General features: G+C 55.4%; 83 protein-coding genes, 6 pseudogenes, 3 riboswitches and 1 other annotated feature. Of the genes and pseudogenes, 18 read left to right on the forward strand and 71 right to left on the reverse strand.

The window, feature by feature from the left end:
- The 6 genes and pseudogenes from aceA to thyA (YWK_RS21550) form a co-directional block, all read right to left on the reverse strand.
- A partial coding sequence (gene aceA, locus YWK_RS0113415) for an isocitrate lyase (protein ID WP_026965207.1) occupies positions 1 to 740 on the reverse strand: 740 nt, incomplete at its 3' end.
- A 33-nt stretch (positions 741 to 773) separates the two neighbouring features.
- Positions 774 to 926: a hypothetical protein gene (locus YWK_RS21930; RefSeq protein ID WP_156909151.1), complete on the reverse strand. Its 153-nt coding sequence runs from the start codon at positions 924 to 926 to the stop codon at positions 774 to 776.
- 21 nt (positions 927 to 947) lie between these two features.
- Positions 948 to 1,106, reverse strand: coding sequence for a hypothetical protein (locus YWK_RS22255; RefSeq protein WP_211231411.1), 159 nt, complete (start codon positions 1,104 to 1,106; stop codon positions 948 to 950).
- A gap of 326 nt (positions 1,107 to 1,432) precedes the next feature.
- Positions 1,433 to 1,903 carry a dihydrofolate reductase gene (locus tag YWK_RS0113430; protein WP_026965208.1) on the reverse strand — a complete coding sequence of 157 codons (471 nt, stop codon included), beginning with the start codon at positions 1,901 to 1,903 and terminating at the stop codon, positions 1,433 to 1,435.
- A complete protein-coding gene (thyA, locus tag YWK_RS19925; RefSeq protein ID WP_415782824.1) occupies positions 1,900 to 2,136 on the reverse strand; it encodes a thymidylate synthase in 237 nt (78 codons plus the stop codon). The genes YWK_RS0113430 and thyA (YWK_RS19925) overlap by 4 nt, the downstream gene beginning before the upstream one ends.
- Positions 2,137 to 2,429: 293 nt before the next feature.
- Positions 2,430 to 3,050: pseudogene (thyA, locus tag YWK_RS21550) on the reverse strand (thymidylate synthase); the annotation flags it as partial.
- A gap of 323 nt (positions 3,051 to 3,373) precedes the next feature.
- Here thyA (YWK_RS21550) and moaD point away from each other — a divergent pair.
- A complete protein-coding gene (gene moaD / locus YWK_RS0113440; RefSeq protein WP_026965209.1) occupies positions 3,374 to 4,048 on the forward strand; it encodes a molybdopterin converting factor subunit 1 in 675 nt (224 codons plus the stop codon).
- Positions 4,049 to 4,288: 240 nt separating this feature from the next.
- Here the strand turns inward: moaD and cobS are convergent, their stop codons facing one another.
- The 11 genes and pseudogenes from cobS to YWK_RS0113500 all read right to left on the reverse strand — a co-directional run bounded on the left by cobS (position 4,289) and on the right by YWK_RS0113500 (position 16,095).
- A complete protein-coding gene (gene cobS / locus YWK_RS0113450) occupies positions 4,289 to 5,038 on the reverse strand; it encodes an adenosylcobinamide-GDP ribazoletransferase (RefSeq protein WP_026965210.1) in 750 nt (249 codons plus the stop codon).
- Between the two features lie 59 nt (positions 5,039 to 5,097).
- Positions 5,098 to 5,646: a bifunctional adenosylcobinamide kinase/adenosylcobinamide-phosphate guanylyltransferase gene (gene cobU, locus YWK_RS0113455; protein WP_035467063.1), complete on the reverse strand. Its 549-nt coding sequence runs from the start codon at positions 5,644 to 5,646 to the stop codon at positions 5,098 to 5,100.
- Positions 5,647 to 5,671: 25 nt separating this feature from the next.
- Positions 5,672 to 6,445 (reverse strand): ABC transporter ATP-binding protein, encoded by a 774-nt coding sequence (locus YWK_RS0113460; RefSeq protein WP_051375593.1) that lies wholly within the window; start codon positions 6,443 to 6,445, stop codon positions 5,672 to 5,674.
- A gap of 5 nt (positions 6,446 to 6,450) precedes the next feature.
- Positions 6,451 to 7,467 carry a FecCD family ABC transporter permease gene (locus YWK_RS0113465; protein ID WP_026965213.1) on the reverse strand — a complete coding sequence of 339 codons (1,017 nt, stop codon included), beginning with the start codon at positions 7,465 to 7,467 and terminating at the stop codon, positions 6,451 to 6,453.
- Positions 7,464 to 8,429 carry an ABC transporter substrate-binding protein gene (locus YWK_RS0113470; RefSeq protein ID WP_156909152.1) on the reverse strand — a complete coding sequence of 322 codons (966 nt, stop codon included), beginning with the start codon at positions 8,427 to 8,429 and terminating at the stop codon, positions 7,464 to 7,466. Before YWK_RS0113470 ends, YWK_RS0113465 begins: the two co-directional genes overlap by 4 nt.
- Positions 8,430 to 8,553: 124 nt before the next feature.
- A riboswitch (cobalamin riboswitch) is annotated at positions 8,554 to 8,737 on the reverse strand.
- 99 nt (positions 8,738 to 8,836) lie between these two features.
- Positions 8,837 to 9,418: a cob(I)yrinic acid a,c-diamide adenosyltransferase gene (locus tag YWK_RS0113475; RefSeq protein WP_026965215.1), complete on the reverse strand. Its 582-nt coding sequence runs from the start codon at positions 9,416 to 9,418 to the stop codon at positions 8,837 to 8,839.
- The gene (gene cobT / locus YWK_RS22525; RefSeq protein WP_245578617.1) at positions 9,415 to 11,196 is read right to left on the reverse strand and encodes a nicotinate-nucleotide--dimethylbenzimidazole phosphoribosyltransferase; all 1,782 of its coding nucleotides are present in this window, start codon (positions 11,194 to 11,196) and stop codon (positions 9,415 to 9,417) included. Before cobT ends, YWK_RS0113475 begins: the two co-directional genes overlap by 4 nt.
- A gap of 157 nt (positions 11,197 to 11,353) precedes the next feature.
- Positions 11,354 to 11,544: riboswitch (cobalamin riboswitch) on the reverse strand.
- 651 nt (positions 11,545 to 12,195) lie between these two features.
- A complete protein-coding gene (locus tag YWK_RS0113485; RefSeq protein ID WP_026965217.1) occupies positions 12,196 to 13,620 on the reverse strand; it encodes a SpoVR family protein in 1,425 nt (474 codons plus the stop codon).
- Positions 13,617 to 14,786, reverse strand: a complete 1,170-nt coding sequence (gene yhbH, locus YWK_RS0113490) for a sporulation protein YhbH (protein WP_026965218.1) — start codon at positions 14,784 to 14,786, stop codon at positions 13,617 to 13,619. The genes YWK_RS0113485 and yhbH overlap by 4 nt, the downstream gene beginning before the upstream one ends.
- Positions 14,787 to 14,828: 42 nt before the next feature.
- A pseudogene (locus tag YWK_RS19935) lies at positions 14,829 to 15,863 on the reverse strand (protein prkA); the annotation flags it as partial.
- A 22-nt stretch (positions 15,864 to 15,885) separates the two neighbouring features.
- A complete protein-coding gene (locus tag YWK_RS0113500; protein ID WP_026965219.1) occupies positions 15,886 to 16,095 on the reverse strand; it encodes a hypothetical protein in 210 nt (69 codons plus the stop codon).
- Between the two features lie 128 nt (positions 16,096 to 16,223).
- On the opposite strand from YWK_RS0113500, the gene YWK_RS19940 reads away from it, so the two are divergent.
- A complete protein-coding gene (locus YWK_RS19940; RefSeq protein WP_051375594.1) occupies positions 16,224 to 17,816 on the forward strand; it encodes a recombinase family protein in 1,593 nt (530 codons plus the stop codon).
- A 165-nt stretch (positions 17,817 to 17,981) separates the two neighbouring features.
- On the opposite strand, the gene trxB is transcribed toward YWK_RS19940, so the two are convergent.
- The 3 genes and pseudogenes from trxB to YWK_RS0113520 form a co-directional block, all read right to left on the reverse strand.
- The gene (trxB, locus tag YWK_RS0113510) at positions 17,982 to 18,947 is read right to left on the reverse strand and encodes a thioredoxin-disulfide reductase (RefSeq protein WP_026965220.1); all 966 of its coding nucleotides are present in this window, start codon (positions 18,945 to 18,947) and stop codon (positions 17,982 to 17,984) included.
- 68 nt (positions 18,948 to 19,015) lie between these two features.
- Positions 19,016 to 19,915, reverse strand: a pseudogene (locus tag YWK_RS19945) (protein prkA); the annotation flags it as partial.
- Between the two features lie 336 nt (positions 19,916 to 20,251).
- Complete coding sequence (locus YWK_RS0113520) at positions 20,252 to 21,004, reverse strand: alpha/beta hydrolase (RefSeq protein ID WP_026965221.1); 753 nt, start codon at positions 21,002 to 21,004, stop codon at positions 20,252 to 20,254.
- A gap of 260 nt (positions 21,005 to 21,264) precedes the next feature.
- On the opposite strand from YWK_RS0113520, the gene pdhA reads away from it, so the two are divergent.
- The 4 genes from pdhA to lpdA are packed head-to-tail and all read left to right on the forward strand — an operon-like array spanning position 21,265 to position 26,065.
- The gene (pdhA, locus tag YWK_RS0113525) at positions 21,265 to 22,344 is read left to right on the forward strand and encodes a pyruvate dehydrogenase (acetyl-transferring) E1 component subunit alpha (protein ID WP_026965222.1); all 1,080 of its coding nucleotides are present in this window, start codon (positions 21,265 to 21,267) and stop codon (positions 22,342 to 22,344) included.
- Between the two features lie 2 nt (positions 22,345 to 22,346).
- Positions 22,347 to 23,327, forward strand: coding sequence for an alpha-ketoacid dehydrogenase subunit beta (locus YWK_RS0113530; RefSeq protein ID WP_026965223.1), 981 nt, complete (start codon positions 22,347 to 22,349; stop codon positions 23,325 to 23,327).
- Between the two features lie 19 nt (positions 23,328 to 23,346).
- Entirely contained in the window at positions 23,347 to 24,651 is a 1,305-nt protein-coding gene (locus YWK_RS0113535; protein WP_026965224.1) for a dihydrolipoamide acetyltransferase family protein, read from the forward strand.
- 4 nt (positions 24,652 to 24,655) lie between these two features.
- A complete protein-coding gene (gene lpdA, locus YWK_RS0113540) occupies positions 24,656 to 26,065 on the forward strand; it encodes a dihydrolipoyl dehydrogenase (protein ID WP_026965225.1) in 1,410 nt (469 codons plus the stop codon).
- A gap of 91 nt (positions 26,066 to 26,156) precedes the next feature.
- Here the strand turns inward: lpdA and YWK_RS0113545 are convergent, their stop codons facing one another.
- The 3 genes from YWK_RS0113545 to YWK_RS0113555 all read right to left on the reverse strand — a co-directional run bounded on the left by YWK_RS0113545 (position 26,157) and on the right by YWK_RS0113555 (position 28,476).
- Entirely contained in the window at positions 26,157 to 26,876 is a 720-nt protein-coding gene (locus tag YWK_RS0113545) for an HAD family hydrolase (protein WP_026965226.1), read from the reverse strand.
- 48 nt (positions 26,877 to 26,924) lie between these two features.
- The gene (gene trmL / locus YWK_RS0113550; RefSeq protein WP_211231412.1) at positions 26,925 to 27,401 is read right to left on the reverse strand and encodes a tRNA (uridine(34)/cytosine(34)/5-carboxymethylaminomethyluridine(34)-2'-O)-methyltransferase TrmL; all 477 of its coding nucleotides are present in this window, start codon (positions 27,399 to 27,401) and stop codon (positions 26,925 to 26,927) included.
- 94 nt (positions 27,402 to 27,495) lie between these two features.
- Positions 27,496 to 28,476 (reverse strand): amidase domain-containing protein, encoded by a 981-nt coding sequence (locus YWK_RS0113555; RefSeq protein WP_026965228.1) that lies wholly within the window; start codon positions 28,474 to 28,476, stop codon positions 27,496 to 27,498.
- 166 nt (positions 28,477 to 28,642) lie between these two features.
- Here YWK_RS0113555 and YWK_RS0113560 point away from each other — a divergent pair, with 166 nt between their 5' ends.
- The 3 genes from YWK_RS0113560 (at position 28,643) to YWK_RS19955 (ending at position 32,074) form a co-directional block, all read left to right on the forward strand.
- Positions 28,643 to 29,398 carry an IclR family transcriptional regulator gene (locus YWK_RS0113560; RefSeq protein ID WP_026965229.1) on the forward strand — a complete coding sequence of 252 codons (756 nt, stop codon included), beginning with the start codon at positions 28,643 to 28,645 and terminating at the stop codon, positions 29,396 to 29,398.
- Between the two features lie 104 nt (positions 29,399 to 29,502).
- Positions 29,503 to 30,564 carry an isocitrate/isopropylmalate family dehydrogenase gene (locus YWK_RS0113565; RefSeq protein ID WP_415782825.1) on the forward strand — a complete coding sequence of 354 codons (1,062 nt, stop codon included), beginning with the start codon at positions 29,503 to 29,505 and terminating at the stop codon, positions 30,562 to 30,564.
- A gap of 91 nt (positions 30,565 to 30,655) precedes the next feature.
- Positions 30,656 to 32,074, forward strand: a complete 1,419-nt coding sequence (locus YWK_RS19955) for a CotS family spore coat protein (protein ID WP_156909153.1) — start codon at positions 30,656 to 30,658, stop codon at positions 32,072 to 32,074.
- On the opposite strand, the gene YWK_RS21555 is transcribed toward YWK_RS19955, so the two are convergent.
- From YWK_RS21555 to YWK_RS0113610, 7 genes are all read right to left on the reverse strand, one after another.
- Complete coding sequence (locus YWK_RS21555; RefSeq protein WP_281172254.1) at positions 32,055 to 32,612, reverse strand: methylated-DNA--[protein]-cysteine S-methyltransferase; 558 nt, start codon at positions 32,610 to 32,612, stop codon at positions 32,055 to 32,057. The two genes, YWK_RS19955 and YWK_RS21555, sit on opposite strands and share 20 nt — an antisense overlap.
- Positions 32,613 to 32,637: 25 nt before the next feature.
- A complete protein-coding gene (gene queG, locus YWK_RS0113585) occupies positions 32,638 to 33,801 on the reverse strand; it encodes a tRNA epoxyqueuosine(34) reductase QueG (protein WP_026965232.1) in 1,164 nt (387 codons plus the stop codon).
- Positions 33,798 to 34,262, reverse strand: coding sequence for a ribonuclease HI (gene rnhA / locus YWK_RS0113590; protein WP_051375596.1), 465 nt, complete (start codon positions 34,260 to 34,262; stop codon positions 33,798 to 33,800). The genes queG and rnhA overlap by 4 nt, the downstream gene beginning before the upstream one ends.
- 107 nt (positions 34,263 to 34,369) lie before the next feature.
- Positions 34,370 to 34,543 carry a hypothetical protein gene (locus tag YWK_RS21935; protein ID WP_156909154.1) on the reverse strand — a complete coding sequence of 58 codons (174 nt, stop codon included), beginning with the start codon at positions 34,541 to 34,543 and terminating at the stop codon, positions 34,370 to 34,372.
- A 1-nt stretch (position 34,544) separates the two neighbouring features.
- Complete coding sequence (locus tag YWK_RS0113600; RefSeq protein WP_035467069.1) at positions 34,545 to 35,651, reverse strand: GerAB/ArcD/ProY family transporter; 1,107 nt, start codon at positions 35,649 to 35,651, stop codon at positions 34,545 to 34,547.
- Complete coding sequence (locus YWK_RS0113605; RefSeq protein ID WP_026965235.1) at positions 35,651 to 37,459, reverse strand: spore germination protein; 1,809 nt, start codon at positions 37,457 to 37,459, stop codon at positions 35,651 to 35,653. The genes YWK_RS0113600 and YWK_RS0113605 overlap by 1 nt, the downstream gene beginning before the upstream one ends.
- A gap of 137 nt (positions 37,460 to 37,596) precedes the next feature.
- Complete coding sequence (locus YWK_RS0113610) at positions 37,597 to 38,187, reverse strand: DUF2140 family protein (RefSeq protein WP_026965236.1); 591 nt, start codon at positions 38,185 to 38,187, stop codon at positions 37,597 to 37,599.
- Between the two features lie 127 nt (positions 38,188 to 38,314).
- Between YWK_RS0113610 and YWK_RS0113615 the strand changes: the two genes are divergently transcribed.
- A complete protein-coding gene (locus YWK_RS0113615; protein WP_026965237.1) occupies positions 38,315 to 38,620 on the forward strand; it encodes a DUF2614 family zinc ribbon-containing protein in 306 nt (101 codons plus the stop codon).
- A 9-nt stretch (positions 38,621 to 38,629) separates the two neighbouring features.
- On the opposite strand, the gene nth is transcribed toward YWK_RS0113615, so the two are convergent.
- From nth to YWK_RS0113650, 7 genes are all read right to left on the reverse strand, one after another.
- Positions 38,630 to 39,349, reverse strand: coding sequence for an endonuclease III (gene nth, locus YWK_RS0113620; protein ID WP_035467112.1), 720 nt, complete (start codon positions 39,347 to 39,349; stop codon positions 38,630 to 38,632).
- A gap of 71 nt (positions 39,350 to 39,420) precedes the next feature.
- Entirely contained in the window at positions 39,421 to 40,857 is a 1,437-nt protein-coding gene (locus YWK_RS19965) for a bifunctional metallophosphatase/5'-nucleotidase (protein ID WP_051375597.1), read from the reverse strand.
- 4 nt (positions 40,858 to 40,861) lie between these two features.
- Positions 40,862 to 42,439, reverse strand: coding sequence for a long-chain-fatty-acid--CoA ligase (locus YWK_RS0113630; protein ID WP_026965239.1), 1,578 nt, complete (start codon positions 42,437 to 42,439; stop codon positions 40,862 to 40,864).
- Between the two features lie 26 nt (positions 42,440 to 42,465).
- A complete protein-coding gene (locus YWK_RS0113635) occupies positions 42,466 to 43,035 on the reverse strand; it encodes an HDIG domain-containing metalloprotein (protein ID WP_026965240.1) in 570 nt (189 codons plus the stop codon).
- Complete coding sequence (locus YWK_RS0113640; RefSeq protein ID WP_026965241.1) at positions 43,032 to 43,673, reverse strand: YktB family protein; 642 nt, start codon at positions 43,671 to 43,673, stop codon at positions 43,032 to 43,034. The genes YWK_RS0113635 and YWK_RS0113640 overlap by 4 nt, the downstream gene beginning before the upstream one ends.
- Positions 43,674 to 43,789: 116 nt before the next feature.
- The gene (locus YWK_RS21120; RefSeq protein ID WP_026965242.1) at positions 43,790 to 45,109 is read right to left on the reverse strand and encodes a ribonuclease H-like domain-containing protein; all 1,320 of its coding nucleotides are present in this window, start codon (positions 45,107 to 45,109) and stop codon (positions 43,790 to 43,792) included.
- A complete protein-coding gene (locus tag YWK_RS0113650) occupies positions 45,110 to 47,383 on the reverse strand; it encodes a DEAD/DEAH box helicase (RefSeq protein WP_026965243.1) in 2,274 nt (757 codons plus the stop codon).
- Positions 47,384 to 47,626: 243 nt separating this feature from the next.
- Here YWK_RS0113650 and YWK_RS0113655 point away from each other — a divergent pair, with 243 nt between their 5' ends.
- Entirely contained in the window at positions 47,627 to 48,202 is a 576-nt protein-coding gene (locus YWK_RS0113655; protein WP_026965244.1) for a transcriptional regulator, read from the forward strand.
- A gap of 6 nt (positions 48,203 to 48,208) precedes the next feature.
- Here YWK_RS0113655 and YWK_RS19975 read toward each other — a convergent pair whose 3' ends face one another.
- From YWK_RS19975 to YWK_RS21945, 9 genes and pseudogenes are all read right to left on the reverse strand, one after another.
- Positions 48,209 to 48,673, reverse strand: coding sequence for a DUF402 domain-containing protein (locus tag YWK_RS19975; RefSeq protein ID WP_169727184.1), 465 nt, complete (start codon positions 48,671 to 48,673; stop codon positions 48,209 to 48,211).
- A 29-nt stretch (positions 48,674 to 48,702) separates the two neighbouring features.
- Positions 48,703 to 49,917, reverse strand: coding sequence for a sporulation integral membrane protein YtvI (gene ytvI / locus YWK_RS19980; RefSeq protein ID WP_245578618.1), 1,215 nt, complete (start codon positions 49,915 to 49,917; stop codon positions 48,703 to 48,705).
- A 159-nt stretch (positions 49,918 to 50,076) separates the two neighbouring features.
- Complete coding sequence (locus YWK_RS0113670) at positions 50,077 to 50,256, reverse strand: hypothetical protein (protein WP_026965245.1); 180 nt, start codon at positions 50,254 to 50,256, stop codon at positions 50,077 to 50,079.
- 170 nt (positions 50,257 to 50,426) lie between these two features.
- Positions 50,427 to 50,849 carry a hypothetical protein gene (locus YWK_RS0113675; protein ID WP_026965246.1) on the reverse strand — a complete coding sequence of 141 codons (423 nt, stop codon included), beginning with the start codon at positions 50,847 to 50,849 and terminating at the stop codon, positions 50,427 to 50,429.
- A 6-nt stretch (positions 50,850 to 50,855) separates the two neighbouring features.
- A riboswitch (cyclic di-AMP (ydaO/yuaA leader) is annotated at positions 50,856 to 51,077 on the reverse strand.
- A gap of 74 nt (positions 51,078 to 51,151) precedes the next feature.
- Positions 51,152 to 51,874 carry a FadR/GntR family transcriptional regulator gene (locus YWK_RS0113680; RefSeq protein ID WP_035467075.1) on the reverse strand — a complete coding sequence of 241 codons (723 nt, stop codon included), beginning with the start codon at positions 51,872 to 51,874 and terminating at the stop codon, positions 51,152 to 51,154.
- Between the two features lie 107 nt (positions 51,875 to 51,981).
- Positions 51,982 to 54,396, reverse strand: coding sequence for a leucine--tRNA ligase (gene leuS / locus YWK_RS0113685; protein WP_026965248.1), 2,415 nt, complete (start codon positions 54,394 to 54,396; stop codon positions 51,982 to 51,984).
- A gap of 122 nt (positions 54,397 to 54,518) precedes the next feature.
- Positions 54,519 to 54,763 (reverse strand) — a binding site (T-box leader).
- 84 nt (positions 54,764 to 54,847) lie between these two features.
- On the reverse strand, positions 54,848 to 55,492 hold the full coding sequence (locus tag YWK_RS0113690) for a Bax inhibitor-1/YccA family protein (protein ID WP_051375598.1): 645 nt from the start codon (positions 55,490 to 55,492) through the stop codon (positions 54,848 to 54,850).
- A 28-nt stretch (positions 55,493 to 55,520) separates the two neighbouring features.
- A complete protein-coding gene (gene mutY, locus YWK_RS0113695; protein ID WP_156909156.1) occupies positions 55,521 to 56,690 on the reverse strand; it encodes an A/G-specific adenine glycosylase in 1,170 nt (389 codons plus the stop codon).
- Positions 56,691 to 56,818: 128 nt separating this feature from the next.
- Positions 56,819 to 57,765: pseudogene (locus YWK_RS21945) on the reverse strand (MBL fold metallo-hydrolase).
- On the opposite strand from YWK_RS21945, the gene YWK_RS0113705 reads away from it, so the two are divergent.
- Positions 57,695 to 57,913: a hypothetical protein gene (locus tag YWK_RS0113705; protein ID WP_035467077.1), complete on the forward strand. Its 219-nt coding sequence runs from the start codon at positions 57,695 to 57,697 to the stop codon at positions 57,911 to 57,913. The pseudogene YWK_RS21945 and the gene YWK_RS0113705 overlap by 71 nt on opposite strands.
- 135 nt (positions 57,914 to 58,048) lie before the next feature.
- Here the strand turns inward: YWK_RS0113705 and YWK_RS0113710 are convergent, their stop codons facing one another.
- The gene (locus tag YWK_RS0113710) at positions 58,049 to 58,687 is read right to left on the reverse strand and encodes a ribonuclease FAU-1 family protein (protein WP_245578619.1); all 639 of its coding nucleotides are present in this window, start codon (positions 58,685 to 58,687) and stop codon (positions 58,049 to 58,051) included.
- Between the two features lie 131 nt (positions 58,688 to 58,818).
- Here YWK_RS0113710 and YWK_RS0113715 point away from each other — a divergent pair, with 131 nt between their 5' ends.
- The 4 genes from YWK_RS0113715 (at position 58,819) to YWK_RS0113730 (ending at position 62,396) form a co-directional block, all read left to right on the forward strand.
- Complete coding sequence (locus tag YWK_RS0113715; protein WP_026965254.1) at positions 58,819 to 59,727, forward strand: ABC transporter ATP-binding protein; 909 nt, start codon at positions 58,819 to 58,821, stop codon at positions 59,725 to 59,727.
- Positions 59,728 to 60,474: an ABC transporter permease gene (locus YWK_RS0113720; protein WP_026965255.1), complete on the forward strand. Its 747-nt coding sequence runs from the start codon at positions 59,728 to 59,730 to the stop codon at positions 60,472 to 60,474. It begins immediately after the preceding gene.
- An 86-nt stretch (positions 60,475 to 60,560) separates the two neighbouring features.
- Positions 60,561 to 61,757 carry a sensor histidine kinase gene (locus tag YWK_RS0113725; RefSeq protein WP_026965256.1) on the forward strand — a complete coding sequence of 399 codons (1,197 nt, stop codon included), beginning with the start codon at positions 60,561 to 60,563 and terminating at the stop codon, positions 61,755 to 61,757.
- 36 nt (positions 61,758 to 61,793) lie between these two features.
- Positions 61,794 to 62,396 (forward strand): response regulator transcription factor, encoded by a 603-nt coding sequence (locus YWK_RS0113730; protein ID WP_026965257.1) that lies wholly within the window; start codon positions 61,794 to 61,796, stop codon positions 62,394 to 62,396.
- Positions 62,397 to 62,420: 24 nt separating this feature from the next.
- On the opposite strand, the gene YWK_RS19990 is transcribed toward YWK_RS0113730, so the two are convergent.
- The 8 genes from YWK_RS19990 to YWK_RS0113770 all read right to left on the reverse strand — a co-directional run bounded on the left by YWK_RS19990 (position 62,421) and on the right by YWK_RS0113770 (position 70,110).
- Positions 62,421 to 62,963, reverse strand: a complete 543-nt coding sequence (locus YWK_RS19990) for a hypothetical protein (RefSeq protein ID WP_051375600.1) — start codon at positions 62,961 to 62,963, stop codon at positions 62,421 to 62,423.
- Positions 62,964 to 63,236: 273 nt separating this feature from the next.
- Complete coding sequence (locus YWK_RS0113740) at positions 63,237 to 63,494, reverse strand: HPr family phosphocarrier protein (RefSeq protein WP_026965259.1); 258 nt, start codon at positions 63,492 to 63,494, stop codon at positions 63,237 to 63,239.
- Between the two features lie 134 nt (positions 63,495 to 63,628).
- On the reverse strand, positions 63,629 to 64,558 hold the full coding sequence (gene whiA / locus YWK_RS0113745; RefSeq protein ID WP_026965260.1) for a DNA-binding protein WhiA: 930 nt from the start codon (positions 64,556 to 64,558) through the stop codon (positions 63,629 to 63,631).
- Between the two features lie 41 nt (positions 64,559 to 64,599).
- Entirely contained in the window at positions 64,600 to 65,754 is a 1,155-nt protein-coding gene (locus tag YWK_RS0113750) for a gluconeogenesis factor YvcK family protein (protein WP_035467080.1), read from the reverse strand.
- A 3-nt stretch (positions 65,755 to 65,757) separates the two neighbouring features.
- On the reverse strand, positions 65,758 to 66,624 hold the full coding sequence (gene rapZ / locus YWK_RS0113755) for an RNase adapter RapZ (protein ID WP_026965262.1): 867 nt from the start codon (positions 66,622 to 66,624) through the stop codon (positions 65,758 to 65,760).
- A gap of 38 nt (positions 66,625 to 66,662) precedes the next feature.
- Entirely contained in the window at positions 66,663 to 67,604 is a 942-nt protein-coding gene (locus tag YWK_RS0113760; RefSeq protein WP_035467083.1) for an ROK family glucokinase, read from the reverse strand.
- A 62-nt stretch (positions 67,605 to 67,666) separates the two neighbouring features.
- Complete coding sequence (locus YWK_RS19995; RefSeq protein ID WP_051375601.1) at positions 67,667 to 68,140, reverse strand: NUDIX domain-containing protein; 474 nt, start codon at positions 68,138 to 68,140, stop codon at positions 67,667 to 67,669.
- 236 nt (positions 68,141 to 68,376) lie between these two features.
- On the reverse strand, positions 68,377 to 70,110 hold the full coding sequence (locus tag YWK_RS0113770; protein ID WP_026965264.1) for a cyclin family protein: 1,734 nt from the start codon (positions 70,108 to 70,110) through the stop codon (positions 68,377 to 68,379).
- Positions 70,111 to 70,359: 249 nt separating this feature from the next.
- On the opposite strand from YWK_RS0113770, the gene argS reads away from it, so the two are divergent.
- Positions 70,360 to 72,060, forward strand: coding sequence for an arginine--tRNA ligase (gene argS, locus YWK_RS0113775; RefSeq protein ID WP_026965265.1), 1,701 nt, complete (start codon positions 70,360 to 70,362; stop codon positions 72,058 to 72,060).
- A 112-nt stretch (positions 72,061 to 72,172) separates the two neighbouring features.
- Here the strand turns inward: argS and YWK_RS21125 are convergent, their stop codons facing one another.
- From YWK_RS21125 to YWK_RS0113860, 16 genes and pseudogenes are all read right to left on the reverse strand, one after another.
- Positions 72,173 to 73,519, reverse strand: coding sequence for a peptidoglycan DD-metalloendopeptidase family protein (locus YWK_RS21125; protein WP_051375602.1), 1,347 nt, complete (start codon positions 73,517 to 73,519; stop codon positions 72,173 to 72,175).
- A 119-nt stretch (positions 73,520 to 73,638) separates the two neighbouring features.
- Positions 73,639 to 74,577, reverse strand: a complete 939-nt coding sequence (hprK, locus tag YWK_RS0113785; RefSeq protein WP_026965266.1) for an HPr(Ser) kinase/phosphatase — start codon at positions 74,575 to 74,577, stop codon at positions 73,639 to 73,641.
- Positions 74,578 to 74,585: 8 nt separating this feature from the next.
- A complete protein-coding gene (locus YWK_RS0113790; protein WP_026965267.1) occupies positions 74,586 to 75,710 on the reverse strand; it encodes an ABC transporter ATP-binding protein in 1,125 nt (374 codons plus the stop codon).
- A gap of 154 nt (positions 75,711 to 75,864) precedes the next feature.
- Positions 75,865 to 76,980: a PucR family transcriptional regulator gene (locus YWK_RS0113795; protein ID WP_026965268.1), complete on the reverse strand. Its 1,116-nt coding sequence runs from the start codon at positions 76,978 to 76,980 to the stop codon at positions 75,865 to 75,867.
- Positions 76,977 to 79,853 (reverse strand): excinuclease ABC subunit UvrA, encoded by a 2,877-nt coding sequence (gene uvrA, locus YWK_RS0113800; protein ID WP_026965269.1) that lies wholly within the window; start codon positions 79,851 to 79,853, stop codon positions 76,977 to 76,979. Before uvrA ends, YWK_RS0113795 begins: the two co-directional genes overlap by 4 nt.
- A gap of 76 nt (positions 79,854 to 79,929) precedes the next feature.
- The gene (gene uvrB, locus YWK_RS0113805) at positions 79,930 to 81,912 is read right to left on the reverse strand and encodes an excinuclease ABC subunit UvrB (protein ID WP_035467086.1); all 1,983 of its coding nucleotides are present in this window, start codon (positions 81,910 to 81,912) and stop codon (positions 79,930 to 79,932) included.
- Between the two features lie 151 nt (positions 81,913 to 82,063).
- Positions 82,064 to 82,825 carry a flagellar motor protein MotB gene (locus YWK_RS20005; protein ID WP_035467089.1) on the reverse strand — a complete coding sequence of 254 codons (762 nt, stop codon included), beginning with the start codon at positions 82,823 to 82,825 and terminating at the stop codon, positions 82,064 to 82,066.
- A pseudogene (locus YWK_RS20010) lies at positions 82,803 to 83,207 on the reverse strand (motility protein A); the annotation flags it as partial. The gene YWK_RS20005 and the pseudogene YWK_RS20010, both read right to left, overlap by 23 nt.
- Positions 83,208 to 83,269: 62 nt before the next feature.
- Complete coding sequence (locus YWK_RS0113820; protein ID WP_169727186.1) at positions 83,270 to 84,595, reverse strand: PDZ domain-containing protein; 1,326 nt, start codon at positions 84,593 to 84,595, stop codon at positions 83,270 to 83,272.
- A gap of 103 nt (positions 84,596 to 84,698) precedes the next feature.
- Positions 84,699 to 86,120: a S41 family peptidase gene (locus YWK_RS20015; protein ID WP_051375605.1), complete on the reverse strand. Its 1,422-nt coding sequence runs from the start codon at positions 86,118 to 86,120 to the stop codon at positions 84,699 to 84,701.
- Between the two features lie 79 nt (positions 86,121 to 86,199).
- Entirely contained in the window at positions 86,200 to 87,096 is an 897-nt protein-coding gene (ftsX, locus tag YWK_RS0113830; protein ID WP_026965272.1) for a permease-like cell division protein FtsX, read from the reverse strand.
- Positions 87,086 to 87,772 carry a cell division ATP-binding protein FtsE gene (gene ftsE / locus YWK_RS0113835; protein ID WP_026965273.1) on the reverse strand — a complete coding sequence of 229 codons (687 nt, stop codon included), beginning with the start codon at positions 87,770 to 87,772 and terminating at the stop codon, positions 87,086 to 87,088. The genes ftsX and ftsE overlap by 11 nt, the downstream gene beginning before the upstream one ends.
- Before the next feature lie 251 nt (positions 87,773 to 88,023).
- Positions 88,024 to 89,463, reverse strand: a complete 1,440-nt coding sequence (locus YWK_RS0113845) for a tetratricopeptide repeat protein (protein ID WP_026965274.1) — start codon at positions 89,461 to 89,463, stop codon at positions 88,024 to 88,026.
- The gene (locus YWK_RS20020; RefSeq protein WP_051375606.1) at positions 89,456 to 90,103 is read right to left on the reverse strand and encodes a sensor histidine kinase; all 648 of its coding nucleotides are present in this window, start codon (positions 90,101 to 90,103) and stop codon (positions 89,456 to 89,458) included. Before YWK_RS20020 ends, YWK_RS0113845 begins: the two co-directional genes overlap by 8 nt.
- Before the next feature lie 281 nt (positions 90,104 to 90,384).
- The gene (locus YWK_RS0113855) at positions 90,385 to 90,993 is read right to left on the reverse strand and encodes an alpha/beta hydrolase (protein ID WP_415782826.1); all 609 of its coding nucleotides are present in this window, start codon (positions 90,991 to 90,993) and stop codon (positions 90,385 to 90,387) included.
- A gap of 14 nt (positions 90,994 to 91,007) precedes the next feature.
- Entirely contained in the window at positions 91,008 to 92,057 is a 1,050-nt protein-coding gene (locus tag YWK_RS0113860) for a ring-cleaving dioxygenase (RefSeq protein WP_245578620.1), read from the reverse strand.
- 168 nt (positions 92,058 to 92,225) lie between these two features.
- Here YWK_RS0113860 and YWK_RS0113865 point away from each other — a divergent pair.
- Positions 92,226 to 92,467: pseudogene (locus YWK_RS0113865) on the forward strand (transposase); the annotation flags it as partial.

Raw genomic sequence — 92,467 nt, forward strand, 5'->3', positions numbered from 1 at the left:
CCTGTCAGGAATTTCTGATCCCGCTCGTCAATGTCACTCGTAATCAGGAACGCACCGTTTGCATCCGTGCGAGCCACCAGGATGGTGGGTACGCCGAGGACATCCGCCGCGAGGCGAGCCGCCGTGAGGTTGCGAATGGCCTGGGACGTCGGAATCAACACCTTGCCNCCCATGTGTCCGCACTTTTTCTCGGAGGCGAGCTGGTCTTCAAAGTGGACGCCAGCGGCTCCGGCTTCAATCATCTGCTTCATCAGCTCGAAGACGTTCAACGGACCGCCAAACCCAGCCTCAGCGTCGGCCACAATCGGCGCCAACCAGTGCACGTTCCCTGTGCCTTCCACATGCTGAATCTGATCCGCACGGAGCAGCGCCTGGTTGATGCGTTTCACGACGTGTGGCACGCTGTTGGCAGGGTACAAGCTTTGGTCCGGGTACATGTGACCCGATAAGTTGGCGTCCGCAGCCACTTGCCAACCACTGAGATAAATGGCTTTCAAGCCCGCTTTCACCTGCTGAACCGCCTGGTTCCCTGTCAGTGCGCCGAGTGCGCGCACAAAGTCCTCCGTGTGCAGCAGATTCCACAAGCGTTCGGCCCCCAGCTTCGCCAAGGTATATTCAATATGGACCGATCCACGCAGTCGAAGCACATCTTCTGCGCTGTACGGCCGCTCGACTCCCTTCCATCGGCTGTCCGTCTCCCAGTACTTCTTCAGCGCTTCCGCAGTTTCAAAATGGCTCATCTCTCCATCTTCCTCCTCTATGTGATTCATTGGTTAATCCAAATAGGTGTATCCGGGCAGCGTGAGAAACTCGACAAATTCGTCGTTTGCAGTCAGGTTCAAGAACAGTTCGCTGGCTTGCCGATACCGCCCGCCTGTGAAGCGCTCCTGCCCCACTTGCTCGCGAATCTTGGCCAGTTCACCCACTCCTTTCGACTTTGTACAACATTACAAATATTGAGAGTATTCATCTTGAATGTTGACACAGCGCTCACAGATCACTGCGTACGACGGGACCTGTTCGTCAAACTCTCTGCCACAGTAACAGCACTGTTTGCGCTGTTCGTCTGAAGGTGCACTGTCACGCCCAGGGGACACAGGAGTCATGGTCAATTCCTCCTTCGTGCTTATGTTGGTACTGTACTATAACATCAATATGTTTGTAAATCTGTTATGATACAGTTAATTGTGAAAATTTTTTGTCTTCCACGGCTACTGTGTGCCCAACTCCACAAAAAAGCCGTTAAAGTTGGGACGATTGTAGGTCACAGCCTTCTGCCATGTACAAAACCGGAGAAATAACGGGGATATGTGCTATTGGACGGGTCTTTAATCTGGGCTCGGCACTTGCCGTGGAAATGGCGCAGGTTGTTTCGAAGGGTATCTGTACTATAACAAGAATGGTCAGGAAGCGCGTCCCTGACCATCGCTCATTAATGAATCCTTTGATATACCTGGAACGTATGTGGTACGACGTCACTTGGACCGGGCTGGCTCTTCACGAGCTCCCACCGCCCCTCCAACTCCGGAAAGTGGGCATCACCGTCGTAGTGCCGATGAATCACCGTCTGGTACACCTTGTCTGCGTGTGGGAGGAACAGCTTGTACACCTCCGCCCCACCGATGACAAACACGTCTTGCGACTTTGCCAGCTCTAGAATCGGAAGAATCTCATGTACCACGTGACACCCCTCCGCTACGTAGTGCGGGTTTCGGGTCACGATGTAGTTTGGCCGACCGGGTAAAGGCTTGCCGATGGATTCATACGTCTTGCGCCCCATCACAATCGGATGTCCCATCGTCACGCGTTTGAAGTACGCCAATTCACCAGGAATGTGCCACGGAATTTTGCCTTCGGCGCCGATGGTGCGATTCTCTGCCATCGCCACAATCAAGCAGATCATACGGACACTTCTCCTTTGATGTGCGGATGGGCTTGGTAGCCGACCAACTCGATATCTTCCAGCGTGAAGTCAAACAAACTCCGCACATTCGGGTTCAGCCTGACCTGTGGCAGCGGATACGGTTCGCGCGTCAACTGCAGCTTGCACTGCTCAATATGGTTGTTATAAATGTGCGCATCGCCCAGTGTGTGAATGAACTCTCCGGGCTTGAGCCCTGTGACATGGGCAATCATGAGGGTCAAGAGCGCGTAACTGGCAATGTTAAATGGGACGCCAAGAAAAATGTCTGCGGACTTCGCCTTCAGCTAGGTTCGCTACGCCTAGCCCGTTCTCGAAGGAACTGCTGCATGTCACCATGCAGAAGAGACTATATCACGACCTATACGGTCCTCTGCGTTTCGAGTGCCAATCGCTTGCACCCTACTCCCTTTCGGGATAGTCGTTAGGCATTTATCCTGTCTTTATAGACGACAGGAACTTAGCACGGGGTTGTCTCAGTGAGAGGTTCCCCGTTTAGCAGAGTTTTCGATAGGGGTTTCCCCCTAAAGGCGCTCTTTGATGAACGCTGATACAGTTGGCAAGACAGCTTCCCGTCGGCCACGTAGAACTGGAACAAGGAATGGCACGGCGGCAGCGCCATGTCGTCTACCTCGGCAGGATTGTACGCCACAACCAGCAATCGACGCGAGTTGGGATTGGTCTTGATTTGCTCCACCACATTGGCGAGTTGATCAATGGTTCGCCCATCTGGAGCCTGCCAACTGCGCCACTGTTTTCCGTACACTGGCCCAAGGTCTCCCCATTTGCTTGCAAAGGTAGGGTCCCGTTTGATTTTCTCTGCGAACTGTTCCATCGTTTCGCCGGCGTACTCAGGGCTTTTCTTGTAGGCCTCAAACGGCCAATCGTCCCAGATGTGGTTGTTGTGCTCCACCAGGTAGCGAATGTTGGTATCACCGGCGATGAACCACAGTAATTCTGTCACAATCAAGCGAAAGGTGAGCTTTTTGGTCGTCAAAAGCGGAAATCCATCCGCCAGGTTGAACCGCATTTGATAGCCGAACGTGGACAGGGTACCCGTGCCCGTCCTGTCGGCCTTTTGCGTTCCATGTTCCAATACATGACGCACGAGATCCAGGTATTGTTTCAACCCGTTCCCCCCTCTCTTTCAAGCCAGCCATCCGCGATGAGGCGACGTACACCGCAACCCGCGGTTTTTACGCACCACATCGTCAGAAGCGACCCTATGGCCGATAAGTATTTAGTGGTTGGTGCGTATGTATCATCATATCACAGACCTCAGGCAGCGATTGCGGTAGAGAATGGACATAGTGTCGCGGCCATCCTATCCAATAAAGCCTAAAGCCGCTGGTCAAACGCTTCCGCGGGCAGTTGAAATTCCCTCGCGCCGTCAGTATGATTTGGACAACAATCCTTGCCAGTTACGTATGATTTGAAGGGCGGTGTTTCGATTTGAGCGTCACGGTAAAACTATTTGCGGGTCTCGCGGAGCGAATCGGAAAGCGAGAAATCGCTGTCGACGGAGATCACCAGATGACGGTACTCGGACTCAAACAAGCCGTCATCCGAGCCTATCCTCAATGTGCGGACGAAATCGGCCGTTGCCTTGTCGCGGTCAACCGGGAATACGCTCCAGACGACGCGCTGATTCAAAACACGGACGAAATCGCGTTTATTCCCCCTGTGGGTGGTGGAAGCTGCGACGAGTTCGATTCATGCCGGGTTGTGGATGAACCACTGGACGTCGCTTCGGCATTTGCGCAATTGGAAAGTGTCTATTGCGGTGGGACCGTGCTGTTTGTCGGCACCGTCCGGGAGTGGACAAAGGGACGGCAAACCGTGTCATTACAGTATGAGGCGTATGTAGATATGGCAATTGAGCATATGCGGCGCATAGAAGCTGATGTCAAGCAGAAATACCCGGGCACCATCACGTTGCAATGGCACCGCATTGGCACCCTGAAACCGACGGAGATTGCCGTCATTTGCGCCGCTGCTTCCCCTCACCGAGATGTGGCCTTTGAGGCGGCTCGCATGCTGATTGAGCGTTTGAAGAAGGAAGTGCCGATTTGGAAACGGGAGAACTACAAGGACGGAGAAGCGGTTTGGCAGGCCAATGAGGTGTGAATCCGGCATGGATTGGCGCTGACTGCGAACGAAAAATTCCACCCCTGCCCGCGGATACATGTCCAATGACTCATCGTAAGGTGGTCATACATTGGGATTGATCTGAGTTCACTAGGAGGGTGGAAATTTTGAAGGTAAATACCATTATCAAGCTGGGATCTATGGCTTTCAATGTCGCCGAGGACGAAAAAGCAGCATCATGGCTCTTACAAATCTGCTCGGTTTGTAGGAGCTTTTTCTTCAAGCACTAGCACAAAGAAACACGTACCAACCTACCCATTCCATGATTTCGTTTAACGCGCCATACGTGTCTCCCGTCGTACCGCCAAAGCGATGCACCATCCAACCGGTAAAGAGCGTGACCGTTAGGATGGCATAGAGCAGAACCCAGAGGCACTGCTGAAACGGTAGGACGAGCCCACAGACAGCGCCACACAGACAGGTGGCGACCGCGACTGTCCATCTTGGAATTTTCCGTGCGAACAAGGCGCCGAGACCTTGACTCCGAGCCGACGGAGCAACGACCATCGACCAAATCATACCCAACCGTGACATCATCGGGACAACCACGAAAGGCTCCCAATGGTCGGGAGAGATGCTCGCGATGGCTGACCATTTACCCAGGATGGCGAAGAGACAGACCACGACGCCCATCGCCCCCACGCGGCTGTCTTTCATGATTTCGAGCGCCGCTTCTCGCGGACGTCTACTTCCCATTGCATCGGCAGTATCCATAAGGCCATCTAAATGGAGAGCCCCCGTGGCGAGCGTGTAGATGGATAGAGAGACTACACTTGCCGCCAGAGACGGCATGTGGTGGACAAAAAAGGATTGGAATACCCACAGTAGAACGCCGAGCAACATTCCAATCACCGGAAACCACACCACGCTGCAACGAATATCTCGTTCTGTGGCAGTCCGGACGGATGGCGTGGGAAGTATGGTTGCGAATTGTAGGGCGAGAATCAACCATCTGATTGGAGCGAACACGAGTCTTCCTCCAGTACAGCCAAGAATGAGCACAACGTTTGGCCTTCGTCTTCCATGAATTATGGTAATTCTACCTGAAGTTTTTTGAGGTCCACCGGAATGCCCGCGACCACCCAAATGACCGAGTCAGCCTGTTTGGCCACAGCTTGGTTTAACAGTCCCAGCCAATCCCGATACTGTCTGGATACCGGATCGCCAGGGACAATACCCTGCCCCACTTCATTACTGACGACGACGATGGGATGGACACATTGCGAGATGGCGGCCACCAACTGCTCCAGCCTGGCAAAAAACTGACGCTCGGAGCACCGCTCGACAAACATCCAGTTATTGAGCAAGAGAGAGAGGCAGTCAATGAGAATCACCGTGGGTTCGCTCTGTTTCATCATCCAGTCTGCTACATCCAGCGGTTCTTCCACCGTCAGCCAATCCTGCGGTCGTCGATGGCGGTGGCGAAGGATTCGTTCTTCCATCTCGTCATCACTAGATTGCGCTGTCGCAACGTAGGTGACAGGCAGTGAATGAAGCTCTGATAAACGCCCCGCCCATTGTTCTGCAAAGGTGCTCTTTCCACTCCGCGCTCCACCGAGAACAAACGTGCACCCCACCTTCACCACTCCTTTGAACACGCCATCACGACGGATAGCTCACGCGTAAAAAACCGTCATAAGGATCTGCGTACGTCTTTGCCGAAACCTGAAACACATCGAGTAACGCTCGCTCGGTTAACACATCATTCGGTGAGCTATGGGCGTAGATTCGCCCGTGATGCAGCAGAACCAACCGAGTACAATAGCGAGCCGCAAGTTCCAGGTTATGAATCGCTGTCACGATAAGATAACCCTGATGGGAAAGGCGTTGCAGCCGCCTAAGAATGTCCACTTGATAATACAAATCCAAGCTTGATATGGGCTCATCCAAGAGGATGATGGGACTCCCTTGCGCGATACAGCGAGCAATGCCTGCACGTTGCCGCTCCCCGCCGGATAGACGTTGCAGGTGCGCATTCCGGTAATCTAGTAAATTCAATGTATTCAGGGCATTGGTCACCGCTTCTTTGCTCTCAGGTTCCAAATGTCCCCAGGGTGTTCGGTAGGCATAACGCCCCATTTCGACGTATTGTTCTACTGTGAACGCCACGTCCTCAGGCATGTGTTGCGGTAAATAGGCAATCTCTTTGGCGCGGCGACGAGCAGACATGTCACTCAATGCCTTGCCATTGAGGTATACGCTGCCCGTCGTGGGGCGCCAGATGCCTGCAAGGATGCGTAACAGGGTGGACTTGCCTGCCCCATTGGGGCCAATCAGCCCAACGAATTGTCCGTGCGACCACGCCAAATTCACGTCGTGCAAGATGCCGTGATACGACACGTTTTGAAGTTCAAGCAATGCGCAACGTTCCCCCACCGACATCACCCCCGATGCATTGTTGTTTCTTGCCGCCTCAACAAGTACAAGAAAAATGGCGCGCCTAGGCACGATGTCACAATGCCGACATTGAGTTCAACCGGGAGTAAGGCCATCCTTGCCACGAGGTCAGATAACAGCAAGAGAAGCGCCCCTCCGATTGCGGATGCCACAATCAGGTTCCGATGCGAAGGACCAATCCACAAACGCAGGAGATGAGGCACGACGAGTCCGACAAACCCAATCACACCGGTGGAACTGACACAAGCGCCAACCACAAAGGCTGACGTCGTAAGCGTAATTTGCTTGGTGTACTGAAGCGACACGCCAACGCCCTCAGCTTGCTCTTCTCCAATGGATATAACATCTAGCGCATGTGCCTGAAGGAGATAAATGATGAGTCCAGCACTGACAAACACCGCCAGGATGAAAAACTCGCTCCAAGTCGTTCCATCGAGCCCCCCCATCAGCCAAAACAACATTTGCTGCATCATGTCCAACGGGGCCAGTGACAACACGAGTGTGACGACGGAACTACAAAACGAGCTGATGGCAACACCGGACAGGAGCAACGAATAGATGGACGTTCTGCCCCTGAAAGTGGCCAGACGATAGATCACAAAGACGACAATAAGTCCTGTTGCAAACGCACCCAGTGGCGTATACCACTGGGATAGTTGCGACAATCCGAATTGGATGGTGAGCACGGCCCCGAGCGATCCGCCGCTTGACACGCCAATAATGGCCGGATCTGCCATTGGGTTGCGAAATATCGCCTGCAGCACGGCGCCCGTACTTGCAAGCCCTGCCCCAACCAAGGCAGCCACGAGAAGACGGGGCAACCGAATGGAGCCGAGGACAACCTCGTCCGTACCGCTTCCGCCGTGCAACAAGCTCCAAATATCCGATGGAATTCTTGCCATCGGAATCATCATGGGACCGAACGACAATTCAAGTACGGCGGCAATGAAAAGCGCGATGCTGAGGGTGACAAACGCCCACCGAATACGACTTGTACTCATTGTCTAATCTGGGCAGTCGGATGCAATACCTTGGCCACATCCTGAACCCCCCGGGTGATATATTGTGACACGCTCATCAAGTCAGCACCCTTGACGCTGTACACGCGGTGATTCTTGACCGCAGACACCGTCTTAAGCTTGGGATCCGAAAGGATTTTTTGAATGAAAGCTTTGTCGTCGTCCGTGACAATGAAGACGTCCGGATTGAGCTTGACGATTTCTTCGTCCGTAATTTTCTGCCATCCTTGCAGTTGCGCTGCGGCGTTGATGCCACCGGCATCCACAATGACGTCGTTCACAGTGGTAGATGAACCTGCAGCAAATCCAAAAGAACTGTAATCGAGTACCTTCGGCTTCTTGTCGTCTTTCAGTGCCTTCTCAACAGCTTGAAGTTTTTCTTCCATGCTGTGAACCACATTTTTTGCACCGGCTTCATTTCCGACAAGCTTCCCGACAACTTCGATGTTGCGTTCAATGTCGCTGATGGATTTAAAGTCGTTAAACTCATAGACCGGAACGTGGGCTTGTTCTATCTGATTTACGACACCTTGTTTTGTATAAGAGGCTGTCAAAACGAGATCTGGTTTGGCGGCGAGAATTTGCTCGGCATTCGCTTGTTGAATGGCAGGAATGCCTTTGACAAAGGAAGTGATGTTGGAATAGGTCGGATCGCTAGCGTACGTGGTGACGAGCGCAATGTCCTTTTTCGGAACGAGTGCAGACAGGATTTCGTCGGTACCTTCCGTGGTGGAGGCAATGTGTTCTGGGCGCTTCGAAACCGTGACCGTGTGACCCGCATCGTCCTTCAATGTCACGGGAAATGCGGATTGTTGCGATGTGTTTGTTGTCTTCGCCTGGTTCGACGAATTTGACGACGAAGATGTGTTTGTTCCACACCCTGTGATCCCCATGACAGCGAGGGCCATGACAGCAACGGGAATTGCGGCGACTGACTTTTTCATCGAGATACCTCCTGATGTTCTATGGGATGTCCTTCAAAAAAGAAATCCCTGCCCAGCGGCAGAGAGTGGTTGTGGTCGGAAGGGGATGAACATATCCTCCAACGCAACCTCTCCTCGAAGGTTTCGCTCTACCTCTCTTCAGGCAGGTCTCCTGACTCTCAGCTCGCGGAACCCATCAAACGCCTTCCCACGAAAACGCAGTGACGTTGATCCACAAAACGCTGATTACAGTGGCGGGACCGTACCGGACTTTCACCGATTTCCCTATTATCTCTGTAGAACAGAGCACCTGAAGAGCTTTTCAATTTCGTTTGCATCATAGTGAATCGACGGAACAATGTCAATCGCCTTCGTCGAATTGCCACGAACTGTGACGACGGAGTTGACTGTCCCTGGTCTCCAGCCCATCAACCTCTACGCTTGCCTTCCCGAAACACATCGGTGCTGTTCTCATAGAGTACATCCTTCTGTTGTCTCCTCGCATTGACGGCCCTCGCCAATACAAAGAGCAAATCAGACAAACGGTTGAGGTACTTCAACGTAGGCGGATAAATCTCTTCTTCCTGCATGAGCGACACAACCCGGCGCTCCGCGCGGCGGACCACAGTACAGGCAACATGGAGATAAGCTGCAGCTTGGTCTCCGCCCCGCAAGATAAATTTCGTGACTTTGTCCGATTCCTCTTTGTACCTGTCGATGAACGGTTCCAAACTTGCAGCCGCATCCTCCTGGGTGCGGAACGTGTATTCTGCACCAGGTACAGCCGCTAAGTCAGCACCGACATCCCACAACGTCTGCTGAACCTGATACAAGAGATCCATGATGTCTTTTTCAGACGCTTCATCGAGATGACTGAGTGCGAGGCCAACAAACGCGCCCGCCTCATCCACCGTGCCGTAAGCCTCCACGCGTGCATCACTCTTGTAGCGCCGCTGTCCTCCGATAAGTGCAGTCTGTCCTTTGTCTCCACCGCGGGTATATATTCTCATTCCTTTGATTCCTCCCGGTTCCCCCAAAAGTCGTGGTATATCAAAGTCTGTAAATCCAGGCGATTTCTCCATCCAACACGTTCCAGTAGCGGAATCTCTGGAAAGTGAGCCGTGTACCCGATGGACAGTAGCGCAACAGGGTCAATATGGTCTGGGATGTTGAGAATCTGTCGAATATCCTCCTTTTGGTAAATGCTGACCCATCCCATTCCGACACCTTCGGCTCGCGCCGCTAACCACATGTTTTCAATCGCACAGGACGTGGACATCAAGTCCGTTTCGGGAATGGTGTTACGCCCGAGCACGTGCGGTCCACCACGACTGGAATCGTTCGTCACGCAGATGGTGATTGGCGCTTGCAATAAACCTTCCACTTTTAACCGAAGATAATACTCTTGCTTGAGATCCTGATAGTTCTCCGAAGCTCGGACCCGTTCTCGCTCAACGACCCGCTGGATTTGCTTTAGGCGCTCTCTGTCTCGAATTAAGATAAAGTTCCACGGTTGCATGTATCCAACCGAAGGTGCATGATGTGCGGCAATAAGAATCCGTTCCAGCACATCGTCAGGAATCGGTTCCGTCAGAAAAGACCGTATGTCACGCCGCGCCAGAATCACTTTGTAGACGGCTTCTCGCTCGGCGTCGTCAAAATCCCGTACAACAGGACTTTTCAAAGTCTCTGCTTCTGGTTTTGACGGAAGAGGTTGTACACCTGAAGTCGCTTTGTGGGGATTCGACACCCTTGCATCCTCAAAGGTTGCAGTCTCCGCCATAACCTTGCAGGCATTCTGAATCACAGGAAGAACAAACAATGCCCCTGATCCTTCCCCAAGGTGCATCCCCCACTCGACAAGGGGAGATAGGCCTAACTCCTTCAGCACATATTGATGAGCAGGTTCCGAAGAGCGGTGAGAAGCAATCAAGTAGTTCCTGACATGCGGATTGATACGATTGGCCAAAAGCGCTGCCGTGCTCGTAATCACTCCGTCCAAAATGACAGGAACCCGATGGCTTGCACACGCGATGAACGCGCCTGCCATGGCTCCGATTTCGAATCCTCCCACTTTCGTCAACACATCCCAAGGGTCGTCCGAATTCGGTTGATGCAGTTGGAGGGCTCTGGTAATCAACTCTGTCTTCGTTCGTTTCCGATCCTCAGATATTCCGGTCCCTACACCCACAAGTTGGTCCACAGGGAAGCGCAGAAGACTGGCTATCATCGCTGTGCTCGCGGTGGTATTGCCTATCCCCATTTCACCAATGACAGCAATGTCCGCCCCTGCGCGAATCGACTCTTCCGCGATGTCAAAGCCAATTTCCACGGCCTGATACGCCTGTTCCAAGGTCATGGCGGGCTCCGAAGCGAAGTTTTTGGTACCTGGTGCGACCTTCCGGACAATTACGTTGGGATGGCGAACCCGCGACCGTACACCGACGTCCACCACTTTTAACGTCACGTTCTGGGCACGCGACAGAACGCTACTCACAGCACTGCCCATGCACATGTTGACTACCATTTCTTCAGTCACCTGGCTGCCATACGCAGACACACCCTGTTCACTCACGCCGTGGTCAGCCGCGAACATAAGAGCAACGGGCTTGTTAAAAGAAGGGATCACCTGTCCAGTCATAGCAGCAAGGTGGACAATCACGTCTTCCAAGACCCCGAGACTGCCAAGCGGCTTCGTCAGGTCATCCAGCCGATTGCGCGCCTTCTGCATCACGTCGACATGCAGCTCAGGAATCCTCGCACACCGTTCAACAATGTTGGGTACCAACGTTACGTCTCCTATCAACAGATAAATTCAGCGATAATCAAATACGATGTTACTTCGATGGAATTTGAAAATATTGTAAACAAAAGAAGCTACCTGCCTAAGGCAGATAGCCGTCATTGCACCTTCGTGCAGCGACACCGACCTATCGACCGTAGGTACAGGGTGTACAAGAAAGGCAGGTCTCCTGGCTCGGGGTCGTCACCGGCGACTCACCTTCCCAAGCGTTTACGCGCTCAGTGGCATCGAGAGTCGAGGCTCACCCATACAGTGGCGGGACCGCACCGGACTTTCACCGGTTTCCCTATTATGTCACTCCGCGGAGTGAACACCTTTCTTGAATGTTCCGTTGTAATGCGCATATCAACGCTTTCCGCGTCACAAAATCCATGGTAATGCGAACGAGGGGTGATGTCCAGCTTTCGTATCCCCTGAATCTACGGCCTTTTTTAACATCACTCGATGTTCGTGCTGGCAACCCATTGAATCCTGAAGAAACTCCCAACACAGTGAGTGTTACGTCGGTCCACCGCAAAACTTCTACCAAGTAACGTGGCTCAATGTGTAAAGACGCTTAGCTTCTCATGCGTTGTGATACAGTATCGACCTCGCCGTGTGGCCACCGCCAACGAATCTCTGCCATTCAACTTTCGTCCTAACTTAGCCTCTAATTGAGACGTAATTTTATCGCCTTAATCCTGTTTCGCATTTCGTAGGATCTGTTCCCATAATGCAGGATCAATGTCGTCACTGCCCGCGCCGTCGTCCTCTGGATCATAAAGGGAGTCCAATAATTCTGTGAAAGAATCACAGACGTAGAATAGTCCTACGCATCCGGCTCAGGCTGCCCCCCACAAAGGCTGGTCTCAGCTTGTCCCGTCAAACTGCAACGCCAAAGTGTTCCATGCCCCCCATTGAATTCGTGCATAAGGACGGTCGAAGGACACGGAACAAGGAGACAGGTGAACGTACCACCTATCTCCCAAATGCTCATTGGTACATTTACAAAAACTTGCGCTGCGTCTTCTTCCCATCGTGCGTGAACACCACTTCGCGGCCTTCGACCACAGTTTGCAAGTGGCAGTTGCGCCCCCACAGCTGGTACAAGTAGGGGAGTGTTTTCTCCAGGTGCTTCACATCCAATTCCATGCCTTCATAGGCGTGGCGGATGTACAGCTCTCCGTTGCGATTGTGGTCTCCGTCCTCTACGTACAGTACAGGGATGCCGCCATTCACACGAGACGCGCACAATTGGTCGCGCACGTGTTCCCACTCTTTATCCACGACGCGCCAATCGTTGCCAACCTTTTGAAACAAGAACAAGTCCAGCTCCTGAGCAAGGTCCTTCGTCAGGTAGTTGCGCAGGAAGGAGATGTCGTTTTCCATCTCCCGCACTTCAAACATCTTCTCGCGGCCCTTACCTGGCTCGCGCCCAAACCGCTTTCGCTCTTCTTCCGTCGGCTCGTTCCACCGCTTCTCAATGTTCTCCCACATGGCGAGCCCGAGGTGGTATGGGTTAATAGAGGTTCGGGACGGAAGCACGACGCCCGAGTGCATTTTGGCAAACTCGATGGTGTCTGACTCATTGAGGTCGAGGTCACGCATAATCCGCAAATGCCAGTAGGTGGCCCAACCTTCGTTCATAATCTTGGTCTCTAACTGCGGCCAGAAGTACAGCATCTCCTCGCGCAGGACAGACAGTACGTCGCGTTCCCACTCTTCGAGCACGGAACTGTGCTCAATCAGGAACAACATAATGTCCTTGGTCGGCAGCCCGGCAAAACGTGCAGGGACTTCCTTCTCCGGTTCCTGCGGCGCCCCAGTTCCGTCCAAAGCCCAAAGATCATCATAGGGCGATCCGCTCCTGCTTTCCCGATGTCGTGTCCTCTCCTGCTGCCTGCCACGCATCTTCTGCTTCCGCTCCACGTATCCGGATGCGTCAACGTGCTCCTGCAGAGCCATGCCGGCGTCGAGGAGGGATTCCACGCGGGATCGTCCGTATTCCATTTCGTATGCGTGCAATCGCTGCGCATTGGACGCCATTCTATCGACCATGTCTCGCGACGTGCGCGAGAACGAACTGTTGTTTTTGAAAAAGTCGCAATGCGCGAGTACGTGGGCACAGACGGTCATGTTCTGCATTAATGTGTTGCCGTCGAGCAAGAATGCGTAGCATGGATCCGAGTTGATGACCAATTCGTAAATGCGGCTAAGGCCCAAGTCGTACTCCAGCTTCATGCGATGGTACGACTTTCCAAACGACCAATGCGTGTACCGCGTAGGCATACCATATGCGCCGAACGTGTACAGGACCTCTGCTGGACACACCTCGTACCGCATGGGATAAAAATCGAGCCCGTATCCACGGGCAATCTCCATCATCTGGTCAATACTCTTTTCCAGCTCAACCATTTCCGCCTGGTTCATGCTGGTTTCACCTCGCCCGCTCGTTGCGAGAAGAAGTGCCGCAACGCACTGTAGACGGCTGACTTCTCTCGAATCACAAAGTTGCGGAAGTTCGGATGGTGATACTTGGAATACGCGTTCATCAATGTCGAACTTCGATTGTACTGATTGACTTCGGCATATCCGAACATCTGCGACAACTCACACAGCTGTGTGACGTACTTTACACACTTCTCGTTGTCGGACGTCAGGTTGTCGCCGTCGGAGAAGTGAATTGGGTACAAGTTGTATTGCGACGACGGGTACTCCCGTTCAATCAGCCGCAAGGCAAGATCGTACGCTGAGGAACAAATGGTGCCCCCGCTTTCACCCTTTGTGAAGAAGTACTCTTCCGTGACTTCTTTGGCTTCCGTATGGTGCGCGATATAGCGGATCTGGACAGTCTCGTACTTAGTCCGCAAGAACCGCGTCATCCAGAAGAAGAAAGTGCGCGCGCAATACTTCTCGAAGAGTCCCATGCTTCCACTGGTGTCCATCATCGCAAGGACGACCGCGCACGAGTCCGGCTTGCGCACGTCCTCCCAGGTCTTGAAGCGAAGGTCGTCCGGCAGGATTTGCACGCGGCCCGTGGCGTTCAACTGGTTGCGCCGGATGGACTCGATTAACGTCCGCTTCTTGTCAATGTTACCCATCAGCCCGGTCTTGCGCACGTCCTTGTAGTCAATGTCGTCCACAGTCACCCGGTCGGGTTGTTTCGGAGCCAGGTTCGGCAGTTCCAACTCGGAAAACAGAATGGATTCAATGTCTTCCAACGTAACGTTGGCTTCGGAGTAGTCAAGCCCAGGCGCATCTCCTGCGCCTTGGCCCTTCCCTGGTCCTTTCCCCGTACCTTGGGCGTCTGGCTTGCCTTGTGCAATGACGTCTCCAACCTGCGTGTCGCCATCCCCAGTTCCGGCATGCTTCCCTTTGTTGAAGTTGTAACGGATGCGGTACTCCTCAAGGGAGCGGATGGGGATTTTGACAATTTGCCGTCCGTCACTCATGACGATGCTCTCGTCGCTGATCAAGTCTCCTAGGTTTTCCTTGATAGCCTGTTTCACCTTTTCATTGTGCCGTTGCTGGTCCTGCTGGCCTTTGCGGTGCAGCGACCAGTCGTCCTTCTGCAAAGTGAACTGTGTACCCGACATCGTGCATCCCTCCTCACCAGCGTGATGCGATTTCATCTGTGATTACCGGTTCAACAAACTTCCGATGTAGCGAAGGAGTTCATTGGCGCACACCGGGCAGTACCCGTGCTCGTCAATGAGGCGTGCGGTGACCTCGTTGATCTTTTTCAACTGCATGGCATCTGGCGTCTTGCTGGACGTCGTGATTTTGACAACGTCTTTCAAGTCGGCAAACAGTTTCCGCTCAATGGCCTCACGGAGCCGCTCGTGCGAGTGGTAGTCGAATTTCTTCCCGCGGCGCGCGTACGTCGAAATGCGGATGAGAATTTCCTCGCGGAACGTCTTCTTGGCATTTTCGGAAATGCCAATCTGCTCTTCGATGGAGCGCATGAGCTTCTCGTCTGGATCAATTTCCTCGCCCGTCAGCGGGTCTTTCAACTTCTGCCAGCTGCAGTACGCTTCCACGTTGTCGAGGTAGTTCTCGAGCAATGTCTTCGCGGATTCCTCGTACGAGTACACGAACGCTTTCTGCACCTCGGTCTTGGCCATTTCGTCGTACTCTTTGCGCGCGACCGCGACGAGGTTCAGCAATCTCTCCTTGTCTTCCTTGGAAATCGCCGCGTGTTGGTCGAGTCCGTCCTTCATCGCGCGCAGCACATCGAGTGCATTAATGCACGTCGTGTCCCTGCGAATCAGTGCAGTGGAAATACGGTTGATGACGTAGCGCGGATCCAGTCCGGACATTCCTTCGTCAGGATACTCGTGACGGAGTTCCTTTACGTCCGTATCTTTCAGCCCTTCTACCGACTGACCGTTGTACAGGTACAGCTTCTTCAACAAATCGACGCCCTGTTTCTTCGGTTGTTTCAGTCGCGTCAGAACCGAGAAAATGGCGGCCGTCTTGAGCGCGTGCGGCGAAATGTGCACATCTTTCAAGTCGCTTTGCTTGATGAGTTTTTCGTAAATTTTGACTTCGTCATCGACGCGGAGGTTGTACGGCACCGGCATGACAATCATGCGCGACTGCAGCGCCTCGTTCTTCCTGTTGGAGATGAACGCCCGGTACTCCGACTCATTGGTATGCGCCACAATCATTTCAGCGTTGGTGACAGGATGCTACTCATGGGTCAAGCGGCTGAGCAGTGTCGTTTGCGTCGTTTTCACCAACTGTGGCCCATTGAGTATCCTCCAGCAAAGACCGTGCTGCGTCTCGGTAGACTCGCTGAGTGCGCGCGGCGTTGACATTAGGCGATCCGGCATCTGGCACGGGACCACTTCGGACCACGACATTCCCAATGGCCGTCTGCAGACAAACTTCCTTCATATCCAAGTGCTTCCCCCCTGCCTTACTCCACTGTATGCCTTCGCCATCTTTCGACATGCAGCGCGCGACGGACTCGACTGATTGATGTGATGGGATCATATACAAAGAGTATCACCGTGGGAGGAGGGGTTTCCTTGGCTGGACTGCCGCCAACCATCCGCAAAGTGGTTTGTTACGTCCGCAAATCGCGGGAAGATGAGGAAGCGGAGCGCCGTGGCGAAGACACCCTGGCAAAGCAGCGCGAGATGTTGGTATCCGACGTGCTCTCCCGTTTCGATGTGGAATACGACGTTGCTGAAGAAGTGGCGTCCGGGGACAGTATCGCACAGCGCCCGGTGTTCCGCGGCCTGTTGCCGCAGCTCGGTCACACGTACCAGGCCATCGTGTGCAAAGACTTGTCCCGCCTCGGCCGCGGCAGCTACAGCGACATGGGGATTGTCTACGACACGGTTCGGCAAAAGCGGGTTTTTATCATCACCAAGGACTCTATTTATGATCCACGCAATTTCAGTGATCTCCGCATGATCCGATTCTCCCTGTTCTTTCACCGCGAAGAGTACGAGATGACGCTGTGGCGACTAACGGAAGGCAAATACGATGGCGCAGCGCGCGGCAACTGGGTGGCCGGGTCTGTACCGTACGGATACCGGTACAATCCGCGAACGCAGACCCTGGAACCCGACGAAGACGAAGCAGAAATTGTTCGCCAGATCTTTCGCTGGTATGGAGAGGAGCGATTGGGGTACCGGTGGATTGCAGCCCGCCTGCAGCAGCACGGGCACTTGAGTCCGCGGGGCAAACGGGAATGGCATCCCGAAGTCATCCGCCGAATCCTGCGCAATCCCGCGTACCGCGGAACGCTGACGTTTCGCAAGACCGAGCGCCATCTGCTCACCGGCAAAGTCGTGCGACGTCCAGAGCGAGATCACATTGTCGTCGAGGATGCGTTTGAGCCATTGGTAGATCCAGCGCTATGGGAAGCGTGTCAACGGAACCAACAGCGGCGCGTCCAGTCTCCGCCCGTTGCTGCACATAAGACGCTTTGGGAATTAGCGGGACTCATCTACTGCCACGACTGTGGTGGGAAGTTGGTCCGACAGGGATCTCGGCGTAAATACCACCGCAAAGACGGACACACGTCAGTGTACGTCAAGGAATTCCTGTACTGCCCAAGGTGTCGGTACGCGGTGAAGTACCGAGATTGCGAAGCACAGTTGATAAACGCCATGGACTGTTTGCACTTTGACAAAGCGACCTTGGCGGCGGAAACACACAAAGTGGATGCGCGCCATCCTTTGAGGTCCATTCGTCGGGAATGGGGCGGTACGGATGCCACCGTACTGACCGCCCGGCTGCAACGCGCACGCGAATTGTTGCTGGATGGCACATTGACGAAGGAAGAGTATTTGGAGACAAAGGCGCAATATGAGCGACAGTTAGCTGCCGCGAAAACCAAGGTGCACGTGGCGGCAGACGCGAAGCAAGCAGCAGATGGTGGGTGCCGGGTGGGTGAAGATACAGTACGGACCCACCTGTCGTCCATCGAACGCTGGTCGGATCTGTACCGAACACTCTCCACCCCAGCACTCCGCAACCAACTGCTGAGAAGTCTGTTTGAGAACATCCAGTTGCAGCTCACGCACAAAGGCGGAGGTAAGAAGCGTACAGCGAAGTTTGACTTGTATATTGCGTCGAATCTAGCACTGGAACAACAACGGAATACGTGAGCGACTTGCAAATCGCTGATGTACCTGTGGCGTCACCGAAGTGCGTGATGATGACTGTCTCATTGTATGTAATGGAACTTCACAAAATTAGGCTGTCCCCAAAGCCATCATGATGCTTTTGGGGACAGCCCGCTGCAATGGTCTATTTGATATGTGGCCTCTCGTTTACTGATTCGCCGTTGCTGACACAGACCAGTCGTGACTGCTCGAACCTTCCAAGAACCGCTCGACATCCATCGCTGCTTTACAGCCGCTGCCAGCCGCAGTAATGGCTTGGCGGTAGTGCGGATCCATGACGTCACCGCAGGCAAACACACCTTCCACGCTGGTTGCCGTGCTCACGCCGTCCGTCTTGATGTAGCCGACGTCGTCGAGATCAATTTGGCCCGCGAGAAACTTGGTGTTCGGGGAATGCCCGATGGCAATGAAAATACCTTCGGTCTCGAGGACGCGCGTTTCACCCGTCGCATTATCCTTGACTTCCAGGCCGCTCACCTTGTTCCCGTCAGACTTCACGGACACTGGCGTTACGTTCATCACCCATTTGATCTTCGGGTTGTTACGAGCGCGCTGCTGCATCACCTTGGAGGCGCGCAGCTCGTTGCGACGATGGACAATGGTGACCTCAGACGCGAACTTGGTGAGGAAGGTGGCTTCCTCCATCGCGGAGTCTCCGCCGCCCACCACGATGATCTTCTTGTTGCGGAAGAAGAAGCCGTCGCACGTAGCACACGTAGAAACGCCTCGCCCAATCATCTCCGATTCTCCGGGGATGCCGAGCATCTTGGCGGAAGCGCCAGTGGAGATAATCAAGCTTTCTGCCTCAAACTGCTTGGTGTCGTCTACAGTGACCTTGAACGGACGTTGGCTCAAGTCTACCGACGTCACCCAGCCAGCGACAAACTTGGCACCAAACTTCTCCGCCTGTTTGCGCATGTTGTCCATCAATTCCGGTCCCATGATGCCATCAGGGAATCCTGGGAAATTTTCTACTTCTGTAGTCAATGTCAACTGGCCGCCCGGTTCGTTGCCTTCCACAACGACGGGGTCCAGGTTCGCACGTGCTGCGTAAATGGCTGCCGTCAACCCGGCAGGGCCTGTACCGAGAATCATCACGCGGTGTTTTTCCATGTCATCAACCTCTTTTCGGGATGAGACTTCGCCTTTTTCGCCTTTATCGTACCACAGCCTGTCAAATGATACCGAATCGGCATCACCTTTGTCACAACCGCTTCATCGGCGGAGATCAAAGCAAAACGACCTGCCTTGAAATTGCCCTCCTGCGTCAGACTGAGCAAGTGCCAAAGAAACTTTTCGTCGCATTTGAGCATCTCTTGAAATTCCATTAAACCGCGGTTGGCCTTGTTCAATTCGCCATCGAATCTGTAGGCGCGAGGGTCGGATTCGGAACCGTACTCAGTGATGGTGGAGAAGTCGATACTTCCTGTCAAATCGGCGATGTCCTGCGACTTCGGATCTGATGGACTGAACGTGCCGATACCTACACGTTTTTCCTCCGACAGGACGATGCGCTCGACGGGGATATCCCCCACGTTGCCGCCGTATTCCGTTTCCAACCTAAGCCTGCACGCCGGGCAGAGATTGCCCTCAATTTTGACGCCGTATTCCTGTTCAAATTCGGATCGTAACTCGGGTGGAATCAAATGCAGCGGCTCTTCGTGCATCGGGCATCCTTTGATGGCGTACAAAGCACCTTCAGGGGTGCGACTGAAGCGTTCTAGCCCTTGCTTCAACATGGTCACAATCGTCGACTTTCCGCCGCTGACCGGTCCCATGAGAAGCAAAATGCGCTTGCGGACTTCCAAGCGCCGCGCGGCTGCATGGAAGTATTCTTCCACCAAGCGCTCCAGCGCGCTGTCCAGACCGAAAATTTCTTTTTCGAAAAACTTGTAGTGTCTGTGCTCTTGATCATCGGTATCAATCCCGGCGGATGCAATCATGTCGTAGATGCGGGCGTGTGCAGATTTTGCGACCCCAGGGTTGTCTTTCACTATCTCCAGATACTCGGTAAACGTGCCTTCCCAGCGCAATCCTTCCTCTTCAGCACGAAAGGCGCTCAAGCGGTGGAGAAAACTCATGACAACATCCCCTTTCCATCGGGCCCATGCCCTGTCCGTTCGTAAACTGCTGCGGGTAGAGTCAGCCAAATCACTGGGGAATGGGCAGCGATTAATAGATGATATTCCCACAGTTCTTGGCCACATACCGTGTCCCGGCCATCTCGTCTTAATAATTCAAATCTTTGCATCATCGGGCGTCGGGCATTCGCAGCGCATCCGTGATCCACGTCCTTCATGCACATGTTGTGGTTCCGGTGCCACGAATGACCCACCTGAGATTCACTGCCCACGACAGGTGTACGTCACCTACCGATTACCTACAGGATATGCAAGAGATGCGTGGGATGTCCCCCGTTATCGAAGTTGTGCGTCATGTAATTGCGTATTGACCCACTCCAGCGCGTTTGGAATTTGCCGCTGCCAGAACCCCCAGATGTGCGTACCCGGTGCTTCCTCGTAGCGTACCTTCGCCCCACGTATCCGCAGCAAGTCGCGCATCACTTGGTTCGCACGGTAGAAATCGTACAATCCGCTCGAAATCTCAACGGCGGTTTCCTGCTCTCCCACCACCATGTACGCCGACAAGTCGCTGAGACTGGACCGCTCCTTGACGAGGGCGCGCACGTTTTCGTAAAACGCCCCGGAGAACAGCACCAGTTGATTGAACTTGTCTGGATGGTTCAGGTAAATGGAAAGCGTAGCTGCCGCCCCGAGTGAGATGCCGGCCATCAAACGCATCTCGGGCGTTCTCCCCACTGCGTAGTGCGATTCAACCAAGGGCACACATTCGTCCAACACAAATCGGCGGTACGCTTCATGTCTTGAGCCGTCCACTGAATAGTCTTCCGTGCGCGTAGATTTCTGCACCGCGATGCCGACAATGACGATAGGCGACAGCCGCCCCTCCGCAATCAGCTGATTGGCGAGCGTAGCGATGCGTCCGTGCGTGAAAAATTCCAGCCCATCGTGGCAATACATGACAGGATACAGGCGATTTGGATTGTATTCTGGCGGAAGGTACACTTTTACGGTTCTTTCTTCAGACAAATGGGAACTGTATAGATTGTGGGCCTCAATTTTCCGTTTCGTGTAGTCTATGTCCGTCATTGTCAGCGCTCCTTACATCGTTTCTTTAGGAGGTTGTCCGAACCTGATGAATCAATACTGTTCCATAGTTTTTTCATCTAATTATATAACAGATAGGCACTTTAAATTTATTGGATACGGCAATGAATAAAAAAGTGTATTATAATATGAACATGAACTGTACCAAATATCTTCACCCCCGAGGACATTCCTGAACAGCGATTGGAATGTGCGGACACGTCGGCGTTTGCGAACGCCCTAAACTCAAACGAGGTGAGATCATGAGTACCATTTTGGAGTCATCTAGAGCCATCCCGTTCCGGCAGGTTCTGGATCCCACAGGCAAAGTGGTCGACAAAGACTTAATGCCGAAACTCACAGATGACCAACTGCGCGAGCTCATGCGTCGGATGGTGTTCATCCGTGTCATGGACCAACGCGCTATCAAATTGACGCGCCAAGGGCGCCTGGGCTTCTACGCACCAGTCGCTGGTCAAGAAGCGTCCATGATTGGCAGCGAATTTGCCACCACGAAAGAAGACTTTATCCTGCCTGGTTACCGTGATGTGCCACAACTGCTGTTCCACGGTTGGCCAATGTACCAGTGGATTTTGTTCTCCCGCGGGCATCAGCACGGCAGTGACATGCCCAAAGACGTAAATGTACTCATGCCACAAATCATCATTGGTGCGCAATATGTGCAAACGGCTGGTACTGCTTTGGCGTTCAAGTTGAAAGGCGAAAAGCGCGTAGCCATCACCTACACAGGTGACGGCGGTACGTCGCAGGGCGACTTTTACGAAGGTATCAACTTCGCCGGCGCATACCAAGTACCCGCCGTTTTTGTTGTGCAAAACAACCAGTTCGCCATCTCCGTCCCTGTCCGCTTACAAACGGCTGCGGAAACGTTGGCGCAAAAGGCTGTTGCAGCCGGAATTCCTGGCGTGCAAGTGGATGGCAACGACATCCTCGCTGTGTACGCGGTCGTCAAGGAAGCGGTGGATCGGGCGCGTGAAGGCGGTGGCCCGACGCTGATTGAAGCAGTGACCTTCCGCTTCGGCCCGCACACCATGAGCGGGGACGATCCCACCCGGTACCGCACCAAAGAGCTGGAAAACGAGTGGGAACAAAAGGATCCGCTGGTTCGCTTCCGCAACTACCTGCAAAGCAAGGGGCTGTGGTCTGAAAAGGACGAAGAAGCTGCCATGGAAGAATCGAAGGAAGCGTTCAACGACGCGTTGAAGAAGGCAGACGCCGTGCCAAAGATGACCATCCCGAGCCTCATTGACAGCATGTTTGAAGTGTTGCCGGATTCGCTGAAGGCGCAGCGCGCTGAGTACAGCGAGAAGGAGGAAGCGTAATCATGGCACAAATGACAATGATTCAAGCGATTAACAACGCGCTTGACCTGGAACTGGCGCGCGATAAAAACGTGTACGTGTTCGGCGAAGACGTCGGCCAGAACGGCGGCGTGTTCCGCGCCACAGACGGCTTGCAAAAGAAGCACGGCAAAGACCGTGTGTTCGACACGCCGCTGGCTGAGTCCGGGATTGCGGGCCTCGCCGTCGGCATGGCGATGCAAGGATTGCGCCCGGTGGCTGAAATCCAATTCTTCGGCTTTGTGTTCGAAGCGATGGACGAAATCGCAGGTCAGGCGACGCGCATGCGCTACCGGACCAACGGCCGCTACACCTGTCCGATTGTCTTCCGGTCCCCGTTTGGCGGCGGTGTGAAGACGCCGGAAATGCACGCAGACAGCCTCGAGGGCCTGTTCCTGCAGACGCCAGGTTGCCGCGTGGTCATCCCATCCAACCCGTACGACGCGAAGGGACTCCTGATTTCCGCCATTCGCGATAACGATCCCGTCATTTTCCTGGAACACATGAAGCTCTACCGCTCCATGCGCATGGAGGTTCCAGACGAAGCGTACACGTTGCCCCTGGACAAAGCGAACGTGGTTCGTGAAGGAACGGACTTGACAGTGATTGCTTACGGTGCGATGGTACACACGGCGCTCAAAGCAGCCGACGAACTGGAAAAGACCAAGGGCGTCAAAGCGGAAGTCATCGATTTGCGCAGCATCAACCCGATTGACATCGACACGATTGTCGCTTCTATCAAGAAGACGCACCGCGCTGTGGTGGTTCAGGAAGCACAACGTTCCGCAGGTGCTGCGGCAGAAATCATTGCGCAAATCAACGAACACGCCATCTACTACCTGGAAGGCCCTGTATTGCGCGTGACCCCACCAGACACCGTGTATCCGTTCGCAATGATTGAGGACGAATGGATTCCGACGCCGGAACGCGTGCTGTCAGGCATGAACAAAGCACTGAGCCTGTAATCTCTGGAGGTGAATCAACATGGCATTGTACGAATTCCGACTGCCGGAACTCGGTGAAGGTCTGCATGAGGGTCGCATTGAAAAGTGGCTCGTCAAAGTGGGTGATATGGTCCAGGAAGACGACGCCATCGCTGAAGTCGAAAACGACAAGGCAATGGTTGAGCTGCCGAGCCCAGTCACCGGGAAAGTGGCAAAAATCCATGTGGAAGCGGGCAACACCGCGGTTGTCGGCGATGTGTTAGTGACGTTTGAAGTCGAAGGCGAAGGCAATGTGTCAGCAGATGCACAGTCGGCCGCGGCTGCTGCACCGGCGGAAACGAATCAAGCGGCGACACCAGCTGCACAGACCACGGCAGCTCCTGCGGCAGCGGCTCAGCCCGCAGCAGGCGCCAGTGTGTCCCACGCACGTGAAGTGCTGGCCACGCCCGGCGTACGTAAGTTTGCTCGCGAACAAGGCGTCGACATCACACAAGTTCAAGGAACAGGTCCGAACGGAAAGATTACGCGCGAAGATGTCGAAGCGTTCCTGAAGGGTGGCACACAGGCTCCGGCAGATACCGCGCCTGCTGCTGAAACCAAGACGAGCACAGCCAAGGCAGGAACCGTTGCGGTCACTGGCGAAGAGGTTGAGGAGCGCGTGCCACTGCCTGGAATTCGGAAGATCATCGCACAGGCGATGGCAAGGTCCAAGTACACGGCACCGCACGTCACCGTCATGGACGAAGCGAACGTGACAGAACTGGTCAAGCTGCGCGCCGAAATCAAACCACTGGCTGCGGATCGTGGCGTAAAAATCACGTACTTGCCGTTCATCGTCAAAGCGATGGTCGCTGCACTGCGTGATTTCCCAGAACTGAATTCGTCGCTCGACGACGAACGCCAAGAACTTGTATACAAGCGGTACTTCCATATCGGCATCGCGACCGACACGGAACGCGGCTTAGTCGTGCCTGTCGTTCGCCATGCAGACAAGAAGAACATGTGGACCGTCGCGGCGGAAATCAACGACTTGGCAACGCGCGCACGGTCCAACAAGCTGATGCCGAACGAGATGAAAGGCAGCACCATCTCCATTACCAACATCGGCTCTGCTGGCGGTATGTTCTTCACGCCTATCATCAACTATCCGGAAGTGGCAATTCTCGGCGTGGGTCGCATTACCGAACGGCCCATCATTCAAAACGGCGAGGTTGTCCCTGCTCATATGATGGCGTTGTCGCTCAGTTTTGACCACCGAGTCATTGACGGTGCGCTCGCGCAAAACTTTATTAATCGACTGAAGAGGCTGCTTGAAAACCCGCGCCTGTTACTGATGGAGGTGTAATGGAATGGTCGTAGGAGAATTTACCGAAGACATTGATGTACTTGTGATTGGTGCCGGCCCTGGTGGCTACGTGGCTGCCATCCGCGCAGCACAGCTCGGCCGTTCTGTGGTCGTTGTGGACAAGGCTGAGTTGGGCGGCGTTTGTTTGAACCGCGGTTGTATTCCATCGAAGGCGCTGATTTCCGCAGCTCACCACTATGAGGCTGCCAAAGACTCCCCGTTCCCGGGCATTGAAACGACTGCGAAACTCGACTTCGCGAAGGTTCAGGAATGGAAGCAAAGCGTTGTCAACAAAATGACCGGCGGCGTCAAAACGCTGCTGAAAGGCAACAACGTTCGCGTGGTCCAAGGCGAAGCCATCTTTACGTCGGCAAACGAAGTGCGCGTTTCCTCCGAGTATGATGGTCAGCGGTTCCGTTTCAAGGATTGCATCATCGCGACCGGATCTCGCCCCATTGAACTGAAGGCCCTTCCGTTCGGCAGGCGCGTGCTCTCGTCCACCGAAGCGCTCGCACTCGACCACGTGCCGGAAAGCCTGGTCGTCGTCGGCGGCGGTTACATCGGCGTCGAACTCGGCCAGACGTACGCGAAGTTTGGTTCGAAGGTGACCATCATTGAAGGCACCAACGCGATTCTGCCGCTGTTCGATGAGCAACTGACGCGTCTCGTGACGCGCAACCTGAAGAAGTACAACGTCGACGTGTTTACCAACGCCCTGGCTCAGTCGGTCGAAGAAACCGACAAGGATATTACCCTCACGTTCAAGGTCGGCGACGAAGAAAAGAAGGTCACCGCCGAATACGTACTCGTTACCGTGGGACGCCGTCCGAACACGGACGAACTCGGACTCGAGTCGATTGGCGTAAAGATGACCGACCGCGGCCTCATCGAAGTCGACGCTCAGTGTCGGACAAGCGTACCGCACATCTACGCCATCGGCGACATTGTGCCAGGCGCAGCGCTCGCGCACAAGGCGTCGTATGAGGGTAAGGTGGCTGCAGAAGCCATCGCCGGCCAAGCAAGCGCAGTAGACTACCGGTGCATTCCGTCCGTGGTCTTCTCCGATCCGGAGATTGCTTCGGTGGGTCTGTCCGAGAAGGAAGCCAAGGAACAGTACGGCGACATCGCGGTTGGCCGCTTCCCGTACGCTGCAAATGGCCGCGCCGTCGCGCTCAATGCAGACGCAGGCTTCGTTCGACTGATTGCGGAGAAATCCACTGGCGTCCTCGTCGGCGCACAAGTCATTGGTACCGAGGCATCGAACTTGATTGCCGAACTCGGACTCGCTATTGAAATGAGTGCAACGCTGGAAGACATCGCCCTGACGATTCACGCTCACCCGACCCTGAGTGAAATGGTGATGGAAGCGTCCGAGGTGGCGCTGGGATCTCCAATTCACATTGTGTCGAAGTAAGAGAACCTGGCATCGGCTTGTCGCTCTCACACGGAGCGCGGCATGCCGAATGAAAAAACCCGAGGGGTCATCCCCTCGGGTTTTTTCATGTCTACCGAATCGACGGCAGTCGTTCCACAAAACGCAAGGCGTCTTCGAGCGAGCCCTCGTACGTGAACTCCATATGACCTACACCGCGGTCAATCACATCATCATTCACGAGAAACGTCTGCATCCCCAGTTTTCCGGCAACGCCATCTTCCTGAACGTCATTGCCAAACATCATGCACTCAAACGGCGAGAGGTTGAGGATATCCATGATTTCAACGTAGTACTTGGGATTGGGCTTGCAGAAATGCATATCTTCCATCGTGGTGACCAGTTCAAACGGAATGTCGTCAATGCCGGCCCAGCGCATCCGGTGTTCCACTGCCACTCGGGGGAAAATCGGGTTGGTGGCCAGGACCAGCTTGTACCCTTTGTCGTGCGCCGTTCGACATATTTCCCGAGAAATCCCCGTCGGTTTTGTCAGATTCCGGAGATTCGCAAACGCAGTTTCATAAAACGAGTCGAAAACCGGCCATACCTGGGACTCGTCTAAACCCGTATGCGCAAAAAACGACGTCCGAAATGCCTCCAAGTTGGTGACCTCGGGATCTTCGTTCTGCACCATGTCCTCCGTCGCGCGAAGAATTTGCTCCGTAATCTTTGTGGGATCCACCACATGCGCAACATGAGGAACCAAGGCTTGGAAATACCCTTTCATGAATGGGTCCAGCTCCAACGGCAACAGCGTGCCATCAAGGTCAAACAACAGCGCACGCAACGTCATCGGGCAGACACTCCTTTCGATTGATATCACGCGGGGACGTGCAACGCCCTAGATCAGCCCCGGAAACCCGACCTGGCGCAACGCTTCAAAGACGACAATCGCAACCGCGTTAGACAGGTTTAAAGATCTGGCGTCAGAACGTATGGGAATTCGAATCACCTGCTCTGGAAAACGGCGCAGGAGTTCCTCTGGGAGACCTTTGGTTTCCTTGCCAAATACGAGAAAATCATCCGGTTGGTACTCGACATCCGTGTACCGTTTTTTGCCTTTGGTCGACGCATAAAAAAAGCGTCCGTTCGGATGCTTGTCCCACACTTCTTCAATCGAATCGTGATAGCGAATGTCGAGCAGGTGCCAATAGTCTAACCCCGCGCGTTTGAGGTGCCTGTCGTCGGTAGAGAAGCCCAGTGGGCGAACCAAGTGCAGCACGCAGCCAGTCGCGGCGCAGGTTCTCGAGATATTCCCGGTGTTTGCCGGAATCTCCGGTTCTACAAGTACAATATGCACAGTCCAGTCGCTCCTCATATCCATGCTGACATTGAAAGTGTATCACAACCGTGACGTTGCGCGAATGGTAGCACGTAGCATGGCCTGGCGATACCGGACTGGCAGCATACGTTCAACAGAACTTGTCAGGGAGATGAAGGAATTGGTAGCGCGTACGCGAGGTCCACGCGCGACTGTCGCGATACAAGTAGTGACGATGGTAGCTGGAATCAGTATGGGCGTTGACGAGTGGGTTGCCCGCACTGTCAAAGTCTGCAACGAAGGTCGCATGATGGTACCGACCATTGCCTCTCCAGTCGTAAAAAATGACGTCGCCAATCTTCAACTCCTTCGGGTCTCGGACGACGGTCGCCCCTATCTTGCCTGTCAAAAACAGGTACAACGCGTGTGTGGTCGTCCAACTGTAACTCCACCCTTCTGAAGACTTGTGCGCACCAAACCGGTACCACCACCCCGTCCTTCGATTCCCTTGCCCTTGCATCGGCATGCGACCAGCAAACAGGCACTGCGAGATGAAACTGGTGCAGTCGTCGGCCAGTTTCGGGAAATCAGGGTTCCACCCATCCCACCACAGTTCTGCGTAGCGAAGTGCCCGAACGCGGTCATATGACACACACGCCTTTCGTCCCGTCAGGTCCAGGTGAGTCGGTTCTGGATGAACAGCGGGCGTAAAATCTGCGCCCGTGTCTGGCACAGGGTGGCTTTCACTGGACTCCCTGGCACTGGCCAAAATCCAGGCCCCGCCCCGGTACAGCCACTTCTGATGGTGTTGAATGACGCGGGATTCCACGCCGTAGTCGTTTCCGTCCGAATAGACCCAGGTCACGCGTTCGTCGACGCGCACTTTTTCGACGCCACCCAGATCCAGCGCGTCGAGTCGGCGAATGGCCACTTTAGAGTGTGTGCGAAGCAGTCGACTGCGTCGGTGCTGCATGGATCTGACCTTCGCCTCGATGTTCGCACCCAGTTCACGGGCCCACTTCGCCCCATGAAGGGATCCGCCTGCCCGCAACAAAGCCTCGACATCTCCGGTGACCCACACCTGGTTCTTCGCCTCAAAGTAAGAACGAATCGCATTTATGCAGGATTCCACCGTACCACTCCCTCACATTCGCCCATTCACCTTTAAGGTATGAAACACGACATCCGACGTGACAACCAACGCGGGCAATTGCCGAGATGACTGTGCATACAGGTTGTGGTATACTACCGCTCGGAACATCGTTCCGTTTGGCGGGACACCATCAGGAGGGCTCACTATGCCGAACAGCGACGCGCCGCAATTGAGCGTGCGTGCAGTCGACCGGGCGTTGGACATTTTGCTCTGTTTTTCCCGCAGTGAAAGCGGTTTGAGCCTCAGCGAAATCGCTCGCGAAGTGGGATTGCACAAGAGCACCGTCCACCGCTTGCTGACCTCCATGCTCAACAAAGGGTTTGTCCGAAAACATCCCGGGTCCGACAAATACCTGCTTGGGTGGACAGTATTAGAACTGATTCATAACGTTTATCAGTCTGACGAGCTTTCCACGGTGGTTCTCCCCGTGATGACCCGTCTCCGCGATATCACCAGTGAAACAGTAAGTCTTTACATCCGATCCGGTAATGAGCGTATTCGTATTCAAGCCGTGGAAAGTCTGGAACCCATCCGAAACGTGGCAAGCATTGGGAAGACCTATCCTCTGTACATAGGTGCTTCTGGAAAGGTGCTGCTGGCGTACGCCGATGCCCAGACGTTGGAAAGTGTGCTCCAGGACCCAACCATTCCGACAGACTTTCCGAAGGACGACTTACTAAAACAATTGGAGAACATACGCAGAGATGGATATGCTATCAGTGTTCAGGAACGCGACTCTGGGGCTGCCGCTCTGGCTGCCCCGATTTTTGGACGCAATCGGTTCGTCGCTGCATTGTCTGTGTCCGGTCCTGTGGCCCGGTTCACACAGGACAAAATGTCGGAGTTCATTGACGTTGTTCGAGAATCGGCAGCGCTTGTGACCAAACTGCTCTCACATTGAGTCAGTCGGTTCACCTGCCCTCCCGTCAAACGTATGGTCAACTGTCCACCCGCAACTTTCATTCAAGTGAGGTGTGTGAAGTGAGTCAACTTACCATTGTCGTCATGGAAGGTGACCAGACTGGGCAAGAGTTGCTCAACGAGGCCCTGCGCGTCCTCTCCAGCGACGTCACAGGCATCCCCATTGAATTTCTGCACTTCGACCTCAGCCTGGAAAACCGCCGCAAGACGGAAAATCGAGTCGTGTACGAAGCTGCCCAGGCGATGAAGGAACACCGATACGGGCTGAAAGCCGCTACCATCACGCCGGAAAAAAGCGGCGATGTCGGCAGCCCCAACGCCATTCTTCGCAAGGAAATCAACGGTACGGTGATTGTTCGAACAGGTCGCCGAATTCCCGGCATCGCTCCCCCGGTGGGCGTCTTTTCTCCCATTTCCGTCGTCCGTATGGCTGTCGATGACGCTTACGGTGCAAAGGAATGGCGAGAAAAAACGGAAGACGACGAAATCGCGTTCCGCACAGAGAAAATCTCGCGAAAAGTGTGCCGCGGTGTCGCCGAATACGCGTTCCAACACGCACAACGGACCAACGCAAAGGTATTTGGCGGGCCCAAATTCACGGTCAGCCCAGTATATGAAGGCATGTTGAAGGAAGAGCTGGACGCTGCTTCGAAACGGTATCCAAGTGTCCCGTACGAGCCGCAGTTGATTGACGCCACATACGCGTTGTTGCTGGTGAAGGCGGGCGAGGCGCTCGTCATTCCGGCCCTCAATCGCGACGGCGACTGTCTGTCCGACTTGGTGTTGCAGATGTTTGGATCCATCGCGGGTTCAGAGTCCATGCTGTTGTCTCTGGACGAACAATGGAAGCCACAAGTCGTGATGGCGGAAGCACCACATGGAACCGCACCGAACCTCTTCGGAAAGAACGTGGCAAACCCCATGGCGATGATTCTTGCAGGTGCATCGTTGTTGGCTTACCACGACAACCGTCAATCCCAGATGGTCTCGCGTGCGATTTACGAAGCAACGCTCGAAGCCGTCGTCGCGGGGTCTCGTACCGCTGACCTTGGTGGTGGCACCAGTACGACGGAATTCACAGACGAAGTCATTCGCCGTGTGAAAACCAAACTCGAAGTCTGGAGGACGCTCGGCGAAAATCCCTGAGCAATCCCCTGGACATCTGCCCATACACGTGGGTCACCCTGCGAATAGGCTGACGCTATAAGCGCTGGCCGAAAGCGGGGTGTTTTCATTGTTGACAAAGCGTCAGATGCCCGAATGGATCAGCCAATTGTTGAAGGAATTCACCAAGCCGCCATACTTCCTGGACCACCTCATGCAGGAGCGACAACGTGCCTCGAGCCCATCGCCTGGAGATGGCCGGAGCCCTGAATCCCAATCCTTCGTGGCCACCCCATCACCGCCAAAGAAATCGACCCAAACGACGCGTTCCTGGAACAACGCAACGAGCACCGGCCCTCCCACACCGAGGTCTTCCAGCGATGCACAAAGCGGCGACTTTCCCAAACCGCGTCCTTCCAGCAGTGCATCCAAGTCGCGTACGCCCTCGAAAATGCCCGAAGGCGTTAAGGACGACGCGAATGCAGAATTCGTACCGACTACTCTCGGTGAAGCAGAGGCATCCACCCGAACCCGTCCCTGGAGCTCTGTCTTTCGCCAGGCCGGGTACACAGTGGGACTCGCGAAAGCGTACGGCTGGCAGGTTCAAAACGCCGTTCCACATTCGAATATTCTGAGAGTAGAAACACAGAGCGGCTCGTACGCGTTGAAACAAACGCACGTATCTGTCGAGCGGGTGCAGTTCCTGCACGACGCCGTTCGGCATCTGCGCAAGCAAGGATTCGCGTACGCTCCTCGGTATGCGCTGACCGCCAAAAAGCAGCCCGCGGTGGTCCGTCAAAACCGGACCTACTACGCAACCAAATGGGTGGAGGGGAATCACGTCAACTTTGCCTCACTACCTCAGTTGGGCCGCTTGGCCCGAACGTTGGCCGAGTTTCATGAACTCTCCCGTGGGTTTGAAGCGACGCGTTACAATCCGCCTGCCGAGTACGGCGTAGCTTCCATGATACGAAGGCGGTCAGAAGACTTGCGAAACATCCTGATGCGTGCGGAGACGAAGGCGCATCCCGATGAATTTGATGAACTCCTGATTCGCCTTGCACCCACGCTGCGCGAGGATGCAGAGAAATCTCTGCGAATTGCAGAAGACGAGATGTGCCGGAAGTTTCTACTGCAGGATGAAGACAATCCTGGACTGTGCCATCTCGATGTTATTCCCGGAAACTTCGTGTATACGCAAGACAAAGAAGTGTTCCTGCTGGACCTGGATCTCGCGACGTTTGCGCCCCGCGTGCTGGACATGGCGCACCTACTTCGCCGCAGTCTCCAGATGCTGCATTGGCAATCGGACATCGCGTACACGTGTTTCGTCAGCTACGACACGGTTCGCTCGATAACCCCGGAGGAGTATCTCTGGGTGCAATGTCTGTTGACCTTCCCTTACCGAGCCTGGCGCCTGGCTCACACTCGGTACCACGTCCTCAAAGACCGCACGCAAACGGAAGAGTTGCGCGACTACGCCGCCCAGGAGGTCCGCCGACAAGCGTTCCTGGAGGCCTACGCGGAACAAATTACACGAGAGGTAGAATGACGGTCTTTGGTTCAACCATACGGGGTTGGCGGGTGGACTTGACGGGCAGGACTGCATGTTCATGTTCCAGCAAGTGTCGCTTCAAGTGCACCTGGTCTCCCGCGTACCCCGTCAATGTTCCGTTGCTGCCTACCACTCGGTGGCACGGAATGATGACCGGAATCGGATTGGCCCGGTTGGCCTGTCCCACAGCGCGAACCGCCCTGTCCCTTCCGATGGCCCGCGCAATATCTCCGTAGGACCGGGTTTCCCCGTAAGGAATCTGCAACAACGCCTTCCATACCGACACCTGAAACGGGGTCCCTCGCAAAACCAGCGGAACTTCGAATTGCTTGCGCTGACCCGCAAAGTACTCTTCCAGCTGTTGCACCGCGATATGGGCCCAGTGTTCGGCGGATGCGTCGTCTGCTGGAGTGTCATCCGCCCCTTGTACGGCTTGGCTGACGGTTGCATCATCCGCCCAACTGATGGCGCAAACCCCGCCCGGTTCCGCTTCCACGCGCAGCGTGCCGAACCACTGATTTTGCAGCAGTTTCACAGCAACCACCCGCTGGGTGTGTGCATCATGCATCTGCTCCTTTCTGCACTGCCCATTCCATCTCTTGACGCACCCAATCTTCCTGCTCTTTCACGTACGCTTCTCGAACGGCCGCCCGCGCCTCCATTCCCCCAATCTCCTTCAGGGCCCAGGCAGCGCTTGCTCGAAGCTCCGCGCGCGGGTGTTGAAGAAACGGAAGAATGTGTGGCACGACGTCACGGCGTTTGGTATTTCCAAGTGCAATCAGGGCGTTTCTTTGCCACGTCCGCAGCCCTCGCCAGGCGGCTGCCGTGTGACCGTACTTGCGGAGAAACTGTCGATTGCTGAGTGACAAAATCTCGAGCAAATCCGGGTGCTCCAGTTCGCCCTGCGGGAGGTATTCCTCATGGGCGGAATGCTCGACGTCCTTGTTCATGGGGCACGACCACTGACAGGTGTCGCAGCCCCATACGCGCCGCCCCATTGCCTTGCGGTAGGCAAGAGGAATCATGCCTTTCATCTGCGTGATATAGGACAGACAGCGCTGTGCATCGATGACTCCAGGAGCCAACAGCGCGCCGGTTGGACATGCTTTGAGGCAAAGGTCGCACGTCCCACACGCTGTGGCGTGTTCGCTGCCCGGTGCAGCGTTGGATGTATCTCGCGACGTCTCCACGTCCACATCCACCACGAGCGTCCCGAGAAATACAAACGAGCCGTACTTCTCCGTGTAAAACATGCAATTCTTTGCAACCCATCCGAGCCCCGCACGTTCAGCAACCCGTCGATCCACAAGCGGTGATGTGTCCACCGCCACCTTCCAGGAAATAGATCTGCCCACGTGCACTTCTAGCCGATGGGCGAGCGCACGCAGTTTGTTGTTCATTACGTTGTGGTAGTCGTGGCCGTAGGAGTACACCGTAACAACGCCGTGGCGCCCTCCCGCAGGATGGCGCTTTGCAACCTGTTTCCCTTCGCGCGTCAAATAAGGCATGGCGACGGAAATCAAGGACTTGGCGTCAGGCATCCAACGGCGCGGATTCACCCTATCCTCAATATCGCTGTGCTCAAAGCCCGTTCGTCCCCGCGCTGCGTACTCTCTCAGACGCGGAATGAGTTCTGGAAATGGGTCAGCCGAGGTGGCGCCAATCAAATCAAAGCCGACTTCTGCACCGAGTCGCTGCAGGTCGGCCAGACTGACTTCCGTCACTTCGGCACCGCCGCACGCGCGAGAGCGTCACATCGCTCATTCAGCTCAACGCCTGCGTGTCCCTTGACTTTTTCAAAAGCCACCTCGTGCCTGTCCACCTCAGCCAGCAGCGCTTGCCATAAATCCTGGTTTTGAACGGGCTCACCTTTGCTATTCCGCCATCCGTTTTTCTGCCAGGACTTGTACCACTTTTGCTTGAAACAGTTGATGAGATACGCGGAGTCACTGTGTAGCGTGACTTGACACGGCACTTTCAGACAGCGTAGTGCCTCGCACGCGGCTTTCAGCTCCATGCGCTGGTTCGTCGTCACGGGTTCACCGCCGGAAATCTCCTTGGTCTTGCCTTCGTAGGTTAAGACAGCAGCCCAGCCTCCAGGGCCTGGATTTCCAGAACATGCCCCGTCCGTATAGATGACCACTGTTGGTTTTTCCTTCGAATCACGCGTGCGTTGTGGGCACACAGGCGACACCTCCACTTCCCATTATAACCGCGCACGCACGCACTGCATCTACCATCGGAAAGGGCTGTGTTTCACAGTATGCCTTCGGCCACGGAGGAAGGCATTTCTCACAGGTACACTTTCCAAAAGACCGCACCGGCCACCGCTAATGAAAGGCACGCGACGACATATACAGACGCCGCTGCAATGTTCAACTTCTTTTTCTGCATCCATCGTCCAAACTGAATGGTGTACACAAAAATCCATAACGGAATCAACATGGAAGCGAAGAACCTGATCACGCTACACCACCCTCCCTTTCCTCGGCAGCAGCGCCGCGAGCCACAATCCGACCATCGGCAAGGCAAATTCAATCAGCCAAGCCCACTTCCACACAATCACATCGAGGTAGTCCAAAACGAAGGCCATGTCTTTCGGCAACAAGCTTCCCGCGAAACACAGCAGTCCCAGGGCAGGCAGGATGGGACGCAACACCGGCCAGTTAAAACCTACACTCAAGGCATAGGCCGCACACCAGAGCGTAATGGCCATCTTCACGACTGCGGCGCTCACCCACATGAATATGAAAATACTTTCCAGTCTCTGAAAAAATCGACCGATGTGGATGATCCGCGCCAAGGAATACATGGGTGATGTCAGCTTGTTGGCTTCCTGTGGCATAAACACCATGTGATACACCACCAGGAACAGAGCCAGGATGAACGTAGCGTACAGCGTACTCTTAATGCCTATCGTGCGAAATTCCTTCGGGTCATGCGTGTGGATGCGGATCATGCACAACACAATGATGTTGGAGAAAATCGTCGTACTATCCAAGGTACCCCAAACGATGTTCGGAACCCCGGAACCCCAAAACGGGAGCAGAAGTACCGGCTTCCATTGGTTGATGGTGAACAGGCAGAGGGCGAAGATGCCAACGATGAATACCGGCAAAGCGAGGAAGGAAACCCTGGCGATGGCCTCCAATCCGCAAAATGCCACATACACAACGGCGCAGACGAACAGGCCGCCGACAATGTAGATGGGTGTGTTGGGTAACACCGTTGTAATCACGTTTTCCGAGAATTCACGCATGATGGTCGCTGTAATGACCAAAAAGTACAACGCAATGACGACAGAGAGCGCTCCTGTTACGACTGGCCCGAAGCGGTCGCGAAATACCTCCACTAGGCCCATGTTGGAGAAATATCGCCGAAACAGCGCATCTAGAATCAGGACGACAACCAGCGAAATGACGCCCGACAGAACAGGTTCCATCCATGCCGCTTCATAGGCAGACGAGGACACGATGCGCGGATAGTTCAAGAATGAGTGCACGGCGACCAAAATCGTCAACATTGCGGTCATTTCTTTGCCGCCGATGGATGCTTTTTGCTGTGGCCGTTGCACTAGGCGTCACCCCTGTCGTTGTTTCGGCCCCCGCGGCGCTTGGACGATGAGGACCAACTTCGCGTATGTGGTTGCTGCCGCCACTCGTCTCTGGTTCGGAGAAAGCTCGGCCGCTGGTTCATCGTAAACGCGGGCCCTCGCTGCAGGACGTCCAACGACGAATTCATGCTCGGCGTAACCGGAGCGAACAACGGCACACCGAACGACTTTTGCACCGAAAGCCGTGCAAGGAGCACGCAGAATACCAGCGTGATGCCGTAAAAGCCGAACAGCGCTCCGGCCAGAAGGAAGATAAAGCGGAACGCTCGCACGGCAAATCCAAGGGTATAGTTGGGTATCGAAAACGAAGCCAGTGCCGTGACAGCGACCACGATGACCAAGAGCGGACTGACAATCCCTGCCTGCACGGCGGCTTGTCCAATAATCAACGCGCCGACAATGCCGATGGTCGGCCCTATCACCGAAGGAATGCGAATGCCGGCTTCCCGGATCAGCTCAATCGCAAACTCCATCAACAACACTTCCACAATGACAGGGAACGGAACTTGCTCGCGGCTGCCCGCGAGCGCCAACAACAAATCTGTCGGGATCATCTCTGGGTGGTAGTTCGTCATGGCCACGTAAACCGCTGGCATCAGCAATGCCGTAAGGACCGAGAACCACCTCAAAATCCTGAGGAAGGTGCCGAACGGCCACTGCAAGTAGGCATCTTCCGGTGAATGCATGAGGGACCAAAAGACAACGGGCACCGCGAGCACGTATGGGTGGTGCCCTACAAAAATCGCGACGTGTCCTTCCGTGAGCATGTGCGCGATGCGGTCTGGCCGTTCCGTCGACAACGCCTGCGGGATGAGCATATAGGGATTGTCAGCAATGAACTGCTCGAGCAACCCGCTGTCCGACATATAATCGACTTCAATCGCCTGAATGCGCCGTTTGACCTCTTCCACCAGCCGCTCATTCGTCAGTCCGGCCATGTACATGATGCCGACATCCGTACGCCCCAATTTGCCCACGTTCATCATTTCCGTAACGAGGTGTTCGCTGCGGAGGCGAGATCTGACGAGACCGGTATTCGCTCGAAAACTCTCTGTGAACGCGTCGTGCGGGCCGCGCACGACCGCTTCTGTTTGACTGACCCCGACAGACCGATGCTCCCAGCCCTTGGACTCGACAATCAGTGCCGAGGCGCACCCGTTGACAAAGACGGCAGTGGATCCCGTCAAAATACCGGCCGTGACATCCTTCCACTGCTCGAACTCCGAAATCTGGTTGCCGGGTAGCAACGCGGCCTTGACCGTGTCCATCGTCCTATCCTTCGGTCCGTCTCCGATGTGTGTCAGGATCATCAGGGGCTGCAAGATGTGCGTGTTGATAATGGTCTTGTCTGCCATGCCGTCTACGAATACAGTGAGGGCCTTGACGTGAGGCTCCGTGCCAATGAAAAACTCTCGTATGACAATGTCCTTGTTTTCTGGAAGGTGAAAAATCTGTTTTAACATGGCGTGGGAATCATCCACGTCGTCAGGAATCTTTTCGTTGGGTTCCGGCGCGCGATGCGAAGCCTTATCCTCTGCGTTCCGAATCAGTTCCCGCATGGGGATTGGCCGACGGATGAATAAATCTGGCTCCTCAACGGCCAAGGCGACGTCCGGCGCCGGTTCCTCACGCCGAGCGTCGCCTTGGTCGCCCTGTTCGTTCGGTGCATTCCGTTGACCCTTGGAACGCGAATCCGTCAGGGAAAACTGTTCATCCAATACGCCGTCGTCTACCGTAAAGATTTTTCGGAGCCATCCCGGTATTTGCACACGTTTCCCCCCAAGCCAAAGTCTCGGGAGTTAGCTTGCAACAGGGAGCCATTGATTATTCCAGTTCAGCTTCCGCGATTTGTAGCAACGCGGCGAGCCACGCGCGTGGCAATGACAAAGTACGGAGTTCGCAGTCGTCAGTGGCTTAAGAGGGATTTGGGAACAATCGTGATGCGGAGCGTGACAAGTTTCGTCGCCGTGGAGTAATCGATAATTTGAATACCGTACGGTTGCTGTGGTCGATTGGTGAACAGCAGGTTCAACGCATGCTGCTCCGAATCCACCGTGATCCAAGACGGCCACGGCAGGTGCTTGAAGATAAAAAACAACGCGCTTGTGGGAACGGGGAGTTCCCCCATGTTCGCTTGCAAGACTTGTAACGTCAGATTCCCTCCGGAAGTCTTCGGCGCCATGATAATATCGCACGGCACAACCCGATCCGCGAGCTTGATGCCGACCTGTACCTCCCAATTCGTGTCAAAATGAACACGCGCGTACGCAAGGACACGTTGGACGTCCTTCTGCTCAGACACCGCGTATTCTAGATAGGAGTTAATCGCGTCTTCTCCGACCGCAAGCTGCACGGTGGCGGGTTTGTCTTGGCCAGCCAACTGGTTTACCTTCGCTTGAACACCTGCGGCTTTAGGTAATGACCCCCACCACAAGGTGAATCCAACGAGAATCAGTAAATTCAAAGACAAGAGCGCCACGAACGCTTTTTTCCACATCTGTCCCCCTCCTCACATCGACGTCTCGAGACGCTGGTGATGTGGACATTGCCGGTGGGATCCGCTAGGATAGAATCGCTGACGTATCGCCGCAACTTCGGCGACAGCCAAGGTGGTGGATTCCCAATTGAACGTTAACAAGTGGCGCAACGCCGCACTGGTGTTCATGTTTGGCGGATTCTTTGTCATGTATCTTGGCGTGTTCAACAAATCTCTGCTTCCATTGTTGTTGGTCATCGGAAGCTTGGGCGTTGTTGGCGGAATCCTCATATACTTCCGTTTCGGTCCCGTCAACCAAAGCATTCACGAAACAGAATGTCCGAGGTGTGGGGTCCGCGTGCGTTTGACAGGGCAAACGGACGCCTGCTCTCACTGCGAGCAACCACTCCGTCGCACGGAGAGCGGAGAATACGAGCCATATGTCGCGGAGTAAGCGACGCCCTCAACCATCCGAGCGGCGACGGCTCCGAGGCTTACGCTGTTGCGCGTCCTCCTTCAATGGAAACACTTTTTCCTTGAGTTTGCTCTCGTTCTGCAGCAATTTGTAAAACTGACAGAATTGCGAGACAGGACAGATGTCGCACTTGGGATTTCTCGCTGTGCACACCTGCCGTCCGTGGTGAATCAACCAGTGGTGCGCCTTTGACCACAGTTTCTGAGGAATCCGCTGGCAGATTTGCCGCTCGGTAATCTCCGGATTCATGCTGTTGGCAATCCCAAGGCGATTGGAAACGCGCTGCACGTGCGTATCCACGGCTAGCGCCGGGATGCCGAACGCGTTAGACAAGACCACGTTGGCTGTCTTGCGTCCCACACCAGGCAACTGTATGAGTTCCTCCAGCGTTCGCGGGACCTCGCCGTGAAACTTCTCGAGCAACATCCGACACGCGGCCACAATGTTCTCCGCTTTGGCTCGGTACAATCCTAACTCTTTGATATCTTCTTGTAGTATTTCCGGAGTGGTTGCCGCGTAGTCCTCTGGACCGCGGTATTTTTTGAAGAGCCGTTCTGTAACCATATTGACACGAGCGTCGGTGCACTGGGCTGACAATATCGTCGCAATCAGCAACTCAAACGGGTTGCCGAAATGGAGGGCGCATTTGGCGTCCGGATACGCAGCTTCCAGGTGCACCAACAATCTGCGCGTGTTGGCACGAGACATCAGGTTCATCGGTTCCATTTCCTCCACTCGGAGAAATATATGAGGTTGTCCACAGAATCATGACGGATGGACTACCTCACCACATGATACCGCGGGTGCTTGGCGCGGGCAAACCAGGCGTTCACGGCCATTTGTTCTATGAGAACTTCCCGCACCAAAGAAGGGCGGATATCGATGTCCCATCCCCGCTGAAACTCGGGAAACAGCGGAGATAGCCACAGGTATTCGCAAGTGACAATGCGGTACGTGTCATCAGGCACGATTTCCTGGCCGCCAACGAAGAGCGACTTGAGAACCCGCTGCGTTGCTCTGTCGTCTGTGTGCTCGTGAATCACCGCCGTTGCCCCCGCAAGCGCGAGATACCCCACAACGGAGCCGCGAAACCCGTACCCCCTTCCCCGTGCGCAGTAGTAATCCCGGCGAATCGATTTTTGTACAATGGCTTGCACATCGGATCCCTTCAGGCTCATCAACAACGCGCGCGTCGGCGTGGAACACGCACCAAGCACGTGCCGTCGGGTCACCACCCCCGGAAGCAAGCTGGCATTCAACGCCCCCGCCATCATGATAGCCATATCGCACGGGTACGCGGACAACAAGGCGTCCGCCAACGCGTTTGGAAAGAGGGATTCCTCATCAAAGCGGACGGGAAGTGCGCTGTCCAAGGCTGCCACCGGTTTATCGAGCGTCGCGTCAACGTCCGAGAGGTAGCTCTGGTACGCGGACAGCATCGCAGTATCCAGCGGATCGTGCGCAGACACGAGAAGCGCCCGGGCGTCGACGGCCAACACTTTGCGATGTACTTCGTCGTACGTAATGGTGGTGTGTCCAAACGCTTCTCCGTGTTTCCCGGCTTGGAAGATAGCGGTTCCGGCCACAAATTCTGGCTCGTCCATGAAGGTATGCGAGTGTCCGCCGAGGATGACGTCGATGCCTGGCACGCGCGCCGCCAGTTCTCGGTCGTTCCAAATGCCCAGGTGCGATAGAACCACCACGACGTCACACCCTGCACCTCGCAGCTCGGCAACCGCTTTTTCAGCACACTCCATGGGCGGTAATGCAGTTGCTGGAAGATGTTCATACGGTTTGTCGTAACTCGGCGTTAACCCAAACACGCCGACGCGAACACCACCGCAAGAGTAAATTTTCCAATCCACAAAACCGGGGACCTGTCCACCCCCGGCGTGTCTCAGGTTGGTTCCGAACACGGTGGTCCGCGACCGTTGAACGAGCGCATTCCAGTGGTCGTACGGGATAGTCAGTCCTTCGTTGTTTCCAAACACCCATCCATCGTAGCCAAGCGCAGCCAGCATCGCGGCATTGATTTCGCCGAGCGTTGCCTCGGTTTCCGGCCGCACTCGGTCCACCGCGTCACCAATGTCAAAGGTGAGGACCGGTTCCCCCGCGTCCGTCAATTCTTTTCGCAGCGCACGCAAAGCGCGTCCCAACTTCATGTGGTTTTCCAATTGGCTGTGCACGTCATTGCTGTGCAGCAGGTGAATGTTCACAAACTCACCCCGATTGCTCATCTCGCAGCGCGCGGCGCAGTATTTTGCCAATGGCCGTCTTTTGAAGATCCGAGCGAAACTCCACGAGTGTCGGAACCTTGTAGGCAGACAAATACTGACGGCACCACGCCTGAATATCCTCGGCTGTAACCGTATAACCCGGTTTGCAGACGACAAAAGCTTTCACCGTTTCGCCGCGGTAATCATCTGGCGCGCCAACCACTGCGGCTTCCAACACCGCTGGATGCTTGTACAAAACCTCTTCCACCTCGCGTGGATAGACGTTATATCCGCTGGCAATAATCATGTCCTTTTTCCGATCCACAATGTACGTGTAGCCGTCTTCGTCCAATTTTGCCATGTCACCGGTGAGCAACCAGCCGTCCACCAGCGTCTCAGCGGTCTCTTCCGGACGGTTCCAGTAACCTTTCATCACTTGTGGCCCACGGACAGCCAGTTCTCCGATTTCCCCCACCGGCAGCGTGACGCTGCTATCCTTGGGGCTCACAATTCGCACGTCCGTGTTGGGCGTGGGCAAGCCGATGCTTCCAGCTCTTCTGCGGTCTGCAGACGGATTGAGGTGCGTGACTGGAGAAGCTTCCGACACCCCGTATCCCTCCAGGACCGTAGCCCCCGTCAAGGATTCGAACGCTTCCATGACTTGCACGGGCATCGGTGCCCCACCGCTGTTGCAAACACGCAGGCTGGACAACGCGTCGGAACCTGGTGGAATGACTTGTGTCAGGGCAACGTACATGGTCGGCACCGCTGGAAACAACGTTGGCCTGTATCGTTCAATCAGCTGCACGAGCTCGTGCGCATGAAACCGCGGGACGAGCAGCATGGGTATGCCCGTGTAGATTGACAAGTTCATGCACATGGTCAGCGCGTAGACGTGGAACAGAGGAAGTGCACACACCGTCATGTCGTCTTCAGTGACTCCGCCCGGCAGCATGCTGTACGCCTGCACTGCGTTGGCGACGAGATTTTGATGTGTCAACATCGCCCCTTTGGGTCGTCCGGTCGTACCGCCGGTGTACTGGAGCACGGCCACCGTTTCGACGGGGTTCAAATCCGCTGGGTCCCCTGGTGCGCGGACCGACGCCAGCCAGTCGTCAAACCACACATCCCCGACGGGCAACGTACGGTCGGACGGGCCAAACCGAACTGCCACCACTGTTTCTACAGGCAACGTGGAACGCACCTCGTCCAAGACAGGAAGCGCTTTATCGAATGCAATGACCCATCGACACGCCGAATCCTGCAAAAGATAGGACAACTCGGCCTCCGTGCAGAATGGATTCAACTGCACAGCGATAGCTCCGATGCCTGTAATCGCATAAAACGAAATGACGTACTGCGGACAGTTCGGCAACATGATACCGACTCTGTCGCTCGGTTGTACCCCCAAATCCCGCAACGCAGCCATCGCTCTGCGTACACTGCCATGCAGCTGCTCGTACGTGCATTCGACACCAGCGAACACCGTCGCCGTACGCGATGGGCGCCGCTGTGCAGTGTTCGCGAGCATGTCGTACAAACGAAGGGTAGGGATCTCTGCGTGTTCTCCCGTGACGACCATTTTTACACCCCGCCCCCTGTCAATGTCTATGCGCTCTCACTGCCATCCAATCCTAGTTGTGGCGCGACCTTTGTCACGGCGGAAATGACAAAGGCGATGTGTTCGTCCAGGTCTACGCCAAGTTCCTTCGCGCCCTGGTAGACGTCCTCCCGACTCACTCCGCGAGCAAACCCCTTGCTTTTCAGCTTCTTCTTGACGCTCTGGACCTCCACGTCAGCCAGGTTCCGCGTGGATTTGACCATCGCAACGGCCATCACGAAGCCTGATAGTTCATCACACGCAAACAAGGCCTTCGACATCAAGTCGTTGCGCGGAGGGCCGTGGTGACCGTGCGCCTGAATCGCGTAGATGACGTCCTCCGGATATCCGCGTTCTCTGAGGATTTTGGCCCCAACAACGGTGTGCTCGTCGAGCGATGGGTATTTTTCGTAGTCGAAGTCGTGCAAGAGGCCAGTGATGCCCCACTTCTCTACGTCTTCGCCAAACTTTTCCGCGTACGCGCGCATCGCAGCCTCGACCGCGTACGCATGTCGGCGAAGTGACTCTCCCTCTGTGTATTCGTGCAACAATGCCAAAGCTTCTTCGCGCGTCTTCACAGCGGTACAACCTCCGATGTCGCCAAACGATAAAGTGGTATCAGCGTGGAGAAACACGATTGCACGCGCTCGATGAACGCGGCAGGCGCTAGCGATAGCGCTTCTTCGCGGGGAATTCGAATGCCGACGAGCAGATCCCCCTGCTTCTTCGTAATCAGCCGATCCGCCAGTTGTCCAAGTCGCTCTGGCGTCATATCACGAGTGGGCACCGCTTCTGGACGAGTGTAGTCTGGGTACCACTCGAAGTCAGGTGGAATCCGCCGTAGCACGTCATCCAAGTGAGCCCTGAGTTGATGGCCGAAATGCGCCCGGTCCGGTGCCTCGTAGATCAGCCCGAATGTGGCAAACGCATGCGTGGGCCAGACGCCGATTTGAAAGTGCGGATGCTTCTTGTAGCCCCGTTTGTCGGTGCAAAACGCCACCCAGCTGTCTTTGGGCGGGTTCACCGTGCGGCGGGCGTGCTTCGCCACATGGGCATAGACCGGGGTTCCCAGTAACTCCGACAGATACGTGGAGACGTCTCGACCCAGCTGCTCCAGTTTCGGGCTCAAATGTGCCTTCAGGGCTTCCATGCGCGATTCCAACCCTGGTATTGCAAAGACGTCGAAGTCCGCTTCCGTAAATCCGCGAAACTCCATGGTCCGTACTTCCTCCTTTGTCGCGTGTCCACGACGGCGCCATCCAACGCGAATCTAGGCGATTTGCAAAATCCCTCTCGGACACACGCTTTGTATTAAAGGTAGACAACCCTGGGTCAACGCGCAAGCGTGGCACCTTGCCTATGCGCTTTACGCTGGACGCGCTGCAGGCGGTGCCGCAAGGATGCCACCACCGGATGGACGGATGCTTCACTTCCAAGGTCGGGCGATACACTGACCCCCCCGCGGTACACGATGCGGGATTGGACGACCGCTCGTTCCAGTGCCACGGCGGTCCAATGTTCCGCGAGGGCGTAGTCGCGCTGTCTGTGTTCGTAATACTTTGCCAGCTCTACGGCGGGTTGTACGGACCACGAGTACGCGTGCGCCATGTGCTCCCACACGCGCGTCGCTTCTGCCCACAATTGGCGGCGCTTCAAGTGCAGGCTGTACAACCAGTGACTTTTCCAGTCCGCATCTGGACATTGCAGCGCCGCCACAAAACACTTGGCGGCCAAGTCGTACTCTTGCCACTCGTCGTAATACCGCCCGATGGCCACGTGTTCGCTGGAACGCTCGACCGGGAGGTCTCCCGCGAGGATGGCGGCCAGCGTCACCGTCAACCCCACCAGACTGCAGACGTCCGTGGCGTTGTGCTCGAACACGGGCGCAAGCAACTCGGCGTCTCGCCGGACTGCGTACTCGAAGTACCGACCAGGCGCTTCCTTGCCCGGCAGATCATCCGTGCGCACCAAGCCAAGTACCGCTTCCTCCACCGCGCCCAGCGTGACCCGTTCCAATCGAGCCTTCCATAGTCGGCGGCTTGGATACAATAAGTCGATTTGCCCGAGCTCGGGCTGGCGCATCCGATACATGGTCATGCGGTTTTTCAGTAGTGGCCAGTCAAACGATTTCCCGTTGAAACTGACGATTTGAACGCCTTCGGTGAAGTGTTTCGACGACAGTTCCTCAAGTAGCGCCGCCTCTCCCCCGTAATCCTCGAGAAAGTACTGGTATAAGACCAACTCGTCGCCCTCGATGCGTGCCACGGCGTGCAAAAACGGAATCGTTCCTGCTCCGGTCCCGAGCCCCGTCGTCTCCGTGTCGTAAAATCGTAAGTTCTCAGCTTCCGCGCAGGGTTGCCGGACAGCGCGGCACAGCACGTCCAACTTGGCGGAAAGGATGTCGCCAAATCGAACATTCCCGTGCACGGTGAGCAAGTCGTACCGCAACACACGCACCCAACAGCCGGCGCCAGCTCCGCCGCAGGGCTGAAACCCGAGTGGGACCAGTGGATGCTCCTCCGCTGGAGGCACCTCAGCGGCGAAAGCGTCCTCTCTGACCGGAGGCTGTGGCGGCGTCGGGGTCCCTTCCACATCCGGTCGCCCCACCGACTTTTGAAGGGCTGCCAACCGCTCCTTCAGTGATCTGGCCATTTACGCGAACACCTCTTCACTGGATGTCACCGTGCGCAATAGGTCTTGGACGTGGCGTTTTGCGGCAGGCTCTGTCTGCGGGCCAATGCAGGACGGGCAGCCAGCCTCACACGGGCAATCGGTGACCATTTGCAAGGCCATGTCAAACACATCCTTCGCCACCCGGAACACGCGTTCCGAAATACCGACCCCGCCCGGATATGCGTCGTACAGGTACAATGTGGGCATCCCGTCCAATACGTCCCGGATTTGCACGGTTGCATGGACGTCGGACAGTGAACACATGCAAAGCAAGGACGTCGCCTGCTTGAGTGCGTACGCCGCGCCGAGCAGCGCGTTCTCCCACTGGCTGTTGTCAAACGGCAGCGCATCCCGCCGCCACTGACACCAGTAGCCCACACTGTGCAATTCTGCTTCTGGCAGGTGAATCTTCCCCCACCCCAGGTTTTCGTGCGTATCAAATTTAATCTTCTTGAACAGCGTGGCCATCGCGTTCACCATGACTTCTCCCGTTCGGTGCACAGCGACGCCGCTCTTCACGGACGCTTCCTCCAGGACGTCCAAAACCTGGAGCCGCACCGCCAGTTCCGCATCTGTGTAATAATCCGCTTCCACCGCGCGGACAAACGCCTTGCCGTTCTCCAAATCGAGCCGCTCCACCTGGTAGGACTTCGACTGATGCAGGTAAATCGCCTCTTCATGCAGCGTCGTCAGCGCACTGAACCGGTCCGTCTCGCCAATCACCTTGGGCTTCGGCAGCGTCTCGTCGATGATGACCACATTGTCCTGCGCGGCGCTGCGCAGCGAGATGCTGTGGCTCGGCAACGCGTCAGACATCCAAAAGTAACGGCCGTCGCTTCCCTGGTGCAAGACCCGGTGTTGAGCCAGGTACTCGAGCAACTCGGACGTGGTTTCCACACCAAAAGACTCATCCGCAGCAAACGGTAGCTCGTACGCCGCACACTTGACGTGGTCCGCGAGAATGAGCAAGTTTTCCGGGTACAGCCGCGCCGCTTCCGGAGGACTGTCCAACACGGTGCGAGGGTGATTCACAATGTATTGGTCCAACGCGGAAGCGTTGGCAATCAGGAGAGACACCGACAGCCCGTGTCTCCTCCCGGCCCGTCCACTCTGCTGGCGAAAGGAAGCGATGGACCCGGGATAGCCGACGGAAATCGACGCTTCGAGCGATCCGATGTCGACCCCAAGCTCCAATGCGTTCGTGCTCACCACGCCACGAATTTCGCCGGATCTGAGCCCCCGCTCAATACTCCGCCGCTCCGTGGGTAAGTAGCCCCCGCGGTACCCGAACACCTTGTGTCGGAGGCGCTCAGGAACTCCTTGCTTCCAGTACGACGAAAGCACTTCGACTTGCGTACGAGCCTTTACAAACGCAATGGTAGATATCCCTTCAGTAATCAGCCGTACGCCCAGTCTGCGGGCTTCCTGCAACGACGACTTGCGCAGGCCCAACTGAGGCTGGACAATGGGCGGATTATAGAAAATAGTGTGGCGCTCACCCTGAGGCGCCCCGGACTCAGAGATCACCCGTACCGTCCTATCAGTCAACTCTCGACCCAATTCCTCCGGGTTGGCCACGGTCGCCGAACTGAGAATGAACTGTGGTTGACTGCCGTAATAGGTGCAGATGCGCGACAGACGCCGAATGACATTGGCCACGTGGCTGCCGAACACACCTCGATAAATGTGCGCCTCGTCAATCACTACGTACTTCAGATTCTCGAACAGCCGCAACCACTTGGTGTGGTGGGGCAGCATTGCCGCGTGCAACATGTCCGGATTGGTCACCACGATGTGCCCCGCTTCGCGGATTTTCTGGCGGGCATGCACCGGCGTATCCCCGTCATACGTGTAGGACTGGACGTTGGTGACGAGGTGTCCTGCCAACTCGTGCAATTCCGCGACCTGGTCCTGCGACAGTGCTTTGGTCGGAAAGATGTACAACGCGCGCGCGTTTTCATCCTTGCAGATGGCATCCAGCACCGGCAGGTTGTAACACAACGTCTTTCCGCTCGCAGTCGGGGTGACCACCATGACGTTCTGCCCCTCGTGCACCGCCTCTATCGCTTCCTGCTGGTGGGAGTACAGCTGCTTGATGCCCTTCTGAGCTAAAGCCGCGCGAACTTGCGGATGCACCCAATCGGGGATATCGCGGTAGCGAGCCAACCGCGCCGGCGTGATCTCCCAGTGCGTGACCTGCTCCGAAAACGCTGGCGTTCTCCGCCACTCGTCCAATAACATTGCTAGTTGCATGCACCGAAGCCCCTTTCCTCTCTATGAGAGTTCTGCATGAAACAGCGAACTCCTGTTCGCTTGTGGCAGTGAATTCTTCTGTGCGGACGCAGATTCAAGTTGGACTCTACGATTTTTTTCAATTTCGAGGTCACCTTCTCGAAGTCATGACATAGCATGTTATAGACCCTCTCAACCGGGAATTGTATGAATCTCGTACACCATGGAAATAAAGTATAGTACAGACGCGAGGGAGGAATATTCGTGCAGAGCGTTGAGAAATGGGTGACAAGGTCAGATGCCTGGACTTCGGAGGACGACGAGCGACTGTCATCCATCGTACTAACCCATATCCGTACTGGGAGTACCCAACTACGGGCGTTTGATGAAGCGGCAAACGAACTTGGCCGCACGGCCGCAGCTTGTGGATACCGTTGGAACGGTGTGTTGCGCAAGGAACTCCGGACTGAGATTGAGTCGGCGAAGCGTGAGCGCAAAGCAGCTCAAAAGAGCGGCGTCAGTGCATCCCCCGGACGGCGCGCCGCCGTAACCACAACGGTGACATCGTCCGACTCCATGAAAGACGTCATTTTGTTTTTGCAAACGTATGATATGCAGTACCAAAAGCTCCGGGGCCAAGTCGAGGAGTTGGAACAGGAAAAGGCGCGCCTCGTGGATCGGGTTCGCGAATTGGAGTCCATCGCCGTGCAGAGTGTGCACGCCGCAGCACCTGCGGAAATTACACCCGAACAACTAGAAGAGGACTCCAAAACGTTGTTTGCCATTATGGAACGAGCGCGCAAATTACTTGAGACGGATGGCGCAAAACGCAGCGAATGACCCGCTTTACTGCGATGAACACGACCGCACGTACGCCCGCCATCGGTTCGCCGTGGCGGGCGAAAATGGGCCTCTCTGCTGTTTCGCGAGCGCGACCAGTTCGGCTTTTGCATCCATCACGCCCGCGCACCAGCGCGGCGGATAACTCCCTTTCCTCACCTCGTATTCATCCTCATCCAGCACCTCGACACCCGTTGCTGTCACCATGACATCCACGTCCAAATCGGTAAACACCACCGTTTGTCGGTCAACCAAGTAGCACAGCGGTGCAATCACGTTGCAGTAATACTCCGTTGCCTGCGGTTTGAGTAGGATGAAAACCTGATAATACGCCTTCGGCCAGAACAACGCGACGACAGGATACGGACTAGACCACTGCCGGCCATCCTCTTCCTGGACAGGTGTGTTCGCAGGGATGAAGAAGGCCCAAGGTTCATCTGTTGCGTATACCTCAGGCCAGATCCGATGCATTCGCCCATCTCCACGTAGACTTTGAAGCCTCATGTCCTGGACGTCCTTCCCTTCTGCACAGAATGGTCAGATGACGGCGTACTGGGCGTGTTGCCCAGCAGATCCACCGTGCCCTCTGGCTCTGCACATGGGGTGGCAGGTGGCAGAGGTGACCCCGGTTCCGCTTCTGGGAAGAAATCCATGAACAGCCGAATCCGCAACAGAGATTTGATGCCAATCAGCACAATCGGTCCAAAAAACAGTCCCAGAATCCCCATCAGTTTCATGCCGACGTACATGGCGAACAAGGTGGAAAGGGTGTCTAAGCCGACACTGTCGGCCAAAATTTTCGGCTCCACGACGTGGCGGATTAACGAAATCGCGAGTTGCAACAGGAGCACTTTGATGCCGAGCGGGACATCGCCAATGACCAGTGCACCGATGGCCCAGGGCACCGTGAGAATGGCGGACCCGAGAATGGGCACCAGTCCCGAGATGCCGAACAAGATGCCCAGGATGACCGCGTACTGAATCCCCGCTATCCACATGCCGATGATGCCTAGCACAGCCGACATCAACATCAGTACCACCTGGGCCCGAATGGTGCCACCGAACGCCTTCATCATGTCGTTCGTCACCACGCGAACCTTGTCGGACCAACCTGGGGGCAGCGTCTTCAGAAAACTGTCGTACATCTTGTCGCGGTTGACCAACATAAAGAACGTCGTAATCAAGGCAATCACAGTCACGAATACAGTGTCCGGCAAATGTGTAATAGCCTGGATGAGTGCACCTGCGAAACCTGAAAACATCGTCTGAACGCTCGATACCGCGTGCTTGACCGTGTCGTTGAGTTCACTCGCAATGGTCGGCGGTAGGTGGCCAAACACGGCCTTACCAAAGGAAATCTGCTCCGTGAACCAGGACTGAATCAATCCGAATTGGTCCGTGATGGTTTGCGTCCACATAGTGGCCTCACGGGCTACCGCAATCACTACGTAGGTTGATATGGCCAGCAAGAGAAGTACGATGCTGACCAATACCGTGATGACAGCGGCGGTCCTGTGGACCCCCCGGTGCTCAAGCTGACGAACCAGCGGCAGCAGCATCATGGCAAAGAAGGCACCCACCACAAACGGGAGTATGTAATCGACCACCTTCAAAAACGCCCAGCAGAGAACAGCGACGAGAATCAACAGCGCGACCACTTCGGCAAATCGCCCAATGTACCGTTTGACAGATGGGTTTTGGGTACGGAACCACACGATATCAACCCGCCCTTCCCGGGAACATCTGCTGCGAGTGGCAACATGACCATGAGCGTTTGGCCCTGCACGATGTCTTGTGTTGCCAACAGCCTGGAAACACGAGAATCAGTGCAAAACCGTTTCGATTGAATTTTTGAAAACGGCGAAAATGACGCTCTACCGTTTCATGACCTTCCGCTTGGTAGCAAATCCAACACCTGCCCCGACAATCGCGACGATGAACAGGACTGCCGCAATCCCTGGCCGGTCTTCCGCCATCATGACACTACCGACGGCAAAGCACGCCATCACCAGCAGCGCCACAATAAAGTACACTACTTTTGCTGTGCTCGACACACGCGTCCCCCCCTTCGACGTCGGGACCCCTCGTCTGTTTGGGGTACGGTAGACTGCCTAGATGATAGCACAAACCTGCACCGAAACACACCAAAACCTGGCCTAACGAGGCCAGGTTTAATGACAACCGTGGTCAGAGACATCACGTTCTGTTTCTGCGACGAACCGATTCAGGCCGTCGCAAAACTCGGTAAATACGAACTCAGCTTCATCCATGCTTGTTCCACGCTGTTTGCAACGACAATGTGATGTGCGCCACAACGGCGGTACAGCGTGTGCCGCACCGGATCTTTCGTGACAACCATCACATGTTGAACGCCTGCCTCACGAACGGATTGCGTAATTAAAGCCGACCGGACGAAGTTGTCGTCCTCGTGTACAATGGCCGCGTCAAACCCTTCCTCTGCCACACGTTTACGCACATCGGAACGGTGCCCGTTCACTTGTAATATGTCGTCCCCAAACCAACGCAATAACTGCCCGTGATGAGCTTCCACGCAATCCAGAATGCGGACGTGAAGTCCCATTTGCCGAGATCTGCGAACGTACGTTAAACTCTCTTTTCCAAAAGCGGCTATCAAAATTTTTGGCATACGCGTTCGTCTCCCTTGCACTGCCTACGAGGTTAGCTGACGGGTCGGGACTGCAAGTTGCCCCTTCTCCACCACAAATCGGCGAGAATTCAACCCCCACTCCAGACGCGCACAAGCGCTGCCATGCGGTGTACACCGATGGGTAACTGTCCAGAATTACGCGGCGTTCCACGGAACGGCTGCGCGGTTCCCCCGCTTCTCCGAAGGAGAACTCGGCATTATGATAGCGCTTACATTTTGTATTATACACGCGCCATTTTCGGTTGAAAAGTGGTATGCGGTTTATTTTCAGAAAAATAGGTCTATAGCCTACTGTATTCCTCTCTGTCCAATTGGCGCAGTCGGCTCCGTTTTTGCAGGATGGCGGCGCTCATCTCATCTCCGAATTCGTACGCAATGGATCTGGCCCGCTCCACATCCCCTGCCGCAACGGCGTCGAACAACTGGCGACACACATCCGTGCCAAGTGGTCGCTCTGGCTGCATGAACCGCAGTTGACTGCGCAGTGCTTCCTGTAGAACACGCACCACGTTCTCCAGCAACACGTTTCCCGTGCACTCGGCAAGTGTCAGGTAAAAGCCTAGTTCGGCCAACACCGCATCTTCCGCGCCAGGCTCGGCGCACTCCAATCGAAATAAGGCCTTGGAGAGCTCCGACAGCCCACTGTCGCTGCATCGTTCTGCAGCGACACCTGCCACCCCTGCCAGGATGGCGGCGGTCAGTTCAAGCAATTGGCTCGCGTGAGAGGGAGCCAACAACAAGGCTGCGTCCAGCGGCTCCATCCACATGTCAATACTGGCCGTCCGCACGTACGTTCCATCTCCATGCCGAAACTCTACCAGTCCCTGTCCGCGCAAAGCGCCCAAGGCTTCACGCACCGTCGCCCGACTGCAACCAAATTGTTCGGCCAGTTCAGCCAAGGGCGGCAGCTTGTCGCCAGGGCACAAATCCCCCGATTCAATCCAGGATCGAATTTGTTCAGCAATGGCCACGTACAATTTCCGGTCTGTGGATTGCACGACCATGAACGACACCTCCGCTACCGACGTCCAACAACAAACGGGCGACAGGGATACTCTTACGCAATTCCCTATCGCCCGTCAAAATCCTTCAAGCAGATGTATCCGCTGGCCTACCCCTTGACCACCAGGTTGACCAACCGGCCCGGCACGTAAATTTCTTTCACAATCTCTTTCCCATCCAACCATTCAGCGACTTCCGGATGGGCTTTCGCAGCCTGGACAGCTGTGGGCGCGTCGGCATCGGCTGCAATGACCAACTTGGCGCGCACGCGACCGTTCACCTGCACCGCAATCTCCACTTCGTCGTCCTTCAGCCACTTCTCATCATACGTAGGCCACGTCGCCTGGAACACGGATTCCCGGTGGCCCAAGCGTTCCCACAGCTCTTCGCCGAGGTGGGGCGCAAACGGCGCGATGGTGACCGCAATTGTTTCCAAGGTCGCTCGGTCAATGCCCGATGCCGCCTCCGCCTGCAACGCATTGAGGTACTCCATGAACGCACTGACGGCCGTGTTCAACCGGAAACTCTCCATGCGTTCGTGCAGACTTGCCAAGAATCGGTGCCGAAGCTTTTCCAGCGATGGCCTGGACGGCGACGGTGCATCGGCGTGGCTTACCACCAGGCGGTATACGCGCCCCAGGAACCGCGCTACGCCTTCGAGACCGTTGGTGTTCCACTCTGCGTCTTCTTCCGGCGGCCCCATGAATAGCTCGTACATTCGCAGTGCATCGGTGCCGAACTGTTCGACGATATCCTCTGGATTCACCACGTTGCCCTTGGATTTGCTCATCTTGGCGCCATTGAGCGTCACCATTCCCTGGTTGAACAAATGTTGGAACGGTTCTTGGAAGTCAATCAGACCGAGATCATACATCACTTTCGTGAAGAACCGGGCATACAGCAAGTGCAGTACGGCGTGCTCCACACCGCCGATGTACATGTCCACGGGAAGCCACTTGTTGACCGCCTCCTTGGAGAACGGTTCCTTGTCGTTCTTCGGATCCGGGTAGCGCAAAAAGTACCAACTGGAGCCGGCCCACTGTGGCATCGTGTCGGTCTCACGGCGCGCCGGTCCGCCGCACTTCGGACACGTAGTGTGGACGAACGACTCAATCGCTGCCAATGGTGACTCGCCTGTTCCGGTCGGTTCATACCGTTCGACGTCCGGCAGGCGGACGGGCAACTGTTCCACCGGCACAGGCACGGTGCCACATTGGTCGCAGTACACAATCGGGATGGGTTCGCCCCAGTACCTCTGCCGCGCAAAAACCCAGTCGCGCATGCGATACGTGACGGTCTGTTCACCGACACCTCGTTCCGCCAGCAGCTTCACGACCGCCTCCTTTCCTTCCTCCACGGAAAGACCGTTAAACGGGCCGGAGTTGACGAGACGGCCGGGCCCAACGTACAGTTCTCCTTCCGCGACGCTTCCGTCTTCCGGAGCCACGACAGTGACAATCGGTAAGCCGAACGCCTTGGCAAACTCGAAGTCCCGCTCATCGTGCGCCGGCACCGCCATGATGGCGCCTGTGCCGTATTCCATCAGCACGTAGTCGGCAATCCAGATGGGAATTTTCTGCCCCGTCAGCGGATGAATCGCGTACGCCCCCGTGAACACGCCCGTTTTCGTCTTATCGATAATCTGCCGAGCCACCGCAGATTTCTTCAACGCTTCCGTGACGTATTGGTCCACCTGCTCCCGCTGTTCCTGGGTTGTGATCTTCTCCACGAGCGGGTGTTCTGGCGCCAGCACCATGTACGTCGCACCATAGAGTGTGTCTGGGCGCGTGGTGAAGACTTCTACTTTATCCTCGAACCCCTTCACTTCGAAGAAGATGCGAGCCCCTTCACTGCGCCCAATCCAGGCTGCCTGCATGCGCTTGACCTTGTCCGGCCAGTCGAGGCTCTCCAGGTCGTTCAGCAGCCGGTCTGCGTAGGCGGTGATCTTCAGCATCCACTGGTCCATTTCCCGCTTCGTAACTTCTGTGCCGCAGCGTTCGCAACACCCGTCCACCACTTCTTCATTTGCTAGTCCCGTCTTACAGCTCGGGCACCAGTTGATGGGCATCTTTTTCCGGTACGCCAAGCCGCGCTCGAACATCTTCACGAAGAGGAACTGCGTCCACTTGTAGTAGTCCGGATGGCTCGTATTGATTTCCCTATCCCAGTCGTACATGGCGCCGATTTCCTGCAGCTGTTTCTTGAAGTTGGCGATGTTTTTCGCCGTCGACACGGCGGGGTGAATCCCCAACTTAATCGCCGCGTTTTCCGCTGGCAGGCCGAACGCGTCCCAGCCCATCGGGTGTAACACTTCGTACCCTTGAATGGTCTTGTAGCGGCTCCACACATCAGAGATGGTGTAGCCGCGCCAATGTCCCACGTGCAGCCCGTTGCCGGATGGATACGGAAACATGTCCAGGCAATAGTACTTCGGCTTGCCGCTGTTTTCGTTCACGTGGTGCGCACCGGTCTGTTGCCACCGTTTGCGCCATTTCTGTTCAATCTCGCGATGATTGTAGTTCACCCTGACCACTCCTGCTCGTCAATCTACGAATGGATGCTTTAGAGCGATTTGCAAAATTCCTCGTGTGCTGAACCAGTTCGATTTTGCAAATCACTGACATAATGAATAACCTCTCGTCCAGCGTATAGGACGAGAGGTTGGAATCCCGCGGTACCACCTATATTGAGTATTCAGACGCTGCACGTGCAGCTCCGAACCACTCCCCTTGCAGCCAATAACGCTGGCTCGCGTTTCGCAGTACTGGCATCTGCTTTCCCGCGAAAGCCTCCGAAACGAGTTCGCAATTCTCACCTGGCCGACTTTCACCTCAACGCCGGCTCTCTGTACAGGTGCGATGACTGCTACTACTTTTCTTCAACGGCTCCATATCCACCTTGATCAATGATTATAATCCGTGTCCGAACGCGAATCAAGGTAAGATACGAATCAGGCACAGGTGTACCGCCCCTGCTTACCGTCTGTCAGACTGAAGCACCCCAAAGAGGCGCAACACGAACAGCAACAAGTTGACGAAGTCCAAATACAGGGACAGGACCACCCACGGGATGTCCCGTTCCGCGATTCCGTTGTGGGCAATGCGGTTGACATCAAACAACACGTAGCCAATGAAAATGGCGATACCCAGGAGCGAGTAAATCAACTCGGCCATCGTAGAAAATCCAATGAACAGAGACACCACGCCCATCCCGAGCACCGCGAGCAATCCAACGAGCAGGAATCCGCCCAAAAACGAGAAATCAAAGCTCGTCCGTGACGCCACCACGGCCGCAACCAGGAATGCACCAGCGCTCACGCCGATAGCCTTCAAGACCACTGCAGCCCCGAGCGTGTACGCATAGTAGTGCAGGGTTGGCCACAGCGTGATCCCTGAGATGAATGTGAACGCCAAAACAAACGGCATACCGATGGCGCGCCGCCTCTGCATGAACATGGCGACCACAATCATCACCAACTCGACAATCATCAGAATGCCAATCACCGCCGTCGGGATCTGGGTGCCTGCCCACACGCCCAGAAACGCAGACACGAGACTGAGACAAAGCCCAAAAAACACTTTTCCCAACAAGGAACCTCTGGACAGTACATAGGTTTCCATTCTTGCGTTCCCTCCTCACATTCGTAGTTTATCCATAAATTTGTTGCAATAGTTTCTCATAGACCCTTGGCAGCGGCAACGTGTGCACCTCGTTCAAAGGTACTGGTCTACGGTGGTCTGGTTCAGGCACCGGAAGGCCGCGCTCTGTAAAGATGGGCCGGAACACGTGAACATCCCACTCCAGATGTGTAAACACATGTTTCTCGTGGGCAATCTTCGCGAACGAAGGGAGGTCATCCCCGGCTGGCGCGCGCTCTGCATGCAACCGGTAGACCCACTCGGCAAAACGCTCCTTCAAGGCCCGCTCCAGCGCCAGGTCGTCATGGCCCGCGGCTCCTACCTCCCATGCAGGAAGTTGCCACATGCCAGCCAACAGTCCGCTGTCAGGGCGCTGTTCCATCCACAACTTGCCGTCGGCTTCCCACCACAGGGCCACCACGTCGATACATTTCCGATCCGCTTTCTGCTTACGCACAGGCAGCTGTTCCACGACGTTTTCTGCTCGCGCGAAGCAGGTGTCCGCCAGCGGACACTCACTGCACTTTGCAGATTTTGGAACACACACCGTGGCACCCAGCTCCATCAGCGCTTGCGTCAGGTACCGGGGCTGCTCCTCCCGAAGCCACTTCGCCACGTGTGCAGTGACGGCCTGCCGAGCGGCAGCGGTTTCAATCGGGTGGAAAATCCCAAGAAACCGAGTGACCACGCGAAGCACGTTGCCGTCGACGGCAGGAACCGGTTGATTGTAGGCGATGCTAAACACCGCCCCCGCTGTGTACGGGCCGACCCCTGGCAACGCCCGAAAGTCCTCCAACTTCTCGGGTATCCGTCCGCCATGCAGAGAGACCACTTGTTGGGCGGCTCTGTGTAGGTTTCTGGCGCGGGAGTAGTAGCCAAGCCCTTGCCAATGCTTCAGTACCGTCTGCTCATCTGCAGCTGCAAGTTCGCGAACGGTCGGAAACGACTCCATGAACTGGTGGTAATAGGGAATCACTGTCTCTACCCGCGTCTGCTGCAACATCGTCTCACTGACCCAAATGGAATACGGATCCAGTGTCTCCCGCCACGGCATGTTACGGTGGTGATGTTGATACCACAGTACAAGTGTATGTGCTTGTTCTCTGATCTTCACTGGTTCTGTTGTGTTGGTTTGATACATTGGATTGACTTGGACCATACTCATCTCCGTTGGACGCAAGCTGCACAATGTCTCCGTCAGCCGCAGTTATTTGTTCGCCGAGAATGTTAACACACCGTTGTCTACGGCCACGCAGATGAAACCCTGCTCTACGGCCTCCGCCACGTACGCCCCGACGGTGGTCCGAATCAGCAACCAACTGCCAGGGTTGGACGGAGTGAGCTGGAACGCGTCGCACATGCGTTGCACCATGGCGTCCAATCCCAGTGGCTCACCTTGCACCAGCTGCAGGACCTTGGCGTATGCAGACTTGTGTCTATCGACGAGATACGCGACTGATTCGCTCGCATCCTTTGTCGGTACGCCATGCCGGGAACAACCCATTCGGCATCGACGGCTGGAATCGACTTGGCACTCTCCAGCGTCTCCGTGTAATTGACCATGTACGGGAGCCCGAGCTTGTCCACGACGGGTGGGTCAAAGTACCCGTCCGCTGCGAAGAAGACGCCATCCACCCGAATGCCGAGCTGCCCGTGCGCATGGCCAGGAAGGGGAACGCATTGAAATTCAACATCACCAATGGCAAACGTCTGTCCCCCCTGGAGGTCCACGTGCACAGGGCTGGCGTCCGCCAGAAGAAACTTGTTGCGAAGCGCCTCGAACGGTGCAGCGCCTTGCCAAAGGTACTCGGGTTCAAATCGCGGCCTGCGAATGACGTCTGCCTCTGCCTTCGGTGCGTACACCGTGACTTCCGCTTGCGCGAGGATGGCAGCGTTTCCGCCAAGTGGTCGGCGTGCGCGTGCGTGTTGACGATGGCACATACGCGCATGCCCAACTGTTCCGCTACCTTGAGGACACTTTTCCCAGCGCGCTTATCAAGTCCTGTGTCTACAGCGACCATCCCTTCGCTCGTCATCACCAGACCGATGTTGACGGCGCCTGCAATCATTTTGACCCGCTGGGTTAATTCCACGATTTCCATGTTTTCCTCACTCCTTTCGCAAATGTGGACGAGTGACTGCGACCACGTCTGGATACAATACGGTTCACGGGAGGTGCTTGCCATGTGGGAAATCATGAATGGTGTGGCCACCGGCATGCGCAGACGCTTCATGCCGCGACGCCATAACGGCATGGGCACGATGACCGCGATGCTCCTTGGCGCGAGTGTCGGAATTGCCGCTTGGGAAACAGTACGACGCAGTCGAGTGATTCCAACGGGCAATAACAACGCCGACGTGACCAAAGTCGCAGACGACGTTCTGGAAAGCTTACAAGACTAAAGGTCTACTGTGTGCGTTCATGACCACACAGGCAGCAAAAGAGGCGGCACAACCTGGTGCCGCCTCTTATTCCCGTTGTGTACGCCACAGCGTACCCGCTGTTGCTGGAGTAGTGGCTGGCCACCTGGACAAAAACTATGGATGGCGCCGATGCGTGCCGTACTTTTGTTTCCAAATGGCATAAGACAGCCGACTGCGCTTGATGGAGTCGACAAACCGTTGCGTGTTCTCGAGTACGCGCTTCGCTTCGGCTGTACTGATTTGTCGAAGAGCAACCGCCTCCCCGAACTCTTCCATGTCAATGATGTGGTAATACGAGCGTTCGTAAATCAATACGTCGATGTACATGTCCTCGACGTAGATGTACTCTTGATCTTCCCAGACCTTCACAAGGTCGACGTAATGATCAAACCGCAGTCTTGGGTGCTTCACCTGAGATCCGTTGTCTATACACGTACTTACGCCAATTCCCCACTGCGGATAAATCTCTCGAATATGGTGCGTATACCCGTGCTCGAAGGCAGGGCGTTGTACTGAGACGAATCCAGGCCGTCGGATGAGCCGCTCTATCTTGAAGGGCTCGTTGCTGCGGTCAATACCACGTTCTTCTCGCTTATGGATCTGTTGGACACGGCCAGGTCTCAACGCCATCCCTTGATTGGCTCCTCCTCTGTCAAGTGCGTTTGCTTGTGCGCACCCGTGCGCTGCCCGTGCAGCGCCCATTACCTTTCCCTTTAGCGTACCACTACTTACAGATGTGAACAACACGACCACGTCGTGACTCCACTCGAGAAGACATGACACATGTCACCTGATTGTAGTGACACCGATGACTACAGCTCGAGCCTCCCTGCCTGTTACGATACTTCCAGACTTGGAAATGAAGTGACGAGAGGAGATTCCAAATGGAGCACGCAGTCGCATTTCGGAACGTAACGAAGCGATTCAAGCAAAAGACAGCCGTGCATGATCTCAGTTTTACCATCGAACCTGGCACCGTCGTGTCACTCCTAGGCCCGAACGGTGCCGGCAAAACGACGTCCATCTCCATGATGTTAGGACTCACCCGCCCCACGTCCGGCACTGTCCGTCTGTTTGGGCAAGATCCAACCCATCCCGTCAGTCGTCGGTACATCGGCGCCATGCTTCAACAAGTGAACTTGCCGCCAGGGCTCACAGTGGAGCAATGCGTGAACCTGTTCCGCAGCTACTACCCCACGCCGCTCCCGCCGAACACCCTGATGGACATGTCCGGATTAGCGAAAGAGGCAAAACGCCGCGCCGACAGACTCAGTGGAGGACAACGCAGACGCTTGCAATACGCGCTTGCAATGGCAGGAAATCCAAAGTTGCTGTTTCTCGACGAACCCACCACCGCGATGGACGTGACGTCGCGCCGTGCGTTTTGGGACCAATTGCGGCATTTCGCCGCGCAACACGGAAAGACCGTGATATTCACGACGCATCACCTGGACGAAGCGGACGGCATATCGGACAGAATTCTGCTCATTCACGAGGGGAAGCTGATTGCCGATGGGAGTCCCACCCACATCAAGAACATGACGGGGAACCGCTACGTCTCCTTCATCGCCGGCCCTCTGCTTCAAGAGGAGTCCCTGCGAGCACTGCCGTTTGTTGAGCATGTGGAAAAAAGCGGACGCAAGGTCCGGGTGCGCACCAAAGACTCGGATGCTCTGTTGCGCGCGTTGATCATGGGAGGTTACGACGCAAGCCAGTTTGAAGTCACGGCGGGCGCGCTGGAAGACGCGTTTGTCTCACTGACAGAACCGAATGCTGAAAGGAAGGCGATATAAGTGAACGCGCTGCTGAAACAATGTCAGTTCGAAGCTGTCCGTGCCCTGCGAAACCGACAGTTCATCTTTTTCTCCGTGCTGATGCCACTCATCTTTTACTTCATCTTCGTGAAAGTGAACGGAGGCAACATGCAGGTGGAGGGCACGGCGTGGAAGGCGTACTTCCTCATGTCGATGGCTGCGTTCAGCGTCGTTGGATCCTCTATGTTTGGATTGGCCGGTCGTGTCGCGTTTGAACGAACGCAGGGATGGTTGCGCCTGGTGCAGACAACGCCACTGCCGCACTACGCGTACGTCATCGGCAAGTGCCTATCCCAACTGATGGTCGGACTGGTATCCGTCGTGGTATTGTTCCTCGTCGGCGCGGTGTCTCAAGGGGTCGACCTAAGCGTCGGCCAGTGGGGCATCTCCCTGTTGTGGCTGGTGCTTGGTTCATTGCCCTTTGTCGCCATCGGGATACTCGTTGGCGTGCTGTTTTCTACGGAAGCGACGTACCTGGTCTGCAACATTCTGAACATGGGACTCGGTATCCTTGGAGGGCTGTGGTGGCCAATAACAATCATGCCCAAGGTCATGCAACATATCGCGTACGCAACGCCGACCTACCGATTTGCTCACGTGACCTGGCAAGTGATTGGAGGAAAGTCCATTCCGGTTGAGGACGTCGCCATCTTGCTGGGCTACCTCGCTGTCCTCGTCGCTTTGACACTGTGGGTGCTGCGCCGCAAACAAGTCCAAGACGCGTGATACTTTCGGTATAGTAAGGGTAGTTCGTTCGCGAATCGGTAGATTTGGACGCCACGAGTGTTCACGTCGCACAGGGGGGATGGTCCATGCGTAGATCCATTTGGGCAAAGTGGCCGACGCCACCCAATCGTCGCGCGAAATTTTTCGTCTACGTGTACCTGCTCAACCTGTCCATCCCAATGGCTTACTTGTGGATGTTGCCCCCCGAGCGAGCACTCGTGGGACTCGTACTCATTTTGGTATTCGCTATGGTCTATCTGTGCACCATCTACGGCTCGCGTCGCCGAGCATTGGTAGGGATTTGCCTTGAGGTGGCTCTCATGTTAACCATGATGGCCGCCCTGGGCATCGGGTACGTCTGGATGATTTTCTACCCGGCAGCTGGAATCGGATTGCTAGGCGATGAAAAGAAAAGAACGGCGGCGATGTTGGCTGCGATGGACGCACTCGTGATTGCCACGGCGTGTCTGTTGTCACTGCGGCAAGACGTTGGCACTGGAGACTTGGTCATGGTATTGTCGGCACTCATCGCATCATCAGCGGCCAGCTTTAGCGTCATGTGGCAAAATCGGACCATCCGCCAGCACCAGCAGCTGCGCAAAGCGAACCTGCAGATTGAGCGACTGACCAAAGTGGCAGAGCGAGAGCGCATCAGCCAGGACCTACACGACGTCATGGGTCACGAATTGTCAATGATTACACTGAAGGCCCAGCTGGTTCAGCGGTTGGTGAAACGCCATCCAGAACGGGCAAGAAGCGAAGCGCACGATATTGAGCAGGCTGCCCGCCAAGCGCTGACCAGGGTGAGGGAGTATATCGCAGATATCCGGCAACCTCGCGTGGAAGAAGAATGGGAGGACGCCGTGAAGTTGCTAACCGCGGCAGGCATGGAGTGCCTTGCGGAGATGCAGGTGAGGCCTGGCGATGATGGACAATGGCACCACGTGTCTCAGGCGCTCGCGATGTGCCTACGTGAAGCTGCGACAAACATCGTGCGCCACAGCCGCGCCCGAACGGTGTTACTCAAGTTGTGGATTGAATCCGGTATCATTCATTTGTTGATAGCGGATGACGGAGTAGGATTCCCGCAACTTCGCGGGATGGAGTCAGGACAGCGTGGCAACGGCTTGAACGGCATACGCGCGCGAATGGCTGCGGTGCAAGGAACGGCCTATTTTTGGTCCAACGGAGCGCCGACGACGAAGACCACGCCGCCACTTCCCGACGTCATCCCTTGGCGAAAGGGAACCGCGATTCATTTGTTCGTCCCAATGGACCCATGAAACCGTTTGGCCGAACAAGCTTGAGGGGGAAGACACATGATCAAGCTGTTGATTGCTGAAGACCAGGTCCTGGTCTGCGAAGCACTGGCTTCACTGCTCAACATGGAAGATGACTTGGATGTCGTCGGCACCGCGCGAGACGGCGAAGAGGCCGTCAACCTGGCCCTGTCTCTGCGACCAGACGTCGCCCTCGTGGACATTGAAATGCCGAAACTCAGTGGACTGGATGTCGTTCAAGTCCTGCAGAACCAGCTGCCACAGTGCAGAACCATCGTCTTGACGACGTTCGCCCGCCCTGGCTACCTGCAAAGAGCGGTGAAGTCTGGAGCCAGCGGATACTTGCTGAAGGATGCCCAGGTGGAGGAACTGGCAGACGCCATTCGTAGGGTGTACCACGGAGAAAAAGTGCTGAACCCGGCGCTCATGATGGAAGCGTGGTCCATGGACAATCCTTTGTCCAAGCGGGAGTTGGACGTTTTGCGACTGGCAGCGCGTGGACTGTCCACTCGCGACATCGCGGCACAGTCCTACTTGTCTGAGGGTACCGTGCGGAATTATTTGTCCGAGATCATGTCCAAACTGAACGTCCAGACGCGACAAGAGGCCGTGAAGATAGCAACGGAAAAAGGTTGGCTGTAGACGAGCGTGCAGATTGGGGGGGAGTCAGTCAAAGAAGCGAAACTTACGCGGAACACGAAAGCTCTTGGAGCGCTGCTCTGCGCTTTTTTTAGCCCGGATTTGTATTGGGGTGCCGCGACGACGCGCAAACTTCAACCGCTTCCCGCTGACCTTCTTTCGAAGGGCCCAGACACCGATAGCGATACCTGTGGCCCCCACAACCAATGCCACCCAGCGCATCGGCACGGCTTCGTACGGCAACGCGTAAGTGAGCGTACTTGGTGTATGGCCTTCAATCACGACGAACTTCCCGTCCGCATCAAATGTCCGGGCATTCGGCGGCAACAAGTTCGTTTGTCCTTGGTTGTAAAACTTCAAATACCCCTCTTCATCCTGCCCTTCGTACTTCCAATCGTTGATGACCGTCTCTCCCGTCGTGACTTGGTGCCACAGGGGATTGGCAGACTGAAACGGGATGACGAGCTGGTACAGTTCAAACAGTGCGACAGCGCCCAATAGACCTGCCCCGAGCAACAACAACCGTTTGCGGTTGAAGTTCCCCTTTCGCACGCGGAACCGATTTCGCACTGCGCCCCCTCCATTCCCATCATGAGCGATTTGCAAAATTCCTATTGAACGGTTCAGCACGCATCATAGATGGTGCCTGCGTTTTGCAAATCGCTGATCAAGTCTTATTGATAACGTATGACTTGACGGAGTTGGACAGAACGTGCATGTCTTAGCGAAGCCCAGGCACACAAACGGTCATACAGGTTCACCCGTGTCGACGCAGGCGAAGATACAACAAAACGGTGCCCCTCGAGCCGATTGGACACCGTGTCTATCAATCACTGTGCAGCATTATGCCTCCTTGGATACCATGTCCGCCAGTCGTTCAACGGCTGCGTCCGCATCAGAACCGTCCGCCCGAATCAGGATGGTTTGCCCACGTGCGATGGCTAACGACATAATCCCCATGATACTTTTGGCGTTGACTGACTTCCCTTCCTTTTCCACGAAGATCTCACTCGAGAACCGATTGGCTTCCTGGACGAATAACGCTGCCGGCCTTGCGAGCAACCCGGACCGAAGCTGCACCGTCACTGATTTTTCCACCATCTAGCCCCCCTCCTTCACTCCAGTTTCGTCCCCCTGCTGAGGGGGAAGTCGTTGTGCCAAGTATACCACGGTGTGAAAGCGCCTCCCAAGGTGCACCTCGCACACATCTGTTACACCCGTGTAAGGCAAAATACTCACATCGACTTTCGCAGTTTGTCAGCAATCTCCTCTAGTTTTCGAAAACGGTGATTGAGACCTGATTTGCTGACTTTGTGACTCATTCTGTCGCAGAGCTCCTGAAGATTGACTTCTGGATACTTCCTGCGAATTTCTGCGACCTCACGAAGTTTATCCGGTAAATTGGACAATCCCATGTGGTCGTCGATAAATTGAATGACTTCCAGTTGCCGGACGGCCGCACTGATGGTCTTGTTCATGTTCGCGGTTTCACAGTTGACCAACCGATTCACTTGATTGCGCATGCCTTTGAGAATACGTACATCCTCAAATTTCAACAGTGCCTGATGTGCGCCAATCAGGCTCAAAAACTCGACAATCTTCTCGCCTTCCTTGAGATATACGACGTACCCCCGCTTCCGCGCAATCACCTTTGCGTGCAGTCCGTACTCATTCATGAGGGACTGAATTTTGCGTGCCCATTCTGCATTGGTAGCCGTGATCTCCAAGTGGTAGGAGGTGCTCCCCGGATCATTGACGGAACCGGATGCGAGGAACGCCCCCCGCAGAAACGCTCTGCGGCAACAGGATTTCCGCTTGCGGCTCGGCACCACCGCAATCGTTCTCCCGTCTTCGTCGAGCCACCCCAGGCCCACCAATGGGCCAAAGGCGTGCAAGGGGACGCGTACGGCATATACGTTGTTCTTCTTCAAGCGCATCTTCTTTCGCACAAAGACCTCGGGGTGGATGTCAAACAGCTCCCGCAACTGCGTATAAATGCGGCGAGCCGTAGCCACGTTTTCCGTTTCAATCTCCAGTAGTCGGCGGTTGTCCGAAGTGGATAGGCGGCCAATGAGGCCAACGATAGCTTCCAGTTCCGCCTGCTGGCAGCACGCATCTTCTTGGATGAGCGTTAGTTCCTTCTTGGTTTGGGCCGCAAACGACACGTGTCATCCCTCCCGTCGCAGCAAAGCTCCAGGGGCATCCCTCAGCTTTGCCGTTCGTAGCCAATCAAACTGACAATTTGCTCCGCCACCAGGCGGGCGTCATGTCGGGCGTACGTGGCGTAGTGCACGAAATTGCGGGCAATCACGCGGAGGCCAAGCCGATTGAGTCGTTCAATGTCCACCAATACCGGGTACGACTGCTGCGCCTGGTACTTTTCCAGTGCCTCAGGTGGCAGTGATGCTGCATTTACAATAATATAGTCAAACAATTTTCGAGAGACATGATTATAAATGACCTCAACGTGGCGCGACGCGGAAAACGCGTCGGTCTCTCCGGGTTGAGTCATAACGTTGCAGACGAATATCTTCTTGGCCCGGCTGTTGGCAATCGCCTCTGACAGTCCTGGCACCAACAGATTCGGCAAGATACTCGTGTACAAACTGCCTGGCCCAACGACAATCGCATCCGCCTCACGAATGGCGTCCAATACTTCAGGTAACGGTTCAACGTCACTCGGCACGAGTTCCACGCGTTCAATGCGTCGGTGTGACTCCGGAATGTGCGATTCGCCCTCGACTACACTTCCGTCATCGAGCACAGCGCGGAGGATGACGTCTTCCTTAACCGCTGGCAGGACGCGCCCGCGCACAGCCAATACTCGGCTGGTCTCGCGGATGGCTGACTCAAAATCCCCCATAATGTGCGTCATGGCTGCAAGGAACAGATTCCCAAAACTGTGCCCAGCCAGACCTTCCCCACTCGGGAAGCGAAACTGAAGCAGCCGTTCCAGCAACGGTTCGGTATCAGCCAGCGCCACGAGGCAGTTTCGAATATCTCCCGGAGGGGGCATGGCAAAGTCGGATCGAAGTCGTCCTGAACTTCCCCCGTCGTCCGCCACCGTCACAACGGCTGTCAAATCGATGTCGAACTCTTTAAGCCCACGCAAGATCACTGAAAGGCCGGTGCCCCCGCCAATGGCGACAATGCGCGGCCGCCGCTGCAAATGCTTGGTTTTGCGGCGGCTGGCTCGAAGTTCACGCCACCACCCGTAGGCAAGAAGCCCCATGGCAAAGACGAGCACAGTGCCACCCACCCAAAAACCATGGCTGCCGAAACGGGTGAGGCCAAGTGTTCCCGCCAAAATGCCGCATCCAAAACAGCCAATGGTCCAAGCCCACAACCACCAGGTTTTCACCAGCTAGCCCTCCCGTCGGCTGTCCCGGTGCGTCAGGGACGCGGCCGTTCGGTCCTTGATGTGATTGTGCAGGTGGCGGCTGATGGCGACGGATCTGTGCTTGCCGCCGGTGCAGCCAATCCCAATCACCAAGTGCGACTTCCCTTCCTTGGTGAACTGCGGGATGAGAAAATCCACCAGTTCCTCCGCTTTCTTGAGAAATTCCTGGGTGGCGGGCCACTGCATGACGTAGTCGTACACGGGAGCGTCTTCCCCTGTATACGGACGCAGCGATTCAACGTAATGGGGATTGGGCAGGAAGCGAACGTCCAGCACCATGTCTGCGTCAATCGGGATACCGTACTTAAACCCAAACGAGATAATGTGAACTGGGAACAATGCCCCCTTTTCGGAAAACCGCTGAACCAGTTCCTGCTTTAACCGACTTGGTTTCCAGTCGCTCGTGTCCAACAGGATATCTGCGTCGTCGCGCACTTGGCTGAGCGCCAACCGCTCTGCCTGAATCCCTTCCAGCAAGCGAGCCCCGTCGACAAACGGGTGCCTGCGCCGCGTCTCTTTGAAGCGGCGGACGAGCGTCGCATCGTTAGCGTCGAGAAACAACACTTTCACCCGTACGTGCGGGTTTGCGCGGAGTTGGCGCACCGTGTCCACGAGTGGCTGAAACAAATCTCCCCCGCGCAGGTCACACGCAAGGGCCACCTTCGTGAGCTTGCCGCTGGATTGCTCCACCACTTCGACGAACTTGGGAATCAACGCAGGTGGCAAATTGTCGACGCAAAAATACCCAATGTCTTCTAAAGACTGCATGGCCACCGTCTTTCCTGCCCCTGACATCCCCGTAATGACGAGGACCTCAATGCTCTCCGTCATGACGCTCGCCTCCTCGTCCCTCTATGACAAGGGTATGCTCAACGACGCCGCGCTACGCGTTGCTGAATCAGTCGAGCAGCTCCAACCACTCCGGCGTCGTTTCCCAATTCTGCCGGAATAACTTGCGCCTCATGAATCCGCTCAAGAGAATACCGTTCAAATGCCTCGCGGACCGGGCGTAAGAACAACTCTTGCGCCTTAGAAACACCACCGCCTATGACAATACAGTCCGGATTAAGCGCGGTGGCCGCGAGCGCAAGTCCATAACCCAGCCAGTCTGCTGCCTCTGCGACCACTTCGCGAGCCTCTGCCACACCTTGTTCGGCCAGGCGGAATACATCGGAAGCACCGTGAATCTGGACGTCGCCGTTTGCATGGCTCAGGCGTTGCCGCGCGTTGCGGATGATGGCAGTGGCGGAAGCCACCGTTTCCAGGCAGCCCGTTCGCCCGCAATTGCACAGCATCCCGCCGTGTCTCTGCACGGTCAGATGACCAATTTCCCCCGCCATGCCGTTCTTACCTCTGTAGATTTCACCATCCAGGACAATGCCGCCGCCGATGCCGGTCCCGACGGTGACACAGAGGAGATGGGACTTGCCTCTCCCGGCTCCAATCCAACATTCCCCCAGCGCCGCCAGGTTTGCATCGTTCTCTACAGCCACCGGTCGATGGAAGCGCGCCTCAATCAGTTGGGGGAGCGGAACCATCTTCCACCCGAGGTTGACAGCCTCTACCACCATCCCTCGCACCGCGTCGAAAAACGCCGGGACACCAACCCCGACACCGACAACATCGTCCAGAGACAATCCTGCCTTGTTTGCTTCCTGCACATACGTCGCGTGTAATCTATCCAAAAAATCTTCGATTCCGGTCTCCGGACGGGTTGGAAACTCCGCACGGTGCAAAATGGCGCCGTCATCCCCGATGAATGCTGTCTTGACGGAAGTCCCTCCGATGTCTATCCCGTACAACACTGTCACTTACGCGCCTCCTTGAATGCACACATACACCAGGTGTTTTGCAAATCGCTTACATCTCACCATCAAGCCTTCGGTTCCAGGCTCCAGTTCAATAATTGTCGGTTCGCGTCGTACCGAAACGAACCAAAGTACACTCGCGACTCCCCTGCCTCAATGCTTTGCAAGGTGCGGGTGACCATCAGCCGATCCCCTTCGTCCATCGGCAAATCAGCCAGTTTGTCCGCTGTCACCACGTCCAGCTTCCCTTCCTTACACTCCGTCAGGAGTTCTCCTCCGACACACGTGGCAGAAAATTGCGCGATGAGACGTTCCGGCGAAGTACTTTGTTCGTCCATATATAAAAGATGTACGCCCCGTAGCACAACGTTGTCCACCAACAGTCCTGCCTCTTCGAGCATCTCTCGCTTGGCCGCGGACGGCCAGATTTCATCTGGATTGACCTTTCCGCCCGGCAGAACCCACCAGCCACGGCGCGGTTTTTGCAACATGACAAAACCGCCGCGATACGGCGTGAAGCAGTTCACGATGATTTGCACCTACCTCACCTCATACCGCTAGCATAGCATGGAAGCTGCCCATAAAAAAAGTTGGCGCCCTTTGCAGGCGCCCAATGTAGTTCTATTAAAAAAGGGGGTCAAATGTGATGCACCTACATCGTAACCCCCTTAGATTTCATTTGTGTTACAGCGGGTTTAAGAAAGTGTGACATTGCCATCTGAATTGTGGATTTTGTGGTCAGCGATTTGCAAAATCGCGACATGGAAAGCTGCGGTTATGGCATTTTCACGAAGAAATGCGACAGCCGCGCCGCGGCCTTGCTGACAGACGACACAGAGACGTGAAACGCCTCCGCAATGTCCTTCTGTCGCATCGGTTCACGGTGCCGCTTCAACACGGCGTAGATCAGGGCGGCAACCCAAATGTCTGGCTTGCCGATGGTAAAGTCCGTCCGTTGGAATGCGTGCTTCACGAACGCAATCCATACTTGTTTCGCTTCCCCGATATAGCGGGACTTGTGGGCCGTTCTCAACCACTGTTCTACCGCGTTTGCAATCCGCTGCCACTCTGGATTCACCGACAGGATGATGTCGCGCGGAACCTCAGACATCCGCATGGACGTCAGTTCCCCGTCCTTGTACAGCTCCACTCTTCCCCGTGCGCCCATGCGTTGGAGTGCGTACAGCGCGACCGCTTGCAGGGAAGGCGAGATATCCGCTCTCTTGAGGAAGGCGCGCAACGCTTTTTCCGCATCACTGTCACCAATGTGCGACAGTGTACGAATCACCGCGTGCTGCGTCTCTTCACCGCCGTGGCGCAGTCCCCAGTACAGGGAGGCGCGCAGCAGCGGATCGGACCGCCAAGCAGAGAGATCTGCCTGTTGCAACCGACGGCGCATCTTGGTGAATTGCACCTGTAGCGGCAAATCGTACTGATAACTGACGCGCAGCGGTTTGCCCAAGCGCTCGGCCCGCTCGACGCACTCCATGTAGTACGCCGCAACTTCCTCCATGTCGCTGTACTGACTGAGAGTCTTCCACCAACGCTTGGCCAACGCGTACTGTCCGGTATTGGCCGCAGCCGCTGCGACGGAGTGCAACAACGCCGGTTCTGGTTGTTCTACAATCTGCTCGAGTTTCCGAAAGACGCTCAGCGCGGCCGCGTGCTCGCTAACCAGCCCCAGTGTCGTACCTAACTTCATCGCGTGATCATAGTTCAGCGGAAACACGTTTTTCAGCTTCCGAACACAAGCCTCAAACGATTTCCGAGGTCCAACGTGTGCGAAAAAAACAGTCAAGTTGCACAGCGCGTGAATATTGTCTGGTTCTTTCTCCAGCACAGACTCACCGGTGCGAATGGCTCGCTCGTACTGCCCAGTGTAGTAGTAAGCTAACGACAAGTTATTACGTGCCGCTGTATTATCCGGTTCGCGGGCGATGACGCGCTCCAGCCATTCCACGGCGGCCTCAAATTGTCCGCTTTCCAACAAATGCCGACCGTCGCGCTCAGCCGATTGCTGTTCCTGTTCCTTTCGCTTCGCTTCCCACCGTGCGTACGCGCGGCCTCCACCAAACTCATCCATCAAAATGTCGAGCATCTCGACGGCTTCCTCCGCGTACTCTCCGTCCGGATCAGCGTCCAAATAGCCGAGTACGCACTCTTCCGCCGCCTCGTACTGCCCCATGTTGGCGTAGTTGTTCGCTAGGTAAAACCGACATTCGGCCATGCCTGGGTCAATCTCTTTTAAGACGTGCAACAGAATCTCGTTCGACGCCTCAAAATCGCCCATTTCGGATAACACGCCAGCCAAGTTACAATGGTTAATTGGGTTTTCCGGTTCGTATTCAATGGTTTTGCGAAACGCCTTGAGTGCGCGCTGGAGGTCGTTCCGTTCCAAGAACCGCACACCGCGCTCAAAAAAGAAGGCGGCGTCCAAGCGCATGGAGATCACTTTGCCGTGTGGTTTGCTGCGCTTTTGAGAAGGTTCTGTCTGTAGGTTCGAGTCCATGCGGACACCTCCAGTCCATTTCAATGTCATCCCGATATCTATACTCAACGGTTTGCACAATCGCGACTGATGGAATACGGCCAACCGCTCATGTTATCATCACTGGAATTTCACGACATGTTATTATGTGAACTTCACGGTATTTAGAGTATATCACAGGGGCCACGTAGGATGAAGTTTCACCACGGCCTTTGGCACGTGGTATAATGACTCAATTGATGACCGGAATTGGAGTGAGAGAAAACGACGATGCTTCAGCAAAAGACTGCGATTGCCAAGTTCGTTTCGGACGCGCTCAGCCTGCCCGAAGCGGATGTCTCCACCATGATTGAATACCCACCGAACCCAGAGCTGGGCGACCTCGCGCTCCCCTGTTTTCGCTTTGCGAAAACGCTGCGCAGAAGTCCACAAGACATCGCCAAGGACGTCGCAGGTGTCCTGTCCGCAACCGGCCAGTTCGCCAGCGTCGAAGCTGTGGGCGGCTACGTGAACGTGAAGTTGCAACGGGAACTTGTGTTCAAGGACGTGGTCCGAACCCTTCAGGAGGACCCGGAAAAACTGTTTTCTCGCAAGCGCGGCGTAGGCCGGACAGCGGCCATCGACTACTCTTCACCGAACATCGCGAAACCGTTCAGCGTCGGTCACTTGCGCTCCACCGTCATTGGCCAGGCGATTGTCCACATGCTCAAAGCGGACGGATGGAAGGTCGTCGGCATCAATCACTTGGGTGACTGGGGCACGCAGTTCGGCAAGACCATTGTTGCGTACCTCAAGTGGGGCGACGAAGAGGTTGTTCGCCAGAACCCGGTGCGCGAGCTGTTTAAACTGTACGTGAAGTTCCACGAAGAAGCGCAGGCGAATCCGGAACTCGAGGAAGAAGCCCGCGAATGGTTTAAAAAGCTGGAAGATGGTGATCCAGAAGCCACCCGCCTCTGGCAGTGGTTCATCAGCGAAAGCCTCAAAGTATTCCGCAGCATGTACGACCGCCTGGGCGTGACGTTCGACCACTACTTGGGCGAAAGTTTCTACAATGACAAGATGCAGGCTGTCGTAGACGAATTGCGCGACAAAAACCTGTTGGTGGAAAGTGAAGGCGCCGAAGTCGTGGATTTGTCCGCGTGGAACATGCCACCGTGTATCATCGTCAAGTCCGACGGCGCGACCATCTACGCAACGCGCGACCTGGCCGCCGCTAACTACCGACATGATGAGTTCGGCGCAGACACGCTGATATACGTGGTCGGGGCTGAACAGACACTGCACTTTTCGCAGGTATTCAAAGTCCTGGAACTGATGGAACGGCCATGGGCCAAGAACTGCAAGCACGTCGCCTTCGGCATGATGAAGTACAACGGCGAACGCATGTCGACGCGCCGCGGCAAAGTGGTGTACTTGGAGGACGTGCTCGAAAAGGCCGTCGACGAGGCCCGCAAGATTATCGAAGAAAAGAATCCGAACCTCGCCGACAAAGACGCCGTGGCCGAAGCCGTCGGCATCGGCGCCGTCATTTTCAACGACTTGAAGTCTTACCGCATGCACGACGTCGACTTCCGCTTCGAAGACGTACTCAACTTCGACGGCGAGACAGGGCCGTACGCGCAGTACACGCACGCACGCGCTTGCAGCGTGTTGCGCAAAGCGGAAGAGTCTGGTTTTCAGCCTGCAGACGACTTTCAGGTAATGGGTGTACACGACTCCGAATGGCGGCTCATCTATCAACTCGGACAAGCACAAGAAGTATTGGAACGCGCCGTCGACGACCTGGATCCTTCGCTCATCGCGCGGTTTGTACTGGACGTCTGCCACGCCTTCAACCGCTTTTACCACGACTGTCCGATTCTCAGCGCAGAAGCGGAACGCGCACAGCGTTTAGCCTTGACGAATGCAACGCGGAAGGCGCTGGCGTACGGGTTACATCTGCTCGGCTTGAAGGCTCCGACAGCGATGTGATATCAGTGACTCTCTTCAAACAACAAGGCACCGCTGACGCGGTGCCTTTTCTATGTCTACGCCCCGACTGACGTCTGGCTTTGACGCTTCGTAAGACAGGGGTATGATGTCGTCACATGTACGGCGTCGGTGGAACCGGCTTACCATGGATTCTGACTTCATAGTGCAGATGTGGGCCAGTGACGTGACCGGTCGCTCCGGAGTAACCAATCAATTGCCCTTTCGCGACGGTTTGTCCAGCGTGAACCACGGGCCGAGACATGTGGCCATACACCGTTTCAATGCCGTTACCGTTGTTGATTTTCACCCAGTTGCCGTAGCCACCGCTGTTCCAGCCCGCGTCTTCCACCACGCCGTTGTTCGACGCGTAAATCGGCGTTCCGACGGGACACCCGATGTCGACGCCCGGGTGCATTTCACCCCCGCCCAGGGATCTCCACCCAAACCCGGATGTGATGTCGTGATAGGGGCTGGGCCATTGCCAATTTCCGTCAGCCACACCGGCGTTCGTGCCTTTTTTGACGACTTCAGCCACGGGCTCCTGGACCACTTCCTTCTGCACGACAGACTGCGCAACGAGCAACCCGTTGAGGTACTTGAGGTGAATTTTCTCAACCGCCTTACCGGGCTTGCCAGGCGTCACCACAGACACCTTGCCGACACCCAGGTGATTGTCCTTTACGTAGTGAGTCTCGTAGGGAATGGTGACTTCCTTGCTCACCGTCTGTTCTGCACTGACCTGTAACAGAGGCTGGTTCTGATGTTTGGATGTAGACACCGGGTCTTTGACCCCGGCGATAACTGCAAGGCTCGTTCCACGCCCGGCCAGCGGCTGGTGTGCAGGGTGCAGGATATAGCGCACAGCCGCATCCGGCGACATCACTTGGGAGGCACTGACGACAACCGGGTGATACGCCACGTTGCCCACAAACTGAACCTGTGACAGATCCGCGACGCCTTTCGGTGCCAGAGCTTGCCGAACCATGGCTAATACTTTGGTCGCAGACAACGTATCTTCCGTGTAGACAATGGGAGATCCATTCGACGTGATAGCGACAGCTTGCGTCGGAAGGCTCGCCACAGCCTGCCAGTCGTAATCACCGGGCACATCTGTGTGGACGTTGTGAAAACGTAAATCCACATGGTACCCAAGTGCAATTTGCTGCATAGATTCTTGTACCTTGGGGTCATTGGGGACCATGCCGACATACGTGCCGTCCGTATATACCTGTTTCCACTCGGATGTATGTTGAATCTGGTTGATGGCTGCGTAAGAAATTCCGAACAATACGGCTGCGGACACCGCGCTCGCGATATACAGGCGCGGATGTGATACCCGAGTCCATTCTTCTCTCCAGTACTTCTTCCATCGTTGCCAACGTGTGTGTTCCTGTTCTTCCTTGCGGCTGGCAGTACGAAGGCGATGGATGACGCCTTGCATCTTGGCTGTCAGCTTCACTCGACGAATCCCTCCCTGTAAAAGACCAAGGAGAGATGTTCGACAAAAATCGCGAAGTTCCTCTTTACAACGACACTTTTCCAACAACCCCCACCGATGTATATCGGTAGGGGTTCTCGTCATTCCTCGTGCTCTTCTATCGCTTGTGCCAGCTCATCTGAAAAGACACGCGCAGCGTTGTAACCAATCCGCCGCAGGCGATAGTTCATCGCTGCAACCTCGACAATCACGGCCAAGTTTCGACCTGGGCGGACCGGAACCGTCAAAGACGGTACTTCGGTGTCGAGAATTCTCACCGTCTGCTCGTCAATACCGAGTCGGTCGTACGCCACGTCGTCTTGCCAGGCCTCAAGGTGAATGGTCATGGCAACCTTCTTGTGCGTGCGGACAGCCCCTGCTCCGAACAGCGTCATCGCGTTCAGAACGCCCAAACCGCGAATTTCCAGCAAGTACTTCAACAACGGAGGTGGACTCCCCACCAGCGTGTTGTCCGCGACTTGCCGCAGAATGACAGCATCGTCCGCGACCAGGCGGTGGCCCCGTTTAATCAGTTCCAGTGCGGTTTCACTCTTACCGATGCCGCTGGAGCCGGTAATCAATATCCCAATCCCGTATACTTCGACCAAGACCCCGTGGACCATGATTTCTGGTGCCAGGCGCTCCTCCAAAAAGTTGGAGATGACGGACGCCGCGCGCGTCGTGACCATGGTCGTACCCAAAACGGGAAGCCCGCGCGCACTCGCTTCCTTGAGCAGCAGCTCCGGCGGCGTCTCCCCTCGGGTCACAATCAGGCAAGGCGTGTGTTCATAGGAACAAAATGCGAAAAGTCGCAACGCCTGCTCCCGTTTGTCCATCCCGTTCAGGAAAGAAAGTTCCGTACGCCCGAGTAGCTGAATCCGCTCCGCCGCGTGATAACGCAGATATCCGGCCAGCGCAAGGCCTGGCCGGTGGATATCAGACGTGGTGATTTTCCGCGACATGTCGGCAGTGGGCGTGAAGACATTGAGTCCGATGTCTTCAATCAATTCTTCTACAGTGACAGATCGCGATTTACTCATAGTCCTCCTTACTCTTGCGCCGCATGCGGAATCGCTTGTTCCGTCTCGGCGTCAAACACGTGTACTTTGTTTAAGTCCAGCGCCAGCGGCAAGGACGTCCCTGGTTTCACGTCAAACCGCGCGCTCACGCGAGCGACCAGCGTCTGGCCGCCAGCAGTCACATGCAGGTACAGCTCAGAACCCATGTGCTCGACCACTTCGACATTGGTCCTGAGGGTCGCGTCGGGATATGTGGTCAGGAACACCTCGTCGTTGTGCAGATCTTCTGGGCGAATGCCGAGCACCACGGACTTGCCCACGACACCTGCGTTGCGCAACGAAGGATATCGTCCCTTCGGCAACTTGATGGACATCTCCGGAGCACGGAAGAAAATGGAGCCGGACTCCTCAGCCAATTCGCCGCGCAGGAAGTTCATGGCTGGTGACCCGATGAAGCCCGCGACAAACATGTTGACAGGATGATTGTACACCTGTTGCGGCGTATCTGCTTGCTGAATGACACCATCCCGCATGACGACAATGCGGTCCCCCATCGTCATGGCCTCTGTTTGATCGTGCGTCACGTAAATAAACGTAGTTTGGATGGACTGGTGCAATTTGCGGATCTCCGCGCGCATCTGAACCCGGAGTTTCGCGTCCAGGTTAGACAAGGGTTCGTCCATGAGAAACACTTGCGGTTCGCGGACAATCGCGCGACCCAACGCCACGCGCTGACGTTGACCACCCGACAGCGCCTTTGGCTTGCGGTCCAGCAGATGCTCAATGTCAAGAATTTTCGCGGCTTGGCGAACGCGCTGGTCAATTTCCGGTTTCGGGACTTTGCGCAGTTTCAGACCAAACGCCATATTCTGATACACCGACATATGCGGATACAGTGCGTAGTTCTGGAACACCATCGCAATATCTCGGTCTTTTGGCGCCACATCGTTCACTCGCCGATCCCCAATGTACAAGTCGCCCGACGTAATATCCTCCAAACCTGCAATCATCCGCAACGTCGTCGTCTTGCCGCAGCCAGACGGACCGACGAAAACCACAAACTCCTTGTCTTCAATGTCCAAATTGAAATCCTTGACGGCGGCGACATCGTTTGTATACTTCTTCCAAATATGTTGTAGTGTTACCCGTGCCACATGAACGCCTCCCTCGGTCAATGTCAGGTTGACTAGGAATCGTAGACCTGTCGAAACAACCTCTGTAGCCAGTATACGGCGGACAGGTCGTTTCACAGAGAGGCAAGTTGCAACCATTTCATCAGCAACCAATGGGCAGTTCGCACTGTGTGCATTATTCTGGACGTTCGGCCCCCTGCACGCCCTGCAACAGCCACAGGACCATGGCGTCCTTAAAGTTCCTCACGTCGTACCCCGTTTGCTCGCGAATGCGCTCAATGCGGTGCAGCAGGGTATTGCGGTGAAGATAGAGCAAGCGAGCGGCTTCGCTGACGTTGAGGTTCGCGGCCACAATCCCCTCCAACGTCTCCCGCAATTCGGGGGTCAATTGAATGTCGCGTCCCCGACTGCGCAGGCCGACCATCTGTCGAAAGGTGCGGCGGCTCTCGCTGGAGAGTTGCAACAGCAATTGTTCCACGGGGGTTTCAGCCCAGAGACATACACGTCCCGGGTGCGATGCCATGGATTGCACGCGCCAGGCTGCCAGTGCCGTTTGCATCCCTGCGACCGCCTCCGCTGGCGCTGTGACCTTACAACCCACTGCCGCTCTGGCCGTGTAAAAAGCGTCCGCCTCCAGTTGTGTGAGCAGGGACGACACGTGCTCCTTGACCCGGAGTGCTTCAGCGTACTCCGGAGATACATCCATGTTTGGTTCTGTCTCCAGGCCATGTACGGATTCCTCGGCACCGTCCACGGAGTAGTAGACGAGCAAGGTGTAGGACGGGATGGAAGGACTGGGCGGAACCCATCCCAGCCACCCTTTGCCAGCAATCGCTCGTACGACTTCCTCCACAGCCCGTTCCGACTCAACGGTGGGCAGTTCCTGGCGAATGGGATGGATCCAGACAAAGTATCCCTGTGGCATGGCAGCGAGGGCGGACAAGTCCCCGATGCCGGTCATCACCGCGCGTTCCCCCGCTTCGTGTGCCATGCCCACAGCGGTCAGGTACTCCTGGAACCAGTTCAGGACGACGTCTTTCCAAGAGCGGTGCGAGGCCTGGCGGCTCAACTGCAGTGTCCACGACAGTGCCTGACGAACTGACTCCGGCTCCACCTCCGCGTGAAACAAAGCGTAATGCTGCTGATCCAAACGCAGGCACCAGTTGCCCTGTTCACGCCACCACTCACCAACTCGGGGGAGCGCCTCGTCATCCTGAACTTGAACCACTTCCGGGTGGAGTCGGAGCGCGTCACCCCAGCGGCGCAGCGCTCCTTCCCACCAGCGACTCATGCGGTCGTCTCCTGCGGTAAGGTCTGGACCTTTGCGCCCTTCGCACGTGCCCTATCCCGCTCCATGATGGGTTTCAAGAAGCGTCCCGTGTAAGACCCTTCGACTTTGACCAAGTCTTCCGGAGTGCCAACGCCGACAATTTGGCCACCGCCGGCCCCGCCTTCCGGCCCTAGGTCAATGACGTAGTCGGCGGTCTTAATGACGTCCAAATTGTGTTCAATGACGAGCACGGTATCACCACCGTCCACCAGACGGTGCAGCACAACCAGCAACTTCTCGATGTCTGCCACGTGCAGACCTGTCGTCGGTTCATCGAGGATGTAGAGGGTTCGTCCGTTTGACCGCCGATGGAGCTCGGAAGCCAGTTTGACACGCTGCGCCTCCCCACCGGACAGCGTCGTGGCGGGTTGACCCAACTTCATGTAACCAAGGCCGACGTCCACCAACGTCTGCAGCTTTCGTGCAATCCGCGGGATGTTCTCAAAGAACTGGCACGCGTCTTCGACGGTCATGTCCAGCACGTCCGCAATGCTCTTGCCTTTGTACTTGACTTCCAACGTCTCGCGGTTGTACCGCTTGCCTTTACACACTTCACAGGGCACGTACACGTCCGGGAGGAAGTGCATTTCAATCTTGATGATACCGTCCCCTTTACACGCCTCACACCGTCCACCGCGCACGTTGAAACTGAAGCGGCCTTTCTTGTAGCCCCGCATTTTCGCCTCGTTGGTCGTGGCGAACAAGTCGCGGATGTCGTCGAACACCCCTGTGTAGGTCGCCGGATTGGAGCGAGGCGTCCGGCCAATCGGNGATTGGTCGATGTCGACCACTTTGTCCAGGTGTTCCAGGCCTTCAATCCCCGCACACTGTCCAGGACGCACGCGCGCGCGGTTCAAGTCCCTTGCCAACGTCTTGTAGATGATCTCGTTCACCAGCGTGGACTTCCCGGATCCGGATACACCTGTCACACAGGTAAACACGCCGATAGGAATTTTCACGGTAATGTTTTTCAGGTTGTTCTCCTTGGCGCCTTTGATCTTCAGAAAACGCCCATCGCCCTTGCGCCGCTTGTCCGGAACTGGAATGAACTTGCGTCCGGACAGGTACTGTCCCGTAATGGAATTTGGATCTGCCATGATTTCCTTGGGTGACCCAGCGCTGACGACTTCTCCTCCGTGCATACCGGCACCCGGTCCCATGTCGATGATGTAGTCCGCCGCCAACATGGTATCCTCGTCGTGCTCCACTACAATCAGGGTGTTGCCGAGGTCTCGCATGTGTTCCAGTGTGCGGATGAGCCGTTCGTTGTCCCGTTGGTGCAGCCCGATGCTCGGCTCGTCCAGAATGTAGAGCACGCCCATCAGACTGGAGCCCAATTGCGTTGCCAGCCGAATCCGTTGCGCTTCGCCGCCCGAGAGAGTGCCTGCGGACCTGGAGAGGGTCAGATACTCTAAACCGACGTCCCGAAGAAATCCGAGACGAGCCGAGATTTCGCGCAGGATCTGCCGCGCGATGGTCTGCTCCTTCTCCGTCAACTCGAGGGATTCGAAGTACGCCAACGCGTCCGTGACGGAGAGGTCCGTCACTTCGGAGATGTTTTTATCACCCACGCGCACCGCCAGACTTTCCGGTTTCAGTCGCCGTCCGTGGCAACTGGGGCACGCCTTGGTCGCCATGAATTCTTCGATGAACTCGCGGATGGAGTCCGACGAGGTCTCCCGATGGCGCCGCTGCAGGTTGGGAATGACCCCCTCGTACGGAATCTCCGCGGTCTTCACCTGTCCGAAGTCGTTCTCAAACGTGAAGCGAATTTTCTCGCCCGTACCATACAGGATTTTCCGCAACATGTCGGCCGGAATGTCTGCAATCGGTACGTCCACAGGGACGCCAAATGCCTTGCACGCCGCTTCCAGTAGCTGCGGATAATAGGTCGACGTCGATCCGGCCCAAGGCACAATACCGCCGTCCGCGATGGTCGCCGACTTATCCGGGATCACCAAATCCTCATCCACTTCCATTTGGACGCCGAGTCCATAACAGGTTTCGCAAGCGCCAAATGGACTGTTGAATGAAAACATGCGCGGCGCTAACTCGCCGACGCTAAATCCGCAATTCGGGCAGGCGAAGTTCTGGCTGAACAGCAATTCCTCCTGGTTGATCACGTCGATGACCACCAGACCTCCCGACAACCCCAACGCCGTTTCCAGCGAATCGGCCAGCCGAGAGCTGATGTCCGGTCTGACCACGATGCGGTCGACGACCACTTCAATCGTGTGCTTTCGGTTTTTTTCCAGTGAAATCGGCTCTGTCACTTCGCGCAATTCCCCGTCCACGCGAACCCGCACGTAGCCGTTTTTGCGAATTTCCTCCAGCAGCTTTTGATGTTCGCCCTTTCTTCCTCTCACCACAGGCGCCAACACTTGCAAACGAGTTCCTTCTGGGTACTCCAGAATTCGGTCCACCATTTGTTCCACGGTCTGCGACGCAATCGGTATGTCGCAATTCGGGCAGTACGGCCGTCCCACACGTGCGAACAAGAGGCGGAGGTAATCGTAAATCTCCGTCACCGTACCGACGGTCGACCTGGGATTGCGGCTCGTCGTCTTCTGGTCAATGGAAATCGCGGGCGAGAGCCCCTCGATGGAGTCCACGTCCGGCTTGTCCATTTGCCCGAGAAACTGCCTCGCGTAGGCGGACAGGGACTCGACGTATCTCCGCTGGCCTTCTGCATAGATGGTGTCAAACGCCAGAGACGACTTGCCGGACCCACTGAGGCCTGTCAGCACCACGAATTTATCGCGAGGAATGGTGACGTTCACGTTTTTCAGGTTATGGGCGCGAGCGCCCTTCACGACAATCTGGTCCAGAGACATACGAGTGATGAACTCCCTTCTTGCGGCTCGCACGTAAACGAGATGGGCGCAGTAGGCATGCGCGGATGCGCATGCGTCACGCGCCCTTAATTTCGATGATGAGGTCGCGCAGTTCCGCCGCACGCTCAAACTGCAGGTTCTTCGCCGCTTCCTTCATTTCCTTCTCTAGCTTGGCCACGAGCGCCTCTTTGTCCTTGGGCGACATGGCTTGCGCCTTTTGCGCAACCGACACGTAGTCCGCCTTCACTTCCGCAGCCTTGGTGGCCTCGATGACATCCCGCACGGCCTTTTGAATGGTCTGCGGCGTAATGCCGTGCGCTTTGTTGTATGCAATCTGCTTCTGCCGCCGTCGCTGTGTTTCCTCGATGGCAATGCGCATCGACTCCGTGATGGTGTCCGCGTACATAATGACCTGACCGTTGGCGTTACGAGCTGCACGGCCAATCGTCTGGATCAAGGAACGCTCTGCGCGCAGGAAACCTTCCTTGTCAGCGTCGAGGATGGCGACGAGCGACACCTCGGGAAGATCCAACCCTTCCCGTAACAGGTTAATCCCAACGAGCACATCGAAAACCCCAAGCCGCAATTCTCGCAGAATAACCATGCGTTCAATGGTTTTGATGTCAGAGTGCAAGTAGCGGACTTTAATCCCTAACTCTTTCAGATAATCGGTGAGATCTTCGGCCATCTTCTTGGTCAGCGTGGTAACCAATACGCGTTCGTCGCGGCGGATGCGCTCTCGAATTTCGCCCACCAGGTCGTCGATTTGACCTTTGATGGGGCGGACGAAGATTTCCGGATCGAGCAGGCCTGTGGGGCGAATGATTTGCTCCGCGCGGTTCTGCTCGTGCTCCAGCTCATACGGCCCCGGTGTCGCGGAGACGTAAATCACCTGCCCAATTTTTTGCTCAAACTCTTCGAACGTCAAAGGCCGGTTGTCGGCAGCGGAAGGCAAACGGAATCCATGCTCAATCAACGTCTGCTTTCGCGAACGGTCGCCGCCATACATGCCTCGGATCTGCGGTATGGTCACGTGCGATTCGTCAATCAGCGTGATGAAGTTGTCCGGGAAGTAATCGAGCAACGTATGGGGTGGCTCACCTGCCGCACGGCCTTCGAGGTGGCGAGAGTAGTTCTCAATACCTGCGCAGTGTCCGATTTCCAGCATCATTTCGATGTCGTAATTCGTGCGTTGTTCCAGTCGCTGCGCCTCTAACAGCTTGCCGTTGGCACGCAGTTCCGCCAAACGCTCCGCCAGCTCCGCCCGGATTCGCTCCACGGCTTTCTCCAGTCTCGGCCGCGAAGTCACAAAGTGCGACGCTGGATAAATGCCGACGTGCTCGCGTGTGCCGAGGACCTCACCGGTCAATACGTCGATTTCCGTCACACGCTCAATCTCGTCACCAAACAATTCTACGCGAATGGCCTGCTCTCCACGGGAGGCCGGAAAAATCTCGATGATATCCCCACGCACGCGGAACGTGCCGCGGGTGAAATTGACGTCGTTGCGTTCGTACTGCATGGCCACCAGCCGCCGCAAAATCTCGTCGCGGCTCTTCACGGTGCCGGGGCGCAACGACAGTACGTGTCCTCGGTATTCTTCTGGACTACCGAGGCCGTAAATGGCAGACACACTGGCGACCACAATCACATCGTTGCGTTCCAGCAAGGAGGCCGTCGCCGAGTGCCTGAGTTTATCGATTTCATCGTTAATCTTCGCGTCCTTTTCAATGTACGTATCTGTAGACGGAATGTACGCTTCCGGTTGATAGTAATCGTAATAACTGACAAAGTATTCGACAGCGTTGTGGGGAAAGAACTCCTTGAACTCGGCAGCCAACTGCGCTGCCAATGTCTTGTTGTGTGCAATGACCAAGGTCGGGCGGTTCAACTTCGCGATAATGCTCGCCATCGTAAACGTTTTGCCTGAACCGGTCACGCCCAGCAACGTCTGATGTTTGAGTCCTTTTTCGGCGCCTTCCACCAACGACGCAATGGCCGCAGGTTGATCCCCTTGCGGCTGAAAGTCTGATACCAACTGAAATTTACCGTCATTCATGGTCAGGCGGATCCCCTTCTTTGAGAAAAACTTACTTTCCATGTTACCATACGCCGCAAAATAAGAACAAGTGTTCCCGGTAGAGCGGCTCCATGCGTAAGGGAGATGGCTTCCAAAGCCATCTCCCTTTGAAAAGCAGCTGTACTGGGCCTCAATGCTGACTGTCTTGCATTTGCACGGGGGCATCTCGGAGGATGACGATGTTCACCCGGCGATTTTCTTGTCGGTGCGCCTCTGTATCGTTCGGTGCAACCGGATGGTATTCGCCATAGCCAGATGCGGTCAATCGGTTGGGATCTACGTGCTGGCTCACGAAAAACCGGACAACGCCCGTCGCACGCGCAGCGGGCAACTCCCAGTTGGACGGATACTGGCCAGTGGAGATGGGCCGGTTGTCGGTATACCCTTCCACCACAATCGGATTGTCTAATGTCCGAAAGAACGGCACCAAGCCTGCCAGAAGCTGCTTCGCCCCCGGCTTGATGGTCGCCTGACCAGTGTCAAACAGGACAACGTCCTTCAGGGTAATTTGAATACCGCGCGGTTGCGAGACGATGCTGACGTTCTCCTGAAGGTGGTGTTCCTGGATGTATTGACTGACCTGTTGAAAGAGGTTGTCCATCTTCTTGTCCTCTTCACTCTCGCCGGTCGCCTTCTTGTTCCCAGTATCCTGGGGATTCGCCGGCACCACAAGACCTGTTGTCCCTAGATCCTTCAACGGAATCTGATTTTCATTGTGCATTGCAGCAGCCAACGACTGAGTGAGCGTCATAAATTTCGCAACATCCACTTTTGACATGGCGTACATAATCACAAAGAAAATCATCAACAGTGTGATCAAATCGGAATATGTAATCAGCCAGCGTTCATTGTTCTCTTGGCCCTCCGGATTATCCCTCCGCCGTCTCCGCATGTACCTCACCCACTTTAGCCGCTTTGCGTTCGCGCAGAGACGGTGCCAGAAAGGCGCGGAGCTTTTGGCCGAGAATGTTTGGATTCTCACCCGCCTGAATGGAGAGGATCCCCTCCATGACGATTTCCTTCTCCAGGATTTCTTCCTCATTTCGACGCTTCAACTTCGTAGCCAACGGAATCCAGATGATGTTGGCACTGGCGACACCGTACAAAGTAGCGGTGAAGGCCATCGCAATCTGTGGTCCAAGCTTGTCCACGTTGCTCAAATCCGACAAGACGTGGACCAGCCCCATGACCGTACCGATAATCCCCATGGTCGGCGCATATCCGCCGGCGCTTTCTAAAATCCGCGCTGCAGCGCGATGTCGGTCTTCGATGTAGGATAATTCCGCTCTGTTCTATGTCTCTTTCCTCGCGGTTCGTCTGGCGGTCACCACAACCATTACGGCGTCTCTCCGGACATTCTCGCGCCCGTGTCTGACCACACCTCGCGGGTTTGCGTCGCTGGCAAAATGTGCAGGTACAGCGACTGAAACAGACCCGCTTTCATCCAGTGATAGCCAAATCCACCGTTGGTGTCCGGCGCAAAGATGATGCCGAGTTGATGCCGCTCTCCCTCGTACACGGGTTTACCAACAAAGCGAACCTCACCCCGCAAATCCAGGACCTGAAGTTTGGCGTACACGGGATTCTGTTCGAACGCAAAGTGTAAATCGTAGGTCGAGTGCACAGGGACTTGATTTACATGCGTAATGACCTCACCGGGCAACAGCCCCATGGCGTGCGCCACGGACCCTCGAATCGTGTCAAGCACTTTCACCCCGAGTTTCGACGCGGAAAAAAGCGAGTCCCGGCGCTGTTCGCGTCTCTCTATCCACCAGGAGAGCAACTCCTGGATTCCAATACACAGCATGGCGCCGACACACGACCCTACAACATCCAGACGCACCGTCAAACCTGCGCAGCCTGCCAATAAAAGTCCTGTCAACAGGTTCCAACGCGCGACGCGCCGGATGCCTTCCATCGGCCGCTGTGACGTAAACAAGGCGCTAATCCCCGTGAACAGCGGGATGCAGGCGAGACTGAGCCCTCCGACGGCCGAAGCCAGCCAGGGCCACCCTGTGTTCATCTTCTCGAGGACCACATCAGAACCAGGCACCGGCAAGAATACCGCGGATAAGAACGACAGTTGAACCACGAAGGCGCCCATCGTACCGCCCCGCTTGCCCAGGACCACGGCAGGGGCCGCTCCAGTCCTTCGATTCAGCCGGAGCAAGACCGCGCTGGCGAGACCAGCGCCACTGGCGACAGCCAGCCAACTGGCGCTGTGAAATTCACGGAGAAACGAGCTCACCGCTGGCAGGAAAGCCATGTGCGGGAGATGGATATATCGAATCGCAACATGACAAAGAGTGAGTAATCCCACGGCGTATTGAATCTGAAAAAAGCGTACGCGGATCAGTGCGAGCAGCAAACTGATGACAGTGACGACCCAGATTTCACGCTCCGTCACCATGGCGCCTGCCACACTCAGCAGAACGGACAGGACCAGCCCCACCACAATACCGAGCACCAGCTGCCGCAGTATCGGCCCACGAACTTTCGTCAAACGAATCCCAAAAAACTTGCGTTCCGCCTTCGCGTTCCGCAGTAGCTCCCAGACCGCCAGAAAGGACCCTACGTAGACCATCGGATTGAGCAGCAGCGTGACACAGCCGTGCAGCACTGCGTGCTCAAGTTGTTGAGTATGGAAACTAGAAAACATCAAGTCGTCCCTTCCTTGGTCAAAAAAAGAAGTCTGTACCAACCATGCGTACAGACTCATTTCGACAAACGGGTCATTTGTCCTGCTTCGCGAGCAACAGTGAATCCTAGGAGGAATGTTCCAACGCAACCTGCTCCGCTTTTTGTAATTGTGTGTCGGAACGTGCCGCAAGATCAGACAGGGCTGTTTGCAGCTGGTTCGCCGTCTGCGCATCCACCAGGCCCGTCTGCGGCAGTTGATTGGACGCCTGGAACTTTTTCACCGCATCCTCCGTGCTGACATCAAAGTATCCATCCGTCCGATCCACCGAGTAGCCCAACGCCTGTAGCGATTTTTGCACAATCGCTACGTTGCTGTTGTTGGAATTCGGGCGCAGTGGCAATTGGTTGGCATCAACGGGCGGCAGCGACGTGAATGCAGGGAGACTGACGGGGACGTCTGGCGTAAGCCCCTTCCCGTGAATCCATTCGCCTTTGGGAGTGAGCCACTTGGCTATCGTGTACTTGAACGAACTGCCATCGGAGAAGGAAACGGTCGTCTGCGCCGTACCTTTCCCGAACGACTTGGTGCCGACCAGTGGCGCACCATCGTCTTCGTGCAGTGCAGCTGCGAGGATTTCTGCGGCACTCGCCGTATTTTCATCCATCAGGACGACGATGGGCAGTGAAATCCCCGGTCCGGGAGATTTCATCACGTTCTTGCCACCATCTCTCCCAACCCATTGCACGACAACCTTGCCCTTCGGGATGAAGTTGCCCGCAATGTTGACCGCTTCGTCCAGGTAACCTCCCGGATTACCACGCAAATCGACAATGATACGTTTGGCCCCAGACTGCTGCAGCTTGGCCAGTTGCTGCTTCACCTCGTCCGCAGTGTGATCTGCAACCACCGTGATCTGTAGATACCCAATTTGCTTGTCCAACATCTTCGAAAATACCGTTTGCTTGGGAATCTGAGCCCGCTTCATGGTGAAGGTAAGCGAGCGGCCTGGTACGGAAGGCCGATCCACCGTTAATGTGACCTGACTTCCCTTCGGTCCCAGTAATAGCGAAGTCGCTTTGTCCAACGACATGCCGGCCAGTGACGTCCCGTTGACTTTGACAATGACGTCTTGTGGCCGCAGACCCGCCTTGTCTGCGGGCGCGTTCTTGGAGACAGCCTGAATCACCAACTTGTGATTGACTTGCTCGATGGTAATCCCGATGCCGACGTACGATCCAGACAACATATTCTGCAACTGCATGGCATCCGTCGGCGGCAAGTATTCTGTGAACGGATCTCCCAACGACTTTGCCATTCCGTCTACTGCACCGTTGATCAGCGTTGTATCCGATTCCGCCTTGAAGTACTTGTCATGTAGGTCAGTATAGATGGAAAGAAATTTCCGAAAAGCCGGCGTGTCCAGACCTGGTTGCAGAGGCACACCAGCAGCTTTCAGTCCCAACAAGGTCACGGCCGCGCCGATGGCGACGCCGAGTAGGATGTTGGCGAACGCGTTTCGAAACGGAGTGCGTGTCTTTTGCGTCAAGTTGACTAACCCCTCCCGGGTGCGCTCGGTCCAATACAAAGGCCGATCCGCTACGGACCGGCCTCGTTTCGCGGAACCGTCAGATCTTCAAGAACTTCCGGACGGACATGATACCTCCCCATACACCAATCACAATACCGAGCCCAAACATCACCAACGCCAGTTTTTGCGCCAGTTGGGCTGTCGGAATCAAGGGGAATGCGACCGCCAAAAAGGTTCCGCCCAAGCGCGCATACACACTGTGGTAAGCGTACGCAATGATGGCAAATGGGAGCACAGCCCCCACGACCCCAATAATAATACCTTCTGTGAGGAAAGGCCAACGGATGAACCAGTTGGTAGCACCTACCAACTTCATGATTTCAATCTCGCGCCGCCTCGAAAAGATGGTAATTTTGATGGTGTTCGAAATCAGGAACATCGCCATGACCACGAGTCCCACGACAAACACCACACCGATGTTGCGGACAAGGTCGAGGAAACGGAACAGCTTGTCCACCACCTGTTTTCCGTCGTCGACTCTATCGACGCCAGGCAGCGCTCGAATCTTTTGAGCAATACTGAGTGTCTGTTTAGGGTCAGCCGCTTGCACCACAATCTTGTCCGGCAGTGGGTTCTTATTGGAGAACCCTTGCAACACATCCTGATAATCTTTCCCCAAGCGCTGTTGGAGGTCCTTGAACCCCTGTTGTTTCGGCACATAGCGAACCGAGGAGACGCCTGGCAACGCCTTGACTTCTGCCGTGATTTGCTGAGCTTGTGCAGAAGAGACGTTCTGCTTCAGATAGGCGTTCACCTGCAACTGCCCTGCCACGTAGTTGGACAACTGCTGCGCGTTGAGCGCAATGACCAAGGTGGCACCAAGAATCAGAAGTGTAATCGCAACAGCGCTGATGGATGCAAACGTCATCCACCCGTTTCTCAGTAAGTTTTTACAACCTTCGCGGAGGTGTCGACCCAGCATTCTAATCGTCATATCCGTACAGTCCTTTTTCTTCGTCTCTTACGATTTGACCAGCTTCAATCGCAATCACCCGCTTGCGCATGGTGTTGACAATTTCCTTGTTGTGCGTTGCCATTACAATGGTCGTGCCACGGTCATTGATGCGTTGGAACAGTTTCATAATTTCCCAGGACGTATCGGGGTCCAAGTTCCCTGTTGGCTCGTCGGCAATAATCACTGCAGGGTTGTTCACTAACGCGCGAGCAATCGCAATTCGCTGCTGCTCCCCGCCAGACATCTGAGACGGTAGCATTTCCGCTTTGTCCGCCAACCCAACCCAGTCGAGCGCGTCCATGACACGACGCTTGATATGACGCTTGGGAATTCCAATCACTTCGAGAGCAAACGCGACGTTTTCATAAGCGGTCAGTTGCGGTAGTAGCTTGAAATCTTGGAAGACGACGCCAATACTGCGCCGCAGGAGAGGAACTTTGCGGTCTTTGAGGCGCTCAATGTTGAACCCATTGACGAAAATATGCCCTTTGGTTGGGCGTTCCTCGCGATACATCAACTTGATGAACGTAGACTTGCCAGCGCCGCTCGGCCCAACCACGTACACGAATTCGCCTTTCGTGATGTGCACGTTGATGCCATTCAGCGCCTTTGCGCCGTTTGGGTACTCCTTCCAAACGTCCTGCATTTCTATCATAGAAGCACTCCTCATGCATATTTTCGCAGCGTCGACGAGCCACGGGCTACTCTAGTCGACCCTGCCAAGCCCCAGGTGTCAAACGTCGTCGAACACCTGTTCATCTGCAGCCAAAGGGTCGACAGACAAAACAAGTCTCGAAATAGGTTTCTTTCGAGACTTTTCGACATGATTCGCGAAAATCCTGTTGACAAATTCAAGAACACTGTACAACAGGCCGTTGATCTGGCATTGGATGGGCTGTATTTCCCCTAGCCGCCCAGCCCCGTCTCCTGCTGGAATGCAGCCAACACGTCTGCATCATACCGAGAGCGCCCCGTCGCCAAAATGCATTCCACAGCTTGTTGGTGCGTCATTTGGTGGAGTTCAACGCACTCCACAAACTCTGTTGCCATGCCAATACACTGCGCGAGCGTACGCATACGAGGCGGCAGGTCTTGCACCGTTCCATCCCGGTAATACCTGACTAAGTCTCTGTACGCAAAAGCATGCGGATACGCATCGAGGATACGGGCTCCGTAGCAAGAAATGTCTTGCTGCGCACGAGTATCCGCCAGCAGTGCACGCGCTTCACTTTCGTGGCTGGCAAGAGCCGTCATCCCGAGATACACCATGCGTCCAGCGATGCGAATCAGGGGCCAAACTGCACTGAAATCGTCGGTCACGTGATGGGCCAGGCGCACTGTGAGGTGATTTGCCACCTGAGACCACCGGAAGAGGGACGGAAACATCGCCTCGATGCCGTCCAACAGCGACATGTCGTCGAGGCAGTGCTCCCATGTCGTCCAATCGAGTGCATCTGCTGAACACGGTACGTGGATGGTGGACAATGTCTCCTCGACGGCGCGAACGAAGGCCCATTGGTTCCATCGCAAAGATTGCCCATAGTACAACTCAGACTTCTCCATGCAGCGGCGATACAGATGGCTGCGGCCGGCAAAATACGCAATCATGCCAATCAGTACCATGGTGTCTGCCAGGTCCACCTTTTGCATGGTGATCCATTCCATCCAAAGCGTCTGGTACAGTTTCGAAATCTGTTGAAGGGCTTCTTCCAACCGCCCCTGAAGCAACTGTACCCGAGCCAGCTCCTGAACGGTCGTGTGCATCTCGTGAACGCTGACGGCTCGTTGATAATAATACGATGCGTGGTGATAATCTTTGGCCCAGTAATGTGCACGGCCCATGAAGTGGAAACTGCGCGCAACATCTACCTTATCCACACCTTCGCGCTGTGCCGCTTTTTCAATGAAATCGGTGATTTCGCAGGCGTGGCGCAGTATCGCATCTTGCAATCCAAACCGACAGAGCGCCATCATGTACGTATTCAAGGCAAACAGCGACTCATAGGCTTGTTCGAGATTTAACAGTTTCACAGCTTCCTGGCCGTAGTGCACGGCGAACTTGGCGTTGTCCAAATAGGTCATGACCCAGGACATGTTGCTGAGATACTTAATCCGCAAGGGATCCTCCGGGTTGATGCGCTCCACCATGGCCAAGACTTCGGTGAAATACGGAAGGGCTTGTTCGGGCCCTTGCAAAATGCTGTAAACTGCGCCAAGGCTGTTGCAAGCACGGACTCTCTGGTTTGCGTCCTCGGCGGATTTCATGATGCTCTTCCATATATCGCGGGCCGCATAGTAGTTACCGCGCTGGTAGTGCCGAAACCCCTCGTGCCACTTGTCAGTCATGCCGAATCGGCACCTCGCACTCCACACACGTTCCTTGCCCCAACACAGAGGTTACCCTCAAATGCCCTTGCACAAAAGAAATTCGTTCCTGCATGCCCTGATACCCGAACGACTTTGCTGACGCCGCACTCGGATTGAACCCGCGTCCATTGTCCTGCACGCGGAAACCACAACATCCTTCGGTACGGTAGAATTCAACCCTGACTTCTGTCGCCTGCGCGTGTTTATGTACATTATTGAGCAACTCTTGAAAAATACGAAATAGCGAGATTTCTTCCGCGTGATCAAACTTCTTGTCCGACCATGTCCCCGCAACCAAGACAGGTATCCCAAACGCCTGTTGAAAACGCTCCGCGTACATTCGCATTGCCTTTTCGAGGCCTTCCTGCAACAAAGCGGGGCGAAGATCAAAAATCATGCGGCGCAGGTCGTTCACAGTCATACGCAACAGGCTCTGCAACCTTTCAACCTCTCTCACGGCGTCATTCACCTTGTTGGATTCCAATAGGCGCTTGACCACCTCCAGGCGCATCGCCGTGTTGGTCAACGACTGCGCTAGGCCATCGTGGATGTCCCTGGCAAGCCGGCCTCTTTCTCTCTCTAGCAACTCGAGTACAGTGTCCCTCTCTCCGTTTTCCATTTTTGTACCTCTTCCCCAACCCATGCTTCTCTTTTGTTCCACTATTCTACAATATATTTCATCATATCGAATGTATCGACAAAATGACACGATGTCGATTGACAGGATTCGGTTGTCATAATCCTAGATTCACGTGACAAGGCACTGTCTACCTGTACATGACGATGATGTTGGACATTTGCTCTATAAGCCCACGTGTAGCCTAAGGATGTAGCCCTGTGAAAAGCTCCCGATAATGAAGGGTTCCGCCCGCTAGAACCAGCGGGCGGAACCTTAAACAATTACAATGCAAGTTTTTTCATCCACGCTTTTGCCATCGCGAGTTCGGGATTCGTCAAGCCGTGTCCAGTGTTCTGCCAGTTGAGCGTAACATCAGCGCCTGCTTGTTTTAGAAGTTCCGCCAACCGCTCACTATGATGAGGTGGCACAATCGCATCGTGTCTTCCTGACTGCATGAGCACTTGTTTTCCATGAAGCTTAGGTAGCTTTTCAGGTTCAAGCGGAACCATCGCACGGAATAACACCGCCGCCGAGAGAATGCTTGGCTCAAGCAACAGCAAACCGGCTGCAATATTTGCCCCATTGGAATAGCCTATAGCCACCAGTCGTGAGGGGTTCAGCGAATACTCCTTGGTCGCTTGTTCAAGGAATCGGGCCAGCTCATGTGTACGGAAAATGAGATCCTGTTCATCGAATACGCCCTCCGCTAAGCGACGAAAGAATCGAGGTGCCGTTCCTTCAAGGACTTTACCCCGAATCCCCAACAACGCTGCATCTGGTGCCAAGAATTGTCCAAGGGGTATCAAATCTTCTTCATTTCCACCCGTTCCGTGCAAAAGAACCAACGTGATCTGGTTGTCACCCGTGTTGGACGGAATAAATTTGTGTATGAAGTCCACCATCTTCACCTCGCAATGGTTGGAGATTGAATGGGTGGCAACTGTGCTTCCAACTGTGAACGGGACGATTCCAGCCATTCCGGTAGTTTCAAATCCGTGCCAAGGGTTTCGACCGATTCGTCAATCGCAAATCCCGGTGGATCGGTGGCTAATTCGAACAGTACGCCGCCTGGTTCACGAAAGTAAATCGACTTGAAATAGTTGCGATCTCTCACTTCGGTTACGCGCATCCCTGCGCCCCTTAATTTGGACTGCCACTGGAGAAGTTCATCCTCGTTGGCCACACGCCATGCGACATGGTGAATGGTGCCGATGGCATTTCTGCCGTACGGAGCGTCTTGTTGACGAATCACATCAATGATGGTTCCAGCTCCGCCTTCGCCCACTTCGTACCGGTAGCGTTGCCCAACCTCCTCCAGCAAACGAAATCCCATCACCTCCGTCAGAAGCGCGAATGTCGGCGCGTGATTTCTGACTTTCACCGTGACACTATAGAACCCTCGAATCGCGTGCTCACTGGGCACCGGTCCATCTTCCCACCCCGGCCGCGAATCGGCACCTTCATGTGCAACCAATTCCAAGGCCACTCCATCGGGATCTCTAAACAAAATGACCTGTCTTTGGTGTGAGCGTTCTTCCGGACCGCTAAAAGATACGCCATGTTCCTTTAACCGCTGGGTCCAGAATTCAATCGATTCATGACGAATGGAAAACGACGTAACGGTCGCCTGTCCGGCTCCGCTCGTTCCTCGTGGACCTTCCCCGAATGGAAAAAATGTCATGATGGTTCCGGGATTGCCCACTGTGTCCCCGTAATAGAAGTGATACACATCCGGTGCATCAAAATTCACCGTTTTTTTCACCAATCGAAGTCCAAGAACACCCACATAAAAATCCACGTTCTTTTGTGCGGCACCCGCCATAGCAGTGATGTGATGAATCCCCAAAATACCTTGACTCATGTGTAGTCCGCTCCCCTCACCAGATTTCAGCGCAGACGCTCCGGCGCCAATCAGAATCAGTGCGACACCAATGGCAATTGCAATGAGAATCAAATTGTACTCCATCCGTTTTGCCTTACCCGTTGATTACAATACTATAGTTACTTACTTTTTGTCAATACATCTAAAAACGACGGAATGATGTTGTTGTGGAACGGCTTAGAGACTTGGAATCGGATTGAGCTAAGGGATACCCGTGTTGACCATTACGCTCAGCCCATTCTCATGGAGATGGTTGTCCAAGGGGTCTCGACGCGAAAGGTGGCGCAAATCACGGAGGAGCTGTGTGGGACGGAGTTCTCCAAGTCCACCGTCTCCGCGCTCTGCAAACGCCTGGATACCATTGTACAAGCCTGGAATGAACGGCCGCTCAAGGAGCACCGTTACCCTTTTCTGCTGGTGGATGCTCTCGTGGTCAAAGTCCGGGAGGACGGTCGCGTANGAGCCCGCAGTGTCATGATCGC

Origin of the sequence: Alicyclobacillus pomorum DSM 14955 (genome assembly GCF_000472905.1) — a bacterium.
GTDB lineage: Bacteria > Bacillota > Bacilli > Alicyclobacillales > Alicyclobacillaceae > Alicyclobacillus_A > Alicyclobacillus_A pomorum.

Excerpts from the sequence above, each read along its gene's own strand:
- YWK_RS22255 (WP_211231411.1), bottom strand. The coding sequence starts at position 1,106 with ATGACTCCTGTGTCCCCTGGGCGTGACAGTGCACCTTCAGACGAACAG.
- YWK_RS0113430 (WP_026965208.1), bottom strand. The coding sequence starts at position 1,903 with ATGATCTGCTTGATTGTGGCGATGGCAGAGAATCGCACCATCGGCGCC.
- thyA (WP_415782824.1), bottom strand. The coding sequence starts at position 2,136 with ATGATTGCCCATGTCACAGGGCTCAAGCCCGGAGAGTTCATTCACACA.
- YWK_RS0113465 (WP_026965213.1), bottom strand. The coding sequence starts at position 7,467 with ATGAGTACAAGTCGTATTCGGTGGGCGTTTGTCACCCTCAGCATCGCG.
- YWK_RS0113470 (WP_156909152.1), bottom strand. The coding sequence starts at position 8,429 with ATGAAAAAGTCAGTCGCCGCAATTCCCGTTGCTGTCATGGCCCTCGCT.
- YWK_RS0113475 (WP_026965215.1), bottom strand. The coding sequence starts at position 9,418 with ATGAGAATATATACCCGCGGTGGAGACAAAGGACAGACTGCACTTATC.
- YWK_RS0113485 (WP_026965217.1), bottom strand. The coding sequence starts at position 13,620 with ATGAACCAGGCGGAAATGGTTGAGCTGGAAAAGAGTATTGACCAGATG.
- yhbH (WP_026965218.1), bottom strand. The coding sequence starts at position 14,786 with ATGTCGGGTACACAGTTCACTTTGCAGAAGGACGACTGGTCGCTGCAC.
- trxB (WP_026965220.1), bottom strand. The coding sequence starts at position 18,947 with ATGGAAAAACACCGCGTGATGATTCTCGGTACAGGCCCTGCCGGGTTG.
- YWK_RS0113520 (WP_026965221.1), bottom strand. The coding sequence starts at position 21,004 with ATGACGGACATAGACTACACGAAACGGAAAATTGAGGCCCACAATCTA.
- pdhA (WP_026965222.1), top strand. The coding sequence starts at position 21,265 with ATGAGTACCATTTTGGAGTCATCTAGAGCCATCCCGTTCCGGCAGGTT.
- YWK_RS0113530 (WP_026965223.1), top strand. The coding sequence starts at position 22,347 with ATGGCACAAATGACAATGATTCAAGCGATTAACAACGCGCTTGACCTG.
- YWK_RS0113535 (WP_026965224.1), top strand. The coding sequence starts at position 23,347 with ATGGCATTGTACGAATTCCGACTGCCGGAACTCGGTGAAGGTCTGCAT.
- lpdA (WP_026965225.1), top strand. The coding sequence starts at position 24,656 with ATGGTCGTAGGAGAATTTACCGAAGACATTGATGTACTTGTGATTGGT.
- YWK_RS0113545 (WP_026965226.1), bottom strand. The coding sequence starts at position 26,876 with ATGACGTTGCGTGCGCTGTTGTTTGACCTTGATGGCACGCTGTTGCCG.
- trmL (WP_211231412.1), bottom strand. The coding sequence starts at position 27,401 with ATGAGGAGCGACTGGACTGTGCATATTGTACTTGTAGAACCGGAGATT.
- YWK_RS0113560 (WP_026965229.1), top strand. The coding sequence starts at position 28,643 with ATGCCGAACAGCGACGCGCCGCAATTGAGCGTGCGTGCAGTCGACCGG.
- YWK_RS0113565 (WP_415782825.1), top strand. The coding sequence starts at position 29,503 with ATGGAAGGTGACCAGACTGGGCAAGAGTTGCTCAACGAGGCCCTGCGC.
- YWK_RS0113610 (WP_026965236.1), bottom strand. The coding sequence starts at position 38,187 with ATGTGGAAAAAAGCGTTCGTGGCGCTCTTGTCTTTGAATTTACTGATT.
- nth (WP_035467112.1), bottom strand. The coding sequence starts at position 39,349 with ATGTCTCGTGCCAACACGCGCAGATTGTTGGTGCACCTGGAAGCTGCG.
- YWK_RS0113630 (WP_026965239.1), bottom strand. The coding sequence starts at position 42,439 with ATGGTCGTCACGGGAGAACACGCAGAGATCCCTACCCTTCGTTTGTAC.
- YWK_RS0113640 (WP_026965241.1), bottom strand. The coding sequence starts at position 43,673 with ATGGAGTTTCGCGGATTTACGGAAGCGGACTTCGACGTCTTTGCAATA.
- YWK_RS21120 (WP_026965242.1), bottom strand. The coding sequence starts at position 45,109 with ATGGCCAGATCACTGAAGGAGCGGTTGGCAGCCCTTCAAAAGTCGGTG.
- YWK_RS0113650 (WP_026965243.1), bottom strand. The coding sequence starts at position 47,383 with ATGCAACTAGCAATGTTATTGGACGAGTGGCGGAGAACGCCAGCGTTT.
- YWK_RS19975 (WP_169727184.1), bottom strand. The coding sequence starts at position 48,673 with ATGCATCGGATCTGGCCTGAGGTATACGCAACAGATGAACCTTGGGCC.
- YWK_RS0113675 (WP_026965246.1), bottom strand. The coding sequence starts at position 50,849 with ATGCCAAAAATTTTGATAGCCGCTTTTGGAAAAGAGAGTTTAACGTAC.
- YWK_RS0113680 (WP_035467075.1), bottom strand. The coding sequence starts at position 51,874 with ATGGTCGTGCAATCCACAGACCGGAAATTGTACGTGGCCATTGCTGAA.
- YWK_RS0113690 (WP_051375598.1), bottom strand. The coding sequence starts at position 55,492 with ATGGAAACCTATGTACTGTCCAGAGGTTCCTTGTTGGGAAAAGTGTTT.
- YWK_RS0113705 (WP_035467077.1), top strand. The coding sequence starts at position 57,695 with ATGTGGGAAATCATGAATGGTGTGGCCACCGGCATGCGCAGACGCTTC.
- YWK_RS0113715 (WP_026965254.1), top strand. The coding sequence starts at position 58,819 with ATGGAGCACGCAGTCGCATTTCGGAACGTAACGAAGCGATTCAAGCAA.
- YWK_RS0113725 (WP_026965256.1), top strand. The coding sequence starts at position 60,561 with ATGCGTAGATCCATTTGGGCAAAGTGGCCGACGCCACCCAATCGTCGC.
- YWK_RS0113730 (WP_026965257.1), top strand. The coding sequence starts at position 61,794 with ATGATCAAGCTGTTGATTGCTGAAGACCAGGTCCTGGTCTGCGAAGCA.
- YWK_RS0113740 (WP_026965259.1), bottom strand. The coding sequence starts at position 63,494 with ATGGTGGAAAAATCAGTGACGGTGCAGCTTCGGTCCGGGTTGCTCGCA.
- rapZ (WP_026965262.1), bottom strand. The coding sequence starts at position 66,624 with ATGACGGAGAGCATTGAGGTCCTCGTCATTACGGGGATGTCAGGGGCA.
- YWK_RS0113770 (WP_026965264.1), bottom strand. The coding sequence starts at position 70,110 with ATGGACTCGAACCTACAGACAGAACCTTCTCAAAAGCGCAGCAAACCA.
- argS (WP_026965265.1), top strand. The coding sequence starts at position 70,360 with ATGCTTCAGCAAAAGACTGCGATTGCCAAGTTCGTTTCGGACGCGCTC.
- hprK (WP_026965266.1), bottom strand. The coding sequence starts at position 74,577 with ATGAGTAAATCGCGATCTGTCACTGTAGAAGAATTGATTGAAGACATC.
- YWK_RS0113795 (WP_026965268.1), bottom strand. The coding sequence starts at position 76,980 with ATGAGTCGCTGGTGGGAAGGAGCGCTGCGCCGCTGGGGTGACGCGCTC.
- uvrB (WP_035467086.1), bottom strand. The coding sequence starts at position 81,912 with ATGAATGACGGTAAATTTCAGTTGGTATCAGACTTTCAGCCGCAAGGG.
- YWK_RS20005 (WP_035467089.1), bottom strand. The coding sequence starts at position 82,825 with ATGCGGAGACGGCGGAGGGATAATCCGGAGGGCCAAGAGAACAATGAA.
- ftsX (WP_026965272.1), bottom strand. The coding sequence starts at position 87,096 with ATGACGATTAGAATGCTGGGTCGACACCTCCGCGAAGGTTGTAAAAAC.
- ftsE (WP_026965273.1), bottom strand. The coding sequence starts at position 87,772 with ATGATAGAAATGCAGGACGTTTGGAAGGAGTACCCAAACGGCGCAAAG.
- YWK_RS0113845 (WP_026965274.1), bottom strand. The coding sequence starts at position 89,463 with ATGACTGACAAGTGGCACGAGGGGTTTCGGCACTACCAGCGCGGTAAC.
- YWK_RS20020 (WP_051375606.1), bottom strand. The coding sequence starts at position 90,103 with ATGGAAAACGGAGAGAGGGACACTGTACTCGAGTTGCTAGAGAGAGAA.